Genomic DNA, 115,343 nt, shown 5'->3' on the forward strand with positions numbered 1-115,343 from the left:
GCGGGCAGGACCCGGAACTGACCGCCTGGCTGCGTGAGCACGGCCCGCGCGCCGAGCGGCTCGTCTCGGTCTGCACCGGCGCGATCCGCCTCGCGGAGGCGGGCCTCCTGGAGGGGCGCAGGGCGACGACGCACTGGGCGTACTGCGAGAAGCTCGCCAGGGACCACCCGGGCATCGACGTCGACCCAGACCCCATCTACGTACGGGACGGCCATGTCGCCACGTCCGCAGGCGTCACCGCGGGCATCGACCTCGCCCTGGCGCTCGTCGAGGAGGACCTGGGCCGCGAAGTGGCGCTCACGGTCGCCCGCCACCTGGTGGTCTTCCTGCGCCGCCCGGGCAACCAGGCGCAGTTCAGCGTCCAGCTCGCCGCGCAGACCGCACGGCGCGAGCCGCTGCGCGAGGTCCAGCAGTGGATCACCGAGCACCCGGCCGACGATCTCTCGGTCGAGGCGCTCGCCGCGCGCGCCCGCCTCTCGCCCCGCCACTTCGCCCGCGCCTTCCAGGCGGACACCGGCCTGACCCCGGGCAAGTACGTCGAACGCGTCCGCGTCGAACACGCCCGACGCCTCCTGGAGGACACCTCCGACGGCGTCGAGGAGATCTCACGCGCCTGCGGCTACGGCACTCCGGAGGCCATGCGGCGCGCCTTCGTGAAGCTGCTCGGCGCGGCCCCGGCCGAGTACCGCCGCCGCTTCCACCCCGTACCGGCCGAACCGTCCGGTACCTCTTCCCGGCCCATCCACCCACACCGATAGGGACACCATGCAGATCGCCATCGCCCTGTACGAGCGCTTCACCGTCCTCGACGCCATCGGCCCCTACCAGACACTGGCCAACCTGCCCGGCGCCGAGACCGTCCTCGTGGCCGAGCAGGCGGGCCCGGTGCGCGACGACAACGGCTCCCTCGCCCTCGTCGCCGACAAGTCCTTCGCGGAGGTCCAGCGGCCCGACATCGTGGTCGTCCCCGGCGGTCCCGGCCAGAGCGACCAGATGGAGAACGAGGCGCTCCTCGGCTGGCTCCGCACGGTCGACGCCACGACCACCTGGACGACGTCCGTGTGCACCGGCTCGCTCGCGCTGGCCGCCGCGGGCCTCCTCAAGGGCCGCCGCGCCACCTCGCACTGGCTCGCGCTGGCCGAGCTGGACCGGCTCGGCGTCGAGTCGACGGGGGAGCGGGTCGTCTTCGACGGCAAGTACGTCACGGCGGCCGGTGTCTCCGCGGGCATCGACATGGGCCTCACCCTGGCCGGCCGGATCGCGGGCGACGAGCACGCGCAGACCGTGCAGCTCCTCGCCGAGTACGACCCGCAGCCGCCCTACGACGCCGGGTCCCCGGAGAAGGCGCCCGCGCACATCGTCGCGAAGTTCCGCGCCGGGAGCCGCTTCGGCCAATAGGTTCCGGCCGGCAGGTTCCGGTCAGTACGTGAAGCGCGGCTGCCTGCGCTCCAGGAAGGCGGCGACACCCTCCGCGGTGTCGCCGCTGCCGCGCGCCTGCTCCGTCCAGTACGCGTCCCTGTCCGTGCGGCCCGCGGCGAACTCCTTGGCCGCCGCCTGCGTCAGCAGGGAGCGCGACACGAGGATCCGGGTGAACTCGGCGACCCGCTTGTCCAGCTCGCCCGACGGCAGCACCTCGTCCACCAGACCGGTGCGCAGCGCCCGTTCCGTACCGATCAACTCCCCGGAGAAGAGCAGGAACTTGGCGGTGGCGGGCCCCACCAGCGACACCAGGCGGCGCGTGGACGACGCCGGATAGACGATCCCGAGCTTGGCCGGCGTGACACCGAACGAGGCACCCTCGTCCGCGAACCGCAGGTCGCACGCGCCCGCCAGCTGCGCGCCGCCGCCCACGCAGTACCCCCGCACCGCCGCGAGCGTCGGCTTCGGGAAGGCCGCGAGGGCCTCCTCGGCCCGCACCGCGAGGTCCTGCGCGGTGCCGGGCGACTCCCGCAGCGTGGAGATGTCGGCGCCCGCGCAGAAGGTGTCGCCCGCACCGGTCAGGACCACGGCGCGCACGGCCGGGTCGGCGCCCAGGGCCGCGAGGAGCGGCGGCACCTGTCGCCACATGTCGGCGGTCATGGCGTTGCGCTTGGCCGGATGGTCGATGAGGACGGTCGCGACGCCGTCCGTGACGGTGTGGCTCAGCTGCGGCTCCATGCGCCGGATGCTATCCGCACCCCTCGAACGTACGATCAAGAAGGGGGCCGAGCGAGAGGGAGACGCTGATGGCCGGACCCAGGGACGACAGGGCCACCTCGGAGGCCAGGACGGTCAGCCGCGGCTTCGGCTGGCTCGCCCTGCTGGGCGTGATCCTCGCCGTGGCCGGGCTCGTCGGCCTCGTCTACACCGGCGTCGCCACACTGACCTCGATGCTCCTGTTCGGCTGGCTGCTGCTCGTCGGCGGCGCCGTCGGTCTGCTGCACGCCGTCCAGTCGCGGGGCACCAGCTTCTTCTGGCTGGGCGTCGTGGTCGCCGCGCTGAACCTCGCGGCGGGCGTCGTCGTCATCCGCAGGCCCGATGTGGCCGCGGAGGCGCTGACCATGTTCGCGGCGCTGCTCTTCCTGACGGGCGGCGTGTTCCGTCTCGTCGGCAGTCTGGTGGTGCGGGGTCCGCAGTTCGCCCTGACGCTCCTGCAAGGAGCCTTCGGCCTGCTGATCGGCATCCTGGTCCTCGCGGGGTGGCCCAGCAGCAGCCAGTACGTGATCGGATGCTTCTTCTCCCTGGCGCTGCTCGTCGACGGCCTGGGCCTGATCGCCACCGGTATCGGCGGACGCCGCATCGTCAGTCTCGTACAACCTGAAGAACACTTGAAGGCGAACCCTTCAGGGCAGGGCGGGCAGGAGCAGTCGGACAACTGACGGTGTCCGACCCAGGCGGTCAAATCGCGTCGATAGTCGCTGACTTCTGGTCAGTGGAGCGGTCCCGACCAGAGCATTACCAACACTCTTGGTGTGGCGACAATCGAGCGCGAGGGCGGCGACCGGACGATGGGGAACGACGGGAGAGGGCCGTGCCCACTCCCAAGGAGTGGCGGATCGGTGCCGTACGAAGGAGTGTGGCGCTTCACCGCCCCTGCCGTGGACGCCTCCGTGCCCCAGGCCCGGCACGCGGTGCGCGACCTGCTGGCCCGGCAGGGCGTACCGGCGCCGGACGACCTCGTACAGGGGCTGCTGCTCATCGTCTCGGAGCTGGTGACCAACGCGGTGCGCCATGCGGCCCTGCTGTCGCCGATGCTCGCGGTGGAGGTCGCGGTCGGCGCCGAGTGGGTGCGCGTCTCCGTCGAGGACAACCACCCCTACCGCCCGACCGCCCTGGTGGCGGACCACGCGCAGACGGGCGGGCGTGGGCTCCTCCTCGTGCGCGAGATCACCGCGGAGGCGGGCGGTGCCTGCGACGTCGAGCACACCGCGAGCGGGGGCAAGGTCATCTGGGCGGCCCTGCCCCTGAAGCCCAACGGCGGCTGACCGCCCGGCGGGTGCGCGGCCGCCGCCCGGCTACCAGCCCGCGGAGGGGCCCGTCAGCTCCTTGACCGCGGGTCGCGCCGCGTCGAGCACGGTCATGAACCAGGCGGAGAACGGGTCCCGTTCGTGCCGCTCGGCCAGCTCCGCCGCCGTCACGAACGCGGTGCCGCCGATTTCCTCCGGGTCGGGCCGCAGCGGGGACTGCACCATGCCGACGAACAGGTGGTTGTACTCCTGCTCGACGAGCCCCGACTCCGGGTCCGGGTGGTTGTAGCGCACGGTGCCCGCCTCGGCGAGCAGCGACGGCGAGACGCCGAGCTCCTCGTACGTGCGCCGGGCCGCCGCCGCGAACGGGGCCTCGCCCGGGTAGGGGTGCCCGCAGCACGTGTTCGACCAGACCCCGGGGGAGTGGTACTTGCCGAGGGCGCGCTGCTGGAGCAGCAGACGGCCCTGCTCGTCGAAGAGGAAGACGGAGAACGCCCGGTGCAGCTGCCCGGGCGCCTGATGCGCGGAGAGTTTCTCCGCTGTGCCGATCGTCCTGCCGTCCTCGTCGACGAGTTCGAGCAAGATCGCTTCTCCGGTGCCGTTCGACGGGCTGTTCGCCGCGGTGGCAGGTGTGATCGGCATACGCATCCTTCTCTTCGGTCTTCGAACCCCAAGTCTGCCGTACGTTCCGGACACCTCGGGCACTTCGAGGACCCGCATGTCCCGCCGCGCGGGGACGCGGCGGGACACGCGGAGAGGGCTCAGACCCCGAAGGCGGCCGGATAGGTGATCATGCCCCGCGGCAGTTGTGCGGAATCGTCGGATCCGTGCAGGACCAGAGCCATCATCGCCTCGTCGGGGACCTCGAAGCCCGGCCGGATTCCGTACCCGGAAGCGGGCTTGAAACCGAACCTCGGATAGTACGAGGGATGCCCGAGCACGAGGACGATCCGCTCCCCACGCGCGCGTGCCGCGTCGAGCACGGCACGTACGACCGCCGATCCCGCACCCGCCCCCTGGTGCTCGGGCAGAGTGGCGACGGGCGCGAGGGCCAGCGCGGGTGCCCCGCCCACCCGGCACCGGGTGAGCAGCGCGTGAGCGGCGACCGAGCCGTCGGGCGCCTCGGCGACGTACGACAGACCGGGAAGCCACGCCTCCGCGTCCGTGCGCAGCGCGTCGACCAGGTCGGCCTCCGCCTCCGTCGCGAAGGCGGCGGCGTTGACGGCGTGCACGGCGGCGACGTCGGCCGCGGTCTCCGGGCGGGTGCGCCAGGAGTCCGCGGGCCGCAGCACGTACCCGGTGTAGCCGTACTCGGCGCTGTGCTCGCGCCGCATCGCGAGCTCCTCGCGGGTGGCGGCGAGCGCCTGCGCCATACCGGGCGCGCCCGGGTCCGCCGCGTCCGCGCGGGCGGCCAGCGGGCCGTAGTACTCGTCCCAGTCGGACTCGGGCTGCGGGTGCACGCCGAGCACGGAGTACCCGGCGCCGGTCGCCGCCCGGACGTTCTCCTCGCCGGTGCGCAGCGTGTAGTGCCGCTCCCAGAAGGTACGGGCGGCGGCGGACGGCTCGGCGGCCGTCCACTCGCACTCGGTGAGGACGAGCGTCCCGCCGGGGGCGAGCAGGCGCCGCCAGGAGCGCAGCGCGGTGTCGAAGCCGATGCTGTACGCCGAGCTCTCCGCCCAGACGACGTCGAAGGAGCCGTCCTGATAGGGGAGTTCGCCCATGTCGGCGTTGACGGCGGTGATCGATCCGGCGAGCCCGCGGGCGTCGGCCGCCGCGCGGAGCTCGTCGAGGAACGGCTCGTGGAGGTCGACGGCGGTCACCTCGGCGCCGGCCTCGGCGGCGAGCAGGAGCGCGGAGCGGCCGGGGCCGCAGCCCAGGTCGAGGACGCGCGGCCGCTCGGGCAGCGCACCCACGGAGGCGAGCAGCCGCCGGGTGGTGTCGTCGGAGCCGGGACCCTGCCGGGGAAGCCCGTGGTGCAGGGCGAAGAAGGCGCGGGAAAGGGAAGCGTTGTCAGTCAACGTGGAAATCCTTGAGTGAAGGACCCGCGGACCGCGCGCACGGGAGACGTACGAAGAGTACGAGTGCCGTACGGAAGGTCAGACGCGTGCCCGGAGAGTGGGGATGCACGTGTCGCCGCGCGGAGCAGCGCAGACCGCGACAGTCATCAACCCACCTCCCAGGACTCAAGAACTCTGGCCACGATAACACCGTGCGTGACGGGCGGCGAGCCCGGCGCGTCAGTGGCAGAGCTTCGCCTCGTGCTCCGCGTGGCCGCTCGGCTCCAGCTGGAACGTGCAGTGCTCGACGTCGAAGTGGTCGCCCAGGCAGCCCTGGAGCTCGTGCAGCATCTTCTCGTGCCCCGTCGCGTCGAGGGCCCATGAGCTCACCACGACGTGGGCGGAGAGGACCGGCATGCCCGATGTGATCGTCCAGGCGTGCAGGTCGTGGACCTCCTCGACGCCGGGCAGGTCGAGCATGTGCGCCCGCACCTCCGCCATGTCGACGCCCTTGGGCGCCGACTCCAGGAGCACGTTCAGGGTCTCCTTGAGGAGCTTGACCGTACGCGGGACGATCATGACGCCGATGACGAGCGAGGCGATCGGGTCGGCGGCCTGCCAGCCGGTGAGCATGATCAGGACCGAGGCGACGATGACCGTGAGCGAGCCGAGCGTGTCGGCCACGACCTCGAGGAAGGCGCCGCGGACGTTGAGGCTCTCCTTCTGGCCGCGCATGAGCAGCGAGAGCGAGATCATGTTCGCGACGAGCCCGAAGACGCCGAACCAGAGGGCGAGTCCGCCCTCGGTCTCCGCCGGGGTGACGAACCGCTGGACCGCCTCGTACAGGACGTATCCGCCGACGCCGAGCAGCAGCAGACAGTTGGCGAGCGCCGCGAGTATCTCGGCGCGGGCGTAGCCGAAGGTGCGGTTCTCGGTCGGCGGTCTGTTCGCGAAGTGGATCGCGAGCAGGGCCATGCCGAGACCCAGCGAATCCGTCGCCATGTGCGTCGCGTCCGCGATGAGCGCGAGCGAGTCCGCCATGAGCCCGCCCACGATCTGGGCCAGCATGACCGTGATCGTGATGGTCAGAGCAATGCGGAGCCGCCCCTTGTGGGCGTTGGCCGCCGTCCCCGTCGCCGGGGCCCCGTGCAGGTGTCCGTGATCGTGCCCAGCCCCCATGGAGCGGCCCTCCCGCATGCGTCGTCGGTGTGCTGTCCGCTGGTAGCGCGACCACAGTGAACTACGGGTGGGGGGTATCTGGCAACGCGGTACTGAACACCGTTATCACTGCGCTGACCTGCGAAAATGGCAATGGTTGCCGACTGGGGGAGTGGGTGCAGGTCAGAGCGTGGGAACGATCATCCGCGGCGCGCGTCCGGGTGGTGCAGACACCAACCCGCCCACGCCGACTCGACCATCTCGCGCACCCCGCGCCGGGCCGTCCAGCCGAGCTCCGCCGCCGCGAGACGCGCGTCGGCCACGGCACGCGGCGAGTCGCCCGCGCGCGCCGGCTCGACGAGCGCGGGACGCGTGTCGCCGCTCACCTCACCGATGACGGTGATCAGTTCGCGTACGGAAACGCCCTGCCCCCGGCCGATGTTCACCGTCAGATCGCCCTCAACGCCCTCCGCGAGCTTGCGGGCCGCCGCCAGATGGGCCTCGGCGAGGTCGGAGACGTGGACGTAGTCACGGACGCAGGTGCCGTCCGGCGTCGGGTGGGTGTTGCCGAAGATCCGCGGCGACTCGTCGCGGCGCAGCCGGTCGAAGACCATCGGGATCACGTTGAAGACCCCGGTGTCCGCGAGCTCGGGGGCAGCGGCGCCCGCCACGTTGAAGTAGCGCAGGCACACCGTCCCGATGCCGTGCGCCCGCCCGGCCGCCCGCACCAGCCACTCACCGGCGAGCTTCGTCTCGCCGTAGGGGCTGACCGGAACGCACGGCGCGTCCTCGCCCACGAGCTCCGCGTCCGGCGGGTTGCCGTACACCGCGGCCGACGAGGAGAAGACGAAGCGCTTGATGCCGGCCTCGGCCACCGCGTCGAGCAGCGTCGTGAGGCCGCCCACGTTCTCCCGGTAGTAGCGCAGCGGCTGCTCGACCGACTCCCCGACCTGCTTGCGGGCCGCGAGATGCACCACACCGGTGACGCCGTACTCGGCGAAGACCCGGCGCAACAGGTCCCCGTCCAGCGAGGACCCCTTCACCAGGGGCATGTCCGCGGGCAGCCGCTGCGGGACCCCGGACGAGACGTCGTCCAGGACGACGACGTCCTCACCGGCACCGGCCATGACCCGCGCCACATGTGCCCCGATGTAACCCGCTCCGCCTGTGATCAGCCATGTCATGGGCGCCCACCCTAAGCGACCCCCCGGGCGCGGCCCCGCACGGGCATGTGACCGTCAATCGGGCAAGCCGGGCACCGACCGGGGCGCGGTTTGTGGGCGCGGCCCCCCATCCACCATGATGATCGCGAAGCCGAGGCCCTCGCAGGCCGCCCTTATGGGGGCGTGAACGGGTGATGAACGCCCGCTTCCCATCATCCGATAGCCTCAGCCGACGTGCCGCCCGGCCGCCATGGGCCCGGGGGCGCTCCCCTTACGCATGTGCCCGGCGCGAGCCGCGCCGGTACTCAAGGAGTGAGTTCGTCTGTCGACCGCCATCCTCACCGGACAGCCGGTCCCCGGGTCGCCGCTCGAAGGCGATCTGCGGTCCCTCGGCTTCGACGTGCGGGTCGCCTCCGACGCGGCGGACGCCGAGTCGCTGCTCGCGGCCGTGCCCGGCGACCAGCGGGTCGCGGTCGTCGACGCACGCTTCGTCGGACACGTCCACGCGCTGCGCCTCGCCCTCACCGACCCCCGCTTCGCCGCCTCCGCGGTGACCGGCGCCGTCGCGGCCAAGCCGGAGGCCCGCACGGAGCTGACGCGCGCGCTGCGGGCGACCGCCACCACCACCGGCGGCGTCGTCACCCACGACGCGCTCCCCGACGACATCGCCGCGGCCATGGAGTCCGGCGCGACGGACGTGCACCGCCCCGACCTCGGCACCCTCGTCGCCACCGTGCCCGACGACCCCCAGGCGCGGAACGAGGCACGCCAGGCCGTCGCCGCCGTCGACGACGAGGCCGTACGCCTGCGCACCGCGGTGAAGTCGCGGGACGGGTTCTTCACGACGTACTGCATCTCCCCGTACTCGCGCTACATCGCCCGCTGGTGCGCCCGCCGTGGCCTCACCCCGAACCAGGTCACCACCGCGTCGCTGCTCACCGCCCTGATCGCGGCGGGCTGCGCGGCGACCGGGACGCGCGGCGGCTTCGTCGCGGCGGGCGTGCTGCTGCTCCTCTCCTTCGTCCTCGACTGCACGGACGGGCAGCTCGCCCGCTACTCCCTGCAGTACTCGACGCTCGGCGCCTGGCTGGACGCGACGTTCGACCGCGCCAAGGAGTACGCGTACTACGCGGGCCTCGCGCTCGGCGCGGCCAACGCGAACGGAGACGACGTCTGGGCGCTGGCCCTCGGCGCCATGGTCCTCCAGACCTGTCGTCACGTCGTCGACTTCTCGTTCAACGAGGCGAATCACGACGCGACCGCCAACACCAGCCCCACCGCGGCCCTTTCGGACAAGCTCGACAGCGTCGGGTGGACGGTCTGGGTGCGCCGGATGATAGTGCTGCCCATCGGCGAGCGCTGGGCGATGATCGCCGTGCTCACCGCGGTCACCACCCCGCGCGTCACCCTCGTCGTCCTGCTCATCGGCTGCGCCCTCGCCGCCTGTTACACGACCGCCGGACGCGTCCTGCGCTCGCTGACCCGCAAGGCGACCCGCACCGACCGCGCCGCCCAGGCACTCGGCGACCTCGCCGACAACGGCACGCTCGCCTCGTCCTTCGCCGCCCTCGGCCGCCGCGCGCGCTTTCTGCCCGCGCCCGTGTTCGCCTTCGTCGGCGGCGCCGCGGTCGTCGCGGTCGCCGCGTTCACCTCCTACGGCAGCCCGTGGGTCGTCGTCGCCGCGGTCGTGTACGTCGCCCTCTCCGGCCTCGCCCTCGCGCGGCCCCTCAAGGCCCCCCTGGACTGGCTGGTGCCGCCGTTCTTCCGCGCTGCCGAGTACGGCACGGTCCTGGTCCTCGCGGCGAAAGCCGATGTGAACGGGGCGCTGCCCGCGGCTTTCGGGCTGGTGTCGGCGGTCGCCTACCATCACTACGACACGGTGTACCGCATCAAGGGCGGCGCCGGTGCGCCCCCGCGCCGGCTGGTGCGGGCGATCGGCGGCCAAGAAGGCAGGACCCTCGTGGTCGCGCTGGCCGCCACCGTGCTGTCCACCAACGATTTCACCGTCGCGCTCACGGCACTCGCCGTGGCCGTGGCACTCGTGGTGCTCGTCGAGAGCATCTGCTTCTGGGTCGCCGCCGAGAAAAAGGGCGCACCCGCCGTACACGATGAAGGAGAACCCGCATGATCGGCCTCGTCCTTGCGGCAGGCGCCGGACGGCGTCTGCGTCCCTACACGGACACCCTGCCCAAGGCCCTGGTGCCCGTCGATGGTGAGACCACCATCCTCGACCTGACGCTCGGCAACTTCGCCGAGATCGGTCTCACCGAGGTCGCGATCATCGTCGGCTACAAGAAGGAAGCCGTCTACGACCGCAAGGCGGACCTGGAGGCGAAGTACGGCCTCAAGCTGACGCTCATCGACAACGACAAGGCCGAGGAGTGGAACAACGCCTACTCCCTGTGGTGCGGGCGTGACGCCATCAAGCACGACGTGATCCTCGCCAACGGCGACACCGTGCACCCGGTCTCCGTCGAGAAGACGCTGCTCGCCGCCCGCGGCAACGGCCAGAAGATCATCCTCGCCCTCGACACGGTGAAGCAGCTCGCCGACGAGGAGATGAAGGTCATCGTGGACGACGCCAAGGGTGTCCAGAAGATCACCAAGCTGATGGACCCGGCGACGGCCACCGGTGAGTACATCGGCGTCACCCTCATCGAGGGCTCCGCCGCCGACGAGCTCGCCGACGCCCTGAAGACCACCTTCGAGCGCGACCCCGACCTCTACTACGAGGACGGCTACCAGGAGCTCGTCAACCGCGGCTTCAAGGTCGACGTGGCCCCGATCGGCGACGTCAAGTGGGTCGAGATCGACAACCACGACGACCTCGCCAAGGGCCGGGAGATCGCGTGCCAGTACTGACGAGGCTCATCCCCTCGCCGGTCGTCGTCGACATCCGGCCGGGGGCGCTCGACGACCTGGCCGGTGTCCTCGCCGACCAGCGGATCTGCTCGTCGACCGGCAAGCTCGCCATCGCCATCAGCGGCGGCTCGGGCGCGGTGCTCCGCGAGCGGCTGATGCCCTCGCTGGGCGGCGCGGAGTGGTTCGAGGTCGGTGGCGGCACGCTCGACGACGCCATCAAGCTCGGCGAGGACATCCGCAAGTCCGGCCGGTACGACGCGGTCGTCGGCCTCGGCGGCGGCAAGATCATCGACTGCGCCAAGTTCGCCGCGGCGCGCGTGGGTCTGCCGCTGGTCGCCGTCGCGACGAACCTGTCGCACGACGGTCTCTGCTCGCCGGTCGCGACGCTCGACAACGACGCGGGCCGCGGCTCGTACGGCGTGCCGAACCCCATCGCGGTCGTCATCGACCTCGACGTGATCCGTGAGGCACCCGTCCGCTTCGTCCGCTCCGGCATCGGCGACGCGCTGTCCAACATCTCCGCCATCCGGGACTGGGAGCTCGCCGCCCGCGAGCGCGGCGAGGACATCGACGGCCTCGCGGCCGCCATGGCCCGCCAGGCCGGCGAGGCCGTGCTCCGCCACCCCGGCGGCGTCGGCGACGACGGCTTCCTCCAGGTCCTGGCCGAGGGACTGGTCCTCACCGGCATCGCCATGTCGATCTCGGGCGACTCCCGCCCGGCGTCCGGCGCCTGCCACGAGATCAACCACGCCTTCGACCTGCTCTTCCCCAAGCGCGCCGCCAGCCACGGCGAGCAGTGCGGCCTGGGCGCGGCCTTCGCGATGCACCTGCGCGGTGCCCACGAGGAGTCGGCGTTCATGGCCCAGGTGCTGCGCCGCCACGGCCTGCCCGTGCTGCCGGAGGAGATCGGTTTCTCCGTGGACGAGTTCGTGAAGGTCGTGGAGTTCGCTCCGCAGACCCGCCCGGGCCGCTACACGATCCTCGAACACCTCGACCTGTCCACCGACCAGATCAGGGACGCATACGCCGACTATGCAAAAGCCATCGGTAGCTGAGCTCCGCCCGGTTGTTCACCCCCCGGGGGTGAAGGACCGGCGCAGCGGCGAACACTGGGCCGGCCGGCTCTACATGCGCGAGGTCTCCCTGCGCATCGACCGGCACCTGGTGAACACGCGGGTCACGCCCAACCAGCTGACCTACGTGATGACCGTCGCCGGCGCCCTCGCCGCCCCGGCCCTGCTGGTGCCCGGCATCACGGGCGCCGTCCTCGGCGTGGTCGCGGTCCAGCTCTACCTGCTGCTCGACTGCGTGGACGGCGAGATCGCCCGCTGGAAGAAGCAGTACTCGATGGCCGGGGTCTACCTGGACCGGGTCGCCGCCTACCTGTGCGACGCCGCGGTCCTGGTCGGCTTCGGTCTGCGCGCCGCCGACATATGGGGCTCGGGACGCATCGACTGGCTGTGGGCCTTCCTCGGCACCCTGGCCGCGCTCGGCGCGATCCTGATCAAGGCCGAGACCGACCTCGTCGGCGTGGCCCGTCACCAGACGGGCAAGGAGCCGGTCAAGGAGTCGGCGGCCGAGCCGCGCTCCTCCGGCATGGCGCTGGCCCGCAGGGCCGCCGCCGCGCTGAAGTTCCACCGGCTCATCCTCGGGGTCGAGGCGTCCCTGCTGATCCTCGTCATCGCGTTCGTCGACCAGGCGCGCGGCGACCTGTTCTTCTCGCGCCTCGGCGTGGCGGTGCTCGCGGGCATCGCGATGCTGCAGACCCTGCTCCACCTCGTGTCCATCCTCGTATCGAGCAGGTTGAAGTGAGCACCCCCAGCACCCCGAGCCCCGCGGCGGAGAAGCTGAAGGTCGGCGCCGTCATCATCACGATGGGCAACCGGCCGCAGGAGCTGCGCGCCCTCCTCGACTCGGTCGCCAAGCAGGAGGGCGACCCGGTCGAGGTGGTCGTGGTCGGCAACGGCGCCCCCGTGCCCGAGGTCCCCGCGGGCGTGCGCACCGTCGAACTGCCTGAGAACCTCGGCATCCCCGGTGGCCGCAACGTCGGCATCGAGGCCTTCGGGCCCGGCGGCACCGACGTCGACATCCTGCTCTTCCTGGACGACGACGGCCTGCTCGCCACCCTGGACACGGCGCGGCTCTGCCGCGAGGCGTTCGCCGCCGACCCGGAGCTCGGCATCATCAGCTTCCGCATCGCGGACCCGGACACGGGGGAGACCCAGCGGCGCCACGTGCCGCGGCTGCGGGCCTCCGACCCGATGCGCTCCTCGCGCGTGACGACCTTCCTCGGCGGCGCCAACGCCGTCCGCACGAAGGTCCTCGCCGAGGTCGGCGGGCTGCCCGGCGAGTTCTTCTACGCCCACGAGGAGACCGACCTCGCCTGGCGCGCGCTCGACGCGGGCTGGATGATCGACTACCGCTCCGACATGGTCCTGTTCCACCCCACGACGGCCCCCTCGCGGCACGCGGTCTACCACCGGATGGTGGCCCGCAACCGCGTCTGGCTGGCCCGTCGCAACCTCCCCGCGCCGCTGGTCCCGGTCTACCTCGGTGTCTGGATGCTCCTCACCCTCGCCCGACGCCCCTCGGGCCCGGCCCTGAAGGCCTGGTTCGGCGGCTTCAAGGAGGGCTGGACCACGCCCTGCGGGCCTCGCAGGCCCATGAAGTGGCGTACGGTGTGGCGGCTGACCCGACTGGGCCGACCTCCCGTCATCTGACAAGCTCGGGTCTGAGAGCATTCGGGCCATACCCCGGTCCCTGGCCCACGCCTACGCCCGACCGGCTGCGCTTTTCGAAGACGAAAGTTTCCACTCGTGAGTGAGACAACGCATGACGGCGGAGTCGCGGTGACAGCATCACCGTCGACTCCGTCGCCCGATGACGGGCTCTCCCGGGCCGAACTCGCCGCCAAGTACGGTCTGACCGTCAGCGGCGCCCGCCCCGGACTTTTCGAGTACGTCCGCCAGCTCTGGGGACGGCGCCACTTCATCCTTGCCTTCTCCCAGGCGAAGCTGACCGCCCAGTACAGCCAGGCCAAGCTCGGCCAGCTGTGGCAGGTGGCGACGCCGCTGCTGAACGCGGCGGTCTACTTCTTCATCTTCGGGCTGCTGCTCGGCGCCCGTGAGGGCATCCCGCACGAGATCTACGTGCCGTTCCTGGTGACGGGTGTCTTCGTCTTCACGTTCACGCAGAGCTCGGTCATGGCGGGCGTGCGGGCGATCTCCGGCAACCTCGGCCTGGTCAGGGCCCTGCACTTCCCGCGGGCCTCGCTGCCGATCTCCTTCGCGCTGCAGCAGCTCCAGCAGCTGCTCTTCTCGATGATCGTGCTCGTCGTGATCATGTGCGCGTTCGGGATCTTCCCCGCCCTGTCCTGGCTGCTCGTCCTGCCCGCGCTGGTCCTGCAGTTCGTCTTCAACATGGGCCTGGCGCTGATCTTCGCCCGGATGGGCAGCAAGACGCCCGACCTGGCGCAGCTCATGCCGTTCGTGATGCGGACCTGGATGTACGCCTCGGGCGTCATGTTCAGCATCCCCGCGATGCTCGCGACCAAGAAGGACGTGCCCGCCTGGGTCGGGGACGTGCTCCAGTGGAATCCGGCCTCCATCTACATGGACCTGATCCGCTTCGCCATGATCGACAAGTACGACTCCTCGTACCTGCCCCCGCACGTGTGGGCCTTCGCGGTCGGCTGGGCCGTGGTGATCGGCGCGGTCGGGTTCGTGTACTTCTGGAAGGCTGAGGAGCGGTACGGCCGTGGCTGACGACAAGACCCCCGAGAAGGGCGACGCGAACGCCGGCAAGGGGCACATCCCCACCGTCATCGCCGACGAGCTGCACATCGTCTACCGCGTCAACGGCGCGAAGACGGGCAAGGGCAGCGCCACCTCCGCCCTGAGCCGCATCCTCAGGCGCGGCGAGGAGCGCGGGGTGCGCAAGGTGCACGCCGTGCGCGGCGTCAGCTTCACCGCCTACCGCGGCGAGGCCATCGGCCTCATCGGCTCCAACGGCTCCGGCAAGTCGACCCTGCTCCGCGCCATCGCGGGCCTGCTCCCCGCTGAGCGGGGCAAGGTCTACACCGACGGCCAGCCCTCGCTGCTCGGCGTCAACGCGGCCCTGATGAACGACCTGACGGGTGAGCGCAACGTCATACTCGGCGGGCTCGCGATGGGCATGTCCCGCGAGCAGATCCGGGAGCGCTACCAGGAGATCGTCGACTTCTCGGGCATCAACGAGAAGGGCGACTTCATCACCCTTCCGATGCGCACCTACTCCTCCGGCATGGCGGCCCGTCTCCGCTTCTCCATCGCGGCGGCCAAGGACCACGACGTCCTGATGATCGACGAGGCCCTGGCCACCGGTGACCGCAAGTTCCAGAAGCGCTCCGAGGCCCGCATCCGCGAGCTCCGCAAGGAGGCCGGCACGGTCTTCCTGGTCAGCCACAACAACAAGTCGATCCGCGACACGTGCGACCGCGTGCTGTGGCTGGAACGCGGCGAGCTGCGCATGGACGGGCCGACCGACGAGGTCATAAAGGAGTACGAGAAGTTCACGGGCAAGTAGCCCGATCGAGCCACGGGGGAACACCCGTTCGGCAGTAGTGCCCCGCCGGGAGGAGCCCGGCGGGGCACTGTCGTGACATGGTGTCCCCGGGGCCACTCGGCCCCCTCAACTAGCCGTCGGCAAAGGAAGATTGACGCCGATCGGTGTGTTGTTGTGATGCGCCGAACACCCCGACGATGCGTGTTGGGTTGTACAACGTAAGCTGTACAGGTGCTGATTCGCGGCAAGTGGGGCGATATCGCGCGGTGCCCCGCTTCGGAGCACGGCCCACCTCGGAGAGAGCCGGGCGGCGTGTCCGAAATAGGATGTATTGGGTCGGCAGTGTAGAACGGGAGATGTGACGGCAATGGCTACGGATGATCTCCAGCTCCGCGATGCTTCCGCCGTCCTCGCCAAGGCCGCGGACGAGAACTTTCCGGTCGCGCCCTTCTTCCTCCCCCGGGCCTGGCGCGACGACCTCATGGCCGTCTACGGCGTCGTCCGCCTCATCGACGACATCGGCGACGGCGACCTGGCCCCCGGCGCCGGCCACGCCCGCCACCTCGGGCTCGACGCCGACACGGACGAACCCCTGCCGCTCCTGGACGCCGTCGAGGCCGACCTGGACAAGGTCTTCGCCGGCGCCGAGCCCGGCCACCCGCTGGTGCGGGCGCTGCGCCCGGCCGCCGAACGCGGAACCCTGACGGCCGCCCCCTTCCTGGCCCTGATCGAGGCCAACCGCCAGGACCAGGTGATCACGCGCTACGAGACGTACGACGACCTCGTCGCGTACTGCGCGCTCTCCGCCAACCCCATCGGCCGCCTCGTCCTGGCCATCACGGGGACGGAGACCCCGGAGCGCGTCCGCCGCTCGGACGCTGTCTGCACCGGCCTGCAGATCGTCGAGCACATCCAGGACGTCGCCGAAGACCTGCGGCGCGGCCGCATCTACCTGCCTGTCGAGGACATGAAGCGGTTCCACGTGAGTGAGTCAGATCTGGCCCTGCCGACGGCGGGCGCATCGGTGCGCGCCCTGGTCGCATTCGAAGTGGAACGCGCCCGCGGCCTGCTGAATGAAGGCACCCCCCTGGTGGGTAGCGTCCACGGCAGGCTGAAGCTGCTGCTGGCCGGTTTCGTGGCAGGGGGGAGGGCGGCCACCCGGGCGATCGTCACCGCCGGGTACGACGTCCTGCCCGGGCCGCCCAAGCCGACCAAGCCGCGTCTGCTGCGCGAGACGGGTGCAGTACTGCGAGGAGAGGGGTGAGCCGGGCCGTGGAGTCGGATCAGCACGTATCCGCGTCGGTGCTCGCCGCCTACAGCTACTGCGAGGCCGTGACCGGCAGCCAGGCGCGCAACTTCGCGTACGGCATCAGACTGCTGCCGACGCCCAAGCGCCGGGCGATGTCCGCGCTCTACGCCCTCTCCCGGCGGGTCGACGACATCGGCGACGGCGAGCTCGCCCTGGACGTCAAGGCGCAGCGGCTCGATGACACCCGCGCGCTGGTCGCCCGGATCCGCGCGGGCGAGGTGCACGAGGACGACACCGACCCCGTGGCGGTCGCCCTCGCCCACGCCGCCGCGCACTTCCCCATCCCGCTGGAAGGCCTCGACGAACTCATCGACGGCGTCCTGAAGGACGTACGTGGTGAGACGTACGAGACGTGGGAGGACCTCAAGGTCTACTGCCGCTGCGTCGCCGGGGCCATCGGGCGGCTCTCGCTCGGCGTGTTCGGCACGGAGCGGGGGGCGCTCCACGCCGAACGTGCGCCCGAGTACGCGGACACGCTCGGTCTCGCGCTCCAACTGACCAACATTCTCCGGGACGTTCGCGAGGACGCCCTGGACGGGCGGACCTATCTGCCCGCCGACGACCTCGCCAAGTTCGGCTGCTCCGCCGGGTTCGCGGGCTCCGAACCGCCCGCCGGAGCCGACTTCGCCGGCCTCGTCCACTTCGAGGTGCGCCGCGCGCGTGCCCTGTTCGCCGAGGGCTACCGCCTGCTGCCCATGCTGGACCGGCGCAGCGGCGCCTGCGTGGCCGCCATGGCCGGCATCTACCGACGTCTCCTCGACCGCATCGAGCGCGAGCCGGAGGCGGTCCTGCGCGGCCGCGTCTCGCTCCCCGGGCGCGAGAAGGCGTACGTCGCCGTGCGCGGACTGTCCGGTCTCGACGCGCGGAACGTGTCACGACAGACCGTCCGGAGGCGTGTGTGATGCGCATCCGGAGCGATCGTGGGGCAGTTGGGGCAACGTTCGCAAAGCGGCGGGCAACCCTCCGCTCCAAGGTCGCGTCCCAGACTGCAACGGCCGAAGGGGTGGGTGCATGACGAGGGAAGACATGCAGCCCGAGGGGCTGACCGAGGACGCCGAAGGCCGCTCCGCAGGGGCGGCCGCCGTAGTGGTCGGCGGCGGCCTCGCGGGCGTCACCGCCGCACTCGCGCTCGCCGACGCGGGCCTGCGCGTGACGCTGCTCGAAGGACGGCCGCGGCTCGGCGGCCTCGCGTTCTCCTTCCGGCGCGGCGCCCTGACCGTCGACAACGGCCAGCACGTCTATCTGCGCTGCTGCACCGCCTACCGCTGGTTCCTCGACCGCATCGACGGCACACACCTCGCACCCGTGCAGGAACGTCTCGACGTGCCCGTCCTCGACGCCGACCGCAACCGGCTCGGGCGCCTCAGGCGCACCGCGCTCCCCGTGCCGCTGCACCTCGCGGCGAGCCTCGCCACCTACCCGCACCTGTCGGCCGTCGAGCGCGCCAAGGTGGGCCGCGCGGCGCTCGCCCTCAAGGGACTCGACCCGGCCGACCCCGTGCTCGACGGTCAGAACTTCGGCAGCTGGCTCGCCAGGAACGGTCAGTCCGCGCGCGCCATCGAGGCCCTCTGGGATCTCGTGGGCGTCGCGACGCTCAACGCCACCGCGGGCGACGCCTCGCTCGGGCTCGCCGCGATGGTGTTCAAGACCGGGCTGCTCTCCGAACCGGGCGCCGCCGACATCGGCTGGTCCCGGGTGCCCCTCGGTGATCTCCACGACACGCTGGCCCGCAAGGCGCTCGACGCCGCGGGAGTACGTACGGAACTAAAGGCACGCGTCACCTCCATCTCCCGTACGGACAACGGCGGTTGGCGCGTGGAGGTTCCCGGCGGGACCATCGAGGCGGAAACCGTCGTGCTCGCCGTGCCGCAGCACGAGACGCACGACCTCCTTCCCGACGGCGCCCTCGACCAGCCCGACCGGCTGCTCGACATCGACACCGCGCCGATCCTGAACATCCACGTCGTGTACGACAGGAAGGTCCTGAAGCGGCCCTTCTTCGCCGCCATCGGCACGCCGGTGCAGTGGGTCTTCGACCGGACCGAGGCCTCCGGACTGACCGAGGGGCAGTACCTGGCGCTCTCGCAGTCGAACGCGCGGGACGAGATCGACGCGCCCGTCGCCGCCCTGCGAGAGCGCTATCTGCCCGAGCTGGAGCGGCTGCTGCCAGCGGCCCACGGCGCCGAGGTACGGGACTTCTTCGTCACCCGCGAGCGCACGGCGACCTTCGCGCCCACCCCCGGTGTCGGCAGGCTCCGCCCCGGTGCCCGCACGAAGGCCCGCGGCCTGTACCTCGCGGGCGCGTGGACCGCCACCGGGTGGCCCGCGACCATGGAGGGCGCCGTACGCAGCGGCATCAGCGCGGCCGAAGCCGCCCTCTCCACCCTCGACCGCCCCCGTGATCACCTCTTCGCATTCGAGGAGGCGGCGGCGTGAAGCTCGACCTTCTGGGGTCAGGTCCCCAGCGAAACAGCACCGGAACAAGAGGAGAAACTGTGCCGACTGTGCCCTCGGCCGAGAAAACGGCTGCCGACACGGTGGACGTGACCTCACTGCTCGAGCAAGGAAGGACGCTGGCCACCCCGGTGCTGCGGGCCGCGGTGGACCGTCTCGCGCCGCCCATGGACACCGTGGCCGCCTACCACTTCGGCTGGATCGACGCGGAGGGCAACCCCTCCGACGGCGACGGCGGCAAGGCCGTGCGGCCCGCGCTCGCCCTGCTCTCCGCCGAGGCCGCGGGCGCGCCCCCCGAGGTCGGCGTCCCCGGCGCGGTCGCCGTCGAGCTCGTGCACAACTTCTCGCTGCTGCACGACGACCTGATGGACGGCGACGAGCAGCGCCGCCACCGCGACACCGTGTGGAAGGTGCACGGCCCCGCGCAGGCCATCCTCGTCGGCGACGCACTCTTCGCGCTCGGCAACGAGATCCTCCTCGAACTCGGCACCGTCGAGGCGGGCCGCGCCACCCGCCGCCTCATCACCGCCACCCGCGCCCTGATCGACGGCCAGGCCCAGGACATCAGCTACGAACACCGCGACCGGGTCACCGTCGAGGAGTGCCTGGAGATGGAGGGCAAGAAGACCGGCGCCCTCCTCGCCTGCGCGGTCTCCATCGGTGCCGTACTGGGCGGCGCGGACGACCACACCGCCGACACCCTGGAGAAGTACGGGTACCACCTCGGCCTCGCCTTCCAGGCCGTGGACGATCTGCTCGGCATCTGGGGCGACCCCGAGGCCACCGGCAAGCAGACGTGGAGCGATCTGCGCCAGCGCAAGAAGTCGCTGCCCGTGGTGGCCGCCCTGGCCGCGGGCGGTCCCGCGTCCGAGCGGCTCGGCGAGCTGCTCACCGCCGACTCCAAGAGCAGCGACTTCGAGAACTTCTCCGAGGACGAGTTCGCCGCGCGCGCCGCCCTCATCGAGGAGGCCGGCGGCCGCGAGTGGACCGCCAAGGAGGCAAGGCGCCAGCACGCCATCGCCATCGAGGCCCTGGACCACGTCCAGATGCCGGACCGTATCCGGGCGCAGCTCGTCGCGCTCGCCGACTTCGTCGTCGTACGAGAGAGATGAGCACTATCGCGCGGATATCCGGGTGACCCGGGGGGAGGCCCCCGGACCCACAGGCAGTCGCCGGCCGGCGTGACGCGTCGGCCGACGGCGGACCCACAGCAGACGTAGCCACCGCACTGCACGAAGGGGAAGCCATGACAGCGACGACCGACGGAAGCACCGGAGCGGCCACGCCCCGCGCAGCCTCGGCCAGCCAGTCCACCGAACCCGTAGACCTGACCGATACGACCGCGACAGACCCCCGCGAGGCCGCCGCGCGCGCCATGCGGCGCTCCACGGACTTCCTGCTCGCCCGGCAGGACGCCGAAGGCTGGTGGAAGGGCGACCTCGAGACCAACGTGACCATGGATGCCGAGGACCTCCTCCTGCGGCAGTTCCTCGGGATCAGGGACGAGGACACCACGCGCGCCGCCGCGCTCTTCATCCGCGGCGAGCAGCGCGACGACGGCACCTGGGCCACGTTCTACGGCGGCCCCGGCGAACTCTCCACCACCATCGAGGCGTACGTCGCACTGCGGCTGGCCGGCGACCGGCCCGACGAGCCCCACATGGCGAGGGCCTCCGCGTGGATCCGCGACCGGGGCGGCATCGCCGAGGCCCGGGTCTTCACCCGGATCTGGCTCGCCCTCTTCGGCTGGTGGAAGTGGGACGACCTGCCCGAACTCCCGCCGGAGCTCATCTACTTCCCCAAGTGGGTCCCGCTCAACATCTACGACTTCGGCTGCTGGGCGCGGCAGACGATAGTGCCGCTCACCATCGTGTCCGCCAAGCGGCCCGTGCGCCCCGCCCCGTTCGCACTGGACGAGCTGCACACCGACGCGCGCGTACCGAACCCCACCAAACCCCTCGCACCCGTGGCGAGTTGGGACGGTGTCTTCCAGCGGCTCGACAAGGCGCTGCACGTCTACCACAAGGTCGCGCCGCGCCCGCTGCGCAGGGCCGCGATGAACAGCGCAGCCCGCTGGATCATCGAGCGGCAGGAGAACGACGGCTGCTGGGGCGGGATCCAGCCGCCCGCCGTCTACTCCGTCATCGCGCTGCACCTGCTCGGCTACGACCTGGACCACCCCGTCCTGAAGGCCGGACTCGCCTCGCTCGACCGGTTCGCCGTGTGGCGCGAGGACGGCTCGCGGATGATCGAGGCCTGCCAGTCGCCCGTGTGGGACACCTGCCTGGCGACGATCGCCCTCGCCGACGCCGGAGTGCCCGCCGACCACCCGCAGTTGGTCAAGGCCGCCGACTGGATGCTCGGCGAGCAGATCGTGCGGCCGGGCGACTGGTCCGTGCGCAGACCCCGACTGACGCCCGGCGGCTGGGCGTTCGAGTTCCACAACGACAACTACCCCGACATCGACGACACCGCGGAGGTCGCCCTCGCGCTGCGCAGGGTCGCGCACCCCGACAAGGCGCGCCTGGAGAACGCCATCGACCGCGGGGTCCGCTGGAACCTCGGCATGCAGTCGAAGAACGGCGCCTGGGGCGCCTTCGACGTCGACAACACCAGCCCCTTCCCCAACCGGCTGCCGTTCTGCGACTTCGGCGAGGTCATCGACCCGCCGTCCGCCGACGTCACAGGACACGTCGTGGAGATGCTCGCCGTCGAGGGCAGGTCCCATGACCCGCGCACCCGGCGCGGCATCGAGTGGCTCCTCGCCGAACAGGAGGAGAACGGCGCCTGGTTCGGACGCTGGGGCGTCAACTACATCTACGGCACCGGGTCGGTGGTGCCCGCCCTGATCACCGCGGGACTGCCCGCCTCGCACCCGGCGATCCGGCGCGCGGTGCGGTGGGTCGAGTCGGTGCAGAACGACGACGGCGGCTGGGGCGAGGACCTGCGCTCCTACCGCGACCGGGGCTGGGTCGGTCACGGCACGTCGTCCGCGTCGCAGACCGCGTGGGCGCTGCTGGCCCTCCTGTCGGCGGGGGAGCGGGAGGCCAAGTCGACGGAGCGGGGCATCGCCTGGCTCGTCGAGGCGCAGCGCGCGGACGGCTCGTGGGACGAGCCGTACTTCACCGGCACCGGCTTCCCCTGGGACTTCTCCATCAACTACCACCTGTACCGGCAGGTGTTCCCGCTCACCGCCCTCGGCAGGTACATCAACGGGGAGCCCTTCGCGGGCGGCTCCGGCGCCCGCCCCGCCAAGGGCAGCTGATGGACAGGACCCCGGCCCCCCGGCCGGGCCCCGCGCCGCTGCTGATCGCCTGCGCGCTCGGCATCGAGCGCTTCGCCCTGCGCACCGGCGACCGCAAGGGCGCGCCGGGAGACATGACCGTGCTGCGCACCGGCATGGGCCCCAAGAACGCCGAGCGCGCCGTCACCGGCGCGCTCGGACAGCACACCCTGCGCGACGCGGCCGTACTGGCCACCGGCTTCTGTGCCGGACTTGCCCCCGGCATGCACCCCGGCGACCTCGTCGTCGCCGAGGAGACCAGGGACGCGCGCGGCAGCACACCCTGCACGGGAACCGGGCTGCTGGTCGAGGAGCTGGTGCGGGCCGTGCCCGGCCGCACCGTGCACACCGGACCGCTCACCGGCTCCGACCACGTCGTCCGCGGCGCCGAGCGCGGCGCCCTCCTGGCCACGGGCGCGATCGCCGTGGACATGGAGTCCGCCGCGACGCTGCACAGCGCCGTACGCACCGGTCAGCGGCCCGTTGCCGCCGTCCGGGTGGTCGTGGATGCCCCACAGCACGAACTCGTCCGCATCGGCACGGTGCGCGGTGGAATATCAGCTTTCCGTGTTCTCCGTGCCGTGCTCCCCGCTTTCTTTGAATGGCACCGTTCTTCGCTGCTCCCCCGGAGGTGAGCCAGATGGCCATGCCGCTTCGTCAGTCCATCAAGGTCGCTACGTATCTCTTTGAACAGAAGCTGCGCAAGCGCGACAAGTTCCCGCTGATCGTCGAATTGGAACCGCTCTTCGCCTGCAACCTGAAGTGCGAGGGCTGCGGCAAGATCCAGCATCCGGCCGGGGTGCTCAAGCAGCGCATGCCGGTGGCCCAAGCCGTGGGCGCCGTCTTGGAGTCCGGCGCCCCGATGGTGTCCATCGCCGGCGGCGAACCGCTGATGCACCCTCAGATCGATGAGATCGTGCGGCAGTTGGTGGCGAGGAAGAAGTACGTCTTCCTCTGCACCAACGCCATGCTGCTGCGCAAGAAGATCGAGAAGTTCGAGCCCTCGCCGTACTTCGCGTTCGCCGTGCACATCGACGGGATGCGGGAGCGGCACGACGAGTCCGTCGCGAAGGAAGGCGTCTTCGACGAGGCCGTGGCCGCCATCAAGGAGGCCAAGAAGCGCGGCTTCCGGGTCACCACCAATTCGACGTTCTTCAACACCGACACCCCGCAGACCATCATCGAGGTCCTGAACTTCCTCAACGACGACCTGAAGGTCGACGAGATGATGTTGTCGCCCGCCTACGCCTACGAGAAGGCGCCCGACCAGGAGCACTTCCTCGGTGTCGAGCAGACCCGCGAGCTGTTCAAGAAGGCCTTCGCGGGCGGCAACCGGCGGCGCTGGCGGCTCAACCACTCGCCGCTCTTCCTGGACTTCCTCGAGGGCAAGGCGGACTTCCCGTGCACCGCGTGGGCCATCCCGAACTACTCGCTCTTCGGCTGGCAGCGCCCCTGCTACCTGATGAGCGACGGGTACGTCCCCACGTACCGCCAGCTCATCGAGGAGACCGACTGGAGCAAGTACGGCCGCGGCAAGGACCCGCGCTGCGCCAACTGCATGGCGCACTGCGGCTACGAACCGACCGCCGTTCTGGCCACGATGGGCTCCCTCAAGGAGTCCATCCGCGCGGCCCGCGAGACGGTCTCCGGAAACCGCGGGTGACGTCGTGACCCCCGGAGGCCCGTTTCCCGGGCCTCCGGGGGAACAACCAGAGAGGGGGCTCGAGCATGACCATTCTCGACACCATCAGGGGGCCACGGGATCTGAAGGGGCTCTCCGGGGCCGAGCTCGACGAACTGGCAGGGGAGATCAGGGAGTTCCTGGTGCACGCGGTCGCCAGGACGGGCGGCCATCTCGGCCCCAATCTGGGGGTGGTGGAGCTCTCCATCGCCCTGCACCGCGTCTTCGAGTCGCCGGTCGACCGGCTCGTGTGGGACACCGGCCACCAGAGCTACGTCCACAAACTGCTCACCGGACGCCAGGACTTCTCCAAGCTCCGCGGCAAGGGCGGCCTCTCCGGCTACCCCTCGCGCGAGGAGTCCGAGCACGACATCGTCGAGAACAGCCACGCCTCGACGGCGCTGGGCTGGGCGGACGGCCTCGCCAAGGCGCGGCAGGTCCTCGGCGAGCGCGGCCACGTCGTCGCCGTCATCGGGGACGGCGCGCTGACCGGCGGCATGGCCTGGGAGGCCCTGAACAACATCGCGGCCGCGAAGGACCGGCCGCTGATCATCGTCGTCAACGACAACGAACGCTCGTACGCACCCACCATCGGCGGCCTCGCCAACCACCTCGCGACCCTGCGCACGACCGACGGCTACGAGCGCGTCCTTGCCTGGGGCAAGGACATCCTGCAGCGCACGCCCGTCGTCGGGCAGACGCTGTACGAGTCGCTGCACGGCGCCAAGAAGGGGTTCAAGGACGCGTTCGCGCCACAGGGCATGTTCGAGGATCTGGGGCTCAAGTACGTCGGGCCGATCGACGGGCACGACATCGGAGCCGTCGAGTCGGCCCTGCGCCGTGCCAAGCGCTTCCACGGCCCCGTACTCGTCCACTGCCTCACCGAGAAGGGCCGCGGCTACGAACCCGCGCTCGCCGACGAGGCGGACCGCTTCCACACCGTCGGCGTCATGGACCCGCTCACCTGCGAGCCGCTCGCGCCGTCCAACGGCCCGTCCTGGACCTCCGTGTTCGGGGACGAGATCGTCCGCATCGGCGCCGAGCGCGACGACGTCGTCGCCATCACCGCGGCCATGCTGGGCCCCGTCGGCCTGACGAAGTTCGCGGAGGCCTACCCCGACCGGGTCTGGGACGTCGGCATCGCCGAGCAGCACGCCGCCGTGTCCGCCGCCGGGCTCGCCACGGGCGGCCTGCACCCGGTCGTCGCCGTGTACGCCACGTTCCTCAACCGCGCCTTCGACCAGCTCCTGATGGATGTCGCGCTGCACCGGTGCGGGGTGACGTTCGTGCTCGACCGGGCCGGGGTCACCGGCGTCGACGGCGCCTCGCACAACGGCATGTGGGACATGTCGATCCTCCAGGTCGTGCCGGGGCTGCGGATCGCCGCGCCGCGCGACGCCGACCAACTGCGGGCCCAGCTGCGCGAAGCGGTCGCCGTCGACGACGCGCCGACGCTCCTGCGCTTCCCCAAGGAGTCGGTGGGGCCCGCGATCCCGGCCGTGGACCGGATCGGCGGCATGGACGTGCTGTTCGGCGACGCGTCGGCGGACGCGGAGGTGCTGCTCGTCGCCGTCGGGGTGATGGCGCCGGTCTGTCTCCAGGCCGCCGAGCTGCTCCGGGAGCGCGGTCTGCGCTGCACCGTCGTCGACCCGCGCTGGGTCAAGCCCGTCGACCCCGAGCTGCCCGGCCTCGCCGCACGCCACCGCCTCGTCGCGGTCGTCGAGGACAACAGCCGTGCCTCCGGGGTCGGCGCGGCGGTCGCGCTCGCGCTCGGCGAGGCCGAAGTCGACGTACCGGTGCGGCGGTTCGGCATCCCCGAGCAGTTCCTGGCGCACGCCAAGCGGGGCGAGGTCCTCGCCGACCTCGGGCTCACCCCCGTCGAGATCGCAGGACGCATCAGCGCCACGCTGACCGCCAAGGACGGCGCGCACCAGCAGGGCCCAGGCAAGGAGTACGACGTATGACCAAGGAGTTCGACCTCGGCCGGCTTCTCGCCGAGCGGGGCGCCGAACGGTACGAACTGCACACCCGGCACCTCAACCACCAGCTGCCGCGCATGCTGCACACCATCGGCTTCGACAAGGTCTACGAACGGGCCGAGGGCGCGTACTTCTGGGACACGGACGGCAACGACTACCTCGACATGCTCGCGGGCTTCGGCGTCATGGGGCTCGGCCGGCACCACCCCGTCGTACGCAAGGCGCTCCACGACGTCCTCGACGCCTCGCTCGCCGACCTCACCCGCTTCGACTGCCAGCCCCTGCCCGGGCTGCTCGCCGAGCAACTGCTGAGGCACAGCCCGCACCTGGACCGCGTCTTCTTCGGCAACAGCGGCACCGAGGCGGTCGAGACGGCGCTGAAGTTCGCCCGCTACGCGACCGGGAAGCCACGGGTGCTCTACTGCGCGCACGCCTTCCACGGGCTCACCACGGGCTCCCTCTCCGTCAACGGCGAGGACGGCTTCCGGGACGGCTTCGCGCCGCTGCTGCCCGACACCGCGGTCCCGCTCGGCGACCTGGACGCGCTCGCCCGGGAGCTGCAGAAGGGCGACGTCGCCGGGCTGATCGTCGAGCCCATCCAGGGCAAGGGCGTGCACGAGACCCCGCCCGGCTATCTGCGCGCCGCCCAGGAGCTGCTGCACCGACACAAGGCGCTGCTCATCGCCGACGAGGTGCAGACCGGCCTCGGCAGGACCGGTGACTTCTACGCCTACCAGCACGAGGAGGGCATCGAGCCCGACCTGGTCTGCGTCGCCAAGGCGCTGTCGGGCGGCTATGTGCCGGTCGGCGCGACGCTGGGCAAGGACTGGATCTTCAAGAAGGTCTACTCGTCGATGGACCGGGTGCTCGTGCACTCGGCGAGCTTCGGCTCCAACGCGCAGGCCATGGCGGCCGGGCTCGCCGTCCTGTCGGTCATCGAGGACGAGAAGGTCGTCGAGAACGCCCGGGTCACGGGCGAGCTCCTGAAGTCCCGGCTCGCCGCCCTCGTCGACCGCTACGAGCTGCTGAGCGAGGTGCGCGGCCGCGGGCTGATGATCGGCATCGAGTTCGGACGCCCCAGGTCCCTCAAGCTGCGCGGCCGGTGGACGATGCTGCAGGCGGCCCGCAAGGGGCTCTTCGCGCAGATGGTCGTCGTACCGCTGCTGCAGAAGCACCGCATCCTCACGCAGGTCTCCGGGGACCACCTGGAGGTCATCAAGCTGATCCCGCCGCTGACCGTGGGGGAGCGGGAGGTGGACCGCTTCGTGGACGCCTTCACCGCGGTGATGGAGGACGCGCACGGAGGCGGCGGACTGATGTGGGACTTCGGCAGGACGCTGGTGAAGCAGGCGGTCGCGAACAGGTAGACGAGAGGCGGTCCGTCGTTTTTGCCTCTCGGGCAAGAAAGTTGCCCGAGAGGCAAGGCTCTGGCTCAATCAAGGTATGAGCCCTGCCGAGCCCACGGAGCCCGCACCGCCGCCCGAGGCGGCCGAAGCGCTCCCCGCCGTGGCACCCCAGCTGCGTGAACTGCGCCGCCGCGCCTCCCTGACCCTGGAGGCCGCGGCCCGCACGGCCGGGCTCTCGCCCGCCCACCTCTCCCGCCTAGAGACCGGGCAGCGCCAGCCTTCCCTGCCGATGCTGCTCACGCTCGCACGTGTCTACGGTACGACGGTCTCGGAGCTGCTCGGCGAGACGGTCGCGGACCGGGACGCGGTCGTCCGCGCCTCGGACATGGAACCGACCGCGGCCGGCGGCTGGGCCTACTGGCAGGCGGGCGCCTCCGGCCGCGGCATGCAGGCGCTGCGCGTGCACGTGCCGCACGGGGCGCAGGGCGACATCGTGCGCGTCCACCCCGGCGAGGAGTGGCTGTACGTCCTGAAGGGGCGGCTGCGGCTGCGCCTCGGGGACACCGCGCACCTCCTCGGTCCGGGCGACAGCGCGCACTTCGACTCGCTGACCCCGCACCGGATCGCCGCCGCCGACCCGGGCGGCGCCGACCTCCTCTTCGTCCACACGCTGCTGCAGAGCCCCGCCACCGCGCTGTGCCTCGGCGGCCCCACTCAGGGAGACCCGACATGACGGAACCGGAACAGCAGAGCCCTGTTCAGCCGGAGCGGCCCGCCCGCAACACCATGGAGGAGAAGTTTCCCCGGGCGCTCTGGGTCCGACTGATCATCTATGTGGCCGTCGGCCACGTCTTCGCGGCCTTCCTCTACCTGCTCTTCGAGGTGGGCGCGAACAGTAAGTAGCGGCTCGGTCCGGCGCGGTCCTGCTCAGTCGAGGAGGCGCTCGCGCAGCCTCTCGCGCGTCTCGGCGCTGAGCTTCAGACCCGCGGAGAGGTACGTGTCCACGTCGCCCCAGGTCTCGTCGATCGTCTCGTACGCCGCCGCCAGGTACTCGGCGCGGGCGTCGAAGAGCGGGTCGAGGAGCTCCATGACCTCGGGCGACATCGCGTTCGGGGAGCTGTCCGAGCGGTGCACCTTGTAGCGGCGGTGCTTCACGTTCGACTTGAGGTAGTCCGCCTCGATGGCGTCGCGCTCCACGCCCACGGCGAGGAGCGTGACGGCTATGGACAGGCCCGCGCGGTCCTTGCCCGCCGCGCAGTGCATCAGGGCGGGCACGCTGTCCTCGGCGAGCGCGTGCAGCACCTTGCTGTGCTCGGCGGTGCGCTCCTTGATGATCGTCCGGTACGCGGCGCCCATCCGGTCGGCGGCCCTGCCGTCGGAGAGGATCGAGCGCAGCTGGTCGAGGTCGCCGTCGCGCACCATCTTCCAGAACTCGGCGCCGTCGGCCGGGTCGGTCAGCGGCAGGTTCACGTTGCGCACGCCGGGCAGCTCGATGTCGGGACCTTCGAGGCGCTGGTCGGCGTCGTTGCGGAAGTCGAAGATCGTGTGCAGGCCGAGCGAGGAGAGGAACGCGGCGTCGTCGGCGGTGGCGTGCGCCAGGTGGCCGCTGCGGAAGAGCCTGCCCCGGCGGACGCGCCGCCCGTCCACGGTCGGCAGCCCGCCCACGTCACGGAAGTTGCGCACTCCGGCGAGGTCGGGCTCCGACAGCTCCACCAGTGCTGCCAGCTCTGTCGGCGGGGACTCCTGCGTCACGGGCTCTCCTCGGGCTCTGCGCCGGCGCGGCTCGCCGGTAGATGCGTCTTTGACGATACGACATGGCTTCCCGGGGCGATCAAGTCTCGGCGGTGGCCCGTCACGTCTCCGCGTCGCAGCCCTCCCGTGGCACGTCAGGCCAGGGGTTCGCCGGTCTCCAGGAGGGTCTTGAGGCTGGAGAGGATGGCGGGCCAGCCCTGGCTGCACATGGACTTCAGCGTGTCCGCTCCGTCGAACTCGTGGGTGACGGTCAGCTTCACCCGGTCGCCCTCGGGCTCCAGGTCGAAGGTGACCCGGGAACGCCGCTCGCTCGCGAGTCGGGCGCGCAGTTCCTCGTCGATGCCGTTCGCCTCGGCCCACTGCGGACTGAAGGTGTGCCAGGTGTAGGCCAGCCTGCGGTGCGGTTCGTGGACGAGGACGACCTGCTCGGGGTCCTCCGTGGTGGCGCCCGTCTCGGTCCAGGTCATGGGCGATCCCGGGGTCCAGTCGGTGCCGAAGCTCACGCCCCAGTACCGGCGGGTGAAGGCCGGGTCGGTCAGGGCCTGCCAGAGCCGCTCGGGGGTGGTGCGGATGTAGGTCGTGTACACGAACGTCGTGCTGTCGTCGATGCTGTCGCTGTTCATGGTCGGTTGCTCCAATGCTCTCTTCAGGTCCGCGAGGGCGTGGGCCCGTTCGCGGTCGAACCGGCTGATCCAACGCTCGGCGATGGCGTTGATCGGAGCGGCGTTCAGGTAGTGCAGCTTCTCCCGTCCCTGCCGCGCCGTGGTGACGAGCTCGGCGCCCTCCAGGACCGCGAGGTGTTTGCTCACCGACTGCCGGGCCATGTCGAGGCCCGCGCACAGCTCCCGCAGGGTCTGTCCGTTGCGGTCCCGCAACCGGTCCAGCAGCTGCCGCCGGACCGGATCGGCCAGCGCCTTGAACGCCGCGTCCACTGTCTGCCACCCCCAGTCATGCAGCCGCACGGCTGCCTCTCCATGATTGGCAGCCGAATGGCTGCATGTCAACCGAGGAGGCATCGCCGGGAAAGGACCGCCGGACGGGACTGGCACTTATTCCGAAGTTGGGTGAATCTTGACCGGTGGCTTATCTCACCCTCCGTCAACCCCTCCCTACGGTGGCGTAGGTCACTTAGAGAGGTGAAGGATGTGACGTCGTGAGCGCAGAGTCGACAACCTTCATCCACCACTCCATCAACACCGGAGTGATCAACTCCTACGCAGCGCTCGGCGACAGCTTCACCGAAGGCGTGGGCGACCCGTCCCCCGACGGCACGTTCGTCGGCTGGGCCGACCGCCTCGCGGTCCTGCTCGACGACCGGGTGCCCGAGCACACCTTCCGGTACGCCAACCTCGCCGTCCGCGGCAAACTCCTCGACCAGATCGTCGAGGACCAGGTGCCGCGCGCCAAGGAGCTCGCCCCCGACCTGGTGAGCTTCTGCGCCGGGGGCAACGACATCATCCGGCCCGGCACCGACCCCGACGAGGTCGCCGAGCGGTTCGAGCGCGCCGTCGCCGACCTCTCGTCAGCGGTCGGCACGGTCATGGTGACCACCGGCTTCGACACCCGCGGCGTCGCGGTCCTCAAGCACCTGCGCGGCAAGATCGCCACGTACAACATGCACGTCCGCGCCATCGCGGACCGCTACGGCTGCCCCGTCCTCGACCTGTGGTCCCTCAAGACCGTCCAGGACCGCCGGGCGTGGGACGGCGACCGGCTGCACCTCTCCGCCGAGGGCCACACGCGCGTGGCGTTGCGGGCCGGCCAGGTGCTGGGGCTGGACGTGCCCGCCGACCCCGACCAGGCATGGCCGCCGCTGCCGCCGCGCGGCACGCTGGAGGTGCGCCGCGACGACATCCACTGGGCGCGCGAGTACCTGGTGCCGTGGATCGGGCGGCGCATCCGCGGCGAGAGCTCCGGGGACCACGTGGAGGCGAAGGGCTTCCGCAACATCGACGCCCTCAAGATGCAGATCCACGCCGGTTCCTGAAAAGCCCGTGCCATGAGCCGTCACGCGCCGCCCGTCCGCAGCGACGCGGTGATCTCGTCGAGGACCCCGAGGTCCTCGATCGTCGCGGGCACGGTGTAGTCCCGGCCGTCGGCGATCGCCCGGACCGTGCCGCGCAGGATCTTCCCTGAGCGGGTCTTGGGCAGGCGCGGCACGGCCACCACCCGGCGCGGGGTGGCGACGGCGCCGATGCGGGACCGCACCAGGGAGCGCAGCTCCGCCTCGATGTCGGCGGCGGGGCGGTCCACGCCCTGGCGCAGCACGACGAGGCCGAGCGGCAGCTCGCCTTTGAGCTCGTCCGCGACGCCCACCACCGCGCACTCCGCGACGTCCCGGTGGTCGGCGAGGACTTCTTCCATGGCTCCGGTGGACAGCCGGTGTCCCGCGACGTTGATGACGTCGTCGAGGCGGCCCATCACGAAGACGTGGCCGTCCTCGTCGACATGGCCGCCGTCACCGGTCAGGTAGTGGCCGGGGTAGCGGCTCAGATAGGTGGACGCGAACCGCTCGTCGTCGCGGTACAGCGTGGTGAGGCTGCCCGGTGGGAGCGGCAGGCGCAGGGCCAGCGTGCCGTCCGTGCCGGGCGGGCACTCCTCGCCCGCCTCGTCGAGGACGCGCAGGTCCCAGCCCGGCATCGGCCTGCCGGGTGAGCCGGACCTGGCGGGCAGCGCCTCGATGCCGAGCGGGTTGGCGACGATGGGCCAGCCCGTCTCGGTCTGCCACCAGTGGTCGACGACGGGGATGTCGAGGAGTTCACGCGCCCAGTGGTAGGTGTCGGGGTCCAGGCGCTCGCCCGCGAGGAACAGGGCGCGCAGCGACGACATGTCGTGCCCGGCCAGGTGTGTGCCCTTCGGGTCGTCGCGCTTGATGGCGCGGATCGCCGTCGGCGCGGTGAACAGGGTGCGCACCTGGTGCTGTGCGACGACGCGCCAGAACGCGCCCGCGTCGGGCGTGCCGACGGGCTTGCCCTCGTACAGGAGCGTGGTGCAGCCGGCGAGCAGCGGCGCGTAGACGATGTACGAGTGGCCGACGACCCAGCCGACGTCGGACGCCGTCCAGAAGACCTCGCCGGGCCGGGCGTCGTAGATGTGCTCCATGCTCCAGCGCAGCGCCACGGCGTGGCCGCCGTTGTCGCGGACCACGCCCTTGGGGGAGCCGGTCGTGCCGGAGGTGTAGAGGATGTAGAGCGGGTCCGTGGCGGCCACCGGCACACAGCCGGCGGCGGGCGCCGAACGGACCGCGTCCGCCCAGTCGAGGTCCCGTCCGGCACGCAACTCCGCTTCCGCCTGCGGCCGCTGGAGGATCACGCACGCCTCCGGGCGGTGGGCGCACTGCTCCAGAGCGGCGTCCAGGAGCGGCTTGTACGCGATGACCCGGTCGACCTCGATGCCGCACGACGCGGAGAGCACCACCTTGGGGCGCGCGTGGTCGATGCGGGCCGCCAGCTCGGGGGCCGCGAAGCCGCCGAACACCACCGAGTGCACGGCGCCGATGCGCGCACACGCCAGCATCGCCACGGCCGCCTCGGGCACCATCGGCATATAGATGACGACGGTGTCGCCCTTGCCGACGCCGAGTTCCGCGAGCATGCCCGCGGTGCGCGCGACCTCGTCGAGCAGTTCGCGGTAGGTCAGACTGCGGACCGTGCCGGTGACGGGGCTGTCGTGGATCAGCGCCGTACGGTCCCCGTGCCCCGCCAGGACGTGCCGGTCCAGGGCGTTGTGACAGGTGTTCAGCTCACCGCCCGCGAACCAGCGGGGCGCGGCCGGCGCGTCGGCGTCCAGGACCGTGGCGGGCGGCACGTACCAGTCGACGGCCTCGGCCGCGCGGCCCCAGAAGGCCGTCGGGTCCAGGAGGCTCTCGCGGTGGGCACTCTCGTAACTCGTCGGCCTTGGCAACCGGTCACTCCGCTCTTCCGAGGTCTTCGCACGGCATCGTGGGGCGAACGCCCGCCATCGTAAGGGGAGTCGGCCGGTGAGGTGACAGGGCTGGAGTGGCGTGGACCCGCGCGGTCGCCCCGGTGCTGGGATGACGGCGAACCGTCCCCGCAGGGACGGGCAGCCGGAAGGAACCCACGTCATGCGCTCAGTACGTTCCGTGCTTTCCGTACGTTCCGTCAGTGCCCTCGCGCTCGCCGCTCTCGGGCTGCCGGGAGCCCCCGCCGTCGCCGCCCCGGCCACCCCCGCCGCCCGCCCGGCCGCCGCCGTGGCGCCCGCGCCGGCGACGGTGAGCGTGACCGGGGCGGGCAGCGCGTCGGCCGCACCCGACATGGCCGTGCTCACCGCGGGCATCGAGGTCACCCGGCCGACCGCGGACAAGGCGCTCACGGAGCAGAACGCCGCCGCCGAGGCGCTGCTTGCCGCCGCACGCGCCGCGGGCGTCGACGAGCGCGACATCAGGACCGAGAACCTCTCCCTGTCCGCGGTGTACCGCAACCGGGACGGCGAGCCGGACCAGTACGAGGCCGCGGGGCCGAGGGGCGAGGGCGAGATCTTCATCGGCCACCGGGCCACGCAGATGTTCTCCCTGATCATCCGGGACATCGAGAAGACCGGAGCCGTGGTCCGTGCCGTCGCCGACGCCCCCGGCGACGCGAGCCGCATCCACTCGGTGGCCTTCGACGTGCAGAACCCGGAGGCGCTGCGCACCAGGGCCCGCACGTCGGCGTACGACGACGCCAGGAGCAAGGCCGTGCAGTACGCGCGGCTGAGCGGCCGCGGCCTCGGCCGGCTGCTCTCTCTGGAGGAGAGCGGCGGCGGGCGCCCGCGCCCCGTGCCGGTCCCGGTCTCCTCCTTCTCGAAGGAGTCGGTGCCGGTGGCGCCGGGACGCATTCAGGACGAGGTCACGGTGACGGCGGTGTACGAGCTGCGGTGACGCCGGGGCGCCGTCCGGGCGGGGTGCCGTCTCAGGTGCCCCGCAGGACTCAGCCGGAGCCGGTGGACATAATGGGGAGGCCTATTCACCCCCCTCAGGAGGTCCCGTGTCCCGGTTCCTGATCCCCGGGCTGCGCTCGCTGCGGTCCGCTGCCTTCGGAGCGGATCCTTCGGGTGCCCGGCTGGCGCGCATCCGCAGGTCGCCGAATTTCTCGGTGGCCGAGGGGTCCTTCCAGAACCCCGTGGGGGCGCGGACCCGGCCGACCGGGTCGTCCCTGGAGTTCGCCAAGATCTACTTCCGCAAGGAGGAGCGCGTACGCCGCGGACCCGCCGGTACGGTCCCCGTGCACGCGACGACCCTCGCCGACCTCGCCAAGCCGCCGATCAGCGGATTGCGGGTCACCTGGATGGGTCACTCCAGCGTCCTGGTCGAGATCGACGGGCGGCGCGTCCTCTTCGACCCCGTGTGGGGTGAGCGGTGCTCGCCCTTCTCCTTCGCGGGGCCCAAGAGGCTGCACCCGGTGCCGGTGCCGCTGGAGGCGCTCGGTCCCGTCGACGCGGTGGTGATCTCGCACGACCACTACGACCACCTGGACATGCCCACCATCAAGGCTCTCACCGGCACGGACACGGTGTTCGCGGTGCCGCTCGGCGTCGGCGCCCACCTGGAGCGGTGGGGCGTACCGGCCGACCGCCTGCGCGAGCTGGACTGGCACGAGTCGGCGACGGTGTCGGGGCTGACCCTCACGGCCACCCCCGCCCGCCACTTCTGCGGCCGCGGTCTGCGCAACCAGCAGCACACGCTGTGGGCGTCGTGGGTGGTGGCGGGGTCCGAGCACCGCGTCTACCACAGCGGTGACACCGGCTACTTCGCCGGTTTCCGGGAGATCGGCGCCGCGTACGGGCCGTTCGACGCGACGATGATCCAGATCGGTGCGTACTCCGAGTACTGGCCCGACATCCACATGACGCCGGCCGAAGGGCTGCAGGCCCACCTCGACCTCCAGGGCGGCGAGCCGCGCGGCGTGCTCCTGCCGATCCACTGGGGGACGTTCAACCTCGCCCCGCACGCCTGGTCCGAGCCGGGCGAGGACACCATGGCGGCGGCACGCCGCGCGGGCGCCGCCATCGCGCTGCCCTGCCCCGGCGAACCCTTCGAGCCCGGTTCGGGATCCGTGCCCTCGGCGCCGTGGTGGCGGAGCGTCGCCCTCACCCCCAAGGGCGGCTGGCCCGAACCGGCCGCGGCGGACGCCGCGGGGACCGCGCGGACGCGCCCCTCGGACAGCGGCGAGCCGGAGGCGGCGCCCGTCGGGTGACGCGAGGCCGGGGGCACGCCTGTGCCCCCTTCACCTCACGCGGCGCGTGCGCGGTGTCTGCGGACCGCGTCGCGGTTGGCGCAGCGCTGCGTGCAGTAGCGCTGCCGCCCCGTGCGCGAGGTGTCGGCGAAGACCGCCGTGCACTCGGTCACCGCGCACCGCCGCAGCCGGTGCATGCCCCGGCCCGCCAGATGCAGCGCGGTGCCCACCGAGATCAGTGAGAACAACAGGTCGCCGAGGGACCGGTCCGCCTCGCGGTAGTGCAGGTGCCAGCCGCTGCCCGCGTGGTCGGTCAGCCGCGGATACGCGGCCGCCGCGGCCAGCATCGCGTTGACCAGCTCGGCCCGCTCCTGCTCCGCCACCGCGTCGACGACCTTCTCCCAGGCGTCCAGGGCCTCCAGCGCGCGCACCAGGTCGGCGTGCGCGACCGGGCGCTCCAGGACCAGTCCCGCGGCGCGGCAGCGCTCCGCGAGCTCCTCCGCGTCCGCCGGCCGGCGGTTGGCCAGCTCGGCGGCCAGCTTCACGGCGTCCTCGCCGTAAGGGTTGAGGTGCATGGGCCCATTACAGCAGAGGATACGAATCGGACCCGCGTACGAGGCGTCATACCAGAGCGGGACGCTGCCCCGCTGACTTTGTCAACTGCCCACCGCACCTGACACGTTGCCGACTACCGTGAGTGGCCGTCGGGCGACGCAGGGATGACGACGCAGGGCTGACGTCGCGACCTGCCGACCGGCACGGCGATGCCGCAACCACGCCGCAAAGAGAGGTCCGGCCGACCGCCGGACCCTCGTCGCAACGTACCGAGGACGCAGATGTCTCACCTACGCGCACCGGCCGCCCGCGCAGACCGCCGTGAGGGCGGCCGGCACGGCAGACCCGGCAGCCGGACCGCCGCCGCACTCCCCGAGACCCATATACGGCCGCAGCTCCTGCGCATCGCCGTGCTGCCGGCCGTCGCCGTGGGCCTCAGCGCCTGCGCGGCCGTGCTGTTCACCCTGCGCTCGACCGGCGCCCGCCCCGACCCCGTCCTGCTCGCCGTCCTCACCGCCGCCGCCCTGGTGGGCCTTGCCGGCATCGTGACGGCGGCCATCGCCGCCGAACGCGCCGCCAAGACCGTGCGCGACCGCGTCATCGTGCTGCGCCGCGCCACCGCCCGCGGCCAGACCGAACTGCGCGGCGTCGTCGAACAGTTGCGCCGCGGCGACCAGCCGCCGACACCGGAGGCCACGGCCCGGGTCAGGTCCGGCGGCGACGAGTTCGACCAGCTCGCCGACGAACTGAACCGCGCCCAGGAAGCCGCCGTCGGCGCCGTCGTGCAGGCCTCGCAGCTCTCCGGCCACGCGGGCAGCGAACAGAAGGTCGAGGTCTTCGTGAACCTCGCCCGGCGGCTCCAGTCGCTCGTGCACCGCGAGATCTCCCTGCTCGACGAGTTGGAGAACGAGGTCGAGGACCCCGAACTGCTCAAGGGCCTCTTCCACGTCGACCACCTCGCGACCCGCATCCGCAGGCACGCCGAGAACCTCGCCGTGCTCGGCGGCGCCGTCTCGCGCCGCCAGTGGAGCAACCCGGTCTCCATGCACGAGGTGATGCGCTCCGCCATCGCGGAGGTCGAGCAGTACTCACGCGTCAAACTGGTGCCGCCCATCGACGGCACCCTGCGCGGACACGCCGTCGCCGACGTCATCCACCTGCTCGCCGAACTCGTCGAGAACGCCACCGTGTTCAGTGCGCCGCACACCCAGGTCCTGCTGCGCGCCAACCTCGTCACCGCGGGCATCGCCGTGGAGGTCGAGGACCGCGGCCTCGGCATGCCCGTCACCGAGCAGAACAAGATGAACCGCCTGCTGACCGACCCGGACCAGGTCGACGTCGCCGGTCTGCTGCAGGACGGCCGCATCGGACTCTTCGTGGTCTCCGCGCTCGCCCGCAGGCACGGCGTCGCGGTGCGGCTGCAGACCAACATCTACGGCGGCGTCCAGGCCGTACTGATCCTGCCGCAGGAACTCCTCGGCGAGGAGCAGGACGCCGACCCGGTCACGCGCCGCCGCCCGGCGGCGGAGGCGGCGTCGCGGGGCGCCGCGGGAAGCGTGGAGGAGGGCGCGCGGGACGCGGCACGCGCGGTGGCGCACGCCGATCCCCCGACCTGGCCGGAACCCACACCTCTTCAGCCCCACCCGCACCCACAGCCCACGTCCCAAGCCGCCCCCCAGCCCCACCCGGCAGGCCCGGCCGCCTCCGCACCGCCCCAGCCGCGCCGCGCGAACGGCGCGGCCCCCGCACCCCTCCCCGTGCGCGGCGCCCGCCAGGACCGGCCGACACCCGCCGACGCCACCCCCGGCATCCGGCCCGAGGACCGGCAGGCCGCCGCCGAGCACACCGCGACGCCCCCGACGCCCCGCAACGGCGCCGTGCGCGGCCGGGTCGGCAGACCACAGCTCCCCAAGCGGCGCGCCCAGGAACACATCGCTCCGCAGCTGCGCGACTCACCGTCGCCGCGGACCGACAACGACCAGGTCGTCGGCCACGACCCGGGCCTGATGGCCGCGTTCCAGCGCGGCATAGGCCTCGCCCAGGCGCAGGACGCGCGCGAACCCACCCCGCGGGACCACCGGGCCGGCGCCCCGCACGACGGGCAAGGACACGGCGGCTGACCAGTACCCCGGGCCCGACCCCCACCCCCCACCGCTGCTTGCGCAGATCTACGTACGTCCGTACCCCAAGGAGTCGATCCACCATGGCGAGCGATGCGCCGACCGGCCATGTATCCGATCTCGACTGGCTGATGAGCGGCCTCGTGCAGCGCGTGCCGCACACGCACAGCGCCGTCCTGCTCTCCTCCGACGGACTCGTGAAGTCGGTGCACGGCCTCGACCCGGACAGCGCCGACCACATGGCGGCCCTCGCCTCCGGGCTGTACTCGCTGGGGCGCAGCGCGGGCATCCGCTTCGGCGACGGCGGTGACGTCCGCCAGGTCGTCGTGGAGCTCGACTCGACCCTTCTGTTCGTCTCCACCGCGGGCTCGGGCACCTGTCTGGCCGTCCTCGCCGGACGCGACGCGGACGCGGCCGTCCTCGGCTACGAAATGGCGATGCTGGTCAAGAGCGTGCGGCCGTACCTGATCACCGCCCCCCGGCAAACCGCGGGCGAACCCGCGCCGATGAGGCGATGAGGATGGCGGCCCCGCACGACGGGCCCTGGCTCGACGACGCCGCGGGGCGGCTGGTCCGCCCCTACACCGTCAGCAACGGACGGACGAGACCGAGCAGCCAACTCGACCTGCTCTCCCTGGTGATGGCGACCGGCTCCACACCGCTCGGCTACCTCGGGCCGGAGCATTCGACGGCCCTCGGACTGTGCGAGGAGCCGACCTCCGTCGCCGAGATCGCGGCCCAGCTGAAGCTGCCCGCGGCCGTGACCAAAGTGATCCTCTCGGATCTCCTCGACTGCGGGGCCCTCACCCAGAAGGCCCCGGACTTCTACCACAACCCCACTGACCGGTCCCTGTTGGAGGCAGTGCTCGATGGATTACGACGACAGCTCTGACCCCTTCCCCACCGCACTGAAGATCCTGGTCGCGGGTGGTTTCGGGGTCGGCAAGACGACCTTCGTCGGCGCGGTCAGCGAGATCGCGCCGCTCAGCACCGAGGAACTGCTCACCACGGTCAGCGAAGGCACCGACGACCTGTCGGGCGTGGAGAACAAGACCACGACGACGGTCGCCATGGACTTCGGGAGGATCACCCTCGACCCCGAACACGTGCTGTACCTCTTCGGCACACCAGGACAGGAGCGCTTCTGGTTCATGTGGGACGAGCTCTCCGAAGGCGCGCTCGGCGCGGTGGTGCTCGCCGACACGCGCCGCCTGGAGGACTGCTTCGCCGCCGTGGACTTCTTCGAGCAGCGCGGCATGGGCTTCATCGTGGCGATCAACGAATTCGACGGCGCCTACCGCTACGAACCCGACGAAGTGCGCTCCGCGATCGACCTCGACCCGCAGGTCCCCGTCGTGCGCTGCGACGCACGGATCTCCAGCTCCGGCATCCAGACCCTCCTCATCCTCGTCAAGCACCTCCTCAACCACGCCCCGGCGGCCAGCTACGGAGCCCACACGTGATGCATGACCCGACCGGGCGCCTCCTGCTCACCCCGGTGGACAACGAGGCGCCCGCACGGGTGCGGAGGCTGCGCGGGCTCGGGATCGGGCAGTACCCCGAACCGGCCTTCGACGCCTTCGCGGACCGGCTCGCCGACATGACGGGCGCGCCGTACGCCATGGTCAACTTCCTCGACGAGACCGGACAGTTCTTCGCGGGCCTGCACGCACCCGGGCACCCGGAGCGCGCGGCCGGCCGCTATATGACCCGTGACCACGGGTACTGCCCGCACGTGGTCGTGCGCCGCAAAGCCCTCGTCCTGGAGGACGTCCGTGACTATCCGCGGTTCGCGGGCAACCCCGTGGTCGACGAGACCGGCATCCGCTCCTACCTGGGCGCACCCCTGATCGACCGCACGGCGACGGTCCTCGGCACGGTCTGCGTCGTCGACGTCGAGCCGCGCCGCTGGGGCACGGCGGGACTCGACACGATCAAACGCATGGCGGGGGAACTGGTGGAGCAGATCCATCGGAGGGAGGCGGGCGGGATCTGACCGGGTCACAGGGCGAGTGCCGTGCCGTCGGGGAAGCTGACGTTCACGGTGTCGCCGTCCACGTCACAGGCGATGGACTCCCGCAGCGCACGAGGACTGACCGTGTCCCGTGAGAGAGCGACCAGGGTGACGTGGATGCCGACGCCGCCCGGTGGGATTGCGGACGTCAGGAACGGGGTCGCGGAGTGCGGACCGTACGCGTTGGCGGCCACCTCGCGGGCGATGCCCGCCTCACCGTCCCAGCCGTGCAGGCCGACGACCGCACTGGTCAGACCCGTCGTCGTACGGGCGAGGGCCCACCCGGGGCCGCACTCGGTGCGGGGCCGCGTGTCATCGGCCACCGCGTGACCTCCTTCGCGGACGGTCGCCCCCGCCGGGGCCCGCACGCGGTGCACCCGGATCTCCCACGGGCCGTGCAGCGCGCTCGTCGTCTCGATGGGACACGTCTCGTCGGTGCCCGGGTACCGGGCGTCGTGGCGGGAGGCGGCCACGCGGCCCTCGCAGCGCAGCGGGTGAATGCGGAGGCGGCGCGACGGCGTGCCGTCGGGGGCGAGAAGGGCCATGTGACCGTCTACGGCACGGTCCCACGCGCGGGGGGCGGTCTCCGGGGCGGTCGCGGTGGAGTAGGCGAACTTGGCGTAGTGCGGGTCGTCCTGGGCGGGGCCTTCGAGGGGGTTGTGGTCGCTGCCGTGGTTGATCAGACGGACGATGCCGTCGTGCCGGGTGCCGTGCAGCAGCCAGCCGGGCCGGGGGAGCGCGGTGTACTGGTCGGACTCCTCGACGGGCAGCGGCACTTCGCGCTCCGTCCACACGGGGTGATCGGCGGGAAGCAGCAGCCCCAGGAAGCCTTTGCTGGCCCAGTAGGGCGAGGCGGGCCCGGAGTAGGCCTGGGTGGCGGGCAGGAACGTCCCGTACCAGCCGAGCGGCAGCAGCCCCCGCTCGTCGGGCACGCCCCGCTCGACGAAGTGCCGTGCGGTGCCGGAGGCGAGACGCCGCGTCAGGCCCGGCGCGAGCGGGGTGCAATCGGCCAGCGCACCCATCCACACGGGTGCGGCGGCCGCGAAGCGGTACGTCAGGGAGCGCCCTTGGTGGACGGGCGCGCCATCGCCGCCGAAGAAGTGCGGGTAGGTGGACAGGAATTGACCGAGGCGCTCCCGGTAGACGGTGGCTCGGCCGCCGTCGTCCCCGCCGGTCATCCGGGCCCACCACAACGGGTAGAGGTGCATGGCCCAGCCGTTGTAGTAGTCGAAGTTGCGCCCGTCGCCGTCGGTGTACCAGCCGTCGCCGCGGTACCAGTCCTCGATGCGGTCCAGGCCGCCGTCGATGTCCGCCCGGCTGTACGGGGCGCCCACCGACGCGAGGAACTGCTCGGACACCACCTGGAACAGCCGCCAGTTGTTGTCCCAGGTCTTCCCGCCGACGAACCCGGAGAACCAGTCGACGACCCGCTCCTGGACCCGGGTGTCGAGCTTGTCCCAGATCCAGGGGCGTGTCTCGTACAGCCCGATCGCGATGGAGGCGGCCTCCACCATCTGCTGGGAGCAGTCGGTGAGTTCCGGCCAGGCCTCACCGCTGTCACGGTCCGTGCCCGTCGTCAGACCCCGCGCGTAGCGTTCCACGAGACGGGGGTCCACCTCGCCGCCCGCTCCCGCGATCCGAAAGGCGGCGAGGAGGAACGACCGCGCAAACCCTTCGAGCCCGTCCGACACGACCCCCGACCAACTGTTCCGCCCCGGCAACCGATACTGCGCGAACCCGGGCGTGGCGTACGGGACAAGCGCATCCAACTGCCGGTCGGCCAGGGCTTCCCAGTGGGCCCGGGTCCACCCGGTGAGCGGGGAGAGGACGCGATCGGTGGGCGGGAGGGTGAGGTGCGGGGCGGGCGGCATGGTGGGTCGTGGCTCCTAGGGGAGGGGGATGTGAGAGGGGCCGGGGGGTGTTTTCGACAAGCGTGCGGGGCTGGGATGGTTTTTTAGGGGCGCGGGGAACTGCGCGACCAGCCACGACGCACCCGCAGACACAGAACCCCGCGACAGCATGTAAGCGGTTGCTATACCGCGCAAGAGGACCTGCAGAATTTCCACGCTCTTTCTGCCCGCCCACGCGGCGACACCCGCCGACCCGGCACGGACAAGGTATTGACCACAGCAGTAAGCGATTACTACGTTCCCTTCCCATGACCGACCTTCGTCTCGGCGTTCTCGGCTACGGGCTGCGCGGCTCGCTCGCCCGCACCGCCCACCGGCCGGGCGCGGGCGCACGCGTCACCGCGCTCGCCGACCACGACCCCGGCGCCCGGGCGGAGGCGGCCGTGGCCTTCCCCGGCGCGCTGATATCCAGCGACCACCGCAAGGTCGTCGAGGACCCGGACGTCGACGCGGTCGTGGTCCTCACCCCTGACCACACCCACGCGCAGCTCGCCCGCGAGGCACTGCGCGTGGGCAAGCCGGTCTTCGTGGAGAAGCCGCTGGAGACGAGCGTCGAGGCCTGCGACGCGATCCTGCGCACCGCCCACGAGACCGGCACGCGACTGTACGTCGGGCACAACATGCGCCACATGCCCGTGGTCCGCCTGATGCGCGACATCGTCGAGCGCGGCGAGATCGGCGCGGTCAAGACGGTCTGGGTGCGGCACTTCGTCGGATACGGCGGGGACTGGTACTTCAAGGACTGGCACGCCGAACGGCGGTACACCACCGGCCTGTTGCTGCAGAAGGCCGCCCACGACATCGACGTGCTGCACTGGCTCGCGGGCGGATACACGCGGCAGGTGCAGGCCCTGGGCGACCTCATGGTCTACGGCGACAATCCGCACCGCCGCGAGCCGGGCGAGCCGAAGACCGACGACTGGTACACCAAGGACGGCCACTGGCCGCCGCACACCCAGCGCGGCCTCAACCCCGTCATCGACGTCGAGGACGTCTCCCTGGTCAACATGCGCCTGGACAACGGCGTCCTCGCCGCCTACCAGCAGTGCCACTTCACCCCCGACTACTGGCGCGACTACACCGTCATCGGCGACGCGGGCCGGCTCGAGAACTTCGGCGACGGGCCCGGGGGAGTGGTGAAGGTGTGGAACGCGCGCCGGTCGGGCTACCGGGGCACGGCCGACGCCGAGTACGCGGTGCCGGACGCGCAGGACCACGGCGGGCACGGCGGCGCGGATCCGCTGCTCGTCGACGAGTTCGTACGTTTCGTGCGGGAGGGAGGGCGTACCGACACGTCGCCCGTCGCGGCGCGCATGGCCGTGGCGGCCGGGGTGCGGGCCACCCAGTCGCTGCGGGACGGCGGGACGCCCCGCGAGGTACCCACCCTCGATCCGGAGCTGATCGCCTATTTCGAACGTGGGCAGACCCGCTGAACCCCAGGGTCTGAAGGAAAGCTGCGGCGGCGCTTAAGAAATCCTCGATGGACCGGGGCGCCGCCGTAGGGAAGATTCCTGTGTCGTCGGGGGAAGAAGCGACGTACGACGGGAGCCGTGGCGTTGAAGGCGCTGGTCAAGGAGAAGGCGGAGCCGGGTCTCAGCCTGAAGGACGTACCGGAGCCGGTCATCGGCCACGGGGATGTGCTCATCAAGGTGCTCCGCACCGGGATCTGCGGGACGGATCTGCACATCAGGGCCTGGGACGGCTGGGCGCAGCAGGCGATCTCCGCGCCGCTGGTGGTCGGGCACGAGTTCGTCGGCGAGGTCGTGGAGACCGGCCGTGACGTCGCCGACATCAAGATCGGCGACCGGGTCAGCGGCGAGGGCCACCTGGTGTGCGGCAAGTGCCGCAACTGTCTGGCGGGGCGGCGGCACCTGTGCCGCGCCACGGTCGGCCTCGGGGTCGGGCGCGACGGCGCCTTCGCCGAGTACGTGGCGCTGCCCGCGACGAACGTGTGGGTGCACCGCGTCCCCGTCGACCTCGACGTGGCCGCGATCTTCGACCCGTTCGGCAACGCCGTGCACACCGCCCTGTCCTTCCCGCTGGTCGGCGAGGACGTGCTGATCACGGGCGCCGGGCCGATCGGCCTGATGGCGGCGGCCGTGGCGCGGCACGCGGGCGCCCGCAACGTCGTCGTCACCGACGTCAGCGAGGAGCGCCTCGAACTGGCCCGCAAGGTCGGCGTCAGCCTCGCCCTCAACGTGGCGGACTCGACGATCGCCGACGGCCAGCGCGAGCTCGGTCTGCGCGAGGGCTTCGACATCGGCCTCGAGATGTCCGGCAACCCGCGCGCGATGCGCGACATGGTCGCCAACATGACCCACGGCGGCAAGATCGCCATGCTCGGGCTGCCCGCCGAGGAGTTCGCCGTCGACTGGTCGCGGATCGTGACCTCGATGATCACCATCAAGGGCATCTACGGCCGCGAGATGTTCGAGACCTGGTACGCGATGTCCGTGCTGCTCGAAGGCGGCCTCGACCTGGCCCCCGTCATCACCGGACGGTACGGCCACCGCGACTTCGAGGCCGCGTTCGACGACGCGGCGAGCGGCCGCGGCGGCAAGGTCATCCTCGACTGGACCGCCTGACCACCGCTTCCGGCCCCGGCCCTCCGCCCCCGACCTCCTTTAAGGAACCCCGCATGTTCGACTCCGTACGCGAAGACCTCCAGGCCACCCTCGACGAGATCCGCGCCGCCGGTCTGCACAAGCCCGAGCGCGTCATCGGCACGCCGCAGTCCGCGACCGTCGCCGTCACGTCGGGCGGACGGCCCGGCGAGGTCCTCAACTTCTGCGCGAACAACTACCTCGGCCTCGCCGACCACCCCGACGTCGTCGCCGCCGCCCACCAGGCGCTCGACCGCTGGGGCTACGGCATGGCCTCCGTCCGCTTCATCTGCGGTACGCAGGAGGTCCACAAGGAGCTCGAGGCGCGCCTGTCCGCGTTCCTCGGCCAGGAGGACACGATCCTCTACTCCTCCTGCTTCGACGCCAACGGAGGCGTCTTCGAGACGCTGCTCGGCGCGGAGGACGCGGTGATCTCCGACGCCCTCAACCACGCGTCGATCATCGACGGCATCCGCCTCTCCAAGGCCCGCCGCTTCCGCTACGCCAACCGCGACATGGCGGACCTGGAGCAGCAGCTGAAGGAGGCGACGGAGGGCGGCGCCCGCCGCAAGCTGATCGTCACGGACGGCGTCTTCTCCATGGACGGCTACGTCGCCCCGCTCCAGGAGATCTGCGACCTCGCCGACCGCTACGACGCGATGGTCATGGTCGACGACTCGCACGCCGTCGGCTTCGTCGGCCCCGGCGGCCGCGGCACGCCCGAGCTGCACGGCGTCATGGACCGCGTCGACATCATCACCGGCACGCTCGGCAAGGCCCTCGGCGGTGCCTCCGGCGGCTACGTCGCCGCCCGCGCCGAGATCGTCGCCCTGCTGCGCCAGCGCTCGCGCCCGTACCTCTTCTCGAACACCCTCGCCCCGGTGATCGCCGCGGCCTCCCTGAAGGTCCTCGACCTCCTGGAGTCGGCCGGCGACCTGCGTGAACACCTCGCCGCGAACACGGCGCTCTTCCGCTCCCGCATGACCGACGAGGGCTTCGACATCCTGCCCGGCGACCACGCCATCGCGCCGGTCATGATCGGCGACGCGGCGAAGGCGGCCCGCATGGCCGAGCTGCTCCTGGAGCGCGGCGTCTATGTGATCGGCTTCTCCTACCCGGTGGTCCCGCAGGGCAAGGCCCGCATCCGCGTCCAGCTCTCCGCCGCCCACTCCACGGAGGACGTGAACCGCGCGGTCGACGCGTTCGTCGCCGCGCGGGCGGAGCTGGAGCGGGAGTCCGCGCAGGGCTGACGCACTCCCGGCACCCGTGCACCACGGCCCTCATCGCGGGGCCCGTGGTGCACGGGTGGCTGTCCGTTTGGGAGAATCGCCGCATGATCGAAGCGCGGCGGCTGCACATCCTCCGGGCGGTGGCCGACCACCGTACGGTCACGGCCGCTGCCGCCGCGCTCTACCTCACGCCGTCCGCGGTCTCCCAGCAGCTCAGCGCCCTGGAGCAGGAGACCGGGCACCGGCTCGTCGAGCGTTCGGCGCGGGGCGTGCGGCTCACCGCGGCCGGCGAGATCCTGCTCACGCACACCAACGCGGTGCTGGCGCAGTTGGAGCGGGCCGAGGCCGAGCTCGCCGCGTACAGCTCCGGTGAGGCCGGGACCGTGACCGTCGCCGCCTTCGCCACCGGCATCGGCCTGGTCGTCGCCCCCGCCCTGGCCCGGCTCGCGGACTCCGCCCCGGGCATCCGGGTCCGCGTGCAGGACGCGGAGGGCGACGCGAGCCTGCCGATGGTCCTGGACCGGCAGGTGGACGTGGCCGTCGCCGTCGAGTACCGGGGCGCGCCGGGCGCGGACGACCCGCGGCTCACCCGCGTCCCCTTGTACGCCGAGCCCTTCGACGCCGTGCTCCCGCGGGGCCACCGGCTCGCGGACGCGGAACGGGTGGCGTTGGCCGAGCTCGCGAAGGACGCGTGGATCGGCCCCTTCGCCGGCAACCCCTGCCACGACGTGGTCGTCCTCGCCTGCGAACAGGCCGGTTTCCAGCCCCTGTTGGAACATTGGTCGGACGACTTCCGGGCAGTTGTCGCCCTCGCATCGGCAGGCGCGGGAGTCGCCCTCGTACCGCGCTCGGCGCTGCGCGGCATGGACGTGTCGGGCGCGGTGGTCCGCCCGGTCGAGGGCGTGGCTCCCACGCGTCGGGTGTTCGCGGCGGTGCGGTGCGGCGCGGAGGACCATCCGCTGATCCGCCCCGTGCTGGAGGCGCTCGGGGAGGCGGCGGCCCGCTCCGTCACACCGACTTGACGGAGTTGCCGTCGATGACGTGGTCCGCGCCGGTGATGCTCGCGGCGAGCGGCGAGCCCAAGTAGGCGATGAGCGCGGCGACTTCGGCGGGCTCGACGAGTCGCCCCGTGACCATGCCCGCGGTGGCGGGCAGGCCGTCCAGGAGCCGGGCGTGGGGGACGCCGAGGGACGCGGCGAGCTGTGCGCCGTACCCGTCGGGGCTCTCCCACATGGCGGTGCGGACGGGACCCGGCGAGACCGTGTTGACCCGCACACCCCGTGGCCCCACCTGCTCGGCCAGAGCCTTGCCGAAGGCGGTCAGGGCCGCTTTCGCGGTGCTGTACGCGATCGGCCCGGCGTGGGGGGTGAGCGCGCTCGTGGACGAGACGTTGACGATCGCGCCCCCGGCCTCCGCCTCGAAGAGCAGGGGCAGCGCGGCCCGTGCGGTGCGGACCGCGGCGTAGAAGTTCACGTCGAACGCGTCCGTCCACTGCTGGTCGGTGACGTCGAGAAAGCCGCCCGTCCAGTTGGCGTCCGCGTCTCCACCGCCGACGTTGTTGACGAGCAGGTCGAGGCCGCCGAACTCGGTCCGGGCCCGGTCCACGGCGCGGGCGGGCCCGTCGGGCGCGGTGAGGTCCACGGCCACGGCCGTGGCGCCCGTGGCCCCGAGTTCCGGGGTGATCGTGCGGGCCGCCGCCACGACACGCACACCCTCGTCGAGCAGCGCGGTCACGGTGGCGAGGCCTATGCCTCGGCTCGCTCCGGTCACGAGCGCGGTCTTTCCGGTCAGCCGCAGATCCATGCGAGTCCCACTCTCCTCGTCCGCTCTGCCCGAAATCTTGGCCCTTAGGGTCATCAAATCACCCGAAGAGCGTTGATCAGGACATAGGGCGACACGTTTCAGCCGTGCGCCATTTCAAAGATTGCCATGTACAGGCTTCTTGCACGATCGTCATCGTGCAAGCGCAAAACGTCTCCCGGAAATGGTCGCCAAATGACCATGTACGGGCCCGAAATCAGGGAGTACTTGTGCTGTCGAAAACCAAGCGGGTAGCCCGCTCCGCGACCATGGCCATCGCCGCGGCCGCCGCGTTCACCGTCGTGATGCCCACGGGCAACGCCTTCGCCATCGACCACGTCGAATGCCGTGGCGGCGAGAACTTCTTGAAGATCTGGTCGCACACCAGCGACGGCCGTTCCAGCGTGGACTGCTACGCCAACAAGGGCCGGACCGGCTTCGGCAGCTGGTGGGTCGACCGCATCCAGACGGGCAACAACGACCTGATCTACTACGACGCCAATGGCGACTCCGTGCGCATCAACCGGTGGACCGACATCACCTTTCCGCACCGTCCGCCGAAGGTGAAGGACATCGAAATCCTCTGACGAGTCGAATGCTCCGGTAAGGCGAGTCAAATGCTCAGGTAAAAGGGTCCAAAACAGGAGCCAATGACTCGTCGAGAAGATGCTCGGCCGATGGTCATCTCCGCACCATGGCCATTCGGAATAGACCGGTCACGCCTTTTTCGGGCGTGGCCGGTTTTTGCGTGCCATCGAAATGCCCCCCATCTCCGACCGACGCTGCGACCCCCGCCCCGCATGGGCGGCGCCGGCTCGGCCGCCACGTGCCCGTCGGTGAGGCGGGCAGACCGCGCCACGAAACTCAGGTCCGACCTATTGACCCTGCGGCCGACCACTCATTAGCGTTGCGGGCAGCCTTCCAGAAAGCGCTTTCTGACAGCGTTTTCCGATGACGCTTCCGGGAGTTCACCGTGAGCCAGAGCGCTGTGTCCAGAGCCCCCGTGAAGACGGCGGGGGTCGCCGAACGGGAACGCCCGGGCTTCGGGCGTCGTACCGCCGAAGCGGCCGAGAAGAGCTGGCGCCCCCTCGCGCTCCTCGTCGTCTGCTTCGCCGCCTGGTGGGTCGTCGCCGCCACCGAGATGGTCGAGGCCTACCTGGTGCCCTCGCCCGGCGCCACCCTCGACGTCATCCTCGACAAGCCCGACTACCTGTGGCAGCACAGCTGGGTCACCACGTACGAGACCCTCATCGGCCTCGTCATCGCCGTGGCCGTCGGCATCCTCTCCGCCGTCCTGATGGTCGCCTCGACCACCGTCGAGAAGACCCTCTACCCCGTCCTGCTCTTCGCCCAGGTCGTGCCGAAGATCGCGATCGCCCCGCTGTTCGTCGTCTGGCTCGGCTTCGGCATCGCCCCGAAGATCCTCATCGCCGTACTGATCGCCTTCTTCCCCGTCGTCATCTCGATGGTCACCGGACTCAAGGCCGTGGACCCCGAGATGCTGCAGCTCTCCGCCACGATGGGCGCCCGGCCCTGGCAGACCTTCCTCAAGATCCGCTTCCCCGCCTCGCTCCCGCACCTCTTCTCCGGCCTGAAGGTGGCCGTCACGCTCGCCGTCACGGGCGCTGTCGTCGGCGAGTTCGTCGGCGCCGACGAGGGCCTCGGCTACGTGATCCTCCAGGCCAACGGCAACCTCGACACCCCGATGCTCTTCGCGGGACTCCTCGTCATGTCGCTCATCGGCGTGGTCCTGTTCGCGCTCGTCGAGATCGCGGAGAAGCTGCTGCTCCCGTGGCACGCGAGCCGCAGGGACCAGGGCGTGACCACCACGTACTGACCCCCGCCCGGCGCATCACGCCCCCTGCCCCGCCATGTCCTCCGTACGCGAGAAGGGCCGTCCCCATGCACGCGCGCAGACTCCTCACCGCCCTCGTCCCCCTGGCGCTCGTCGCGGCGACCGCGACGGCCTGCGGTGGCGACGACAGGACGAGCACCAGCGCCTCCGGCGAGAAGCTGGACAAGGCGACCCTGACGCTCAACTGGTACCCGTACGGCGAGCACGCGCCGTTCTACTACGGCAAGAAGCGGAAGATCTTCGAGAAACACGGCATCGACCTGGAGATCAGAGCGGGGCAGGGATCCCAGAAGACCGTGCAGGCGACCGGCGCCGGGCAGACCGACTTCGGCTGGGCGGACACGCCGGCCGTGCTCGCCGGGGTCGACCAGGGCGTGGACGTGAAGAGCCTCGGCGTGTTCCTGCAGACCACGCCCGCGTCCGTGCAGTCCTTCACGGCCGAGGGCGTCGCGTCGCCCGCCGACCTCAAGGGCAGGACGGTCGCGGGCACGGCGGGCGACGCCCTCACCAAGACCTTCCCGATCTTCCTCCAGAAGAACGGCATGGAGCTCTCCGACGTCAAGGTCCAGAACACCGACCCGGCGGGCAAGATCGCCGCGGTGATCTCCGGCAGGACGGACGCGCTGCTCGGCTACGCGAGCGACCAGGGCCCCACCATGCGGAGCAAGGCCGAGAAGGACGTCTCGTACCTCCGCTTCTCCGAGCACGGCCTGAACTTCTACTCCAACGGCCTGATAGCGGGCAGCAAGACCCTCCAGGGCAGGGGTGATCTGGCGAAGCGGATGACCGCGGCGGTCAGCGAGGCGTGGACGGCGGCCGAGAAACAGCCCGGCCCGGCGGTCGCGGCCATGGAGGGCGCCTCCGGGCAACTCCCGCCGAAGGACGTCCTGTCGGAACAGTTCAGGACGACGCTGACGCTGCTGCACACCGACGCCACCAAGGGCAAGGCGCCGGGGGTCAACACCGAGGCGGACTGGAAGCAGACCATCGAGGTGTTCTCCGAGGCGGGTCTGGTCAAGGACCCCAAGTCCGTGACGGAGTACTGGGACGCGGCGCACGGGATCAAGGGGTGACCACCGCGCCCGCCGTGCGGATCGGCGACGTCGCCGTGCGGTTCCGTACGAAGAAGAAGGACGTCACCGCGTTGCGCGACGTCTCCCTCGACATCGGCGCCGGCGAGTTCGTGGCGATCGTAGGACCGTCTGGCTGCGGCAAGTCGACCCTGCTCAAACTCGTCGCCGGACTCCTCGCGCCGTCGTCGGGCGAGGTGCTCCTGGGCGGGGAGCGGGTGCGGGGACCGCGGCCCGACATCGGATACGTGTTCCAGCGCGCCGCCCTGCTCGACTGGCGCTCGGCGCGCCGCAACATCCTCCTCCAGGCTGAGATGCGCAAGCTCCCCGCCGAACGGGCACGCGCGCGTGCCGACGATCTGATCCGCATGGCCGGTCTGAACGGCTTCGAGGACGCGTACCCGCACGAGCTCTCCGGCGGCATGCAGCAGCGGGTGGCGCTGTGCCGTGCGCTGCTGCACGAGCCGCCCGTGCTGCTCATGGACGAGCCGTTCGGCGCGCTCGACGCGCTGACGCGGGAGCAGCTGAACGTCGAGCTGAACCGCATCTGGCGCGAGACCCGCACCACGGTGCTCCTGGTGACGCACTCGATCGCCGAGGCCGTGTACCTGGCGGACCGCGTGGTGGTGATGAGCCCGCGCCCGGGCACGGTGACGGAGGTCATCGAGGTTGGGCTGCCGCCGGAGCGGGGGTACGCGGAGACCCTGGCCTCGTCCATGTTCCGCGAGGCGACCGGGCGGGTCAGGGAACTGCTGGGAGCGGTCTCGACGCACGGCTGAGCCGCGTCGGCGCGTGACCCGGGCGACCTTGTCGTCGTCCCTGATACGGGATAGCGTCCCGAATATGGAACACGACGAAGAGGGAGTCGACGCGCGCCTCGCCGCCCGGCTCGCCGAGCTGCGCGCCGAACGCGGCTGGTCCCTCGGCGAACTGGCCGAGCTCAGCGGGATCAGCCGCTCCACCCTGTCCCGCGCCGAGCGCGCCGAGATCAGCCCCACCGCGGCCCTCCTGAACCGCCTCTGCGCGGTCTACGAACGGACCATGTCGCAGCTCCTCAGCGAGGTGGAGGCGGAGCCCGCCCAGGTGGTGCGCGCCGTCGACCAGGCCGTCTGGGCGGACGACGAGGCGGGCTTCATGCGCTGGGCCGTCTCGCCGCCCCGCACCGGCATGCGCGGCGAGCTGGTCGAGGGCAGGCTCCAGCCGGGCGCCGACATCGCGTACGACCGCCCGTCCGTGCCGGGTCTCGAACAGCACATCTGGGTGCTCGAAGGCGCCTTGGAGGTCACGGTCCAGGGCGAGCCGCACACCTTGCGCACCGGCGACTGCCTGCGCTTCCGGCTGTGGGGTGCGTCCCGATTCCGTTGCGCGGGTGAGGAGGCGGTGCGGTACGCGCTCGTGGTGGTGAAGCCATGACCCACGGCCCGGTGCTCGAACGCCTCACCGCGGCCGGCCTCCGCGCCGCCTCCGAACCGGGAACAGCGGCCCGGCGCCGGACGGCCGACGCCGAGCCGCGACCGGCGGCGTGTCAGTAACGCAGCGCCGCCAGATACGCGTAACTGTTCCGCGCCGTCGCGAACGGGTCCGCGGGGGAGTCGTGCTCGACCAGCCACTGCCGGACGCCCCCCACGCGCGCGTGGGCGAACATCGCCGCGAAGTCGAGCGTCCCCGAGCCGACGTCGGCGAACCCGCCGTCGGGCGCCATGTCCTTGACGTGCAGCGCGGGGAACCTTCGCGGATGGCGCCGGAAGTACGTCGCCGGATCGGCGCCGCCCTTCACGGCCCAGTACACGTCCAGCTCGAACCCGACGAGAGCGGGATCGGTCTCGGCGACCAGGACGTCGTACAGGTTCGTGCCGTCGACCACCACGTGGTCCAAGCCGTGGTTGTGGAACAGCACGGGACCGAGCCCCGCCTCGCGCGAGGCGCGCCCGATCCTGTTGAACTGCCGCGCCGCCTCCCGGAACCCGTCCGGCGTGTGCAGCGCGCCGGGCAGGCTCGGCACCACCGGCCACTTCGCGCCAAGGGTGTGCAGTTCGTCGAGCGCCTGCGGCAGCCCGGCGCCGGTGAGCGTGGGGTAGGCGACGTGTTCGAGGACCGCCCGCAAACCGACGGCGTCGAGCATCCGCCGGATGGCCGCGGCGTCGTACCCGTGGCGGCCGCTCACCCCCACGGTCGCGTAGCCGATGCCGGCGAGCCGCTTCAGGGTGCCCGCGAAATCCCGCGCCAGGGCGTCGCGCATCGTGTACAGGTGCATGCCGATGCCGCCGCGCGGGATACGCCGCTTGTACGCCCGCTCCGCCGCCCGCGCGGGCAGCGCCCCGCCGACCGCTGCCGCGAGCCCCAACGATGTACCGAGGGACGCACGGAGGAAGGCCCGTCTGGCGCCGTCGACGGAGGGCGCGCTCGTATACCTGGTCATCGTCTTCCTCACTTCGCCGTGACGCGGACGGCGCCGGTCGTCGTGTCGCCCTTGTCGTCGGTGACGGTCAGATGCGCCGTGTACGCCCCCACGCGCGCGTACGTGTGCTCGGCGCTGCCGCTCTCCGTGCCGCCGGACTTGGAGTTGTCACCGAAGTCCCAGTGGTACGAGGTCGCGGTACGGCCTGCCGGGAGCCTCACCGTGCTCGTGAGCTTGACGGCGAGCGGTGCCGAACCGCTGCCTGGGGCGGCTTTGACGGTGACCCGCGCCCCGGCCCTCTTCTCGACCCCTGGGCCGTTGAAACGCAGCCAGTCGACCGTGAGGAGGTCGGCCTTGTCGGGCGACCACTCCGGGTTGGTGAAGACGGCGTACACCTTCGTCGTGCCGTCGTGCGCGGCCAGTTCGGTGGTCGGCGAGATGAAGTTGCCCCACCCTCCGGTGTTCGGCACGGTCACCTTGCCGAGCAACTCGCCCGTAGGAGACCCGGCGCGGAACTCGACGTCACCGCCGAGACCGCCCGAAGCCGCGCCCACCGTCACGGAGTCGACTCCCTTGAGGTGCACCGGGTCGAAGGAGACCCAGTCCCCGTCCTCGATCTCGACGAGCCGCTTGCCGCCGGACGCGTCCGCGCGGTCGCCGATGTCGGCGCCGCCGTGCGCGCCGCCCGTCGCGGTCCGGTGCTCGGCCTCACGGAACGACGTCCGCAGCGTCAGCGAAGCCGACCCCGTCAGCGCGGGAACCCCGCTCGCGCCCTTGTCCTCGTACTGCGCCGTGATGCCGTAGTACAGGTTCTGCCCCGGACCGTGGCTGTCGCCCGCGTCCGTCACGATCTCGCCCGCGCAGCCGGTGTAGTTGTCCAGCGGATGCAGATGCGTGTCGTGGCCCAGCTGGGACTGCACGACGACCCGCGAGCAGTCGATCCGCTTGTCCTCCCGGTCCGTCACCTTGACCGTGAACGGGATGGTGTCCCCGAAGCTGAACGTCCCGCCGTTCGGCGGCTGCTGAATCGTCACCTCGGGCCGCGTGTTGCCGACCGTGATGTCCCGTACCGCGAGATTGCTCAGCTCCTTGGGCCCGGTCACCTTCAGACGGGCCGTGAACTGCCCCTTCCGCGTGTACGTGTGCGTCGGGTTCGCCTCGGTCGAGTCGGTCGTGCCGTCGCCGTCGAAGTCCCAGGCGTACGTGACCGGCGTGCCGCCCGGCAGCCCCGACCCCTCGCTGGAGAACTTCACGGTCAGGGGCGTGCTGCCGTTGTCGGGCGTCGCGCTCACCCGGGCGTCCGGGAGACGGCCGTCCGCCACGTAGTCGATGCGGTAGATCCCGGAGCCCTCGTTGCTGCCGCCGCGGCCCGTGCCGCTGCCGAGCCCGAAGTCGATCACGTACAGCGCCCCGTCGGGACCGAAATCGGCGTCGAAGGGCTGGTTCCACTTCATGTCGGAGAACACGGAGTTGATCGACTGCACATCGCCCGCCTTCGCCGGCGGGAAGCGCGGATCGGAGAACGACTGGTCCTTCTCCTGGATCGAGAAGGTCTTGAACCACTGCCGGGTCAGCTCGTACGCGAGCCACTTCCCCTCGAAGTACTCGGGGAACTTCGTCCTGTACGTGTTCGCCGGGTCGTAGTCGTACACGGGACCGCTCATCGGCCCGCCGCCGCCCGTGCCGAGCTCGGGGAACTCGTTGGACTCGGAGTACGCGTACCAGACGTCGGCGGACCGGGCGGGCGGCAGCTCGCGCAGCCCGGTGTTGTTCGGCGAGTCGTTGACGATCTTCGCGCAGTCGAACTTCGCCTTCGACGTCTTCGTCGCGAAGTCGTAGTCGTTGAACGGGGTGTTGTCGCCGATGCAGTACGGCCACCCGTAATTGCCGGCCTTCGTGATCCGGTCGAACTCCACCGTCCCCTCGGGTCCGCGGTCCGCCACCGCCTTCTTCGCGTCGGGGCCGTAGTCCGCCACCAGCAGGGCGCCGCTGACCGGGTCCGTCGTGATGCGGAACGGATTGCGCAGCCCCATCGCGTACACCTCGGGCCGCGTCCTGTCCGTCCCGGGCGGGAACAGGTTCCCCTCCGGCACGGCGTACGTCCCGTCGTCCTTCGGCGTGATCCGCAGGATCTTGCCGCGCAGGTCGTTCGTGTTCCCGGAGGTGCCCTGCGCGTCCCAGGCGCGGCGCCCCTCGCGTTCGTCGATCGGCGCGAAACCGTCCGACGCGAACGGATCGGTGTTGTCGCCCGTCGCGACGTACAGATCGCCCTTCTTGTCGAAGGCGATCGACCCCGCCATGTGCGAGTTGGCCCGGCCCTCGCCGCGCCAGGTCGGAATCGTGAGCAGCCGCTTCTCCGACGACGCGGCGACCTTCCCGCCCGCCTCCGTGAAGCGGGAGAGATTGATCCGCTTCTCCGTCTTGTCGGAGTGCAGCAGATACAGCCAGTGGTTGTCCTCGAACCCCGGGTCCAGCGCGAGGCCGAGCAGTCCGTCCGACTGGCTCGTCATCTCCGGCGTGTACGCGAGATCGAGCGCCGTGGAGACCTTCAGCGACTCCTGGTCGATGATTTTCAGCTTCCCGGTGCGCTGGACGAAGAAGACCCGGCGGTCGGGCGCGACGGCCAGCTCGAACGGGTCGGCGAGGTCGGCGGTGGCCAGCGGAGTGCGCTGGAAGGCACCCGTCTTCGTGGCCGTGCAGTCGCCGGGCTTGTCACCGGCGGCCCACTGGATGCCGCCCAGGATGTGCCGGAGGAACCCCTCCTCCTGGAAGGCCGACGCGGCGTGCCCGCCCGCCGTGTACCAGGAGCGGCCGCCGTCGTAGTTCTGGCACCAGGACCACGGATGGTCGACGCCCTCGTCGAGCCCCGAGACGCCGTCGCGCACCTTGATCTGCGCGAGGGTGTGCACCTTCCCCGTGGGATTGGTGCGCCAGTTGTACCACTCCTCCTCGCGCTCCCAGAGCTCCGGAAGGCCCTTCGTGGACGGGTGCGCGTGGTCGAGCACCTTGACCCGTCCCTTCTGGACGGCGGGGTGCTTGTCGAAGATGGCCCCGACCAGGCCCTCGTACCAGTCCCAGTCGCGCTCGCTCGCCGACGCCGCGTGCAGCCCCACCCAGCCGCCGCCCGCGCGGACGTACTTCTGGAACGCGGCCCGCTGTCCCGCGTCGAGCAGATCGCCCTTCTCGGGCGTGGAGTTGGTGTTGTTGAAGACGACGGCCTGGAACCGGGCCAGGTTGGCGTCGGTGAACGCCCCGGCGTCGTCGGTGGCCTCGACCTCGAACCCGTGCTCGGCGCCGAGCTTCTCGATCGCCTCGACGCCCGCCGGGATCGAGTCGTGGGGGTAGTTCGTGACCTTGGAGAAGACCAGGACACGGAAGGCCGGCGCGGCCTCGGCGCGGGACGGGGCCGCGATGCCGGGCCCCACGACGAGCGCGAGCAGGGCGACGAAGACGAGCAGGGCTCTCGGCGCGCCTCGCGGCGCTCTCCGCGGAGCCATGGAACTCACGGAACTCATGGAACTCATGGCGCTCCCTGGGCTGGGCTGGCTTGGCTGATGGCCGGCTGCCGGTTGCCGGGTGTGCGGTGAGTTTAGAAAGCGCTTTCACTGCGCGGGACTCAGGGTAGGTTCCGGTTCCGCGGAGGGTCAATGGGTCGGACGGGCCGCGTGGGTTCCGGCCGAACGAGTCCTGCATGACGTCCCGCGCGCGGGGGAGGCTGGCCGGGAGACGCACTCCGTCGACCATGGACCGTACGCACACGCACCAGGGAGCCCGCGCGATGACCGACCGAGCCGACGACACCACCGCCAGCGCCACCGCCCCGACCCCCGCCTACACCGCGGGACTGCTCAACGCCGCGGACGGCGTGCCCGTGGCCACGTACACCTGGCTGCCCGCCGACGGCAGGCCCCGCGCGTACGTGCAGATCGCGCACGGAGCCGCGGAACACGCCCTGCGCTACGACCGCTTCGCCCGCCACCTGACCGAGCACGGCTACGGAGTGGTCGCCTCCGACCACCGCGGCCACGGCGCCACCGCCCAGGCCACCGGCGGCTACGGCGTGACATCCGAGACGGCGGGCCCCGACGACGCCGACAGCTGGCGGGCGATCGTCGACGACCTGAAGGCCATCGGCGACCAGGTGCGCACGCTGCACCCCGGCGCCCCGTTCTTCCTCCTGGGCCACAGCCTCGGCTCGATGCTCGCGCGGGACTACGCCCAGGAGTACGCCGACGGACTCGCCGGAGTGATCCTCTCCGGTACGTTCCGCTCGCTGCCCGGCGCCGAGATCGAGGGGTCCATCGCCCGCCTGGAACGCGAGGTGGCGGAACACGGCCGGGCCGCCCGCTCCTCGTACGTCTCCGAGCTCTTCGCCTCGTTCAACGACCCGTACGAGCACCGCACCGGGTTCGAGTGGCTCTCGCGGGACGAGGCCGAGGTCGACGCGTACGCCGCCGACGAACGCTGCGGATTCGCCTTCTCGGCGGGCCTCTCCCTGGACTGGGTGCGCGCCGTACGGAAGATCAACGACCCGCGCAACATCGCGCGCGTCCCCGCCGACCTGCCCATCCACGTCGCCGTCGGCGAGCAGGACCCCTGCAACCAGCGCATGACCCTCGTCCACGAACTCCTGGAGGACTTCCGCTACGCGGGCGCGGAGGACCTCACCTGGAAGGGCTACCCCGGCGCCCGCCACGAGATCCTGAACGAGACCAACCGCGCCGAGGTCCAGGAGGACTTGACGGCGTGGCTGGACAAGCGGGTGCTCTGACCCGGAGGAGGCGCGGAGGGGGCGCCGAAGGGTGATTGTCAGTGGCGTTAGCTACGGTTCATCGCATGTCGAAGTCCAGATCCCGCGCCCGTGCCCGCGTCACCTCAGATGACGTGCGCCGCATCGCGCTCGCCCTGCCGGAGACGGTGGAGAAGATCGCGTGGAGCATGCCCACGTTCCGGGTCGCCGGGAAGATGTTCGTGACGGTTCCCGACGACGAGACGTCCTTCGCCGTGCGCTGCCCGAAGGTCGAGCGCGACGAACTGGTCCTGGCCGAGCCGGACAAGTTCTGGGTCGCCGCCCACGAGGCGGGTTCGGCCTGGGTGCGGGTGCGCCTCGCTGCTCTGGACGCCGACGAGCTCACGGACATCCTGGCCGACTCCTGGCGCCAGGCCGCGCCGCCCCGACTCCTGGAGCTGCACCCCGAGTTGGGCGTGGTGGCATGATCCCACCGTTGCCGTAGGGAGGGGTGGGGGACGTGCCGAAGGGCTCGGGAGCGCGGGTGCGGGCGCAAGGGACAGGCGGCGGGGGAGAGCCGGGCGGCCTCGACGCCGACCGGGGCATCTGGTCCCGCGACTTCGGGCTGTTCTTCGCGGCCCGCGCCGTGGCGAAGCTCGGCGACACGATGCTGCCGGTCGCCCTGGCCGCCGGGCTCCTGAAGCACGGACACGGCGCCGGCGCGGTCGGCCTCGCGATGGCGGCCACGACCGTGTGCTTCGCAGGCCTCGTGATCTTCGGCGGGGTCTTCGCCGACCGCTTCAGCACACGCCTGCTGATGATCGGCGCGGACGTCGTCCGGCTCGGCACCCAGTCGCTCGCGGCGGTGTTCTTCTTCACCGGTCACGTCGTCCTCTGGCAGATCTGCGCGGTCGGTGCGGTCAACGGCGCGGCCGCCGCCCTCTTCCAGCCGGGCGTCGCCAGTACGGTCCCGCGCCTCGCCGCCGACGTGCAGAAGGCGAACGGGGCGATACGCGTGGCCGAGTCGACCGCGTCCCTCGCGGGACCGGCCACCGCGGGTGTCCTGGTCGGCCTGGCCTCGCCGGGCGCGGTCTTCGCCGCGCACGCGGCGACGTACGGCGTCAGCGCCCTCTGTCTCCTCCTCCTGCGACTGCCCCCGGCCCGCCCCGGATCCCAGCCGCACAGCGACGGCTTCCGCGCCGACCTGGTACAGGGCTGGCGCGAGTTCAGGTCCCGTACCTGGCTGTGGGGCGTCATAGCCGTCTTCGGCGTGCTGATGATCACGACCACGGGGCCGACCGTGCCGCTGGTGGCGACGCTCGTGGTCCAGGAGCACGGCTCCGGCGCGTACGGCCTGGTGAACTCCGCCCTGGGCGCGGGCACCGTCCTAGGCGGCCTCCTCGCCCTGCGGCTGCGCCCGCACCGCATGCTCCGCGCCGGGGCGACGGCGCTGGTCGCCTACGCCGCGTTCCCCGCGGCCGTCGGCGCCCAGCTGAGCGTGCCGCTGATGTCGGCGGGCGCGGCGATCGCGGGCGCGGGGGTCTCCTTCTGGGGCGTGATGTGGGCGACGAGCGTCCAGACGCAGGTCCCGCCGGACGTCCTCAACCGCATCCACGCCTACGACGTCGCCGGCTCCCTCGCCCTGCTGCCCGTGGGCCAGGCCCTCGCGGGCCCCGCGGCGACGGCCTTCGGCGCGGAGACGGTGCTGCTGACCGGCGGGGTGATGACGGTGGCGGTCTGTATCGCCCTCCTCGCGATCCCGGCGATCAGCGGCCTGGTCCGCGCGGACGCCCCGACGCTGTCGGGTCCGACGCCCTCGCCCCGCTCGCGCCGTGGGCGGGCGGCTGCGGAGAAGGCCGGGTCGGACACCGGCCGGTGATCCGGGTCACAGGAGCCCCGGACCCGTCGCCCCGGCGAGCCCGAGGTGCCGGGGGAGAGGCGGCTCGTTCACGCCCGTGCCCGCAGCCGACCCGCGAAAGGTGTGAGCGATCACCGGTCGGAGTGCGGTATTGTTTCGGTGCGCGTTCGGCCGGGGGAAACCCCAGGTCACACGGGCAACGGGACGTGGCGCAGCTTGGTAGCGCACTTGACTGGGGGTCAAGGGGTCGCAGGTTCAAATCCTGTCGTCCCGACTCGTGAGAGTCGCAGGTCAGGGGCCGTTTCAGAGGAATCTGGAGCGGCCCTCGATCATGTCCGGAGCGTGGTCGGTGCCCGGGGGAAAATCGCATGCCATGTGCAGCTGCGCCCGCCAGGATGAGGACCATGACTGGTGAGACGCCGTGGGGAGCCGGCGGGACGCCGAGCGATCCGGCCGTGCCGGGGCGGCTCCTCGACGGTGTCGAGCGTGAGCCGGGGAACGTCACCGCGCCGGTGCTCTGCGAGTCCGTCGACTCCGGTCTGCTGGACACCACGCTGGAGAGCTTCGACCTGCACTACGCGGTCAAGACGACACTCAATCCCGGGCCGAAGGACACCGGCTGGATGACGGAGGAGCAGAAGGCGGGCGGATGATCAACGGGCAGCTTCTTCAGGGCAATGGCGGCACGGCATGACCGACTCGACGCAGGACCCGGCCTTCCTGCGGAATCCGTACCCGGCCTACGCGGCCATGCGGTCCGCCTGCCCGGTGCGGCCCGTGCCCAACGGATCCGGTGGGCGCACCAGTTACCTGATCACCGGCTATGCCGAGGCCCGCGAAGCGCTGGTCGACCCGCGCCTGTCGAAGGACACGGCCGCCTTCTTCGCGGGCAAGGGGTCGAGCCGCCGCCTGCACCCTGCGGTGGCCCACACGATGCTCGCCAGCGACCCGCCCCGGCACACGCGGCTGCGCAAGCTGGTGACCGCGACGTTCACGACCGGGGCCGTCGGCAAGCTGCGTCCGTTCATCGCACGCACCACGGACGAGCTGCTGGACCAGTGGCCGGACGGCGGGGAGTGCGACGTCGTGGCGGGCCTCGCCGTGCCGCTGCCCGTCATGGTGATCTGCGAGCTGCTCGGCGTCCCGCAGGCCGACCGGCCCGACGTCCGGCGCTGGTCGGCGGAGCTGTTCGCGGCCGGAGCGCCGGACGTCATCGACGCGGCGTCCCACGCGATGGCCGACTACATGACGGACCTGATCGCCGCCAAGCGCCGGACACCCGGCGACTCGCTCCTCGACCGGCTCATCGCGGCCCGCGACGGGGACGACCGCCTGAGCGAGGAGGAACTGGTCTCCCTCGCGGTGCTGCTGCTCGTCGCCGGACACGAGACGACCACGAACTTCCTGGGCAACGCCGTCCTGGCACTGCTCCAGCACCCGGCCGAGCTCGCCCGCCTCCGCGACGACCCCGACGGCATTCCCGGCGCGCTGGACGAGCTGCTCCGCCATGACTCTCCGGTGAGCACGGCGACGTTCAGGTTCACCACTGAGGCGGTCACGTTCGGCGGCACCGACATCCCGGCCGGCGTGCCGGTGCTGGTCGCGCTCGGAGCGGCGAACCGTGACCCGGCCCGCTTCCCCGCACCGGACTCGCTCGACCTGAACCGAGACGCTTCCGCGCACCTCGGCTTCGGCCACGGGATCCACCGCTGCGTCGGCGCCCCCCTCGCCAAGGCCGAGGCGGAGATCGCCCTGCGAGCGGTGCTCACCCGCTTCCCCGCGCTCCGGCCAGCCGTCCCGCCCGACCGCCTGACCTGGCGCCGCACCCGCCTCGTCCGCGGCCTCGCGTCGCTGCCGGTCCTGACGTGACCGCGCCGGTCGGAACCGCCGCCACACCCTTACCCCGTACCGCAGTCCGCCGATGTGGCGCGCGGGCGGGGTGCTGGGAGAATGAGTGGTGGTGTTCAGGCAACCGCTGCTTCTGATCGACCGATCGCAGCGGAACGAACCAACTCTCCGTCCGGCAGGGTTCTCCCTGGGCGGGCACGGAGGTACTCCCATGAGCAGTTACGGACGTACGCGTCGTATCACCCGTACCACCGCCCTGGCCGCCGCCGCGGCCGTCGCCGCGCCGATGGCGCTTCTGGCGGCAGCCGGAAACGCTTCCGCGGCCACTCCCACCTGCCGGACGGACCAGCTGAAGGCGTCGTGGACCGACAAGGGCACGGCCAAGTCCGACTCGCCCACGGGTGAGCAGGAGATGGCCGTGGTGGAGCTGAAGAACTCCGGCTCCGAGACCTGCACCCTCAAGGGGCAGCCCGGCGTCACCCTGACCCAGAAGGGGCAGGACAGCGAGACGCTGCGCGAGAGCAGCAAGTCCAAGGAGAAGCTGGTCTCCCTCGACCCGGGCAAGAGCACGACGTTCACTCTCGTCTTCCTCAGTGAGAAGGACGAGCCGAAGCAGGGCTTCACGCCCGAGACCGCCGTCGTGACTCCTCCCGGCAACAAGGACACCGTCGACCTGCCCTGGAAGTGGGGACCGGTCACCAAGCAGGAGAGCGCCACCCACCCGGGCAACTGGGTCGGGCCCGTCGGCGCGAGTGTCCAGCTGTCCGGGGAGGAGGGCGGTGGCAAGAGCGCCGCCACGAAGAACGTCGACTGCGGCACTGGCTGGCACGGGCTGAGCGTCCGCGCCGTCACCACGCACGGCAAGGGCGCCTGCCCCACGGCGCACAAGGTCACCGACGCGTACGGCAAGGCCCTGGACGCGAAGACGAAGCCGCCGGTCACCGTGACCGTGAACGGCGCGGCCTGGAAGTGCGACGAGAAGCAGGGCAAGGTCAACCCCTACCAGGAGTGCGTCAGCACGAAGGAACAGGGCGAGAAGGTGCACCTGCTCTCCTGAGGCGGCGCCACGCGCCCGTGCCGCCGCGCCGAACGAGCTCCTGCAATCCGGTGACCGGGCGCGTGTCGGGCGTCGGGTCACATCCTGATTCCCGCCCAGCACCTACGTTTTTCTCCGCAGTGCAGACCGGGTTTTCTCGGAGGAAACTCGGCGCTTCGCCAAGGAGAATAAACGGCATGATGTTTCGAAATGCAGTGAGCGGCTGCCTGGCGGTCGCCCTCGCCTCCGTCGCCTTCACCGGTATCGCGCAGGCGGACACCCAGCACGTGCGGGACTCCGGCACCTCGGTCGCGGCACCGGCCGCCAAGCCGGTCAAGGGCACCGTCACCTCGCGGCTCGGAGTCAACGTACGGCAGTACCCGACCTCCAAGTCGAAGGTCGTCGGGACCTACCGCTACCGTCAGGTCATCGACCTGACCTGCAAGAAGACCAACGGTCAGCCGGTCAACAACAACCGCGTCTGGTACAAGGTCAACAAGCCCAACGGCTGGGTCACCGCCGCCTACGTCAAGAACCACGCCCCAGTGCCGCTCTGCAAGTAGGCGGGCAGTCGCACTTTCTTCGGCCGGGCGCTCCATGCGCCCGGCCGAAGCCATATTGTCCTTTTGGTCAATGGAGACTGGCCTTTTTGGCGACGCGCTCGACGGTGTCCGACTCGTAGCGTTATGGGTGTCGGAGGAAAGGAAAAAAGACTTTTCCTCGCCGTAGAGAAATGAGCAATTCAATGCGCCACTTCACGTCTCGCCGCACGATCCGTACCACCGCCGTCACCCTTGGTGCCGTCGTCGCCCTGGGCGCCCCCGCCGCGGCCTTCGCCGCCGACCAGCCCGCCGGTGCGGACCAGAGCGTCAGCGCGTCCGTCGTCGCCAAGCGGAAGCTCGTCAAGACCCAGCGCCTCGTCGACGGCTCGGTCGGCAAGGGGTACAAGGCCGACATCACGTCCAAGGGCAGCCGCGTCGGCACGATCAACGGGCGCGGTGAGATCACCTACGGCGAGACGGGCGGCCTCGGCGCCGTACACGCCAAGATGACCCCGAACGGCAAGGTCACTTCGTGGCTGACCAGCCCCAAGCCGAAGCCGGGTGCCGCGCCGGAGGACCGGCAGCAGGACGACAAGCGCCAGGACGACGTCGACCCGCAGCCCCAGCCGCTGCCGGAGGACGCCGCCCCCGCCGGAGTGTGAACGGTTGAGACAGCGACGGCATGAGGACAGTGGTGTGCTACCCCGCGGGGGCGGCACACCACTGTTGTCGCCGACTCGTCACAGCGCGGAACGCGTCGCAGGACGCAGCGGCAGGACAGCGACGTTCTGCCAGCCGCCTCCCGGCAGCGGCCCCGTCCGCAGGCTGCCGCCCATCGCCGCCGCCCGCTCCCGCATCCCCTCGATGCCGAAGCCGCCGCCCTTGGCCCGCTCCGGCAGCGCCGCCGCGTTGCGCCCGTCGTCGACGATCTTCAGCTCCAGGTCGGAGTCGACCGTCGTGAGGGTGATGCGCACGTGCCGGGCGTCGGCAGCGTGCTTGCGTACGTTGGTGAGCGCCTCGCGGACGATGCGGTGCACACCCGCCGTCACGTCGGGCGGCAGACGGTCCTCGACGCCGGGCTCGATGTACAGGGAGATGTCCGGGCAGCCGTCACCGGTGAAGTCGGCGACCAGCTTCCGTGTGTCCGCCAGGCTCGCCACGGGTGCCGTCGTCACGGGCCTGCCCGGATCGGCACGCCGCATCACGGCCACGAGGCGTCGCATCGCCCCGAGAGCTTCCGTCGCCTCCCGCTCGATGCGTTCCAGCAGGGCGGCCGTCTCTTGCGGGCTCTGCGCGTTCGGCGCACCGTCTTCCGGGTCCTGCGCGGCGAAGCGCGCGGCCTTGGTCTGTACGACGATGCCGGTGACGTGATGCGCGACCACATCGTGCAACTCGCGGGCGAGTTCGCGCCGCTCGGCGGCGCGCAGGGCATCGAGGTCCCGTACGCGCTGCTCCGACTGCGTGCGCAGCAGCAGCGAGAAAGCCGCGACGATCACCGTGATGAGCGTGATCGCCAGCGTCCATTCGTGCGGGTCCGAGTCGCGGGCCGGAATCGCGATGCAGGCCACCGCCAGGGGAGGCCCCAGGATCGCCGCGGCCTGGTCGGAGCCCCGCCACACCGTGCCCACCAGCAACAACAGGAGCGCGACGAGCTCGCCCACGCCCCAGGCCCCGGCGGCCGCGTCGTCGCTCGCGAGGAGGAAGAGCGTGGTCGTCCACGAGGCGACCACCGCCACGCTCGCCCTGAGGGTGCGCGAGACGCTCTCCAGCGGAACCGCACACAGACTGGCCACCACAGCGGAACCGACGGCGAACGCGTTCTGCAGCGGCGGCAGCCGTTCCAGCAGGACGTCGTCGACCACGGTCAGGGACAGCAGGAAGGCCGCCACCGCGCACTTCTGCGCCGTGGACCAGGACGGGTGATCCGCCCCCCAGTCCGAGAGACGCTTCAGGAGCACGTGACGAGCCTAGGAAAGGTGCCGCGGGCCCGCTCCTTCTGCCGCGTCGGCCGTCACCCGAACGGACGGCACCGCGCGTCACCGCGACGCCGGTCGCCCTAGCGTTGCAGGAGTCGAAAGGGTGGTTCGCGCATGGCGATCAGCGTGGTCATCGCCGACGACCAGGACATGGTCCGCATGGGCTTCCGGATGATCCTGGAGAAGAGCCCGGGCATCGAGGTCCTCGCCGATGTGGCGGACGGCGACGCGGCGCTGGAGACGGCACGCCGCCTCCGGCCGGACGTGCTGCTCGCCGACATCCGTATGCCCGGGATCGACGGCCTGGAGGTCACGCGCCGGTTGTGCGCGGAGGCGGCGACCCCCGAGGAGTGCAGGCCCCGGGTGCTGATCGTCACGACCTTCGACGACGACGAGTACGTCCGTAAGGCGCTGCACCATGGCGCCAGCGGATTCCTGCTCAAGGACGCGAGCCCCGAACTGCTCGTGGAGGCCGTGCGTGCGGCGGCGGCGGGCGACTCGCTGATCTCGCCGGCCATCACCGTACGGATGCTCAAGGACTGGACGTCCGCCGGTCCTGCCGTGAGCCGGCAGCCGACGGAGGAACTCACCGACCGCGAGCGGGACGTCGTGCGGCTGCTGGCCAATGGGATGACGAACGCCGAGATCGCCGGCGAGCTGTTCGTCTCCCAGTCGACCGTCAAGGCGCACCTGGCTCACGTGCAGACGAAACTCGCCGCCCGCAACCGCGTCGAGATCGCCGTGTGGGCCTGGGAGAGCGGTCTGGCCCGCGGTTGAGGCGGCATCCAGGGGGGCTACGCGGTCGTGTGGGCGAGTTCCTGGCCGAGGTGGTGGGCGAGCTGGGCCGGGGTCGGGTTCTCGACGATGGCGACCATCGCGATCTCCATGCCGGTCAGCGTCATCAGGGTCTTGGTGAGTTCGAGGGCGGTGAGGGAGTTGAGGCCGTTCTCCAGGAAGTTGCTGTCGTCGCTCAGCGTGGTGTTGAGCAGGTTGCCGGCCTGCGTGCGGATGGTGTCGGTGAGGAGCTTCTCGCGCTCCTCGGGGGTGGCCGCGGCGAGCTGCCTCTCCAGCTCGGTGGCGTCCTGGCCGGGCGTATTGTCGGTGCTGGTCATGAATGCTCCTGTGTGAGTGGGGTGTTGACGTGTCACACCGTGTGTCACACCGCGGTGTGCGTGGTGTGGTCGTGCAGCCAGTAACGCGTGGCCTGGAAGGGGTACGTCGGGAGGTCGACGGTCCGGGGGCGCGGCGTGCGCCGGGTGAGCGGCGTCCAGTCGACCGCGGCGCCCGAGGTGTACAGCCGCGCGAGCGCCGTAAGAACCGTGCGCGCGGCCGGTGTTGAGGGAGAGAAGGCGCTCAGGTCGAGGAGGGTGTGGGTCTCGGGGGCGTGACCGGGGTCGTGGTGGGCGGAGGCGAGGTGGTGGTGCCAGTAGCCGGGGGAGGACACGGGGGTGTCGGCCGGGGCGGTGCCGGTGAGTGCGAGCGTCGCGGGCCGGAACGTCAGGTCCTTCAGCACCGCTTCGTACGCCTCGGGCGTGGGCGACGCGCCTTCCCCCGTGGCCGTGAAGTGGGCCGCGGCCAGGCGGCACGCGTCGTCGAGGGAAAGGACGCCCGCGGCGTAGGCGGCGGCGATGTGGCCGGTCCCGGTTCCGGACACCGTATGGGCGTGCACCCCGGCTTCCAGCAGCATGTGGGCGAGTGCCGTGTGCAGCGCGAAGTGCGGGGGCTCGGAAGCCGTGGCCGGGAGGGGCGCGGGGAGGTGGGCGTCGAGGAGGGTCCGGATCTCCTCGTAAATCTCCGCGAAGAGGGGGAAGGCCGCGGCGAGGTCGGCGGCCGCTGTCTCGGTGCCTGCGGCGGGTGTGCCGTCGAAGTGCCAGGCGATCTTCTTGGGGGTGCCGTCTGCGGGGGTACGGGTCAGGTCGGGGTGGTCGTCACCGGTAGCCAGCGCGCGGGCCGCGGTGAGGAGACCGGTGGTGTCCGTGCCGGTGAGGACGGCTCGGTGCTCCAGGGGGCTTCGGGTGGCGGCGAGGGAGTGGGCGACCTCGGCGGGCGAGGGCGAGGGGTCGGCGGCCGCCAGGTGGGTGACGAGCGCCTTCGCCTGCTCCTGGAGGGCTTCGGGGGTACGTGCGGACAGGGGCCAGGCCACCGGGAGTGCGGGGACCGCTGCCTCGGTGGCCGGTGCGGCGGGAGCGTCCGGGGCCGGGGGCTCTTCGAGGATGAGGTGGGCGTTCGTGCCGGACGTGGCGAAGGCGGAGATGCCGACCCGGCGAGGCTCGTCGCGGCGCGGCCAGTCCACGGCCTCGGTGAGGAGCCGGACCGCACCCTTCTTCCAGGCGGCGAGCGGGGTGGGCCGGTCGACGTGGAGCGTCGGCGGCAGCGTGTCGTGCCGGAACGCCTGGACCATCTTGATGAGCGCCGCGGTACCGGCGGCGCCCTGCGTGTGCCCGGTGTTGGACTTGACGGAGCCGAGCCACAGGGGCCGCTCGGGGGAGCGGCCCGCGCCGTAGGTCGCGAGGAGCGCCTGCACCTCGATGGCGTCGCCGATGGGCGTCCCCGTCCCGTGTGCCTCGACGGCGTCGACCTGGTCGGGGGTGAGCCCGGCGTCGGCGAGCGCGGCACGGATGACGTGCTGCTGGGAGGGGCCGTTGGGGGCCGCGAGGCCGTAGCCCGCGCCGTCCTGGTTCACCGCGGAGCCGCGGATGACGGCGAGTACGGGATGGCCGTTGCGCCGTGCGTCGCCGAGCCGTTCGAGGAGGACCAGACCGACCCCCTCGCCCAGTCCCATGCCGTCCGCCGCGGCCGCGAACGGCTTGCAACGCCCGTCCGGCGCCAGGGACTTCTGATGCGCGAAGGCATGGAAGGTGTGCGGCGTCGACATCACGGTGCCGCCGCCCGCCAGGGCGAGCCGGCACTCCCCGCGGCGCAGCGCCTGGCAGGCCAGGTGCAGGGCGACCAGGGAGGACGAGCAGGCCGTGTCCACGCTGATGGCGGGGCCTTCGAGGCCGAGGGCGTACGCGATGCGGCCGGAGACGAGACTGCCGGAGGTGCCGCCGCCCAGGTAGGGCAGCAGCTCGTCGGGCGCGGTCTCCAGACGTGTCGCGTAGTCGTGCCCGGTGGCGCCCACGTAGACGCCGGTGAGGGTGGAGCGCAGGGTGTGCGGGGCGATGTGGCCGCGCTCGACGGTCTCCCAGGCGAGGTGGAGCATGAGCCGCTGCAGGGGCTCGGTCGCCACGGCCTCGGCCGCGCCGATGTCGAAGAAGCCCGCGTCGAAACCGGCCGCGTCGTCGAGGAAACCGCCGAGTTGCGCGTACGGGGGATCCTCGGGGAGCTCCCATGTGCGGTCGTCGGGGAAACCGGTGACGGCGTCACGCCCCTCCGACACCAGGTCCCACAGGTCGTCCGGGGTGCGGGTCTTGCCGGGGAGCCGGCAGGCCGCCGAGACGACGGCGATCGGCTCGCGCTGCGCGGCCCGGAGGTCACGGAGCTGCTGCTGGGTCCGGTGCAGCTCGGCGGTCGTCCACTTGAGGTATTCGACGAGCTTCTCTTCGTTCGCCACGGGAATCGCCGGCCTTCCTCTTCTCGCGCGTGAAGCCTCAGGTGGGACGGTGTGGGCAGGCGGGAGCCGCACGCTGTCGGTGTCAGGGTTGCCGCGGCTGCTTAAGCGGGTCTAACTCCCGCCTTGCCGCGGGGACGCGGCTCTCTCGCGTACGCCGTCACCTCGGCGGACTCCGTCACCTCGCGGGCGAGGAGGAGGAGGTCGGCGGCGATCTCGTCGGGCGCTCCCGCGTGCAGATCGTGGTCGGAGCCCGGATACCAGCGCACGCTCACCCGGTCCAGGGCGGCCTCGGCCGCGGCGACCCAGGCACGCACCTGGTCGGAGAGTTGGGGGATCGCCGGGATGAGGGGGAGCAGCCGGACCGGCACGGTGATCCTCGGGTACCAGTCGGCGGGGGCCTCGCGCTGCAGGCTCTCGACGATCGACATGACCTGTTCCGAGGTCATGCGGGGGATGAGGAGGCCATCCGGGCCGACGCGGTAGTCCGCGAGGCGCGCCTCGATGGAGGTCGACGACCACTCGGGGTGCGTGGCCTTCAGGTAGGCGCGCATATCGGCGGCGCTCGTGGTGCCCTGCTGCGCGCGCCGCACCACGTCGGCGGTGCGCTCCCAGAAGGCCCGCATCACCGGCCCGTCGAACTCGTACCAGCCGCCGTCGATCAGCGCCAGACCGGCCACCAGGTCGGGGCGTTCGGCCGCCAGGCGCAGCGCGAGGTGCGCGCCCCAGGAGTGCCCGGCCACCAGCGCGCCGGACAGTCCGATGCCGGTGACCGCCTCGACCAGGTCCGTGACGACGGCCGCGTTCTCGTAGCCGTCCGCCGGCGCGTCCGACTCGCCGTGGCCGCGGTGGTCGACGGCGTAGACCGGGTGCCCGGCGGCGGCGAGCCGGGTGGCGACCTCGTCCCACATGCGGGCGTTCGACAGCATGCCGTGCAGCAGCAGGAACGGACGCCCCGCGGCGCCCGGTCCGCCCGCGGGCAGGTGCCGGACGTTGAGGGAGACGGTCCGCGACACGGGGATGCGGAGGTTCTTCACAGGCGGGCCCCTGAGGAGTCGTCGAGTCGTCTGTTCGGCGGGTCAGGGGCGCTGTGCGGTGGCGAAGATGTAGCCGAGTTCGGGCATCTTGCCGAGGGCGGCCTGGTTGTGCAGGAAGAGTTCGTAGCCCTCGACGCCGATGATGTCGACGTACTCGTCGCGGTGGGCGCGGATCCACTCGACGTACCCGTCGTACGTCTTGGCGGTCTCGCTGGTGATGTCGGTCAGTTCGAGGACCGTCCAGCCGGCGGCGCGGAAGATGTCGGGGTAGTCCCCGATGTCGGTGAGCGCGGCGTAGATCGTGGTGTCGCTGACCGTGGCGGTGCGCGGCTTGCTCGGGTCGGGGTTGAGGTACACCATGTCGGCGATCGGCATGCGGGCGCCGGGCTTCACGACGCGGCGGGCCTCGGTGAGGACCTGCTGCTTGTCGGGCATGTGGAGCATGGACTCCAGGGCCCAGCAGTGGTCGAACGACGCGTCGTCGAACGGCAGGTTCATGGCATCCACCTGCTCGAACCGGACCCGGTCGGCGAGACCGGCCTCCCGCGCCCTGCGGTTGCCGCGCTCGACCTGGCGGGCGCTCACGGAGATGCCGACGACCTCGACGTCCCGTGCGCGGGCCAGCTGCATCGCGGGGGTGCCGTTGCCGCAGCCGATGTCCAGGATGCGGTCGCCGGGCGCGGGGTCGAGGCGGCGGATCATCTCGTCGGTCATCTGGACCATGGCCTGGTCGAATGTGGCCTCCTGTCGGCCGCTGTCGAACCAGTAGCCGTAGTGCAGGTTGCCGTCTCCGAGCTGGGTCATCAGGTCGAAGACCTTGTGGTCGTAGTAGTGGCCGATGTCGCTCGGTTCGGGGGCGACGGTCTTGTTCACCGTCGGGGGCTTCTTGGTCGTCGCGTTGTTCGTCACCACCTCAGCGTCACGGCGCCGCACGCGCTGTCACAACCCCACCCCTGCCCCTCAACAGCCCCTAGGGCGCTCTCCGGCCCACCCCTAGGAGAGAGGCCTCCGGACGCCTTCTCTTGACGCGTTCCATACGGAACCCCTGGTACCACGAGATAAAAAATGAGAGTACGCTCCGACTAGATATTGAGCTCTCTTTAGGAGGTCGACTCTCGTGTCAGCAGATCTGGGTGCGCGGCGGTGGTGGGCCGTCGGGGCTCTCGTGCTCGCGTCGATGGTCGTGGGCTTCGACGTGACGATCCTGAGCCTGGCGCTGCCCGCCATGGCCGACGATCTGGGTGCGAACAACGTCGAGCTGCAGTGGTTCGTGACCTCGTACACGCTCGTGTTCGCGGCGGGAATGATCCCCGCGGGCATGCTCGGTGACCGGTTCGGGCGTAAGAAGGTGCTGCTGGCCGCGCTGGTGATCTTCGGCATCAGCTCGCTGGGCTGTGCCTACGCCCAGGACTCCGGCACGTTCATCGGCGCACGTGCGGTGCTCGGCCTGGGTGCCGCGCTGATCATGCCGACGACGCTGTCGCTGCTGCCGGTGATGTTCTCCGACGAGGAGCGCCCCAAGGCCATCGGCGCCGTGGCGGGCGCCGCGATGCTGGCCTATCCGCTCGGCCCGATCCTGGGCGGCTACCTCCTCAACCACTTCTGGTGGGGCTCCGTCTTCCTGATCAACGTGCCCGTGGTGATCCTCGCCTTCCTGGCGGTGTCGGCCTGGCTGCCCGAGTCCAAGGCCAAGGAGGCCAAGCCCTTCGACGTGGGCGGCCTGGTGTTCTCCAGCGTGGGTCTCGCCGCGATGACGTACGGCGTGATCCAGGGCGGCGAGAAGGGCTGGACCGACGTCACCACCCTCGTGCCGACCCTGGGCGGCATGCTCGCCATCGTGGTCTTCGTTTTCTGGGAGAAGCGGGTGGCCGATCCGCTGGTCGACCTCTCGCTGTTCCGCTCGGCCCGGTTCACCTCGGGCACCGTGCTCGGCACCGTCATCAACTTCACGATGTTCGGCGTGCTGTTCACGATGCCGCAGTACTACCAGGCGGTCCTCGGCACCGACGCGATGGGCAGCGGTTTCCGGCTCCTGCCGATGGTCGGCGGCCTCCTCGTCGGTGTGACCGTCGCCAACAAGGTCGCCAAGGCCCTCGGCCCGAAGACCGCGGTCGGCATCGGCTTCGCGCTCCTCGCCGCCGCCCTCTTCTACGGCGCGACGACCGACATCGACAGCGGCACCGGCCTCGCCGCCGCGTGGACGGCGGCGTACGGCCTCGGCCTCGGCATCGCCCTGCCCACCGCCATGGACGCGGCACTCGGCGCGCTCAACGAGGACGCCGCCGGCGTCGGCTCCGGCGTCAACCAGTCCATCCGTACCCTCGGCGGCAGCTTCGGCGCGGCCATCCTCGGCTCCATCCTCAACTCCGGCTACCGCGGCAAGCTCGACCTCGACGGAGTCCCCGAGCAGGCACACGGCGCCGTCAAGGACTCCGTGTTCGGCGGCCTCGCCGTGGCCAGGGCGATCAAGAACAACGGGCTCGCCGAGTCGGTGCGGACCGCGTACGTCCACGCCCTGGACGTGGTCCTCGTCGTCTCCGGCGGCCTGGGACTGCTCGGCGTGCTCCTCGCGGTGGTGTGGCTGCCCCGCAGTGTTGGTCAGAGCACCCCGAAGCCCGCAGAATCTGAGCATGAAGCAGCAGACGCAGTCTGACCAGGGCAGAACCGTGCCTGGACTGAGAGAACGCAAGAAAGCCAGGACCAAGGCCGCGATCCAGCGGGAGGCGGTGCGCTTGTTCAGGGAGCAGGGCTACACCGCCACGACCATCGAGCAGATCGCAGAAGCCGCCGAGGTCGCCCCCAGCACCGTCTTCCGCTACTTCGCGACCAAGCAGGACCTGGTCTTCTCACACGACTACGACCTGCCCTTCGCCATGATGTTCCAGGCCCAGTCGCCCGACCTGACACCGATCCAGGCCGAACGACAGGCCATCCGTTCGATGCTGAACGACATCTCCGAGCAGGAACTGGCCCTGCAGCGCGAACGCTTCGTGCTCATCCTCTCCGAGCCGGAGCTCTGGGGGGCCAGCCTGGGCAACATCAGCCAGACCATGCAGCTCCTCGGCGAACAGGTCGCCAAGCGGGCCGGGCGCGATCCGGGGGACCCCGCGGTCCGCGCCTACACCGGGGCCCTGTTCGGCGTGATGCTGCAGGTCTCCCTTGACTGGGCGAACGATCCGGAGATGGACTTCGCGGCCACTCTGGACCAGGCGCTCTTCTGCCTGGAAGACCTGCGTCCCTGATGTCGTACGCGACAGCCCACGGCGGGCGGTTGCGTACGAAGTAGGACGACCGCGCGCGGCCACCGCCCCCCGGCTGCCGCGTCCGGTCCAACCTGGCGTGCTCCGGCTTCCCTCGACGGAGCACGCCAGGGGTCTTTCCGGGCCGCGCACGCTCTCCCTCCCGCCGTTACGCTCCGACGGCCGCTGTCAGCGCCGCGGCCACGATCGACGCAACCTGCTCCTGACAGGCGTCGAGGTAGAAGTGACCGCCCGGCAGCACCCGGAGATCGAACTCCGCACTGGTACGCTCCCGCCACGTGCCGGCCTCCTCCGGCGAGGTCCGCTCGTCGGCGTCACCGATCAACGCCGTGATCGGGCAGTCCAGACGCTCAGGACCCGGCGCCTCGTACGTGGCGACCGCCCGGTAGTCGGCCCGCAGCGAGGGCAGGATCAGCTCCTGCAGCTCCGGGCTCCGGAAGAACCGCTCGTCGGTGCCGCCCATCGCCCGCAGATGCGCCAGGATGTCCGCGTCGTCCAGGGCCCCGGACCGCCCGGCGGGACGGTAGGGGCGGGCGAGCCCGCCGGAGGCGAACAGGTGCACGGGGCCGGTTCCGCCGGGGCCGGAGTCCCGCAGGCGCCGCGCCACCTCGAACGCCACGATCGCGCCCAGACTGTGCCCGAGCAGGGCGAACGGCGTTCCGTCGGACGGCAGTTGCTCCACGACCCCGTCGGCGAGCGCGGCCACCGACTCCAGACACGGCTCCTTGTGCCGGTCCTGCCGCCCCGGATACTGCACGGACAGCACGTCGATGCCGGGCGAAAGCAGCCCGGAGAGGCCGAACCAGTAACTCGCCGAGCCACCCGCGAACGGGAAGCAGATCAGCCTCACCGGTGCCGCGGCGGAGTCGTGGTACCGCCGCAGCCACACCCCGGCCCCCGTGTTCCGCGGCGCCTGCGCAGTGCCCCTGTCCATCGCTCTCCCTCTCGTGCCGGTGCCCTTCCGGCCCCGATGCTGGCCGCGACCCATAGCGCCCGTCTAAAGCGGCGGACGGCTAGCCGGGGTTTGGTTCGCCTTTAGAGAACCCGCTCACGATGAGCCCGGTACGCGAAGCGATCTCCGATTTCGGACCGGGAGCGCCGTTGATGTTTTCTGGCAGCCAGTTGTTCCGCGGTCGAACGCAGCTGACGTGATGGCCACGTCGCCGTCCGGCGCGAGCGCGGGCCCCGAACCGATCGCGGTCGTCGGGATGGCCTGCCGGCTGCCCGGAGCACCCGACCCGGCGGCGTTCTGGCGGCTGCTCAGCGAGGGCCGCGGCGCCGTGCGCGACACCCCGCCCGAGCGGCGGCGCACCGATTCGGGCCTGCGCGGACCGGGCGGCTACCTGGACCGGATCGACGGCTTCGACGCACCCTTCTTCCACGCCGGCCCGCGCGAGGCCGAGGCGATGGACCCGCAGCAGCGGCTCCTCCTCGAACTGAGCTGGGAAGCGCTGGAGGACGCCGGCATCCCCGCGCCCGCCCTGGCCCGCAGCCGCACCGGCGTCTTCGTCGGCGCCCTCTGGGACGACTACGCCGACGTCCTGAACCGCGCCACGCGGAACGCCGTCACCCGGCACACCATGACCGGCGTCCACCGCAGCATTCTGGCCAACCGCATCTCGTACGCGTACCACCTGACGGGCCCGAGCCTCACCGTCGACACCGCACAGTCCTCCTCGCTCGTCGCCGTGCACCTGGCCTGCGAGAGCATCCGGCGCGGCGAGTGCGAGACCGCGTTCGCGGGCGGCGTCAACCTCATCTGCTCGCCCCGCTCCACCGCGCTCGCCGAGGCCCGCTTCGGCGGCCTCTCGGCCACGGGCCGCTGCCACACCTTCGACGCACGCGCCGACGGGTTCGTGCGCGGCGAGGGCGGCGGGCTCGTGGTGCTCAAACCGCTCGGGGCCGCGCAGCGCGACGGCGACACCGTGTACTGCGTCATCAGCGGAAGCGCCGTCAACAGCGACGGAGCGACGGACGGACTCACGCTGCCCAGCGGGCAGGCGCAGCGCGACGTGGTGCGCATGGCCTGCGGCCGGGCCCGAGTGACGCCCGACCAGATCCAGTACGTCGAACTCCACGGCACGGGTACGCCCGTCGGGGACCCGATCGAGGCGGGCGCGCTCGGCGCCGCGCTCGGTCAGGACGGGGCGCGCACCGAACCGCTCACCGTCGGCTCCGCGAAGACGAACGTCGGCCACCTGGAGGCGGCGTCCGGGATCGTCGGGCTCATCAAGACGGCGCTGAGCATCCACCACCGCAAGCTGGCACCGAGCCTCAACTTCGACACACCCAACCCGGCCATCCCGCTGGCGGACCTCGGTCTGACCGTTCAGCGGGAAGCCGGGGAGTGGCCGCGCCCCGAGCGGCGGCTGATCGCCGGGGTGTCGTCGTTCGGGATGGGGGGCACGAACGGGCACGTTGTGGTGGCTGAGGCGCCTGTGGTGGAGGGGTCTGCCGATGCGGGGCTCCGTTCCGCGGAGCCTGCCTCCGTGGCGCGGCGGCCGGCCCTCGTCCCGTGGCCCGTGAGCGCCCACAGCGCCTCCGCGCTGCCCGCCCAGGCCGCACGCCTGCGCGCACACCTCGCCGCGCACCCGGCCACCCCCGACGCCACCCGCATCGGCCACGCCCTCGCCACCACCCGCGCCCCCCTCGCCCACCGCGCGGTCCTGCTCGGCGGCGACACGGCCGACCTGCTCGGCTCCCTGGACGCGCTGGCGGCGGGTGACGAGAGCGCCGCCGTGATCCGCGGCGAGGCGGTCCCCGACGGCAAGACGGCCTTCCTCTTCAGCGGGCAGGGCGCACAACGTCCGGGCATGGGACGTGAGTTGTACGCGGCGCATCCGGTGTTCGCCGACGCGCTCGACGAGGCGTTCGCGGCACTGGACGTCCATCTGGAGCGGCCGCTGCGCGAGATCGTCCTCGGCGAGGACGCCGAACGGCAGGGGCTGCTCGACCGGACCGAGTACACCCAGCCCGCGCTCTTCGCGATCGAGACGAGCCTGTACCGGCTCACCGCCGCCCACGGCCTCACCCCCGACTACGTACTCGGCCACTCCGTCGGCGAGATCGCCGCCGCACACGTGGCCGGTGTCCTCTCCCTGGCGGACGCGAGCGCCCTGGTCGCCGCCCGCGGACGGCTCATGCAGGCGGTGAGGGCACCCGGCGCGATGGCCGCATGGCAGGCGACCGCGGACGAGGCGGCGGAACTGCTCGCAGGGCACGAGGAGCGGGCCGCCGTGGCCGCCGTCAACGGCCCCGAATCCGTCGTGGTCTCCGGCGACCGCGACACGGTCGAGGAGCTGACGCTCGCCTGGCAGGCATACGGCCGCAAGGCCCGCCGACTCAAAGTCAGCCACGCCTTCCACTCGCCGCACATGGACTCCGTCCTCGACGAGCTGCGCGCCGTCGCCGCGGGACTGACGTTCCACGCGCCGGTCATCCCCGTCGTCTCCAACGTCACCGGCGAGCTCGTGTCGGCGGACGGCACCGAACAGGCCGACCCCGAGTACTGGGCACGGCACGCACGCGAGCCCGTGCGGTTCCTCGACGGGGTGCGCGGGCTGTGCGAGCGAGGGGTGACGACCTTCGTCGAACTCGGCCCGGACGCACCGCTGTCGGCGATGGCGCGGGAGTGCTTCCCCGCGGCCGATTCCGTGGACGGCGGTCCGGGCAGCGGTTCAGGCCGTCCGCGCCCCGCCGCGGTGGCCGCGTGCCGGCGCGGGCGCGACGAGGCGCACACGTTCATGGCGGCGCTGGCACAGGCGTACGTGCGGGGCGCCGATGTCGACTTCACCGCCGCGTACGGTTCGCTCGGCGACACGGAGCGCGTGAGCCTGCCCACGTACGCCTTCCAGCGGAAGCGGTACTGGCCCGAGGCGGAACCGGCCGAGTACCGCGAGGTGCGGGAGCCCTCCGCGCCCGAGGAGAGCGGGCCGCGCCCGGTCGGCGGCGCGCGGACCGACCTCGCCGAACGGCTCGCCGCGCTCTCCGTCGCCGACCAGGAACGCACCCTGCTCGGCCTGGTCGCCAAGCAGATCGCCGTCGTGCTCGGCGGCACCTCGGCGACGGTCGAAACGGCCCGTACGTTCAAACAGTCGGGCTTCGACTCGATGGCGGCGGCCGAGCTGAGCGAACGGCTCGGCACGGTCACCGGGCTGCCGCTGCCCGCCACCCTCACCTTCGACCACCCGACACCGCTGGCCGTCGCGGGGTATCTGCGCGCGCGGCTGACCGGAGCGGGCGGCGAGGACCTCGCGCGACCCGCGGGCCGCCCCGCCCCCGGCCCGTCCGGCACGGACGACGATCCCATCGCCATCGTCGCCATGAGCTGCCGCTACCCGGGCGGCGCCGGTACGCCGGAGGACCTGTGGCGGCTGCTCGCCGACGGCGCCGACGCGATCGGCGCGTTCCCCACCGACCGCGGCTGGGACCTGGAGCGGCTCTTCCACCCCGACGCTGACCGGTCCGGCACCAGCTCGACGCGGCAGGGCGGCTTCCTGTACGAAGCCGCCGACTTCGACGCCGAGTTCTTCGACATCAGCCCGCGGGAAGCGCTGGCTGTCGACCCGCAGCAGCGGCTGCTCCTCGAATGCGCCTGGGAGGCCTTCGAACGGGCGGGCCTCGACCCCCGGGCGCTCAAGGGCAGCCCCACCGGCGTCTTCGTCGGCATGACGGGCCAGGACTACGGCCCCCGGCTGCACGAACCGTCCCGGTCCACCGACGGCTACCTGCTCACCGGCAGCACCCCCAGCGTGGCATCGGGCCGCCTCTCGTTCAGCTTCGGCCTGGAAGGGCCCGCGCTGACGGTCGACACGGCATGCTCCTCGTCCCTGGTCACCCTCCACCTGGCGGCGCAGGCGCTGCGGCGCGGCGAGTGCGACCTGGCGCTCGCCGGGGGCGCCACCGTCCTCGCCACGCCGGGCATGTTCACCGAGTTCTCGCGGCAGCGCGGCCTCGCCCCCGACGGGCGCTGCAAGCCGTTCGCGGAGAGCGCCGACGGCACGGGCTGGGCCGAGGGCGTCGGCCTCGTACTCCTCGAACGCCTCTCCGAGGCGCGGCGCAAGGGGCATGAGGTCCTCGCGGTGATCCGCGGTTCAGCCGTGAACCAGGACGGCGCGAGCAACGGCCTGACCGCGCCCAACGGCCCCTCGCAGCAGCGTGTCATCCGTGCCGCGCTCGCGGACGCGCGCCTCGCGGCCGACGAGGTGGACGCCGTGGAGGCACACGGCACCGGCACCACGCTGGGCGACCCGATCGAGGCACAGGCGCTGCTCAACACGTACGGTCAAGGCCGTTCGCCCGAGCGGCCGTTGTGGCTGGGCTCGGTGAAGTCGAACATCGGCCACACGCAGGCCGCCGCCGGAGTCGCCGGTGTCATCAAGATGGTGCTCGCGCTCCGGCACGACCTGCTCCCCGCGACCCTCCACGTCGACGAGCCGAGCGGGCACGTCGACTGGTCGTCGGGCGCGGTACGGCTGCTCACCGAGCCCGTCGTCTGGCCCCGCGGCGACCGTCCGCGCCGGGCGGCGGTGTCGTCGTTCGGCATCTCCGGGACGAACGCACACCTCGTGCTCGAAGAGGCGCGGCCTCAGGAGGCCCGAACAGCCGTTGAATCGGCCGACGCCGGGGCCGGGGCGGCGGACGGCGTGGTGCTGCCGTGGGTGGTCTCCGGACGCAGCGGTGAGGCGCTGCGTGAACAGGCCCGCAGGTTGGGCGAGTTCGTCGCGTCGGGCGGTCCTGGTGGGACCGCGTCCGTCACGGAGGTGGGCCGGGCGCTGGCCACGAAACGGTCGGTGTTCGAGCACCGGGCCGTGGTGGTGGGCCGGGATCGGGATGCGTTGACGGACGGTCTTGAGGCGTTGGCGTCCGGTGCGGTGTCGCCGGGTGTGGTGTCCGGGGTGGCGTCGGGTGATGTGGGTCCTGGGCCGGTGTTGGTGTTTCCGGGGCAGGGGTCGCAGTGGGTGGGGATGGGGGCTCAGTTGTTGGATGAGTCTCCGGTGTTCGCCGGGCGGATTGCTGAGTGTGAGCAGGCGCTGTCGGCGTACGTTGGCTGGTCGTTGCGAGAGGTGTTGCGCGGGGACGGGCGTGAGCTGGCGCGGGTCGAGGTCGTGCAGCCGGTGCTGTGGGCCGTCATGGTCTCCCTCGCCGCGGTGTGGGCCGACCAGGGGATCACCCCTGCGGCCGTCGTCGGGCATTCGCAGGGTGAGATCGCCGCGGCGGTCGTGGCGGAGGCGCTCACGCTGGAGGACGGCGCCAAGATCGTGGCGCTGCGCAGCCGTGCGCTGCGGCAGCTCTCCGGTGCGGGCGCGATGGCTTCGCTCGGCGTGGGGCAGGAGCGGGCCGCCGAACTCGTCGAGGGGCGGCCGGGGGTGGGCATCGCGGCCGTCAACGGCCCGTCGTCCACCGTCATTTCGGGTCCGCCCGAGCAGGTCGCCGCGGTCGTCGCGGACGCCGAGGCGCGTGGACTCCGGGGCCGCGTCATCGACGTGGACTACGCCTCGCACAGCCCGCAGGTCGACACCATCACCGACGAACTGACCCGCATTCTGGCTGGCATACGTCCCGTCCAGGCCCCCGTGGCGTTCTACTCGGCGGTGACCGGCACCCGTATCGACACGACCGGGCTCGATACGGACTACTGGGTCACGAACCTGCGCCGCCCGGTCCGGTTCGCCGACGCGGTCTCGGCGCTCCTCGCCGACGGGCACCGGGTCTTCATCGAATCCAGCAGCCATCCGGTGCTGACGCTCGGCCTCCAGGAGACGTTCGAGGAGGCCGGGGTCGACGCCGTCACCGTTCCCACGCTCCGGCGCGAGGACGGCGGCCTGTCCCGCCTCGCCCTCTCGCTGGCCCAGGCGTTCGTGGCGGGCTGCGCGGTGAAGTGGGAGGGCTGGTTTCCCGGGAGCGGGGCGGTCGGCAGCCCGGCGCTGCCCACGTACGCCTTCCAGCGGCGCCGCTACTGGCTGGAGGCGTCCGGCGGCAGCCAGGACGCGGCCGGCCTCGGTCTCGCCGCGGTCGGGCACCCGCTGCTCGGTGCGGCGGCGGAACTCGCCGAGGGCGACGTACGGCTGCTCACCGGCCGTATCAGCGGGCACAGCCACCCGTGGCTCACACAGCACACCCTCTTCGGCACCGCCGTCGTGCCCGCCTCCGTGCTCGCGGAGTGGGCGCTGCGCGCCGCCGACGAGGTCGGTTGCGCGGGTGTCGAGGACCTGACGCTTCAGGCGCCTCTGGTGCTGCCCGACACGGGGGGCGTGCAGGTGCAGATCGTGGTGGGGGCGGCCGACGGGGACGGCGGGCACCGGGACGTGCGCGTCTACGCCCGTCCTGACGACGAGGATGCTCTCGCCGGAGGCGGTGGGGGGTGGACGTGTCATGCGTCGGGGCAGCTCGTCGCCGAGTCCGCGGGCGTGGACGCGCGTGACGGGGACGATTTGGGTGGGGCGTGGCCGCCTGCTGGTGCCGAATCCGTCGACCTGAGCGACTTCTACGAGCGGGCCGCCGCGAGTGGTGTGGGTTACGGACCGGCCTTCACGGGACTGCGCGGCCTGTGGCGGCGGGGTGAGGAACTGTACGCCGAGGCGGCACTGCCTCAAGAGGCCCCGGACGGAACGGGGTTCGGCCTGCATCCGGCGCTCCTCGACGCCGCACTGCACCCCGCCCTCCTGGTCGAGCCGCCGGCCGGGGCCGAGCAGGTGTGGCTGCCGTTCAGCCTGACCGGGGTGTCGCTGTGGGCCACGGGTGCGACGTCCGTACGTGTCCGCCTCACGCCGTCGGGCGAGGACGGACCGCTCCCGGAAGGTTCGGGCCGGAGCTGGCGGGTCGCGGTGAGCGATCCGACGGGGGCGAAGGTGCTGACCTGCGAGGGGCTTGCCGTGGTCGCGGCGGGGCGCGGGGTGTTGCGGGGCGCCGGGCGGGGTGCGGCGTCCGATCTGTATGCGTTGCGGTGGGTGCCGGTGGCGGTGCCTGTGGCGGGTCGGAAAGCACAGTCGGCGGGCGGTGGGGTCTCGACGGGGGAGCTTCCGTCGGGGTGGGTCCGTCTGGGCGACGGTGGGTACCGCGATCTGGACGCTTTGTGCGCGGCCGTCGACGCGGGGGCACCGCTTCCGTCCGTCGTGCTTTCCGACGTGGTGGGCGTAGGGGCGAGTGAGGCTCCGGCCGCGGTGGAGCGTACCGCCGCGCTCCTGGACCGCTGGCTCGCCGACGCCCGCTTCGCCGACGCACGTCTGGTGCTGCTCACGCACGGCGCGGTCGGCGGGGACGACGGCGCGCTGCCCGACCCGTCGGCCGCCGCGGTGCGCGGCCTCGTCCACCAGGTGCAGGCCGACCATCCGGGCCGTTTCCTCCTCGTCGACGCGGAAGCCGAGGGTGGGGTGGAAGGGCCGGTCCTGGAACGCGTCGTGGCAGCGGCCGTGGACGGCAACGAACCTCAACTCGCCCTCCGGGGCGGCCAAGTACTGGCCCCCCGGCTTCACGCCACCGCCCCGACGATGACGTCCGTGACGCCAACGTCCATGAACACGCGGGCACTTGACCCGGACGGCACGGTGCTCCTCGTCGGCTCGGCCGGGGCGCCCGTCGCCGCCCTCGCGGCACACTTGGTGCGCGGCGAGCAGTGCGGACATCTGCTGATCCTCGCCGAGGACGAACTCGGCCTGGACGCGGACGAGTTGCGGGCGGCGGGTGCCGTCGTGCACTCGGACGTCCTCGACCCCACAAACCCTGCCGCGCTCACAGAAGCCGTCGCCGCCGTCGGCGCGGACCACCCCCTCACCGGAGTCATCCACGTCACCGGCGCCTCGACGGGCGGTTCGTTCGCGGACGGGTGGGCAGCGAGGGCAGCCGTCACCGCGGCCCTGGACGCCGCGACGGCACACCTTCCCCTCGCCCTCTTCGCCGTACTGTCCCCGGCCGGCGCGGATCTGGGCATCCCGCGGTCCGCGGCGGACGCCGCGGCCGACGCGTTCCGCGAGGCACTCGCCCTGCGCCGGCACACCGCCGGTACGACGAGCGTCGCCCTCGCCTACGCCCTGCCGCCCACCGACGAGAGCCCCGACTCGCCCCACGTACCCGGCGTCAAGGCCCCCGAGCCCGACAAGCTCCCCGCCCTCCTGGACGCGGCCCGCGCACATGCGGGCACCCCCCTCGTCGGGGCCCGCCTGGCCCCTCGCACACTGGCCTCCGCAGACCCCGACGTCCTCCCCGCCCCGCTCCGCGGACTCGCCGCGCCGCGCGCGCAGGCCCGGCGTACCGCCGCCGACCGCACGCCGCCCACGGACTGGTCGGCACGCCTGGCCTCCCTGTCCGCCGCCGAACAGCTCCGGCTGCTCACCGAGGCGGTACGCACCCACGCCGCCGCGGTCCTCGGCCGCACCGACCCGGAGGCGCTGCGCGGCGACGCCACGTTCAAGCAGCTGGGCCTGGACTCGCTGACGGCCGTCGAGCTGCGCAACCGGCTCGTGGCGGACACGGGGCTGCGCCTGCCCACGGCCCTCGTCTTCCGCCACCCCACACCGGCCGCCGTCGCCACCCATCTGCGCGAGCGTCTGACCGCCGGTGGCGAGCGCCCCAACGGCGGCAAGGCAGCCGCCCCGGCATCGGCCGGACCGCCTGCGCCGGACGCGGTGCTGGACGACCTCACCCGCATGGAGAGCAGCCTCGCCACCCTGGCGACCCGGTTGCCCCACGGCGAGTCGGGCGAGATCACCAGCCGCCTGGAGGCGCTCCTCGCCCATTGGAAGGCCGCGAACGTCACGGCGGACGGCACGCCGAGCGGCACGAACAACACCTCAAGGAACGGCACGTCGGACGACGACAGCGCCGCCGACCGGCTCAAGGTCGCATCCGCCGACCAGATCTTCGACTTCATCGACAACGAGCTGGGTGTCGGGCCCGACACCTCGCGCGCCACCCCCACTCCGAAGGCCGGGTGACCCCACATGGCGAGTGAAGAGCAACTGGTCGAGTATCTGCGCAGGGTGACCACCGAGCTCCACGACACGCGTCGGCGCCTGGCGCAGGAGGAGGACCGCAGGCACGAGCCGATCGCGGTCGTCGGGATGGCCTGCCGCTTCCCGGGCGGCGTGGCCTCCCCGGAGGACCTCTGGGACCTCGTCGCCGCGGGGAAGGACGCCATCGAGGACTTCCCGACCGACCGCGGCTGGGATCTTGAGGCGCTCTACCACCCGGACCCGGCCCACTACGCCACCAGCTACGTGCGCCACGGCGGTTTCGTCGACGACGCGGGCTCCTTCGACGCCGACTTCTTCGGCATCAGCCCGCGCGAGGCGCTGGCGATGGACCCGCAGCAGCGCCTGATGCTGGAGACGTCCTGGGAGCTGTTCGAGCGTGCCGGCATCGACCCCGTCTCCCTCAAGGGCAGTCTCACGGGCGTCTACGCGGGTGTGTCGAGCGAGGACTACATGTCCCAACTCCCGCGCATCCCCGAAGGGTTCGAGGGGCACGCCACCACGGGCAGCCTCACGAGCGTCATCTCCGGCCGGGTGGCCTACAACTATGGCCTCGAAGGCCCCGCCGTCACCGTCGACACGGCCTGCTCCGCCTCGCTCGTCGCGATCCATCTGGCGAGCCAGGCGCTGCGCCAGGGCGAGTGCGACCTGGCGCTCGCGGGCGGGGTGCTCGTGCTGTCGAGCCCGCTGATGTTCACCGAGTTCTGCCGCCAGCGTGGACTCGCGCCGGACGGCCGCTGCAAGCCGTTCGCCGCCGCGGCGGACGGCACCGGCTTCTCCGAGGGCATCGGCCTGATCCTGCTCGAACGCCTCTCGGACGCCCGCCGCAACGGCCACAACGTCCTGGCCGTCGTCCGCGGCTCGGCCGTGAACCAGGACGGCGCGAGCAACGGCCTCACTGCCCCCAACGACGCCGCGCAGGAACAGGTCATCCGAGCCGCCCTCGCGAGCGCCCGCCTCGCCCCGGCCGAGGTGGACGCGGTCGAGGCGCACGGCACCGGCACCAAACTGGGCGACCCCATCGAGGCCGGCGCCCTGCTCGCCACCTACGGTCAGCACCGCGAGCGGCCGCTCCTGCTCGGCTCCCTCAAGTCCAACATCGGCCACACACACGCCACCGCCGGTGTCGCCGGAGTCATCAAGACCGTCATGGCGATCCGCAACGGTCTGGTGCCCGCCACACTCCACGTCGAGGAGCTCAGCCCGCACGTCGACTGGGACGCGGGCGCGGTCGAGGTCGTCACCGAGCCCACACTCTGGCCCGACACAGGCCACCCGCGCCGTGCGGGCGTGTCCGCGTTCGGGATCTCGGGGACCAACGCCCATCTGATCCTGGAGGAGGCGCCGGAGCACACATCGGAGTACACGCCGGAGGAGGTACCTGGTCATCACCCGTCCGTGGCGGGCAGCGCGGTGGTTCCGTGGGTGGTTTCCGGCAGGACGCCCGAGGCGCTGCGCGAACAGGCCCGCAGGTTGGGCGAGTTCGTGGCCGGGGACACGGAGGCGCTGCCGGGCGAGGTCGGCTGGTCACTGGCGACGACGCGGTCGGTGTTCGAGCACCGGGCCGTGGTGGTGGGCCGGGACCGGGACGCGTTGACGGACGGTCTTGGGGCGTTGGCGTCCGGTGCGGTGTCGCCGGGTGTGGTGTCCGGGGTGGCGTCGGGTGATGTGGGTCCTGGCCCGGTGTTGGTGTTTCCGGGGCAGGGGTCGCAGTGGGTGGGGATGGGGGCTCGGCTGCTGGACGAGTCACCCGTGTTCGCGGCGCGTATTGCCGAGTGCGAGCAGGCGCTGTCCGCGTACGTTGGCTGGTCGTTGTGTGAGGTGTTGCGCGGGGACGGGAGTGAACTGTCCCGCGTCGAGGTCGTGCAGCCGGTGTTGTGGGCGGTGATGGTGTCGCTGGCTGCGGTGTGGGCTGACCAGGGGGTCGCTCCGGCTGCGGTGATCGGGCATTCGCAGGGTGAGATGGCTGCCGCGTGTGTGGCGGGTGCGTTGTCGTTGGAGGATGCGGCGCGGATCGTGGCGGTACGCAGCGACGCGCTGCGGCAGCTGCAGGGGCGCGGCGACATGGCGTCCGTCGGCGCGGGTGCCGAGCGGGTCGCCGAGCTGATCGCGGACCGGCCGGGCGTGAGCGTCGCGGCTGTCAACGGGCCGTCGTCCACCGTCATTTCGGGCTCGCCCGAGCATGTGGCTGCTGTGGTCGCCGAGGCGGAAGGCCACGGGCTGCGGGCTCGGGTCATCGACGTCGGCTACGCCTCCCACCACCCGCAGATCGACGCACTCCACGACGAGCTGACCGAGCGTCTGGCCGACATCCGGCCCGTCCCGACCGACGTCGCGTTCTACTCGACCGTCACCGCTGAGCGCCTCACCGATACCACCGTGCTCGACACCGACTACTGGGTCAGCAACCTCCGCCAGCCCGTCCGCTTCGCCGAGACGGTCGAAGCGCTCCTCGCGGACGGCTACCGGCTGTTCATCGAGGCCAGCGCCCACCCCGTCCTCGCACTCGGCATGGAGGAGACCATCGAGCAGGCCGACGTGCCCGCCACCGTCGTCCCCACCCTCCGGCGCGACCACGGCGACACCGTCCAGCTCACCCGCGCCGCCGCGCAGGCCTTCGCGGCGGGTGCCGACGTCGACTGGCGGCGCTGGTTCCCGGCCGACCCCGCCCCTCGTACCGTCGACCTGCCCACGTATGCCTTCCAGCGCCGACGCTACTGGCTGGCCGACACGGTGAAGCGGGAGGACGTCGGGCAACAGGGGTCGGCCGGGTCCGGCCACCCGCAGTTGCCCACCGCCGTCGCGCTCGCCGACGGGGGAGTGGTGCTCAACGGCCGGGTCTCCGCCGAGCGTGGGGACTGGCTGGGCGGGCATGTGGTCGCCGGGACCGTCCTGGTGCCGGGTGCGGCGTTGGTCGAGTGGGTGCTGCGGGCCGCCGACGACGCGGGCCGCGCGACGCTCCAGGAGCTGACGCTGCGGGCGCCTCTCGTGCTGCCCGAGACCGGTGGCCTCCAGGTTCAGGTCGTCGTCGATGCCGCCGACGAGCAGGGCAGGAGCGACGTACGCGTGTACTCGCGTCCTGAGCGGGACGCCGGGGCCGTGTGGGTGTGCCATGCCGTCGGCGAGCTGGGGCGGGAGCCGGGGGTAAGGCCTGCGCGGCAGGCCGGTGCGTGGCCTCCGGCGGGCGCGGAACCGGTGGACGTCGGCGCGTTCTACGAAGGTGTCGCCGCCGCCGGATACGAGTACGGTCCGGCGTTCCGCGGACTCCGTGCGATGTGGCGGGACGGAGCGGAGCTGCTGGCGGAGGTGGAGCTGCCCGAGCAGGCCGGTTCGCCCACCGGCTTCGGCATCCATCCCGCGCTGCTGGATGCCGCTCTGCACCCGCTGCTCGCACAGCGGAGTCTCGACGAGGGTGGTTCCGGGGCCGCGAATGAGCAGGTGTTGCTGCCCTTCACCTGGAGCGGTGTCTCGCTGTGGGCCACCGATGCCACGTCCGTGCGGGTGCGCATCAAGGGGCTCAGTGCGCTCAGTGCGCTCGGTGGGCCGGGTCGGCCGCGCGCGAGCGGTGAGGAGACCGTGTCGCTCGTCGTGACCGATCCCGCCGGGGCTCCCGTCCTCGACGTCGCCGAGCTGCGGCTGCGGTCCACCAGTGCCCGGCAGGTGCGGGCGGCGGTCGGGTCGGTCGGGTCCGGTGCCGATGGGCTGTACGAACTGCGGTGGACGCCGCTGCCCGTGCCGGCGGCCCCGGGTGGGGCGGACGCGGCCGATGCCGGCGGCTGTGTGACGCTCGGGGGGCTGGACGTCGAGGGAGTACGGGACCTCGCCGCGACCGACGCCACGCCACCCCCTGTGGTGCTGGTGCCTGTGGACGCTCCGGATGCGGTGACCGGTGGGGACGGATTCGCCCTGACGGTACGTGTGTTGACCCTCGTCCAGGAGTTTCTTGCCGAGCCCCGCCTTGAGCAGACGCAGCTCGTCTTCGTCACTCGGGGCGCGGCCGGTCCCGACGATGAGGAAGACGGGGTTGCGTACGCGCCGAACCAGGCGGGCGCGGCCGTGTGGGGCCTGGTGCGCAGTGCGCAGTCGGAGAACCCGGGGCGGTTCGTCCTGCTCGACATGGATGTCGCTCTCGATCCCGACGACCATGAGGTTCTGCGTACTGTCCAGTGCGCTACCGACGTCGACGAGCCCCAAGTCGCCGTGCGAGGCGGACAGTTGCTGTTGCCCAGGTGGGCGCGGGCCGATGCGACGGCCGAGGTGTCCGGGCCGCCCGGTGCGCGGGCCTGGCGGCTCGTCGGCGGTGCATCCGGAACGCTCGACGCCGTCGAGGCCGTGGCCTGCGAAGAGGTGCTGAGCCCCGTGGAGCCGGGGCAGGTCCGCATCGCCGTGCACACGGCCGGCGTGAACTTCCGTGACGTACTGATCGCGCTCGGCATGTATCCGGACGCCGACGCGCTGCCCGGCACCGAGGCGGCCGGTGTGGTGACGGAGGTCGGGCCGGGCGTCACCGGGCTGGCCGTGGGCGACCGGGTGATGGGCATGCTGGAGGGCGCCTTCGGGCCGTGGGCCGTCGCCGACGCGCGCATGCTGGCGCCCGTTCCGGCCGGCTGGGACATGCGGCAAGCGGCCGCCGCCCCGGCCGCGTTCCTCACCGCCTGGTACGGCCTGGTCGAGCTGGCCGAACTGCGGGCGGGCGAACGGGCGTTGATTCATGCCGCCACAGGCGGCGTGGGCATGGCGGCGGTGCAGATCGCCCGGCACATCGGGGCCGAGGTGTTCGCCACCGCCAGTCCGGCCAAGCACGGCGTGCTGGAGGAGATGGGGATCGACGCCGCCCATCGCGCCTCCTCCCGGGACCTCGCCTTCGAGGACGCGTTCCGGCAGGCCACCGGCGGCCGCGGCGTGGACGTCGTACTCAACAGTCTCACCGGCGAACTCCTCGACGCCTCCCTCCGGTTGCTCCGCGAAAGTGCGGGCGGGCGCCTCGTCGAGATGGGCAAGAGCGATCCGCGTGACCCCGAACTGGTCGCGCTGGAGCACCCCGGAGTGTCGTACCAGGCCTTCGACCTGGTCGCCGACGCCGGGCCCGAGCGGCTCAGGCGGATGCTCGACCTGCTCGGCGGCCTCTTCGCCGACGGCACCCTGGTACCGCTGCCGGTCGCGGCACGGCCCCTGGGGCGGGCACCCGAGGTGTTCCGGCACATGAGCCGGGCGAAGCACATCGGCAAGCTGGTGCTCGACGTGCCCGCTCCGCTCGACCCCGACGGCACCGTCCTCGTCATCGGAGGCACCGGCACGATCGGCGCCGCCGTCGCCGAACATCTGGCGCGCACGGGCGAGAGCAGGCACCTGCTCATCGCGAGCCGCAGCGGAGACGCGGCAGAGGGCGCGAGGGAACTCGCCTCACGGATTGTCGAAGGGGGTGCCGACGTCACCTTCGCGGCCGTCGACGTGAGCGAGCCCGGCGCCGTCGCCGCGCTGATCGCCGGGATCGATCCGGCGCACCCGCTGACCGGCGTCGTGCATGCCGCCGGTGTGCTCGACAACGCCATGATCGGCGGCCAGAGCCCGGAAAGCCTCGCCAGGGTGTGGGCGTCGAAGGCGGCGGCCGCGTACGAACTCCACGAAGCCACGCGCGAGATGCGGCTCGGCCTGTTCGTGACGTTCTCCTCCTTCGCCTCCACCCTGGGCACCCCCGGCCAGGCCAACTACGCCGCGGCCAACGCCTACTGCGACGCCCTGGCCGCGCACCGCCGCGCGGAGGGCCTCGCCGGGCTCTCCGTGGCGTGGGGGCTGTGGGAGACCGCCAGCGGCCTGACCGGCACGCTGTCCGCGGCCGACCGAGCCCGCATCGACCGGTACGGCATCAAGCCGACCGGCGCGGCCCGCGGCTGCGCCCTACTGGCCGCCGCACGCGCCCACGGACGTCCCGACCTGCTCGCGATGGACCTCGACCCTCGTGTTCCGGCCGCCTCCGACGCGCCTGTCCCCGCCGTCCTGCGCACGCTGGCGGCGACGGCCGCGGCGACATCCACCACGGCGCGTCCCACCGCGGCCGCGGCGGGCGAGGCCACGGACTGGTCCGGCAGGCTCGCCGGCCGCACCGCCGAGGAACGTCTTGAACTCCTCACCACGCTGGTGCGCACCCAGGCGGCCGGCGTGCTCGGCCACGCGGACCCGGACGCCGTGCAGGTCGACACGCCGTTCAAGGAGCTCGGCCTCGACTCGCTCACCGCCGTGGAACTCCGCAACAGGCTTGCCGCCGCGACCGGCCTCAAGCTGCCCGCGGCGCTCGTCTTCGACTATCCCCAGGCCCACATGCTCGCCGCCCACCTGGCCGAACGGCTCGCCCCCGACGAGGCGGCGCAGGCGGGACGGACGGGCCGGGCGGCGAACGGCGACATGACCGCCCAGGTCCTTCAGGAGGTGGCCCGGGTCGAGCACGCCCTGTCCGCCGCCGTCGCCCAGGGACTCGACCGGGCAGCTGTCGCGGCCCGCCTGGAGGCACTGCTCGCCCGCTTCGCGGCGAGCACGTCGAGCGCGGCCGCCGCGGCGGACGGCGACGACGCGGTGGACCAGCTGGAGACGGCCACCGCCGAGCAGGTACTGGACTTCATCGACAACGAACTCGGGGTGTGAGCCGCGTGCCGGCCGCACACCTCGCGTCGCGATCACGGGCGGGGAGTTAAAGCGCACATGGTGAGCGAAGAGAAACTGGTCGACTACCTCAAGCGTGTCTCCGCGGATCTGCACGCCACCCGGCAGCGGCTGCGCGAGGCGGAGGAGCGCGACCAGGAACCGGTGGCCGTGGTCGAGATGGCCTGCCGCTACCCCGGCGGCGTCCGCACCCCCGAGGACCTGTGGGAGCTTGTCTCCACGGGCGGCAACGCGCTGGGCCCGTTCCCCGACAACCGCGGGTGGGACCTGGAGCGGCTCTTCCACCCCGACCCCGACCACCCCGGGACGAGCTACGCGCGCGAGGGCGGGTTCGTCCACGACGTCGACCGGTTCGACCCCGAGTTCTTCGGCATCAGCCCGCGCGAGGCCGCGGTCCTCGACCCGCAGCAGCGGCTCCTCCTGGAGTGTGCCTGGGAGGCGCTGGAGCGCGCGGGCATCGACCCGCAGTCGCTGCGGGGCAGCAGTACCGGCGTGTACGCGGGCGCCGCGCTGCCCGGTTTCGGCACGCCGCACATCGACGCGGCGGCGGAGGGCCACCTGGTCACGGGCAGCGCCCCGAGCGTCCTCTCCGGCCGCCTCGCCTACACCTTCGGCCTCGAAGGGCCCGCGGTGACGATCGACACCGCCTGCTCGTCGTCGCTCGTCGCCGTGCACCTGGCCGCGCACGCGCTGCGGCGGCGCGAGTGCGACCTGGCGCTCGCGGGCGGCGTCACCGTCATGCCCACGCCGTACGTCTTCACCGAGTTCTCGCGCCAGCGCGGCCTCGCCGCCGACGGCCGCTGCAAGCCGTTCGCGGCCGCCGCCGACGGCACCGCCTTCTCCGAGGGCGCCGGACTCCTCGTACTGGAACGCCTCGCCGACGCCCGGCGCGCCGGGCACCGGGTCCTCGCCGTCATCCGCGGCTCGGCCGTCAACCAGGACGGCGCGAGCAACGGCCTCACCGCCCCCAACGGGCCCTCGCAGCAGCGCGTGATCCGTGCCGCCCTCGCCGGGGCGCGGCTCTCGCCCGCGGAGGTCGACGCGGTCGAGGCGCACGGCACGGGCACCCGGCTCGGCGACCCCATCGAGGCCGACGCGCTCCTCGCCACGTACGGACAGGAGCGGCACGAGGGCCGGCCGCTGTGGCTCGGCTCGGTCAAGTCCAACATCGGGCACACGCAGGGCGCCGCCGGGGCGGCGGGACTCATCAAGATGGTGCAGGCGCTGCGGCACGGGACGCTGCCCGCCACGCTGTACGTCGACGAGCCCACACCGCACGCCGACTGGGAGTCGGGCGCGGTGCGGCTGCTCACGGAGCCGGTCGCATGGCCCGCGGGCGAGCGGGTGCGCAGGGCGGGGGTCTCGTCGTTCGGCATCTCCGGCACGAACGCCCACCTCATCCTGGAGGAGGCGCCTTCCGCCGCCGGGAGGGAGCCGGAGGGGGCTGCTGACGGGGCTCGGCCCCCGGCGGTGCGGGCACCGGCGCCGTGGCTGCTTTCGGCGCGTACGCCCGAGGCGTTGCGGGCGCAGGCGGACGCGTTGGCGGGTTACGTCGCGGCGCGGGACGGCATGGTCGGCAACCACGCCGACATTGCCGGGACTCTGCTCCGTCGCACGCTTTTCGAGCACCGTGCGGTCGTATTCGGTGGTGAGGGCGATGAGAGCGGCGCGGCCAGTGAGCGCGGTGAGCGGGTTGCCGCGCTGGCCGCACTCGCGGGCGGACGCACGCACCCCGCCCTCGTGCGTGCCGCGGGCCCTGCCCGGAGCGGCGGCACCGCCTTCCTCTTCACCGGGCAGGGAAGCCAACGCCCTGGCATGGGCGCCGAGTTGTACGCCGCCTTCGATACGTTCGCGCGGTCACTGGACGAGACCTGCGCCCATCTGGACCCGCTCCTCGAACAGCCCCTGCGTGACACCCTGTTCGCCCCCGCCGACACCGCGCGGGCCGCCGCGCTGCACGGGACCGGGGTGACCCAGGCCGCCCTGTTCGCGCTCGAAGTGGCTCTGTACCGGCTGGTGACCTCCTTCGGGATCACCCCGAGCCATCTGACGGGTCACTCCGTCGGCGAGATCGCCGCCGCGCACGTCGCCGGGGTGCTCACCCTGCCCGACGCCTGCACGCTGGTCGCCGCTCGCGGACGCCTCATGCAGGCCCTTCCGGCGGGCGGCGCGATGCTCGCCGTGCAGGCCGCCGAGGACGACGTACTGCCGCTGCTCGCGGGGCGCGAGGCGCGTCTCTCCCTCGCCGCCGTCAACGGTCCCACCGCCGTCGTCGTGTCCGGCGACGCCGACGCCGTCGCGGACGTCGAGCAGACCCTGCGCGGGCGCGGGCTCAAGACCAAACGGCTCAACGTCAGCCACGCCTTCCACTCACCGCTCATCGAGCCCATGCTCGACGACTTCCGTGCCGTGGCCCGCACCCTGACCTTCCATGCGCCGACCCTGTCCGTCGTCTCCAACCTCACCGGCCGTCTCGCCGACGCGGAGCTGCTCGCCGACCCCGAGTACTGGGTACGGCACGTGCGGCAGCCCGTGCGGTTCCACGACGGGTTGCGCACGCTGGGCGACCGGGGCGTCGTGCGCTATCTGGAACTGGGGCCCGACCCGGTCCTCGCCACGATGGTCCAGGACTGCCTCCCGGCCCGGACGGGCGACGAGGGCGCCGCCGCCGAGCCGGTCGTCGCCGCCGCGCTGCGCTCCGGGCACGACGAGGTCCGCACGCTGCTCGGCGCCGTCGCCGCGCTCCACGTCGACGGAGAGCCGGCCGACCTCGGCGTCCTCGTCCCCGCCGACGCGGAGCAACTGCCGCTGCCCACCTACCGGTTCCAGCGCCGACGCTACTGGCGCCCCACCCCCGACGCCGCCGCCCCGGCCCGCGCGGCCGGCCTCCAGGAGACCGGCCACCCCCTCCTTCCCGCCGTCATCCACCAGGCCGACGGCGGCCTCCTGCTCGCGGGACGCCTCTCCCTGCGTACGCAACCGTGGCTCGGCGACCACGCCATCGCGGGCGGCGTACCGCTGCCGGCCACCGCGTTCGTCGAACTCGCGCTGCTCGCGGGGAGGCACGGTGATTGCGACACGATCGAGGATCTGACACTGGAAACGCCGCTGGTGCTCGAAGACTCGGGTGCCGGAGTGCACGGTGGCGATGGTGACGGCGGTGTCGGTGTCGGTGTCGGCGGAGGCGCTGACGCTGACGCGGTGAAGGTGCAGGTCGCGCTCGGTGCCCTCGACGAGTCCGGCAGCCGCACGCTCACCATCCACTCCCGGCCCGCGGGTGCCGAAGGTGACGAGGAGGCGGGCGGGGACGGCGACCACGCGTACGGATGGCGCCGCCACGCCACCGGGATCCTCAGGACGGGTCGGGCCGCAGAGCGGCCGTCCACGCACGCGTCCACGCTCCCGTCCGAGCCGGGAATCACCCCGTGGCCGCCCGCCGATGCCACCGCCCTCGACGTCGACGCGCTGTACGCCCGCCTCGACGCGCAGGGCTACAACTACGGACCGGCCTTCCGCGCGGTACGCGCCGCCTGGCGGCACGGCGACGAGCTGTACGCGGATGTCCGCCTCGCCGACGAACAGCGCGCCGAGGCCGCCGAGTTCGCACTCCACCCGGCCCTGTTCGACGCCGCGCTGCACGTGGTGGACGAGCTGTACCGGGGCGAGGACGGCGTGACGGAGCCGACCGGGGCGTCCGAAGCGCGGGTGCGGCTGCCGTTCTCCTTCAGCGACGTACGCCACTACGCGACCGGCGCCACGCGCCTGCGCGTCCGGCTCGGCCCTCGGGGCGACGACCGGCTGCACCTCACCCTGACGGACACCGAAGGTGCGCCCGTCGCCACGGTCGACGCCCTCCAGCTGCGTATCGTCGCCGCCGACCGCTGGCGGACCGCGCGTCCGGCGGCCGGGCTCCCGCTGCACCACGTGGAGTGGCAGCAACTGCCGCTGCCGGATGCGCCGTCGACGGCGGCCGCCACGTGGGCCGTGCTCGGCCCCGACGACCCGGGCCTGGGCCCCGCCGTGAACCGCCACCCGGATCTGGCCGCCCTGACGGACGCCGTGGCGAAGGGCGAGCCTGTACCGGACATCGTCGTCGCGCCCATGCTCCCCGAGGACACGGACGCGGCGGCCGCGAAGGGTGACGCCCCCGACCGGGACGATCCGGCGAGCGACCTGCCCGCCCGCGTACGGACACACGCGCAACGTGCCCTCGACCTGCTCCGCGCCTGGTTCGCCGCGGACACCCTGACCGCCGCCCGCCTCGTCATCCTCACGACGGGCGCCGTCACCACAGGCCCGGACGACGCCCCCGCGGACCTGGCCACCGCCCCCCTGTGGGGCCTGGTCCGCGCCGCCCAGGCGGAGCAGCCCGACCGCGTCCTGCTCGTCGACATCGACGAGACCCGAGCATCACGCGACGCCCTGCCCGCGGGGGTGACCGCGGCGATGTCGCACGCCGCGGAGTCGGAACTGGCCCTACGCATGGGCACGCCACGGGTACCCCGCCTCACCGCGACTCGGACTCCGACTCCGACTCCGTCCCTGGGCCTGGCAGCGTCGCCGTCCCTGGGCTCGGCCGGGACCCCGTCCCAAGGGTCGGCCGCGTCACCGGCCGCGGTGTCGGCCTCTGCGGCAATCCGGAGCTCGACGTCTCCCTTGGCGCCGGCGCCGCCCCCCTTCCCCCCAACCGGCACCACCCTCATCACCGGTGGTACCGGTGGCCTCGGGCGGGCCGTTGCCCGGCACCTCGCCACCGCTCACGGCGTACGCCACCTGCTCCTCGTGAGCCGGCGCGGCGAGGGCGCCGACGGTGTCGCCGAGTTGCGGGACGACCTCGCGGACGTCGACGTCGACATACGCGTCGCCGCCTGTGACATCACCGATCCCGACGCGCTGGCCCGGCTCGTCGCGGGCATCCCCGACGCCCACCCCCTCACCGCCGTCGTCCACACCGCGGGCGTCATCGACGACAGCCTCATCGCGTCGATGACACCCGAAAGGCTCGACACCGTTCTCGCGCCCAAGGCCGACGCCGCCTGGACCCTGCACGAACTCACCCGCGACATGAACCTGTCCGCGTTCGTCCTGTTCTCCTCCGGCGCCTCTATCCTCGGCAACGGCGGCCAGTCCAACTACGCCGCCGCCAACACCTTCCTCAACACCCTCGCCGAACACCGCCGCGCCCAAGGCCTCGCCGCCACCTCCCTGGCCTGGGGCCTGTGGGAATCCGCGTCCGGCGGCATGGCCGCCCGGCTCGGCGACACCGACCGCGCCCGCATCCACCGCACCGGCGTCGCCGGCCTCACCGACGAGCAGGCCCTCGCCCTCTTCGACACCGCCCTGACGGCCCCGCACCCCACGGTCCTCGCCACCCGCTTCGACCGCGCCGCACTGCGCGCCCAAGCCGCCGACCACACCCTCCAGCCCGCCCTGCGCGGCCTCGTGCGCACCCCCCGGCCCACCGTGGCCGCCACTGAAGACAACACCGCGGCTCCCGCCTCCTGGACCGCCCGCCTGGCGCGCCTCTCCGCCGCCGACCGGGACCGCGCCCTGAGCGACCTCGTCCGCGAACAGATCGCGACCGTCCTCGCCCACCCCGCCCCCGAGTCCCTCGAACTGAGCCGCGCCTTCCAGGAGTTGGGCTTCGACTCGCTCACCGCCCTGGAACTCCGCAACCGCCTCTCCACCGCCACGGGCATCCGCCTCCCCGCCACACTCATCTTCGACCACCCCAGCCCCACCGCCCTCGTACGCCACCTCCGCTCCCACCTCCCCGACACCGACGCATCCACCGCCCCGGCCGCCTCCGCCCCGGCGCCCCGCACCACCGCCACCGACGACGACCCCATCGCCATCGTCGGCATGGCCTGCCACTACCCGGGCGGCGTGACCTCTCCCGAGCAGCTGTGGCGCCTCGTCGCCACCGGCACCGACGCCATCGGGCCGTTCCCCGAGGACCGCGGCTGGGACACGGCCGGCCTCTTCGACCCCGACCCCGACCAGGTCGGCCACAGCTACACCCGCGAAGGCGGCTTCCTCTACGACGCCGCCCGCTTCGACGCCGGCTTCTTCGGCATCAGCCCGCGCGAGGCCGCCGCCACCGACCCGCAACAACGCCTGCTCCTCGAAACCGCCTGGCAGGCCTTCGAACACGCCGGGATCGACCCGGCCACCCTCCGCGGCACCTCGTGCGGCGTCATCACCGGGATCATGTACGACGACTACGGCTCCCGCTTCCTCGCCCGCAAGCCGGACGGCTTCGAGGGCCGCATCATGACCGGCAGCACCCCGAGCGTCGCCTCGGGCCGGGTCGCGTACACCTTCGGCCTGGAGGGCCCCGCCATCACGGTGGACACGGCATGCTCCTCCTCGCTCGTCGCCATGCACCTGGCCTCCCAGGCCCTGCGCCAGGGCGAATGCGAGCTCGCCCTCGCGGGCGGCGTGACCGTCATGGCCACCCCGAACACCTTCGTGGAGTTCTCCCGGCAGCGCGGCCTGGCCCCCGACGGCCGCTGCAAGCCGTTCGCCGCCACCGCCGACGGGACCGGCTGGGGCGAGGGCGCCGGACTCGTCGTCCTGGAACGCCTCTCCGATACCCGCCGCAACGGCCACAAGGTTCTCGCGGTCATACGTGGTTCAGCGGTGAACCAGGACGGCGCGAGCAACGGCCTCACCGCGCCCAACGGCCCCTCCCAGGAGCGAGTCATCCGCGCCGCCCTGGCCGGGTCGGGCGGCAGCCCCGACGACGTGGACGTCGTGGAGGCCCACGGCACGGGCACCACGCTCGGCGACCCCATCGAGGCACAGGCGCTGCTGGCCACGTACGGCCAAGGACGCCCCGACGAGAGGCCGTTGTGGCTCGGCTCGGTGAAGTCCAACATCGGTCACACCCAGGCCGCTGCCGGTGCGGCGGGCGTCATCAAGATGGTCATGGCGCTCCGGAACGACCTGCTGCCGCCCACCCTGCACGCCGACGAACCGACCCCGCACGTGGAGTGGGACGGCGGCGGCGTACGCCTGCTGACCGAACCCGTCCCGTGGCCGCGCGGCGGACGTCCGCGCCGGGCTGGGGTGTCGTCGTTCGGTATCTCCGGGACGAATGCGCATCTGATTCTGGAGGAGGCGCCGGAGGAGGCGGCGGCTGAGGTGGTCGCGCCGGTGCCGGATGGGTCCGTCGTGCCTTGGGTGGTTTCGGGGCGGACGGTCGAGGCGTTGCGGGAGCAGGCTCGCCGGTTGGGTGCGTTCGTGTCGCGGAGTGCTGAGGCGTTGCCGGGTGAGGTCGGCTGGTCGCTGGCCACGACCCGGTCGGTGTTCGAGCATCGGGCGGTGGTGGTGGGCCGGGGGCGGGAGGAGTTGGTGGCCGGGGTTGCGGCGCTGGCTGCTGGTGAGGTGTCGGCGGATGTGGTGGTCGGGGCTGCCACGTCGGCCGGGGCGGGTCCGGTGTTGGTGTTTCCCGGGCAGGGGTCGCAGTGGGTGGGGATGGGGGCGCGGCTGCTGGAGGAGTCGCCCGTGTTCGCGGCCCGCATCGCCGAGTGCGAGCAGGCGCTGTCCGCGTACGTGGACTGGTCGCTGACCGAGGTGTTGTGCGGGGACGGGAGCGAGCTGGCCCGCGTCGAGGTCGTGCAGCCGGTGCTGTGGGCGATGATGGTCTCGCTCGCCGCGGTGTGGGCCGACCAGGGCATTATCCCGGCGGCTGTGATCGGGCATTCGCAGGGTGAGATGGCCGCCGCGTGCGTGGCGGGCGCGCTGTCGCTGGAGGACGCGGCACGGATCGTAGCGGTACGCAGTGACGCACTGCGGCAACTGCAGGGCCACGGCGACATGGCGTCCATCGGCACCAGTGCCGAGCGGACCGTGGAGCTCATCGGCGAGCGGCCCGACGTCTGCGTCGCCGCCGTCAACGGGCCCTCGTCGACCGTCATTTCGGGATCTCCGGAACCGGTGGCGGCCGTGGTCGCGGATGCGGAAAGCCACGGTCTGCGCGCCCGGGTCATCGACGTCGGTTACGCCTCCCACCACCCCCAGATCGACGCACTCCACGACGAGCTCACCGAACGCCTGGCCGACCTCCGGCCCGTCCCGACCGACGTCGCGTTCTACTCCACGGTGACCGCCGAACGCCTCACCGACACCACCGCCCTCGACACCGACTACTGGGTCACCAACCTCCGCCAACCGGTCCGCTTCGCCGACACCGTCGAAGCACTCCTCGCCGACGGCTACCGCCTGTTCATCGAGGCCAGCCCCCACCCCGTCCTTGCTCTCGGCATGGAAGAGACCATCGAGCAGGCCGACGCGACCGCCACCGTCGTGCCCACCCTGCGCCGCGACCACGGCGACAGCGCCCAGCTGGCCCGCGCCGCCGCCCTCGCCTTCACCGCGGGCGCCGACCTCGACTGGCGCCGCTGGTTCCCCACCGACCCCACCCCCCGCACCATCGGCCTCCCTACCTACGCCTTCCAACACCAGCACTACTGGCTGGAGGAGCCCTCTGGAGCGTTCGGCGATGCCGCCGATCTCGGGATGGCGTCGGCCGGGCATCCGCTGCTCGGTGCCTGCGTGGAACTCGCCGAGGCCGACTCGTACTTGCTCACCGGGCGGCTCTCGCGCACGGCTCCGTCCTGGCTCGCCGAGCACGTGGTGGCCGGAACGGCTCTCGTGCCGGGCGCCGCGATCGTCGAGTGGGTGCTGCGGGCAGCCGACGAGGCGGGGTGCGCGACGGTCGACGAGCTGACGCTGCAGGCGCCGCTCGTACTGCCCGAGGACGGTGGCGTGCAGATCCAGGTGTCCGTCGGAACGGCCGACGAGCAGGGCGGTCGGCGTGACGTACGGGTGTACTCGCGCCCCGACCAGGCGGGTCAGGCGGGTCGGGCGGGTCGGGCGGTCGGAGCCGACTGGCTGTGTCATGCGACCGGTGTGGTGAACTCCCAGCCCAGCGACATGGAAGCCACCGCCCTGGACGGGCGGTGGCCGCCCGCCGGTGCCGAACCCGTGGACGCGGAGGGTTTCTACTCGCAGGCCGCGGCGGCGGGCTACGAGTACGGTCCCGCGTTCCAGGGCCTGCGCGCGCTGTGGCGGCACGGGACGGAGCTGCTCGCCGAGGTCGAGCTGCCCGAACCGGCCGGCGCTCACGACGGTTTCGGCATGCACCCGGCGCTGCTTGACGCCGCCCTGCATCCGCTGATGCTGCTCGACCGGCCCGAGGACGGGCAGATGTGGCTGCCGTACGCCTGGATCGGCGTGTCGCTGAGCGCGGACGGGGCGACGCGTCTCCGTGTCCGGCTCTCGCCGCAGGGGGAGTCCGCCGAGCGCGACCTGAAGGTGGTCATCGCGGACGGGACGGGCGCACCCGTCCTGAGCGTCGACGCGCTGACGCTCCGCGCCGCCGACCCCGCCCGGCTCGTGGCGGCGGCCGCCCGCGGCGGCGTCGACGGGCTCTACACCGTGGACTGGACGCCCCTGCCCGTCCCGGCCTCCGGAGACCGCGTTCCAGGCGTCGCCATGGACGGCGGGGACTGGGTCACGCTCGCGGACGGCGCGGGGATGGCCGACGTGGTGGCGGCCGCTGCTGCCGGAGGTGTGGCGCCGTGGGCCGTGGTGGCGCCCGTCGAGGGTGACGCGGACGACGGCCTGCGGGTCGCCGAACGCGTGCTCTCGGTCGTCCAGGGGTTCCTGGCTGCGCCCGAGTTGGCGGAGTCCCGCCTCATCCTGGTGACGCGCGGGGCCCAGGCCGTCGGGGAAGCCGAGGGCGACGACGACGTGGACGCGTCCGCCGCCGCCGCGTGGGGTCTCGTGCGCAGCGCCCAGTCGGAGAACCCCGGCCGATTCGTCCTGCTCGACATCGAGACCAACGGGGATGTACTCGGTCACCAAGCCGCCGTACACCACGCCGTCGACGTCCTCGATGAGCCACAACTCGCCACGCGTGCCGGGGTTTTGTATGCGCCACGCCTCACCCCCGCCCGCGTCCCCGAAGAGCTCGTCCCGCCCCTCGGGTCGTCCGCATGGCGGCTCGGTACCTCCGGTACCGCCATCCTGGAGAACCTGTCCGTGATCGACGCCCCGGAGGCGCTCACGCCGTTGGCGGCCGGACAGGTTCGGGTCTCCGTGCGGGCCGCGGGTATGAACTTCCGGGACGTGCTGATCGCGCTCGGCATGTACCCCGACAAGGGCACGTTCGCGGGGAGCGAGGGTGCCGGGTATGTGACGGAGGTCGGGCCCGGCGTCACCCACCTCGGCGTCGGTGACCGCGTGATGGGGCTGTTCGAAGGCGCCTTCGCGCCGGTGGCCGTCGCGGACGCGCGGATGGTCGTGCCGGTGCCGGAAGGGTGGAGCCTCCAGGAGGCGGCGGCTGTGCCCGTCGTGTTCCTGACTGCCTGGTACGGGCTCGTGGACCTCGGTCGGCTCACGGCGGGCGAGACCCTGCTCATCCACGCGGGCACCGGCGGCGTGGGCATGGCCGCCACGCAGATCGCTCGCCACCTCGGCGCCGAGGTGTACGCCACCGCGAGCCCCGCCAAGCACGGCGTGCTCGACGGCATGGGCATCGACGCGGGCCATCGCGCCTCGTCCCGCGACCTCGACTTCGAGGGGAGCCTGCGGGAGGCGACGGGCGGGCGCGGCATGGACGTCGTACTCAACAGTCTGGCCGGGGAGTTCACCGACGCCTCGCTGCGGCTGCTCGCGCCGGGCGGCCGCATGGTCGACATGGGCAAGACCGACAAACGCGATCCCGAGCGCGTCGCGGCCGAGCACGCGGGTGCGTGGTACCGGGCGTTCGACCTGGTGCCGCACGCCGGTCCCGACCGGATCGGGGAAATGCTCGCGGAGATGGGTGAGTTGTTCGCCTCCGGGGTGCTGGCGCCGCTGCCGGTGAAGGCGTGGCCGCTGGGCCGGGCGCGGGAGGCGTTCCGGTTCATGAGCCAGGCGAAGCACACCGGCAAACTGGTCCTCGACATACCGCCCTCCCTCGATCCGGACGGCACGGTCCTCATCACCGGCGGAACCGGGGTGCTGGCCGCCGCGGTGGCCGAGCACGTGGTCGAGAAGTGGGGCGTACGACATCTGCTGCTGGCCGGGAGGCGTGGACCGGATGCCCCTGGGTGCTCCGAACTCGTGTCCCGGGTGCAGGAGTTGGGCGCCGAGGTGTCTGTCGTCGCGGCCGACGTCGGTGACGCGGGTGCGGTGGCCGAACTCGTCGGCAAGACCGACCCCGCCCACCCGCTGACCGGTGTGATCCACGCGGCCGGCGTCCTGGACGACGCCGTCGTCACCGCACAGACATCCGAGAGCCTGGCACGGGTGTGGGCGGCCAAGGCCACCGCCGCGCGGCACCTGCACGAGGCGACACGGGAGACGCGGCTCGGACTGTTCGCCGTGTTCTCCTCGGCAGCGGCGACACTCGGCAGCCCGGGGCAGGCCAACTACGCCGCAGCGAACGCCTATTGCGACGCACTCGTCCAGCGCCGCCGCGCCGAGGGGCTCACCGGCCTCTCGATCGGCTGGGGGCTGTGGCAGACCGCAAGCGGCATGACCGGGCACCTCGGCGCGGCGGACCTGGCGCGCATGAAACGCACCGGGTTCACACCGCTCACCACGGAGAAGGGCTTGGCGCTCCTCGACGCGGCGCACGCCCACGGCCGCCCCCACATGGTCGCGGTGGACCTCGACGCGCGCGTCGTCGCCGCGCGGCCCGCCGCATCCCGGCCCGCCCTCCTGCGCGCCCTGGGCGGCGCGGCGCCGGGAACGCGGAACGTGCGCCGTACCGCAGCCACGGGCGCCGCGGCGGCGGACGGGCTCGCCGCTCGGCTCGCCGGGCTCCCGCCCGCCGAACGGCGCCGCGTGCTGCTCGACGTCGTCCGGAGCAACGTCGCGGGCGTCCTCGGGCACACCGATCACGACGCGGTCCGCCCGGACACGTCGTTCAAGGAGCTCGGCTTCGACTCCCTGACCGCCGTGGAACTCCGCAACAGGCTCGCCGCCGCGACCGGCCTCAAACTGCCCGCGGCACTCGTCTTCGACTACCCGGAGTCCGCCACCCTCGTCGAACACCTCCTGGAGCGTCTGTCGCCCGACGGTGCCCCGCAGGCGCCCAAGGACGCCGCCGACCCGGTGCTCAACGAACTCGGCAGGATCGAATCCTCCTTGGACGCTCTCGCCCTCGACGACGAGGCGCGGGGCCGCGTCACCAGGCGCCTCAACACCCTCCTGTCCAAGCTGAACGGCTCCGGACCCGATAGGGGTGCCGCGGCCGGCGTGACCGACCTGGACACGCTCGACGACGTGTCCGACGACGAGATGTTCGAGTTCATCGACCGTGAGTTGTGACCTGCCGCCCCCCCCGTACGCCCTCGTGCCCCCCGTGCCTTCGCTGAGCTGATGGAGAAGTGACGTTCGATGTCGAGTGCCGAAGAGTCGAGTGCCGGAACGCCGAGCACCGAGGCGAAGCTCCGTCAGTACCTGAAGCGGGTCACCGTGGACCTGGGCCAGGCCCGCCGACGCCTGCGCGAGGTGGAGGAGCGGGCACAGGAGCCCATCGCCATCGTCTCCATGGCGTGCCGCTTCCCCGGCGACACCCGTACGCCCGAAGCCCTGTGGGACCTGGTCGCCGCGGGCGGCGACGCCGTCGGCGACTTCCCCACGAACCGCGGCTGGGACCTGGACAGCCTCTACCACCCGGACCCCGAGCATCCCGGGACCAGCTACGTGCGCCGCGGCGGCTTCCTCCACGACGCCCCCGGCTTCGACGCGTCGTTCTTCGGGATCTCCCCGCGCGAGGCCCTGGCGATGGACCCGCAGCAGCGGGTGCTCATGGAGACGGCCTGGCAGCTCCTGGAGCGGGCCGGCATCGACCCGGCGTCCCTGAAGCTGACGCCGACCGGCGTCTACATCGGCGCGGGCGTCCTCGGGTTCGGCGGCGCGCAGCCCGACAAGGCGGTGGAGGGCCACCTCCTGACCGGCAACGCGCTGAGCGTCCTGTCCGGCCGCATCTCCTTCACGCTCGGCCTGGAAGGCCCGTCGGTGAGCGTCGACACCGCGTGCTCGTCCTCGCTGGTGTCGATGCACCTCGCGGCCCAGGCGCTGCGGCAGGGCGAGTGCGACCTGGCCATGGCGGGCGGCGTGACCATCATGTCGACGCCGGGCGCGTTCACGGAGTTCTCCCGACAGGGCGCGCTGTCTCCCGACGGACGGAGCAAGGCCTTCGCCGCGTCCGCCGACGGCACGGGCTTCTCCGAGGGCGCGGGCCTGCTCCTCCTGGAACGCCTCTCCGACGCGCGCCGCAACGGCCGCGAGGTCCTCGCGGTCATCCGCGGCTCGGCCGTCAACCAGGACGGCGCGAGCAACGGCCTGACCGCCCCCAACGGCCCCTCCCAGGAGCGCGTCATCCGCGCCGCCCTCGCCAACGCGGGCCTGGGCGCCGCCGAAGTCGACGCCGTCGAGGCCCACGGCACCGGTACGAGGCTCGGCGACCCCATCGAGGCGGGCGCCCTGCACGCCACCTACGGCCGCGAACGCGACGACGACCACCCCCTGTGGCTCGGCTCGGTCAAGTCGAACATCGGACACCCGCAGGGCGCCGCGGGCGTCGCCGGCGTCATCAAGATGGTCATGGCCCTGCGGCGCGAACTGCTGCCCGCCACGCTGTACGTCGACGAGCCGACCCCGCACGTCGACTGGTCCTCCGGCACGGTCAGGCTCCTCACCGAGCCGGTCGAGTGGAAGCGCGGCGAACGCCCGCGCCGCGCCGGCGTCTCCGCGTTCGGCATGTCGGGGACGAACGCACACGTGATCCTGGAAGAGGCACCCGAGGTCCCGGAGGGGTCCGACGAGCAGGATCCCCGGCAGGCACCCGAGGCCGAGGCGCAGGAACCGTCCACGACCGCCGCCGTCGTCGTCCCGTGGGTCGTCTCCGGGCGCGGCGAGGACGCGCTGCGCGCCCAGGCCGCGCTGCTGGCCGAGCACGTGCGCGACAACGGCGGGTCGTCGTCGCCCACCGACGTGGGATGGTCGCTCGCCACGACCCGCTCGGTGTTCGAGAACCGGGCCGTCGTCATCGGCACGGACCAGGCCGCACTCCTCGACGGACTCCGCTCGCTGGCCGACGGCGAGGCCTCGCCGGACGTCGTGTCGGGAGCGGCAGGCGCCACGGGCCCCGGGCCGGTCATGGTGTTCCCCGGACAGGGCGGCCAGTGGGTGGGCATGGGCGCCCGGCTCCTCGAGGAGTCCCCGGTGTTCGCGGCCCGCATCGCCGAGTGCGAGCAGGCCCTGTCCGCGTACGTCGACTGGTCCCTGACCGACGTGCTGCGCGGGGACGGGTCCGAACTGTCCCGCATCGACGTCGTCCAGCCCGTGCTGTGGGCCGTCATGGTCGCCCTCGCCGCCGTCTGGGCCGACCAGGGCATCGAACCCGCCGCGGTCGTCGGCCACTCGCAGGGCGAGATCGCCGCCGCGTGCGTCGTGGGCGCCATCTCCCTGGACGAGGCGGCGCGCATCGTATCCGTCCGCAGCGTCCTGCTGCGCACGCTGTCGGGGCGCGGCGGCATGGCGTCCCTCGGCATGGGCCAGGAGCAGGCCGCCGAGCTGATCGACGGACACCCGGGGGTGGTGGTCGCAGCCGTCAACGGCCCTACGTCCACGGTCATTTCAGGTCCGCCCGAGGGCATCGAGGCCGTCGTCGCCGATGCTCAGGAGCGCGGGCTGCGCGCCCGTGCCGTCGCCTCCGACGTGGCGGGGCACGGCCCGCAGCTGGACGCGATCCTGGACGAGCTCACCGAGAGGCTCGCCGGCATCCGCCCCGCCGCCACCGACGTCGCGTTCTACTCCACCGTCACCGCGGAGCACCTCACCGACACCACCGCCCTGGACACCGGCTACTGGGTGCGCAACGTCCGCCGTACCGTGCGCTTCGCCGACACCATCGACGCGCTGCTCGCCGACGGATACCGCCTGTTCATCGAGGCCAGCCCGCACCCCGTCCTCAACCTCGCCCTGGAGAGCATCGTCGAACGGGCGGACGTGTCCGCCTCCGTGGTGCCCACTCTGCGCCGGGACCACGGCGACACCGCCCAGCTCGCCCGCGCCGCCGCCCGGGCGTTCACGGCGGGCGCGGACGTCGACTGGCGCCGCTGGTTCCCGGCCGACCCCGCCCCCCGTACGGTCGACCTCCCCACCTACGCCTTCCAGCGCCAGGACTTCTGGCTCGCCCCGGCCGCCGGACGCTCCGGCGACCCCGCGGGCCTTGGCCTCGCCGCCTCCGGACACCCGCTCCTCGGCGCCTCCGTGGGCCTGGCGAGCGGCGACGTACACCTGCTGAGCGGCCGTGTGTCGCGGCAGTCGGCCGCGTGGCTCGACGACCACGTCGTGGCAGGGCACGCCCTGGTGCCCGGCGCCGCACAGGTGGAGTGGGTGCTCCGCGCCGCCGACGAGGCGGGCTGCCCCGCCCTGGAGGAACTGACGCTGCAGACCCCGCTCGTCCTGCCCGACACCGGGGGCCTGCAGATCCAGGTCGTCGTGGACGCGGCCGACGCGCACGGCCGACGCGACGTACGGCTGTTCTCCCGCCCCGACGACACGGACGCCGACGACGCCTTCGCGTCGGAACGGCCGTGGACCTGCCACGCGACGGGCGTCCTGGGCTCCGAGGAGGTCCCCGAACAGGCGCATGGTGCAAGGGGGTCCGAACCCCTGGACGGCGCCTGGCCCCCGCCCGGCGCCGACCCCGTGGACCCCGCCGACCTCTACGCGCAGGCAGACCGCACCGGCTACGGCTACGGCCCCGCCTTCCGCGGCGTACGCGCGCTGTGGCGCCACGGAAGGGACGTCCTCGCCGAGGTGACGCTGCCCGAGGAAGCCGGTGACCCGGACGGCTTCGGCATCCACCCGGCGCTCCTGGACGCGGTCCTGCAGCCCGCGGCCCTCCTGCTGCCGCCCACCGACACCGCGCAGGTCTGGCTGCCGTTCGCATGGAACGACGTGGCCCTGCACGCCGTACGGGCCACCACGGTCCGGGTACGCCTCACCCTGCTCGGCGAGCGCGTCGACCAGGGCCTGCGGATCGATGTCGCCGACGCCGTGGGCGCGCCGGTGCTCACCGTCCGCGACCTGCGCTCGCGCCCGACCGACATCGGCCGCCTGGCCGCGGCCGGGGCCCGCGAACGGCACGGGCTGTTCGACCTGAAGTGGCTCGCGCCGGAAGACCTGGGTGGCCTTCGGGCGGGCGGCTCCCGTGGGGGCGGCTGGGTCACTCTGGGGGAGGACGTCCCCGACCTCGCCGCTCTCCTGGAGTCCATCGAGTCCGGCGCCCCGGCGCCGCAGCTGGTCGCGGCCCCCGTCGAGCCCGACCCGGCCGACGACGGCCTGGCTCTCGCCACTCACGTACTCGACCTCGTACAGACCTGGCTCGCCGCGCCACCGCACGACAGCCGTCTGGTGCTCGTGACACGGGGAGCAGTGGCGTTCGACGGCGAGGGGGACGTGGGTGTCGCAGCCGCGGCCGTGTGGGGGCTTGTCCGCAGCGCCCAGTCGGAGAACCCCGACCGCTTCACGCTGATCGACCTCGGCCCCGAGGACACGCTCGCGGACGCCGTGGAAGCGGCACAGCTGGACGAACCCCAACTCGCGCTGCGCGACGGGGAGATACGGGTCCCGAGGCTGACCCGAGCCACACAGGAACGGGCAGGCGGGCGGGCAATCGAGCACGCGGATGGCGACGCGCAGGTCGACCCTGGCGGCACGGTCCTCATCACGGGCGGCTCCGGGGTGCTCGGCCGACTGGTCGCCGAACACCTCGTCAGGGAGTGGGGCGTACGCCACCTGCTGCTGGCGAGCCGACGCGGCGACCGGACACCGGGCAGCAGGGAACTGCGCACCCGACTGACGGAGTTGGGCGCCGCCACCGTGGACATCGCGACGGCCGATGTCGCCGACGCCGAATCGGTCGCGGCCCTGATCACGTCGATCGACCCGGCGCACCCGCTGACCGGGGTGATCCACGCGGCCGGTGTCCTGGACGACGCCGTGGTCACCGCGCAGACCCCCGAGAGCCTCGCGTGGGTGTGGGCGGCGAAGGCGACGGCCGCACGCCTGCTCCACGAAGCCACCCGGGAGATCCCCCTCGACCTCTTCGTGGTCTTCTCCTCGGCGGCCGCGTCACTCGGCAGCCCCGGCCAGGCCAACTACGCGGCGGCCAACGCCTATTGCGACGCCCTCGTGCAGCACCGCCGCGCCCAGGGACTCGCGGGCCTGTCCATCGCCTGGGGCCTGTGGCAGGCGACCAGCGGCATGACCGGGCAGCTCAGCGACACCGACCTGGCACGCATGAAGCGCACCGGCTTCGCCGCGCTCACCGACGAGGGCGGCCTGGCCCTGCTCGACGCGGCCCGCGCCCACGACCACGCGTACGTGGTCGCCGCCGACCTCGACCCGCGCGCCGTCACCGACGGCCTCTCCCCGCTCCTGCGCACGCTCACCGCCCCCACCGCACGACGCCGGGTGGCCTCCGAGGGCCTCGCCGACGGAGCGCTTGCCGCGCGCCTCGCGGGTCTCGACGAGGACGGACGTCTGGAGCTTCTCACCGATGTCGTACGCGAGTACGTCGCCGCCGTCCTCGGCCACGGCTCCGCGTCCCGCGTGAGCATCGACGTCGCCTTCAAGGATCTGGGCTTCGACTCACTGACGGCGGTGGAGCTCCGCAACCGGCTCTCGGCCGCCTGCGACGTACGGCTGCCCGCCACCCTCATCTTCGACCACCCCACCCCCCAGGCCCTCGCGGTCCACCTCTGCACGCGCCTCGGCGGGCCGACCGCGGCTCCTGCCATGCCTGCGCCCGCCGCGCGGCCCGCCGCCACGACGGACGACCCGGTGGCGATCGTCGCCATGGCCTGCCGTTTCCCCGGCGGCGTCAACTCCGCGGACGACCTGTGGGACCTGCTCGACACCCGCACGGACGCGATGGGCGGATTCCCGACGGACCGCGGCTGGGACCTCGGCCGCCTCTTCCACCCGGACCCCGAACACCCCGGCACCACCTACGCCGACCAGGGCGGATTCCTGCCCGACGCGGGTGATTTCGACGCGGCGTTCTTCGGGATCAACCCGCGGGAGGCGTTGGCGATGGATCCGCAGCAGCGTCTGTTGCTGGAGGCGTCGTGGGAGGTGTTCGAGCGTGCGGGCATCGACCCGACGGCGCTCAGGGGCAGCCTGACCGGCACATACGTCGGCCTGATGAACCACGACTACGCCAAGTCCTTCCCCGAGGCCGACGCCCAGCTGGAGGGCTACGCCTACCTCGCGAGCACCGGCAGCATGGCATCCGGCCGCGTCGCCTACACCTTCGGCCTGGAGGGTCCGGCGGTGACGGTGGACACGGCGTGCTCGTCGTCGCTGGTCTCGCTCCACCTGGCGGCGCAGGCGCTGCGCCAGGGCGAGTGCGATTTGGCCCTCGCTGGCGGCGTCACCGTCATGGCCGACCCGGACATGTTCGCGGGCTTCGCACGACAGCGGGGCCTGTCACCCGACGGCCGCTGCAAGCCGTACGCCGCCGGGGCCGACGGAGTCGGGTTCTCCGAGGGTGTCGGCGTGCTGTTGCTGGAACGGCTGTCGGATGCCCGGCGCAATGGTCACCAAGTATTGGCGGTGGTGCGGGGTTCGGCGGTGAATCAGGACGGTGCGAGCAATGGTTTGACGGCGCCGAATGGTCCGTCGCAGGAGCGGGTGATTCGGCAGGCGTTGGCGAGTGGTGGTCTCTCGGCAGGGGACGTCGATGTGGTGGAGGGGCACGGGACGGGGACGACGTTGGGTGATCCGATCGAGGCGCAGGCTTTGCTGGCGACGTATGGGCAGGGTCGTTCGGTGGGTCGGCCGGTGTGGTTGGGGTCGGTGAAGTCGAATATTGGTCATACGCAGGCGGCTGCGGGTGTTGCGGGTGTCATCAAGATGGTGATGGCGATGCGGCGTGGTGTGGTGCCGGCGAGTTTGCATGTGGATGAGCCGTCGCCGCATGTGGATTGGGATTCGGGTGCGGTGCGGTTGGCGGTGGAGGCGGTGCCGTGGCCGGAGGTGGCGGGGCGGGGTGTGCGTCGTGCGGGTGTGTCGTCGTTCGGTGCGTCGGGGACGAATGCGCATGTGATCGTCGAGTACGTTCCCGAGCCTGCCGTTGAGGTTGCTGTCGAGGGAGTGGTTGCGGGGGACGGTGACGGGGCGTTGGTGCCGTGGGTGCTGTCGGCGCGGAGTCCGCAGGCGTTGCGAGACCAGGCACGCCGACTGCGCGCCTTCGCCGAGGACGCGTCGCGCGCACCGCTCACCGATGTCGGCTGGTCGCTGCTCGGCACGCGTGCGCTGCATGAGCGCCGGGCCGTGGTGGTGGGCGCGGACCGCGCCGACATCGTGGCCGGACTTGAGGCGCTGGCGGCGGGAGAGCCGCATCCGGCGCTGATCGGTCCGTCCTCGGGGCAGTCGCCGACAGGCGATGACGTGGTCTGGCTGTTCAGTGGCCAGGGCAGTCAGGTGGTGGGGATGGGGGCCGGGTTGTATGAGCGGTTCCCTGTGTTCGCGCAGGCCTTTGATGAGGTGTGCGGGCTGCTGGATGTGCAGTTGGGTGGTTCGGTTCGGGAGGTTGTGTTCGGGGGGGCGCGGGAGCGGTTGGATCACACGATGTGGGCGCAGGCGGGGTTGTTTGCGCTGCAGGTGGGTCTGGCGCGGTTGTGGGAGTCGGTGGGGGTGCGGCCGGATGTGGTGGTCGGGCACTCGATCGGGGAGATCGCGGCGGCGCATGTGGCGGGGGTCTTTGGGCTTGCGGATGCGTGTCGAGTGGTGGGTGCGCGGGCGCGGTTGATGGGTGCGTTGCCCGAGGGTGGTGCGATGTGCGCGGTGCAGGCCACGCGGGAGGAGCTGACGGCGGACCTTGCGGGTTCCGGCGTGAGTATCGCGGCGGCCAACACCCCGGACTCCACCGTCATTTCGGGCCCGGTGGACGAGGTGGAGAGGGTTGTTGCGCTGTGGCGGGAGAAGGGGCGTAAGACCAAGGCGCTCTCGGTCAGCCACGCGTTTCACTCGGCCCTGATGGAGCCGATGCTGGTGGAGTTCACCGAGGCGATACGTGACGTGAAGTTCGCGGCGCCGAAGATTCCGTTGATGAGCAACGTTTCCGGCACGGAAGCGGGGGTGGAGATCACCGCTCCGGAGTACTGGGCCAAGCATGTGCGGGAAGCCGTTCTCTTCCAGCCCGCCATCGCCGCAGTGGGCGCTCGTGCGCGTGCGTTCGTCGAGTTGGGTCCCGCCCCTGTGCTGTCGACCGCAGCCCAGCGCACGCTCGACGACGTCGTGGACCCGCGAGAAGGCGAGCCCGTCGTCACGGCGTCCCTGGACTCGGGCCGACCGGACGACGTCGCTTTCGCGCAGGCCATGGCACGCCTGCACACGGCGGGAGTTGCCGTCGACTGGTCGGGATTCTTCCCGGCTGATCCGGCGCCGCGCACGGTCGAGCTGCCTACGTATGCGTTCCAGCGGGAGCGGTTCTGGCTGTCCGGGCGTGCGGGGAGTGGGGATGCGGCGGGGCTGGGTCTGGTGGCTGCGGGGCATCCCTTGCTGGGTGCGGCGGTGGAGTTCGCCGATCGGGGTGGCTGCCTGTTGACGGGGCGTGTGTCGCGTTCCGGTGTCTCGTGGCTTGCCGACCATGTGGTGGGCGGGGCGGTGTTGGTGCCGGGTGCTGCGCTCGTGGAGTGGGTGTTGCGGGCCGGTGATGAGGTTGGCTGCGCGGTCGTGGATGAGTTGATGTTGCAGGTGCCTGTGGTGGTGCCTGAGGCGTCCGGGTTGCGGGTGCAGGTGGTCGTGGACGAGGCGGGGGAGGACGGGCGGCGCGGTGTTCATGTCTACAGCCGTCCCGACACTGATACTGCCGACGCTGCTGTGGGCGGTGACGATACGTGGGTCTGCCACGCCACCGGCGTACTCACCCCCGAAAGTCCACTGGCCGTGGACGAGACGATGTCCGGAGCCTGGCCGCCCGTCGGCGCTGAGCCGTTGACCGTGGAGGGCTTCTACGCGACGGCCGCGGAGGATGGATACGGGTACGGTCCGGCCTTCCGAGGGCTGCGGGCCGCCTGGCGGCACGGCGGGGATCTGCTGGCCGAGGTCGCCCTGCCCGAGGCCGCCGGCCCGCACGACGGTTACGGCATCCACCCCGCCCTCCTCGACGCCACCCTCCACCCTCTGCTCGTCTCGCGCCTTCAGGCGGGTTCGGGCGACGAGCAGCTCTACGTGCCGTTCGCGTGGACCGGGGTGTCTCTGCGGGCCGTCGGTGCCACGACCGTGCGGGTGCGCCTGCGCCCGGCAGGGGAGAGCGCCGAGCACGGGGTGGGCGTGACGGTCACCGATGCGACCGGTGGTCTCGTCCTGAGTGCCGACGCCCTGCGGACGCGTCCCGTACAGCGTGGGCAGCTCGTCGCCGCTCAACAGCGTGATGTGCACGGCCTGTTCGCCTTGGAGTGGACGCCGTTGCCGGTTCCGTCGTCCTCGACGGACATGGGGGACGGCAGGGGTTGGGTCGTGCTCCCGGGTGACGGGCGTGACGGGGGTGGTGGTCTGGCTGATGTGGTGTCGGCGGTGGGTGATGAGGTGCCGTGGGCGGTGTTGGCGCCTGTGGATGTCTCCGTGGGTGACGGGCTGCGGGTCACCGAGGGTGTGTTGTCGCTGGTGCAGGCGTTCTTGGCGGCGCCCGAGCTGGTCGAGTCCCGTCTTGTCGTCGTGACACGCTCTGCCGTTGCCACGGACGACAGGGACGACGACGGGGATGTGGATGCGTCCGCGGTGGCGGTGTGGGGTCTGGTGCGCAGTGCGCAGTCGGAGAACCCGGGCCGGTTCGTCCTGCTCGACGTCGATGCGGATCTGCGTATCGACGGCGTCGGCGTCGGCGTCGGCGTCGGTTACGGTGACGGTGAGGGCGCGCTGCCGCAGGCCCGCCTGCGCCAGGCCGTGGAAGACCTCGACGAACCCCAACTCGCCCTCCGTGACGGCAAACTCCACATCCCTCGTCTCGCTCAGGCACGCCGCTCCACCGACGTCGTCGCGCCGACCGGCGAGACGGCCTGGCGTCTGCGGATGGCCGACGACGGTTCGCTGGACGACCTCGCGGCGGTTGCCTGCCCGGAGGTGCTCGAACCCCTGGCGCCCGGACAGGTCCGGCTTTCGGTGCACGCCGCCGGCGTCAACTTCCGTGATGTGCTCGTCGCGTTGGGCATGGTTCCGGCGTACGGAGCCATGGGCGGTGAAGGTGCCGGTGTCGTGACGGAGGTCGGCCCCGGCGTGACGCACCTTTCGGTCGGCGACCGGGTGATGGGCGTGTTCGAGGGTGCGTACGGGCCTGTGGTGATCGCCGACGCGCGGATGGTCGCGCCGGTGCCGCGAGGCTGGGACATGCGGGAGGCAGCCGGTGTGCCGGCGGCCTTCCTCACCGCTTGGTACGGGCTCGTCGAGCTGGCCGGGCTGAAGGCGGGCGAGCGGGTGCTGATCCATGCCGCTACGGGTGGTGTGGGGATGGCGGCGGTGCAGATCGCCCGCCACATCGGGGCCGAGGTGTTCGCCACGGCGAGTCCGGCCAAGCATGGCGTGCTGGAGGAGATGGGCATCGATGCCGCCCACCGTGCGTCCTCCCGCGATCTCGCTTTCGAGGACGGGTTCCGGCGGGCCACCGACGGGCGCGGTGTCGATGTCGTACTGAACAGCCTGACCGGCGAGTTCATCGACGCTTCCCTGCGGTTGCTGGGGGAGGGCGGCGGTGGCCGGTTCCTGGAGATGGGCAAGACCGACGTACGTGCTCCCGAGGAGGTGGGCGCGGAGTACCCGGGCGTCACGTACACCGTCTACGACCTCGTGGACGATGCCGGGCCCGAACGCATCCGCCGGATGCTGGACCAGCTCGGCGAGTTGTTCGCCTCAGATCGGCTTAAGGCCCTCCCGGTACGTTCCTGGCCGCTGGGCAAGGCGCGGGAGGCGTTCCGGTTCATGAGTCAGGCGAAGCACACGGGCAAGCTGGTGCTGGAGGTCCCGCCCACCCTCGACCCGGAGGGCACGGTGCTGATCACGGGTGGCACCGGTGCGCTGGGGCGTGTCGTGGCGGAGCACCTGGTGCGGGAGTGGGGCGTACGGCATCTGCTGCTGGCCAGTCGGCGTGGTCCCGATGCCGCCGGGAGCGGTGAGCTGGTCGCGGAGTTGGCGGAGCTGGGTGCCACGGTCGATGTCGTCGCTGCTGACGTGAGCGATCCCGAAGCGGTGGCGGAGTTGGTCGGAAAGGCCGACCCGCCGCATCCGTTGACCGGTGTCGTGCATGCGGCGGGTGTGCTGGAGGACGCGGTGGTGACCGCGCAGACGCGGGACGGGTTGGCGAAGGTGTGGGCGGCCAAGGCTGCTGCCGCCGCGAATCTGGACGAGGCGACCCGGGAGATGCGTCTGGGGCTGTTCGTGGTGTTCTCCTCGGCCGCCGCGACGCTCGGCAGTCCGGGGCAGGCCAACTACGCGGCGGCCAACGCGTACTGCGACGCGCTGATGCAACACCGCAGGGCCCGGGGCCGGGCAGGCCTCTCGATCGGATGGGGCCTCTGGGACGCCTCGGACGACCGGCAGGGCAACGGGACGACCGGTATGACGGGCGGACTCACCGGCACCGACATCGCCCGCATGAGCCGCATCGGCGTCAAGGGCATGACCAACACCCACGGCCTCGCCCTCCTCGACGCCGCGCACCGGAACGGCCGCCCCCACCTCGTGGGATTCAACCTCGACCTGCGCACCCTCGCCACGCACCCCGTGCACACCAGGCCCGCCCTGCTGCGCGGTCTCGCCGCCCCCAGCACGGGCGGCGGCGCGAACAGGCGGACCGCGACGGCGGGCGGACAGCCCGCGGACCTGGCCGGCCGACTGGCCGCCCTGTCGCCCACCGACCGCCACCACACGCTGGTACGGCTCATCAGGGAGCAGGCCGCCACCGTCCTCGGGCACCACCCCGACAGCCTCACCCCGCGCAGCACCTTCAAGGAACTCGGCTTCGACTCCCTCACCGCGGTCGAACTGCGCAACAGGCTGTCCGCCGCCACCGGCCTCCGGCTGCCCTCCGGGCTCGTCTTCGACCACCCGGACGCGGACAACCTCGCCGAACACCTCGGCGCGCAGCTCGCCCCCGACGGCGACACGCCCGCCGTCGGCCAGGAAGCCACCGAACCGCTCCTGCGCGACCTCGCGAAACTCGAGCACGCCCTGTCCTCCGCCCACGTCGAACACCTCGACGCCGACGCGGTCACGTCCCGCCTGGAAACGCTGCTGTCGAAGTGGAAGTCGGCCAGTGCGGCACCCGGCTCGGCACCCGGCTCGGGCAGTACGAAGGAGCAGCTCAAGGTTGCCACGACCGACCAGGTCCTCGACTTCATCGACAAAGAACTGGGTGTGTGAAACGACCGTGCACGGCGCGACAACCACGCTGAAGGCTGGGTGAACTCTCATGGCGAGTGAAGAGGAACTGGTCGACTACCTCAAGCGGGTCGCCGCCGAACTGCACGACACCCGGCAGCGTCTGCGCGAGGTGGAGGACCGCAGGCAGGAACCGGTGGCCGTCGTCGGCATGGCCTGCCGGTTCCCCGGCGGCATCGAGACCCCCGAAGGCCTGTGGGACCTCGTTGCCGCCGGTGACGACGCCATCGAACCCTTCCCCACCGACCGCGGCTGGGACCTGGAGGGCATCTACCACCCGGACCCCGACCACCCCGGCACCTGCTACGTCCGCGAAGGCGGCTTCCTCACCGCCGCCGACCGGTTCGACTCCGACTTCTTCGGCTTCAGCCCGCGCGAGGCACTCGCCAGCAGCCCGCAACTGCGGCTGCTCCTCGAGACGTCCTGGGAAGCACTCGAACGGGCGGGCATCGACCCGACCTCCCTCAAGGGCAGCCCCACGGGCGTCTACGTCGGCGCCGCCACCACCGGCAACCAGACCCAGGGCGACGCGGGCGGCAAGGCGACGGAGGGTTACGCGGGCACCGCACCCAGCGTCCTCTCCGGCCGCGTCTCCTTCACGCTCGGCCTGGAGGGCCCTGCCGTCACCGTCGAGACCGCGTGCTCCTCCTCGCTCGTCGCGATGCACCTGGCCGCCAACGCGCTGCGGCAGGGCGAGTGCGACCTGGCCCTGGCGGGCGGAGTCACCATCATGTCCACGCCGGAGGTGTTCACCGGCTTCTCGCGCCAGCGCGGCCTGGCCCCCGACGGCCGCTGCAAGCCGTTCGCGGCGGCAGCCGACGGCACGGGCTGGGGCGAGGGCGCGGGCCTGATCCTCCTGGAACGCCTCTCCGACGCCCGCCGCAACGGCCACGACATCCTCGCCGTCATCCGCGGCTCCGCCATCAACCAGGACGGCGCCAGCAACGGCTTCACCGCGCCCAACGGCCCCTCGCAGCGCCGCGTCATCCGCCAGGCCCTTGCCGGTGCCAACCTGTCCACGTCGGAGATCGACGTCGTCGAGGCGCACGGCACCGGCACGAAACTCGGCGACCCCATCGAGGCCGAGGCGCTCATCGCCACGTACGGCAAGGAGCGCGAGGACGACCGCCCGCTGTGGCTCGGCTCGGTCAAGTCCAACATCGGTCACACGCAGGCCGCGGCCGGCGTGGCGGGTGTCATCAAGATGGTGATGGCCCTGCGGCGCGAGCTCCTGCCCGCGACACTGAACGTCGACGAGCCGACCCCGCACGTCCAGTGGGAGGGCGGAGGAGTGCGTCTCCTCACCGAGCCGGTCCCTTGGTCACGCGGCGACCGCCCGCGCCGCGCGGGCGTCTCCTCCTTCGGCATCTCGGGCACGAACGCGCACGTGATCCTTGAGGAAGCACCCGAAGCACCCGAAGTGCCAGTAAGGCCGGTCGGGGAGGCGTCGCCGGGTGCGGTGGTGCCGTGGGTCCTCTCCGGGCGGTCCGAGCAAGCGCTGGGGGAACAGGCCCGCAGGCTGCACGAGTTCCTGGCCGGGGACGGCACGCAGGCGCTGTCGGGCGAGGTCGGCTGGTCGCTGGTCACGGCACGGGCGGTGTTCGAGCATCGGGCCGTGGTGGTGGGCCGGGACCGGGACGAGCTGGTGGCCGGAGTTGCGGCGCTGGCCGCGGGCGAGGCGTCTCCGGATGTCGTGTCAGGGATCGCGTCCGGTGACGTCGGTCCTG

General features: G+C 72.0%; 74 protein-coding genes and 1 tRNA gene (2 of these 75 running past the window's edge). 56 read left to right on the forward strand and 19 right to left on the reverse strand.

Features of this window, described 5'->3' with window-relative positions; genetic code table 11:
- Both DEJ49_RS31755 and DEJ49_RS31760 read left to right on the forward strand, forming a co-directional pair.
- Positions 1-758, forward strand: the 3' portion of a protein-coding gene (locus DEJ49_RS31755) for a GlxA family transcriptional regulator (RefSeq protein ID WP_150187298.1). The gene continues 250 nt to the left of window position 1, outside the view; only the last 758 of its 1,008 coding nucleotides appear in the window; the start codon falls outside the window, past its left edge; it ends in the stop codon at positions 756-758.
- A 7-nt stretch (positions 759-765) separates the two neighbouring features.
- A complete protein-coding gene (locus DEJ49_RS31760; protein WP_150187299.1) occupies positions 766-1,398 on the forward strand; it encodes a DJ-1/PfpI family protein in 633 nt (210 codons plus the stop codon).
- A gap of 21 nt (positions 1,399-1,419) precedes the next feature.
- On the opposite strand, the gene DEJ49_RS31765 is transcribed toward DEJ49_RS31760, so the two are convergent.
- Entirely contained in the window at positions 1,420-2,157 is a 738-nt protein-coding gene (locus DEJ49_RS31765) for an enoyl-CoA hydratase/isomerase family protein (RefSeq protein ID WP_150187300.1), read from the reverse strand.
- Between the two features lie 68 nt (positions 2,158-2,225).
- Between DEJ49_RS31765 and DEJ49_RS31770 the strand changes: the two genes are divergently transcribed.
- The gene (locus tag DEJ49_RS31770; RefSeq protein WP_150187301.1) at positions 2,226-2,858 is read left to right on the forward strand and encodes an HdeD family acid-resistance protein; all 633 of its coding nucleotides are present in this window, start codon (positions 2,226-2,228) and stop codon (positions 2,856-2,858) included.
- A 129-nt stretch (positions 2,859-2,987) separates the two neighbouring features.
- On the forward strand, positions 2,988-3,464 hold the full coding sequence (locus tag DEJ49_RS31775) for an ATP-binding protein (protein WP_223833253.1): 477 nt from the start codon (positions 2,988-2,990) through the stop codon (positions 3,462-3,464).
- A gap of 30 nt (positions 3,465-3,494) precedes the next feature.
- On the opposite strand, the gene idi is transcribed toward DEJ49_RS31775, so the two are convergent.
- The 4 genes from idi to galE all read right to left on the reverse strand — a co-directional run bounded on the left by idi (position 3,495) and on the right by galE (position 7,785).
- Positions 3,495-4,088, reverse strand: coding sequence for an isopentenyl-diphosphate Delta-isomerase (gene idi / locus DEJ49_RS31780; RefSeq protein WP_150187303.1), 594 nt, complete (start codon positions 4,086-4,088; stop codon positions 3,495-3,497).
- Between the two features lie 119 nt (positions 4,089-4,207).
- Entirely contained in the window at positions 4,208-5,464 is a 1,257-nt protein-coding gene (locus tag DEJ49_RS31785; RefSeq protein ID WP_150187304.1) for a GNAT family N-acetyltransferase, read from the reverse strand.
- Between the two features lie 219 nt (positions 5,465-5,683).
- On the reverse strand, positions 5,684-6,622 hold the full coding sequence (locus tag DEJ49_RS31790; RefSeq protein WP_150187305.1) for a cation diffusion facilitator family transporter: 939 nt from the start codon (positions 6,620-6,622) through the stop codon (positions 5,684-5,686).
- Between the two features lie 179 nt (positions 6,623-6,801).
- Positions 6,802-7,785, reverse strand: a complete 984-nt coding sequence (gene galE, locus DEJ49_RS31795; protein ID WP_150187306.1) for a UDP-glucose 4-epimerase GalE — start codon at positions 7,783-7,785, stop codon at positions 6,802-6,804.
- Positions 7,786-8,086: 301 nt separating this feature from the next.
- Between galE and DEJ49_RS31800 the strand changes: the two genes are divergently transcribed.
- From DEJ49_RS31800 to DEJ49_RS31885, 18 genes are all read left to right on the forward strand, one after another.
- Positions 8,087-9,892 carry a DUF5941 domain-containing protein gene (locus DEJ49_RS31800; protein ID WP_150187307.1) on the forward strand — a complete coding sequence of 602 codons (1,806 nt, stop codon included), beginning with the start codon at positions 8,087-8,089 and terminating at the stop codon, positions 9,890-9,892.
- Complete coding sequence (locus DEJ49_RS31805; RefSeq protein WP_150187308.1) at positions 9,889-10,626, forward strand: sugar phosphate nucleotidyltransferase; 738 nt, start codon at positions 9,889-9,891, stop codon at positions 10,624-10,626. Before DEJ49_RS31800 ends, DEJ49_RS31805 begins: the two co-directional genes overlap by 4 nt.
- On the forward strand, positions 10,614-11,681 hold the full coding sequence (locus DEJ49_RS31810) for an iron-containing alcohol dehydrogenase family protein (RefSeq protein WP_150187309.1): 1,068 nt from the start codon (positions 10,614-10,616) through the stop codon (positions 11,679-11,681). Before DEJ49_RS31805 ends, DEJ49_RS31810 begins: the two co-directional genes overlap by 13 nt.
- Positions 11,659-12,438, forward strand: coding sequence for a CDP-alcohol phosphatidyltransferase family protein (locus tag DEJ49_RS31815; protein WP_150187310.1), 780 nt, complete (start codon positions 11,659-11,661; stop codon positions 12,436-12,438). The genes DEJ49_RS31810 and DEJ49_RS31815 overlap by 23 nt, the downstream gene beginning before the upstream one ends.
- Before the next feature lie 35 nt (positions 12,439-12,473).
- Positions 12,474-13,346, forward strand: a complete 873-nt coding sequence (locus DEJ49_RS31820; RefSeq protein WP_150188607.1) for a glycosyltransferase family 2 protein — start codon at positions 12,474-12,476, stop codon at positions 13,344-13,346.
- A 96-nt stretch (positions 13,347-13,442) separates the two neighbouring features.
- The gene (locus DEJ49_RS31825) at positions 13,443-14,390 is read left to right on the forward strand and encodes an ABC transporter permease (protein ID WP_150187311.1); all 948 of its coding nucleotides are present in this window, start codon (positions 13,443-13,445) and stop codon (positions 14,388-14,390) included.
- The gene (locus DEJ49_RS31830; RefSeq protein WP_190329506.1) at positions 14,383-15,189 is read left to right on the forward strand and encodes an ABC transporter ATP-binding protein; all 807 of its coding nucleotides are present in this window, start codon (positions 14,383-14,385) and stop codon (positions 15,187-15,189) included. The genes DEJ49_RS31825 and DEJ49_RS31830 overlap by 8 nt, the downstream gene beginning before the upstream one ends.
- Positions 15,190-15,535: 346 nt before the next feature.
- Positions 15,536-16,432, forward strand: coding sequence for a squalene synthase HpnC (hpnC, locus tag DEJ49_RS31835; protein ID WP_150187312.1), 897 nt, complete (start codon positions 15,536-15,538; stop codon positions 16,430-16,432).
- The gene (gene hpnD, locus DEJ49_RS31840) at positions 16,429-17,379 is read left to right on the forward strand and encodes a presqualene diphosphate synthase HpnD (protein WP_150187313.1); all 951 of its coding nucleotides are present in this window, start codon (positions 16,429-16,431) and stop codon (positions 17,377-17,379) included. The genes hpnC and hpnD overlap by 4 nt, the downstream gene beginning before the upstream one ends.
- A gap of 124 nt (positions 17,380-17,503) precedes the next feature.
- Positions 17,504-18,913, forward strand: coding sequence for a hydroxysqualene dehydroxylase HpnE (gene hpnE / locus DEJ49_RS31845; protein WP_150188609.1), 1,410 nt, complete (start codon positions 17,504-17,506; stop codon positions 18,911-18,913).
- Entirely contained in the window at positions 18,910-20,043 is a 1,134-nt protein-coding gene (locus tag DEJ49_RS31850; RefSeq protein WP_150174609.1) for a polyprenyl synthetase family protein, read from the forward strand. Before hpnE ends, DEJ49_RS31850 begins: the two co-directional genes overlap by 4 nt.
- Positions 20,044-20,177: 134 nt before the next feature.
- The gene (shc, locus tag DEJ49_RS31855) at positions 20,178-22,196 is read left to right on the forward strand and encodes a squalene--hopene cyclase (RefSeq protein ID WP_150187314.1); all 2,019 of its coding nucleotides are present in this window, start codon (positions 20,178-20,180) and stop codon (positions 22,194-22,196) included.
- Entirely contained in the window at positions 22,196-22,849 is a 654-nt protein-coding gene (locus DEJ49_RS31860; RefSeq protein WP_150187315.1) for a 1-hydroxy-2-methyl-2-butenyl 4-diphosphate reductase, read from the forward strand. Before shc ends, DEJ49_RS31860 begins: the two co-directional genes overlap by 1 nt.
- Positions 22,850-22,854: 5 nt before the next feature.
- Complete coding sequence (gene hpnH / locus DEJ49_RS31865) at positions 22,855-23,877, forward strand: adenosyl-hopene transferase HpnH (protein ID WP_150187316.1); 1,023 nt, start codon at positions 22,855-22,857, stop codon at positions 23,875-23,877.
- A gap of 65 nt (positions 23,878-23,942) precedes the next feature.
- Entirely contained in the window at positions 23,943-25,859 is a 1,917-nt protein-coding gene (dxs, locus tag DEJ49_RS31870) for a 1-deoxy-D-xylulose-5-phosphate synthase (protein WP_150187317.1), read from the forward strand.
- Positions 25,856-27,241, forward strand: coding sequence for an aspartate aminotransferase family protein (locus DEJ49_RS31875; protein ID WP_150187318.1), 1,386 nt, complete (start codon positions 25,856-25,858; stop codon positions 27,239-27,241). The genes dxs and DEJ49_RS31875 overlap by 4 nt, the downstream gene beginning before the upstream one ends.
- A 76-nt stretch (positions 27,242-27,317) precedes the next feature.
- A complete protein-coding gene (locus tag DEJ49_RS31880; RefSeq protein WP_150187319.1) occupies positions 27,318-27,953 on the forward strand; it encodes a helix-turn-helix domain-containing protein in 636 nt (211 codons plus the stop codon).
- A gap of 53 nt (positions 27,954-28,006) precedes the next feature.
- Positions 28,007-28,123 carry a DUF6126 family protein gene (locus DEJ49_RS31885; RefSeq protein ID WP_150188610.1) on the forward strand — a complete coding sequence of 39 codons (117 nt, stop codon included), beginning with the start codon at positions 28,007-28,009 and terminating at the stop codon, positions 28,121-28,123.
- A 24-nt stretch (positions 28,124-28,147) separates the two neighbouring features.
- Here the strand turns inward: DEJ49_RS31885 and DEJ49_RS31890 are convergent, their stop codons facing one another.
- Both DEJ49_RS31890 and DEJ49_RS31895 read right to left on the reverse strand, forming a co-directional pair.
- Positions 28,148-28,972 carry a tyrosine-protein phosphatase gene (locus tag DEJ49_RS31890; protein ID WP_411757215.1) on the reverse strand — a complete coding sequence of 275 codons (825 nt, stop codon included), beginning with the start codon at positions 28,970-28,972 and terminating at the stop codon, positions 28,148-28,150.
- Between the two features lie 134 nt (positions 28,973-29,106).
- Positions 29,107-29,904 carry an ArsR/SmtB family transcription factor gene (locus DEJ49_RS31895; RefSeq protein ID WP_150188612.1) on the reverse strand — a complete coding sequence of 266 codons (798 nt, stop codon included), beginning with the start codon at positions 29,902-29,904 and terminating at the stop codon, positions 29,107-29,109.
- Between the two features lie 269 nt (positions 29,905-30,173).
- Between DEJ49_RS31895 and DEJ49_RS31900 the strand changes: the two genes are divergently transcribed.
- Entirely contained in the window at positions 30,174-30,959 is a 786-nt protein-coding gene (locus DEJ49_RS31900; protein WP_150188613.1) for an SGNH/GDSL hydrolase family protein, read from the forward strand.
- Positions 30,960-30,979: 20 nt separating this feature from the next.
- Here the strand turns inward: DEJ49_RS31900 and DEJ49_RS31905 are convergent, their stop codons facing one another.
- On the reverse strand, positions 30,980-32,875 hold the full coding sequence (locus DEJ49_RS31905) for a propionyl-CoA synthetase (protein WP_223833059.1): 1,896 nt from the start codon (positions 32,873-32,875) through the stop codon (positions 30,980-30,982).
- A gap of 181 nt (positions 32,876-33,056) precedes the next feature.
- Between DEJ49_RS31905 and DEJ49_RS31910 the strand changes: the two genes are divergently transcribed.
- Both DEJ49_RS31910 and DEJ49_RS31915 read left to right on the forward strand, forming a co-directional pair.
- Entirely contained in the window at positions 33,057-33,851 is a 795-nt protein-coding gene (locus tag DEJ49_RS31910; RefSeq protein WP_150187321.1) for an SIMPL domain-containing protein, read from the forward strand.
- A 106-nt stretch (positions 33,852-33,957) separates the two neighbouring features.
- On the forward strand, positions 33,958-35,166 hold the full coding sequence (locus tag DEJ49_RS31915) for an MBL fold metallo-hydrolase (protein WP_150187322.1): 1,209 nt from the start codon (positions 33,958-33,960) through the stop codon (positions 35,164-35,166).
- A gap of 35 nt (positions 35,167-35,201) precedes the next feature.
- Here DEJ49_RS31915 and DEJ49_RS31920 read toward each other — a convergent pair whose 3' ends face one another.
- Positions 35,202-35,720, reverse strand: a complete 519-nt coding sequence (locus DEJ49_RS31920; RefSeq protein WP_150187323.1) for a CGNR zinc finger domain-containing protein — start codon at positions 35,718-35,720, stop codon at positions 35,202-35,204.
- A gap of 261 nt (positions 35,721-35,981) precedes the next feature.
- On the opposite strand from DEJ49_RS31920, the gene DEJ49_RS31925 reads away from it, so the two are divergent.
- The 5 genes from DEJ49_RS31925 to DEJ49_RS31945 all read left to right on the forward strand — a co-directional run bounded on the left by DEJ49_RS31925 (position 35,982) and on the right by DEJ49_RS31945 (position 39,816).
- Positions 35,982-37,820 carry a sensor histidine kinase gene (locus DEJ49_RS31925; protein ID WP_150187324.1) on the forward strand — a complete coding sequence of 613 codons (1,839 nt, stop codon included), beginning with the start codon at positions 35,982-35,984 and terminating at the stop codon, positions 37,818-37,820.
- An 83-nt stretch (positions 37,821-37,903) separates the two neighbouring features.
- On the forward strand, positions 37,904-38,338 hold the full coding sequence (locus DEJ49_RS31930) for a roadblock/LC7 domain-containing protein (protein WP_150187325.1): 435 nt from the start codon (positions 37,904-37,906) through the stop codon (positions 38,336-38,338).
- Between the two features lie 2 nt (positions 38,339-38,340).
- Entirely contained in the window at positions 38,341-38,712 is a 372-nt protein-coding gene (locus DEJ49_RS31935; protein ID WP_150174650.1) for a DUF742 domain-containing protein, read from the forward strand.
- Positions 38,690-39,283 (forward strand): GTP-binding protein, encoded by a 594-nt coding sequence (locus tag DEJ49_RS31940; RefSeq protein ID WP_150174653.1) that lies wholly within the window; start codon positions 38,690-38,692, stop codon positions 39,281-39,283. The genes DEJ49_RS31935 and DEJ49_RS31940 overlap by 23 nt, the downstream gene beginning before the upstream one ends.
- Entirely contained in the window at positions 39,280-39,816 is a 537-nt protein-coding gene (locus tag DEJ49_RS31945) for a GAF domain-containing protein (protein WP_150187326.1), read from the forward strand. Before DEJ49_RS31940 ends, DEJ49_RS31945 begins: the two co-directional genes overlap by 4 nt.
- A 5-nt stretch (positions 39,817-39,821) precedes the next feature.
- Here DEJ49_RS31945 and DEJ49_RS31950 read toward each other — a convergent pair whose 3' ends face one another.
- Complete coding sequence (locus tag DEJ49_RS31950) at positions 39,822-41,705, reverse strand: DUF2264 domain-containing protein (protein ID WP_150187327.1); 1,884 nt, start codon at positions 41,703-41,705, stop codon at positions 39,822-39,824.
- Between the two features lie 287 nt (positions 41,706-41,992).
- On the opposite strand from DEJ49_RS31950, the gene DEJ49_RS31955 reads away from it, so the two are divergent.
- The 4 genes from DEJ49_RS31955 (at position 41,993) to DEJ49_RS31970 (ending at position 46,598) form a co-directional block, all read left to right on the forward strand.
- A complete protein-coding gene (locus DEJ49_RS31955) occupies positions 41,993-43,177 on the forward strand; it encodes a Gfo/Idh/MocA family protein (RefSeq protein ID WP_150187328.1) in 1,185 nt (394 codons plus the stop codon).
- A gap of 123 nt (positions 43,178-43,300) precedes the next feature.
- Positions 43,301-44,329: an L-threonine 3-dehydrogenase gene (gene tdh / locus DEJ49_RS31960; protein ID WP_150188614.1), complete on the forward strand. Its 1,029-nt coding sequence runs from the start codon at positions 43,301-43,303 to the stop codon at positions 44,327-44,329.
- Positions 44,330-44,382: 53 nt separating this feature from the next.
- Complete coding sequence (locus DEJ49_RS31965) at positions 44,383-45,597, forward strand: glycine C-acetyltransferase (RefSeq protein WP_150187329.1); 1,215 nt, start codon at positions 44,383-44,385, stop codon at positions 45,595-45,597.
- Between the two features lie 83 nt (positions 45,598-45,680).
- Positions 45,681-46,598: a LysR family transcriptional regulator gene (locus DEJ49_RS31970; RefSeq protein ID WP_150187330.1), complete on the forward strand. Its 918-nt coding sequence runs from the start codon at positions 45,681-45,683 to the stop codon at positions 46,596-46,598.
- On the opposite strand, the gene DEJ49_RS31975 is transcribed toward DEJ49_RS31970, so the two are convergent.
- Complete coding sequence (locus DEJ49_RS31975) at positions 46,585-47,379, reverse strand: SDR family NAD(P)-dependent oxidoreductase (protein WP_150187331.1); 795 nt, start codon at positions 47,377-47,379, stop codon at positions 46,585-46,587. The two genes, DEJ49_RS31970 and DEJ49_RS31975, sit on opposite strands and share 14 nt — an antisense overlap.
- 227 nt (positions 47,380-47,606) lie before the next feature.
- On the opposite strand from DEJ49_RS31975, the gene DEJ49_RS31980 reads away from it, so the two are divergent.
- The 5 genes from DEJ49_RS31980 (at position 47,607) to DEJ49_RS32000 (ending at position 51,714) form a co-directional block, all read left to right on the forward strand.
- The gene (locus tag DEJ49_RS31980) at positions 47,607-47,963 is read left to right on the forward strand and encodes a beta/gamma crystallin domain-containing protein (protein ID WP_150187332.1); all 357 of its coding nucleotides are present in this window, start codon (positions 47,607-47,609) and stop codon (positions 47,961-47,963) included.
- Positions 47,964-48,349: 386 nt separating this feature from the next.
- Positions 48,350-49,213, forward strand: a complete 864-nt coding sequence (locus tag DEJ49_RS31985; protein ID WP_150187333.1) for an ABC transporter permease — start codon at positions 48,350-48,352, stop codon at positions 49,211-49,213.
- 65 nt (positions 49,214-49,278) lie between these two features.
- On the forward strand, positions 49,279-50,304 hold the full coding sequence (locus tag DEJ49_RS31990) for an ABC transporter substrate-binding protein (RefSeq protein ID WP_150187334.1): 1,026 nt from the start codon (positions 49,279-49,281) through the stop codon (positions 50,302-50,304).
- Positions 50,301-51,080 (forward strand): ABC transporter ATP-binding protein, encoded by a 780-nt coding sequence (locus DEJ49_RS31995; protein WP_223833060.1) that lies wholly within the window; start codon positions 50,301-50,303, stop codon positions 51,078-51,080. Before DEJ49_RS31990 ends, DEJ49_RS31995 begins: the two co-directional genes overlap by 4 nt.
- 64 nt (positions 51,081-51,144) lie before the next feature.
- On the forward strand, positions 51,145-51,714 hold the full coding sequence (locus DEJ49_RS32000) for a helix-turn-helix domain-containing protein (protein WP_150187335.1): 570 nt from the start codon (positions 51,145-51,147) through the stop codon (positions 51,712-51,714).
- A gap of 112 nt (positions 51,715-51,826) precedes the next feature.
- Here DEJ49_RS32000 and DEJ49_RS32005 read toward each other — a convergent pair whose 3' ends face one another.
- Positions 51,827-52,720 carry a sugar phosphate isomerase/epimerase family protein gene (locus DEJ49_RS32005; protein WP_150187336.1) on the reverse strand — a complete coding sequence of 298 codons (894 nt, stop codon included), beginning with the start codon at positions 52,718-52,720 and terminating at the stop codon, positions 51,827-51,829.
- 8 nt (positions 52,721-52,728) lie between these two features.
- A complete protein-coding gene (locus tag DEJ49_RS32010; protein ID WP_411757216.1) occupies positions 52,729-56,205 on the reverse strand; it encodes a ThuA domain-containing protein in 3,477 nt (1,158 codons plus the stop codon).
- A 272-nt stretch (positions 56,206-56,477) separates the two neighbouring features.
- Between DEJ49_RS32010 and DEJ49_RS32015 the strand changes: the two genes are divergently transcribed.
- From DEJ49_RS32015 to DEJ49_RS32055, 9 genes are all read left to right on the forward strand, one after another.
- Entirely contained in the window at positions 56,478-57,470 is a 993-nt protein-coding gene (locus DEJ49_RS32015; protein ID WP_150187338.1) for an alpha/beta fold hydrolase, read from the forward strand.
- Positions 57,471-57,535: 65 nt separating this feature from the next.
- Positions 57,536-57,916, forward strand: a complete 381-nt coding sequence (locus DEJ49_RS32020; protein WP_150187339.1) for an MmcQ/YjbR family DNA-binding protein — start codon at positions 57,536-57,538, stop codon at positions 57,914-57,916.
- Positions 57,917-57,972: 56 nt separating this feature from the next.
- On the forward strand, positions 57,973-59,307 hold the full coding sequence (locus DEJ49_RS32025) for an MFS transporter (protein ID WP_317850487.1): 1,335 nt from the start codon (positions 57,973-57,975) through the stop codon (positions 59,305-59,307).
- A gap of 179 nt (positions 59,308-59,486) precedes the next feature.
- Positions 59,487-59,560, forward strand: a tRNA-Pro gene (locus DEJ49_RS32030).
- Positions 59,561-59,690: 130 nt separating this feature from the next.
- Positions 59,691-59,939 (forward strand): hypothetical protein, encoded by a 249-nt coding sequence (locus DEJ49_RS36910; protein ID WP_150187340.1) that lies wholly within the window; start codon positions 59,691-59,693, stop codon positions 59,937-59,939.
- 37 nt (positions 59,940-59,976) lie between these two features.
- Positions 59,977-61,155, forward strand: a complete 1,179-nt coding sequence (locus tag DEJ49_RS32040; protein ID WP_150187341.1) for a cytochrome P450 family protein — start codon at positions 59,977-59,979, stop codon at positions 61,153-61,155.
- Between the two features lie 190 nt (positions 61,156-61,345).
- Positions 61,346-62,191: a DUF4232 domain-containing protein gene (locus DEJ49_RS32045; protein WP_150187342.1), complete on the forward strand. Its 846-nt coding sequence runs from the start codon at positions 61,346-61,348 to the stop codon at positions 62,189-62,191.
- A gap of 176 nt (positions 62,192-62,367) precedes the next feature.
- Positions 62,368-62,733, forward strand: a complete 366-nt coding sequence (locus DEJ49_RS32050) for an SH3 domain-containing protein (RefSeq protein WP_150187343.1) — start codon at positions 62,368-62,370, stop codon at positions 62,731-62,733.
- A 170-nt stretch (positions 62,734-62,903) separates the two neighbouring features.
- Positions 62,904-63,374, forward strand: a complete 471-nt coding sequence (locus tag DEJ49_RS32055; protein ID WP_150187344.1) for a hypothetical protein — start codon at positions 62,904-62,906, stop codon at positions 63,372-63,374.
- Between the two features lie 78 nt (positions 63,375-63,452).
- Here the strand turns inward: DEJ49_RS32055 and DEJ49_RS32060 are convergent, their stop codons facing one another.
- Positions 63,453-64,670, reverse strand: a complete 1,218-nt coding sequence (locus DEJ49_RS32060) for a sensor histidine kinase (protein WP_223833062.1) — start codon at positions 64,668-64,670, stop codon at positions 63,453-63,455.
- Positions 64,671-64,802: 132 nt separating this feature from the next.
- Here DEJ49_RS32060 and DEJ49_RS32065 point away from each other — a divergent pair, with 132 nt between their 5' ends.
- Positions 64,803-65,465 (forward strand): response regulator, encoded by a 663-nt coding sequence (locus tag DEJ49_RS32065; RefSeq protein ID WP_150187345.1) that lies wholly within the window; start codon positions 64,803-64,805, stop codon positions 65,463-65,465.
- A gap of 17 nt (positions 65,466-65,482) precedes the next feature.
- On the opposite strand, the gene DEJ49_RS32070 is transcribed toward DEJ49_RS32065, so the two are convergent.
- The 4 genes from DEJ49_RS32070 to DEJ49_RS32085 all read right to left on the reverse strand — a co-directional run bounded on the left by DEJ49_RS32070 (position 65,483) and on the right by DEJ49_RS32085 (position 70,184).
- Complete coding sequence (locus tag DEJ49_RS32070; protein ID WP_150187346.1) at positions 65,483-65,800, reverse strand: acyl carrier protein; 318 nt, start codon at positions 65,798-65,800, stop codon at positions 65,483-65,485.
- A gap of 44 nt (positions 65,801-65,844) precedes the next feature.
- On the reverse strand, positions 65,845-68,241 hold the full coding sequence (locus DEJ49_RS32075; protein WP_150187347.1) for a type I polyketide synthase: 2,397 nt from the start codon (positions 68,239-68,241) through the stop codon (positions 65,845-65,847).
- A gap of 101 nt (positions 68,242-68,342) precedes the next feature.
- Positions 68,343-69,275 carry an alpha/beta fold hydrolase gene (locus tag DEJ49_RS32080; RefSeq protein WP_223833063.1) on the reverse strand — a complete coding sequence of 311 codons (933 nt, stop codon included), beginning with the start codon at positions 69,273-69,275 and terminating at the stop codon, positions 68,343-68,345.
- 42 nt (positions 69,276-69,317) lie between these two features.
- Positions 69,318-70,184 carry an SAM-dependent methyltransferase gene (locus tag DEJ49_RS32085; protein ID WP_150187348.1) on the reverse strand — a complete coding sequence of 289 codons (867 nt, stop codon included), beginning with the start codon at positions 70,182-70,184 and terminating at the stop codon, positions 69,318-69,320.
- A 208-nt stretch (positions 70,185-70,392) separates the two neighbouring features.
- Here DEJ49_RS32085 and DEJ49_RS32090 point away from each other — a divergent pair, with 208 nt between their 5' ends.
- A complete protein-coding gene (locus DEJ49_RS32090; RefSeq protein WP_223833064.1) occupies positions 70,393-71,928 on the forward strand; it encodes a DHA2 family efflux MFS transporter permease subunit in 1,536 nt (511 codons plus the stop codon).
- Positions 71,929-71,941: 13 nt separating this feature from the next.
- Positions 71,942-72,517 (forward strand): TetR/AcrR family transcriptional regulator, encoded by a 576-nt coding sequence (locus DEJ49_RS32095; RefSeq protein WP_223833065.1) that lies wholly within the window; start codon positions 71,942-71,944, stop codon positions 72,515-72,517.
- 166 nt (positions 72,518-72,683) lie between these two features.
- Here DEJ49_RS32095 and DEJ49_RS32100 read toward each other — a convergent pair whose 3' ends face one another.
- Complete coding sequence (locus DEJ49_RS32100; protein ID WP_150187350.1) at positions 72,684-73,469, reverse strand: thioesterase II family protein; 786 nt, start codon at positions 73,467-73,469, stop codon at positions 72,684-72,686.
- 217 nt (positions 73,470-73,686) lie between these two features.
- Here DEJ49_RS32100 and DEJ49_RS32105 point away from each other — a divergent pair, with 217 nt between their 5' ends.
- From DEJ49_RS32105 to DEJ49_RS32125, 5 genes are all read left to right on the forward strand, one after another.
- Positions 73,687-82,467 carry a type I polyketide synthase gene (locus tag DEJ49_RS32105; RefSeq protein ID WP_150187351.1) on the forward strand — a complete coding sequence of 2,927 codons (8,781 nt, stop codon included), beginning with the start codon at positions 73,687-73,689 and terminating at the stop codon, positions 82,465-82,467.
- 6 nt (positions 82,468-82,473) lie between these two features.
- Positions 82,474-89,142 carry a type I polyketide synthase gene (locus DEJ49_RS32110; protein WP_150187352.1) on the forward strand — a complete coding sequence of 2,223 codons (6,669 nt, stop codon included), beginning with the start codon at positions 82,474-82,476 and terminating at the stop codon, positions 89,140-89,142.
- A 57-nt stretch (positions 89,143-89,199) separates the two neighbouring features.
- On the forward strand, positions 89,200-101,487 hold the full coding sequence (locus DEJ49_RS32115; RefSeq protein WP_150187353.1) for a type I polyketide synthase: 12,288 nt from the start codon (positions 89,200-89,202) through the stop codon (positions 101,485-101,487).
- Positions 101,488-101,556: 69 nt separating this feature from the next.
- Positions 101,557-113,598, forward strand: a complete 12,042-nt coding sequence (locus DEJ49_RS32120) for a type I polyketide synthase (RefSeq protein WP_150187354.1) — start codon at positions 101,557-101,559, stop codon at positions 113,596-113,598.
- Positions 113,599-113,647: 49 nt separating this feature from the next.
- Positions 113,648-115,343 carry the beginning of a type I polyketide synthase gene (locus DEJ49_RS32125; RefSeq protein WP_150187355.1) on the forward strand. It continues 10,418 nt past the right edge of the window, so only the first 1,696 of its 12,114 coding nucleotides appear in the window; it begins with the start codon at positions 113,648-113,650; its stop codon lies off the right edge, out of view.

The organism is Streptomyces venezuelae, assembly GCF_008642335.1.
GTDB lineage: Bacteria > Actinomycetota > Actinomycetes > Streptomycetales > Streptomycetaceae > Streptomyces > Streptomyces venezuelae_F.

Excerpts from the sequence above, each read along its gene's own strand:
- DEJ49_RS31760 (WP_150187299.1), top strand. The coding sequence starts at position 766 with ATGCAGATCGCCATCGCCCTGTACGAGCGCTTCACCGTCCTCGACGCC.
- DEJ49_RS31765 (WP_150187300.1), bottom strand. The coding sequence starts at position 2,157 with ATGGAGCCGCAGCTGAGCCACACCGTCACGGACGGCGTCGCGACCGTC.
- DEJ49_RS31770 (WP_150187301.1), top strand. The coding sequence starts at position 2,226 with ATGGCCGGACCCAGGGACGACAGGGCCACCTCGGAGGCCAGGACGGTC.
- DEJ49_RS31775 (WP_223833253.1), top strand. The coding sequence starts at position 2,988 with ATGGGGAACGACGGGAGAGGGCCGTGCCCACTCCCAAGGAGTGGCGGA.
- idi (WP_150187303.1), bottom strand. The coding sequence starts at position 4,088 with ATGCCGATCACACCTGCCACCGCGGCGAACAGCCCGTCGAACGGCACC.
- DEJ49_RS31790 (WP_150187305.1), bottom strand. The coding sequence starts at position 6,622 with ATGGGGGCTGGGCACGATCACGGACACCTGCACGGGGCCCCGGCGACG.
- galE (WP_150187306.1), bottom strand. The coding sequence starts at position 7,785 with ATGACATGGCTGATCACAGGCGGAGCGGGTTACATCGGGGCACATGTG.
- DEJ49_RS31805 (WP_150187308.1), top strand. The coding sequence starts at position 9,889 with ATGATCGGCCTCGTCCTTGCGGCAGGCGCCGGACGGCGTCTGCGTCCC.
- DEJ49_RS31815 (WP_150187310.1), top strand. The coding sequence starts at position 11,659 with ATGCAAAAGCCATCGGTAGCTGAGCTCCGCCCGGTTGTTCACCCCCCG.
- hpnC (WP_150187312.1), top strand. The coding sequence starts at position 15,536 with ATGGCTACGGATGATCTCCAGCTCCGCGATGCTTCCGCCGTCCTCGCC.
- hpnE (WP_150188609.1), top strand. The coding sequence starts at position 17,504 with ATGCAGCCCGAGGGGCTGACCGAGGACGCCGAAGGCCGCTCCGCAGGG.
- shc (WP_150187314.1), top strand. The coding sequence starts at position 20,178 with ATGACAGCGACGACCGACGGAAGCACCGGAGCGGCCACGCCCCGCGCA.
- DEJ49_RS31860 (WP_150187315.1), top strand. The coding sequence starts at position 22,196 with ATGGACAGGACCCCGGCCCCCCGGCCGGGCCCCGCGCCGCTGCTGATC.
- hpnH (WP_150187316.1), top strand. The coding sequence starts at position 22,855 with ATGGCCATGCCGCTTCGTCAGTCCATCAAGGTCGCTACGTATCTCTTT.
- dxs (WP_150187317.1), top strand. The coding sequence starts at position 23,943 with ATGACCATTCTCGACACCATCAGGGGGCCACGGGATCTGAAGGGGCTC.
- DEJ49_RS31875 (WP_150187318.1), top strand. The coding sequence starts at position 25,856 with ATGACCAAGGAGTTCGACCTCGGCCGGCTTCTCGCCGAGCGGGGCGCC.
- DEJ49_RS31880 (WP_150187319.1), top strand. The coding sequence starts at position 27,318 with ATGAGCCCTGCCGAGCCCACGGAGCCCGCACCGCCGCCCGAGGCGGCC.
- DEJ49_RS31885 (WP_150188610.1), top strand. The coding sequence starts at position 28,007 with ATGGAGGAGAAGTTTCCCCGGGCGCTCTGGGTCCGACTGATCATCTAT.
- DEJ49_RS31910 (WP_150187321.1), top strand. The coding sequence starts at position 33,057 with ATGCGCTCAGTACGTTCCGTGCTTTCCGTACGTTCCGTCAGTGCCCTC.
- DEJ49_RS31920 (WP_150187323.1), bottom strand. The coding sequence starts at position 35,720 with ATGCACCTCAACCCTTACGGCGAGGACGCCGTGAAGCTGGCCGCCGAG.
- DEJ49_RS31925 (WP_150187324.1), top strand. The coding sequence starts at position 35,982 with ATGTCTCACCTACGCGCACCGGCCGCCCGCGCAGACCGCCGTGAGGGC.
- DEJ49_RS31930 (WP_150187325.1), top strand. The coding sequence starts at position 37,904 with ATGGCGAGCGATGCGCCGACCGGCCATGTATCCGATCTCGACTGGCTG.
- DEJ49_RS31935 (WP_150174650.1), top strand. The coding sequence starts at position 38,341 with ATGGCGGCCCCGCACGACGGGCCCTGGCTCGACGACGCCGCGGGGCGG.
- DEJ49_RS31940 (WP_150174653.1), top strand. The coding sequence starts at position 38,690 with ATGGATTACGACGACAGCTCTGACCCCTTCCCCACCGCACTGAAGATC.
- DEJ49_RS31950 (WP_150187327.1), bottom strand. The coding sequence starts at position 41,705 with ATGCCGCCCGCCCCGCACCTCACCCTCCCGCCCACCGATCGCGTCCTC.
- DEJ49_RS31955 (WP_150187328.1), top strand. The coding sequence starts at position 41,993 with ATGACCGACCTTCGTCTCGGCGTTCTCGGCTACGGGCTGCGCGGCTCG.
- DEJ49_RS31965 (WP_150187329.1), top strand. The coding sequence starts at position 44,383 with ATGTTCGACTCCGTACGCGAAGACCTCCAGGCCACCCTCGACGAGATC.
- DEJ49_RS31970 (WP_150187330.1), top strand. The coding sequence starts at position 45,681 with ATGATCGAAGCGCGGCGGCTGCACATCCTCCGGGCGGTGGCCGACCAC.
- DEJ49_RS31975 (WP_150187331.1), bottom strand. The coding sequence starts at position 47,379 with ATGGATCTGCGGCTGACCGGAAAGACCGCGCTCGTGACCGGAGCGAGC.
- DEJ49_RS31990 (WP_150187334.1), top strand. The coding sequence starts at position 49,279 with ATGCACGCGCGCAGACTCCTCACCGCCCTCGTCCCCCTGGCGCTCGTC.
- DEJ49_RS32000 (WP_150187335.1), top strand. The coding sequence starts at position 51,145 with ATGGAACACGACGAAGAGGGAGTCGACGCGCGCCTCGCCGCCCGGCTC.
- DEJ49_RS32005 (WP_150187336.1), bottom strand. The coding sequence starts at position 52,720 with ATGACCAGGTATACGAGCGCGCCCTCCGTCGACGGCGCCAGACGGGCC.
- DEJ49_RS32015 (WP_150187338.1), top strand. The coding sequence starts at position 56,478 with ATGACCGACCGAGCCGACGACACCACCGCCAGCGCCACCGCCCCGACC.
- DEJ49_RS32020 (WP_150187339.1), top strand. The coding sequence starts at position 57,536 with ATGTCGAAGTCCAGATCCCGCGCCCGTGCCCGCGTCACCTCAGATGAC.
- DEJ49_RS36910 (WP_150187340.1), top strand. The coding sequence starts at position 59,691 with ATGACTGGTGAGACGCCGTGGGGAGCCGGCGGGACGCCGAGCGATCCG.
- DEJ49_RS32040 (WP_150187341.1), top strand. The coding sequence starts at position 59,977 with ATGACCGACTCGACGCAGGACCCGGCCTTCCTGCGGAATCCGTACCCG.
- DEJ49_RS32045 (WP_150187342.1), top strand. The coding sequence starts at position 61,346 with ATGAGCAGTTACGGACGTACGCGTCGTATCACCCGTACCACCGCCCTG.
- DEJ49_RS32050 (WP_150187343.1), top strand. The coding sequence starts at position 62,368 with ATGATGTTTCGAAATGCAGTGAGCGGCTGCCTGGCGGTCGCCCTCGCC.
- DEJ49_RS32055 (WP_150187344.1), top strand. The coding sequence starts at position 62,904 with ATGAGCAATTCAATGCGCCACTTCACGTCTCGCCGCACGATCCGTACC.
- DEJ49_RS32065 (WP_150187345.1), top strand. The coding sequence starts at position 64,803 with ATGGCGATCAGCGTGGTCATCGCCGACGACCAGGACATGGTCCGCATG.
- DEJ49_RS32070 (WP_150187346.1), bottom strand. The coding sequence starts at position 65,800 with ATGACCAGCACCGACAATACGCCCGGCCAGGACGCCACCGAGCTGGAG.
- DEJ49_RS32100 (WP_150187350.1), bottom strand. The coding sequence starts at position 73,469 with ATGGACAGGGGCACTGCGCAGGCGCCGCGGAACACGGGGGCCGGGGTG.
- DEJ49_RS32105 (WP_150187351.1), top strand. The coding sequence starts at position 73,687 with ATGGCCACGTCGCCGTCCGGCGCGAGCGCGGGCCCCGAACCGATCGCG.
- DEJ49_RS32110 (WP_150187352.1), top strand. The coding sequence starts at position 82,474 with ATGGCGAGTGAAGAGCAACTGGTCGAGTATCTGCGCAGGGTGACCACC.
- DEJ49_RS32115 (WP_150187353.1), top strand. The coding sequence starts at position 89,200 with ATGGTGAGCGAAGAGAAACTGGTCGACTACCTCAAGCGTGTCTCCGCG.
- DEJ49_RS32120 (WP_150187354.1), top strand. The coding sequence starts at position 101,557 with ATGTCGAGTGCCGAAGAGTCGAGTGCCGGAACGCCGAGCACCGAGGCG.